This is a genomic window from Streptomyces sp. AC512_CC834, assembly GCF_019049325.1.
Classification (GTDB): Bacteria; Actinomycetota; Actinomycetes; order Streptomycetales; family Streptomycetaceae; genus Streptomyces.
On the sequence record NZ_JAGMUO010000030.1, the window covers coordinates 57,672 to 161,148 of the forward strand.

88 protein-coding genes and 3 pseudogenes (1 of these 91 running past the window's edge) are annotated in these 103,477 nt (G+C 70.0%); 54 read left to right on the plus strand and 37 right to left on the minus strand.

What is annotated here, in order from left to right; translation table 11 throughout:
- The 10 genes from KUM40_RS12115 to KUM40_RS12160 form a co-directional block, all read left to right on the plus strand.
- On the plus strand, positions 1-18 hold the 3' portion of the coding sequence (locus KUM40_RS12115) for a bifunctional GNAT family N-acetyltransferase/acetate--CoA ligase family protein (protein WP_217165817.1). It extends 3,162 nt beyond the left edge of the window; the window shows 18 of its 3,180 coding nt (coding positions 3,163-3,180); its start codon lies off the left edge, out of view; it ends in the stop codon at positions 16-18.
- A gap of 84 nt (positions 19-102) precedes the next feature.
- On the plus strand, positions 103-699 hold the full coding sequence (locus tag KUM40_RS12120) for a DUF5998 family protein (protein ID WP_217165818.1): 597 nt from the start codon (positions 103-105) through the stop codon (positions 697-699).
- Positions 699-1,892 carry an alkaline phosphatase family protein gene (locus KUM40_RS12125; RefSeq protein ID WP_217165819.1) on the plus strand — a complete coding sequence of 398 codons (1,194 nt, stop codon included), beginning with the start codon at positions 699-701 and terminating at the stop codon, positions 1,890-1,892. Before KUM40_RS12120 ends, KUM40_RS12125 begins: the two co-directional genes overlap by 1 nt.
- Before the next feature lie 81 nt (positions 1,893-1,973).
- On the plus strand, positions 1,974-2,624 hold the full coding sequence (locus KUM40_RS12130; RefSeq protein ID WP_217165820.1) for a thymidine kinase: 651 nt from the start codon (positions 1,974-1,976) through the stop codon (positions 2,622-2,624).
- A 212-nt stretch (positions 2,625-2,836) separates the two neighbouring features.
- On the plus strand, positions 2,837-3,223 hold the full coding sequence (locus tag KUM40_RS12135; RefSeq protein WP_217165821.1) for a response regulator transcription factor: 387 nt from the start codon (positions 2,837-2,839) through the stop codon (positions 3,221-3,223).
- Positions 3,220-3,486 (plus strand): helix-turn-helix transcriptional regulator, encoded by a 267-nt coding sequence (locus KUM40_RS12140; RefSeq protein WP_308401123.1) that lies wholly within the window; start codon positions 3,220-3,222, stop codon positions 3,484-3,486. Before KUM40_RS12135 ends, KUM40_RS12140 begins: the two co-directional genes overlap by 4 nt.
- Complete coding sequence (locus KUM40_RS12145; RefSeq protein WP_217165822.1) at positions 3,471-5,777, plus strand: sensor histidine kinase; 2,307 nt, start codon at positions 3,471-3,473, stop codon at positions 5,775-5,777. The genes KUM40_RS12140 and KUM40_RS12145 overlap by 16 nt, the downstream gene beginning before the upstream one ends.
- A 134-nt stretch (positions 5,778-5,911) precedes the next feature.
- A complete protein-coding gene (locus tag KUM40_RS12150) occupies positions 5,912-6,916 on the plus strand; it encodes a GTPase family protein (protein ID WP_217165823.1) in 1,005 nt (334 codons plus the stop codon).
- Positions 6,913-7,206, plus strand: coding sequence for a hypothetical protein (locus KUM40_RS12155; RefSeq protein ID WP_217165824.1), 294 nt, complete (start codon positions 6,913-6,915; stop codon positions 7,204-7,206). Before KUM40_RS12150 ends, KUM40_RS12155 begins: the two co-directional genes overlap by 4 nt.
- A gap of 126 nt (positions 7,207-7,332) precedes the next feature.
- Entirely contained in the window at positions 7,333-7,674 is a 342-nt protein-coding gene (locus KUM40_RS12160) for a hypothetical protein (protein WP_217165825.1), read from the plus strand.
- A 369-nt stretch (positions 7,675-8,043) separates the two neighbouring features.
- Here the strand turns inward: KUM40_RS12160 and KUM40_RS12165 are convergent, their stop codons facing one another.
- Entirely contained in the window at positions 8,044-8,664 is a 621-nt protein-coding gene (locus KUM40_RS12165; protein ID WP_254394985.1) for a hypothetical protein, read from the minus strand.
- Between the two features lie 223 nt (positions 8,665-8,887).
- Here KUM40_RS12165 and KUM40_RS12170 point away from each other — a divergent pair, with 223 nt between their 5' ends.
- The 5 genes from KUM40_RS12170 to KUM40_RS12190 all read left to right on the plus strand — a co-directional run bounded on the left by KUM40_RS12170 (position 8,888) and on the right by KUM40_RS12190 (position 18,132).
- Positions 8,888-11,029, plus strand: coding sequence for a hypothetical protein (locus KUM40_RS12170; protein ID WP_217165826.1), 2,142 nt, complete (start codon positions 8,888-8,890; stop codon positions 11,027-11,029).
- A gap of 17 nt (positions 11,030-11,046) precedes the next feature.
- Positions 11,047-12,669, plus strand: a complete 1,623-nt coding sequence (locus KUM40_RS12175; protein ID WP_217165827.1) for a class I SAM-dependent DNA methyltransferase — start codon at positions 11,047-11,049, stop codon at positions 12,667-12,669.
- The gene (locus tag KUM40_RS41225; RefSeq protein ID WP_254394986.1) at positions 12,662-13,873 is read left to right on the plus strand and encodes a hypothetical protein; all 1,212 of its coding nucleotides are present in this window, start codon (positions 12,662-12,664) and stop codon (positions 13,871-13,873) included. Before KUM40_RS12175 ends, KUM40_RS41225 begins: the two co-directional genes overlap by 8 nt.
- Positions 13,870-17,148 (plus strand): type I restriction endonuclease subunit R, encoded by a 3,279-nt coding sequence (locus KUM40_RS12185; RefSeq protein WP_217165828.1) that lies wholly within the window; start codon positions 13,870-13,872, stop codon positions 17,146-17,148. Before KUM40_RS41225 ends, KUM40_RS12185 begins: the two co-directional genes overlap by 4 nt.
- 132 nt (positions 17,149-17,280) lie before the next feature.
- On the plus strand, positions 17,281-18,132 hold the full coding sequence (locus KUM40_RS12190) for a hypothetical protein (RefSeq protein WP_217165829.1): 852 nt from the start codon (positions 17,281-17,283) through the stop codon (positions 18,130-18,132).
- Positions 18,133-18,258: 126 nt separating this feature from the next.
- On the opposite strand, the gene KUM40_RS12195 is transcribed toward KUM40_RS12190, so the two are convergent.
- Together KUM40_RS12195 and KUM40_RS12200 are read right to left on the minus strand one after the other, a co-directional pair.
- On the minus strand, positions 18,259-18,474 hold the full coding sequence (locus KUM40_RS12195; protein WP_217165830.1) for a DUF397 domain-containing protein: 216 nt from the start codon (positions 18,472-18,474) through the stop codon (positions 18,259-18,261).
- Complete coding sequence (locus tag KUM40_RS12200) at positions 18,471-19,415, minus strand: helix-turn-helix transcriptional regulator (RefSeq protein ID WP_217165831.1); 945 nt, start codon at positions 19,413-19,415, stop codon at positions 18,471-18,473. Before KUM40_RS12200 ends, KUM40_RS12195 begins: the two co-directional genes overlap by 4 nt.
- Before the next feature lie 149 nt (positions 19,416-19,564).
- Here KUM40_RS12200 and KUM40_RS12205 point away from each other — a divergent pair, with 149 nt between their 5' ends.
- From KUM40_RS12205 to KUM40_RS12225, 5 genes are all read left to right on the plus strand, one after another.
- Positions 19,565-20,104: an ATP-binding protein gene (locus tag KUM40_RS12205; protein ID WP_374227370.1), complete on the plus strand. Its 540-nt coding sequence runs from the start codon at positions 19,565-19,567 to the stop codon at positions 20,102-20,104.
- A gap of 68 nt (positions 20,105-20,172) precedes the next feature.
- A complete protein-coding gene (locus KUM40_RS12210) occupies positions 20,173-22,623 on the plus strand; it encodes an AAA family ATPase (RefSeq protein ID WP_217165832.1) in 2,451 nt (816 codons plus the stop codon).
- Complete coding sequence (locus KUM40_RS12215; RefSeq protein WP_217165833.1) at positions 22,623-23,075, plus strand: hypothetical protein; 453 nt, start codon at positions 22,623-22,625, stop codon at positions 23,073-23,075. Before KUM40_RS12210 ends, KUM40_RS12215 begins: the two co-directional genes overlap by 1 nt.
- An 11-nt stretch (positions 23,076-23,086) precedes the next feature.
- Entirely contained in the window at positions 23,087-25,240 is a 2,154-nt protein-coding gene (locus tag KUM40_RS12220) for a hypothetical protein (protein WP_217165834.1), read from the plus strand.
- Between the two features lie 63 nt (positions 25,241-25,303).
- Positions 25,304-26,977, plus strand: coding sequence for an Hsp70 family protein (locus tag KUM40_RS12225; protein ID WP_217165835.1), 1,674 nt, complete (start codon positions 25,304-25,306; stop codon positions 26,975-26,977).
- Between the two features lie 80 nt (positions 26,978-27,057).
- Here the strand turns inward: KUM40_RS12225 and KUM40_RS12230 are convergent, their stop codons facing one another.
- The 3 genes from KUM40_RS12230 to KUM40_RS12240 form a co-directional block, all read right to left on the minus strand.
- Positions 27,058-30,060, minus strand: a complete 3,003-nt coding sequence (locus KUM40_RS12230; protein ID WP_217165836.1) for a DEAD/DEAH box helicase — start codon at positions 30,058-30,060, stop codon at positions 27,058-27,060.
- A 953-nt stretch (positions 30,061-31,013) separates the two neighbouring features.
- Complete coding sequence (locus KUM40_RS12235; RefSeq protein WP_217165837.1) at positions 31,014-31,625, minus strand: DUF6879 family protein; 612 nt, start codon at positions 31,623-31,625, stop codon at positions 31,014-31,016.
- Complete coding sequence (locus KUM40_RS12240) at positions 31,618-31,887, minus strand: hypothetical protein (RefSeq protein WP_217165897.1); 270 nt, start codon at positions 31,885-31,887, stop codon at positions 31,618-31,620. The genes KUM40_RS12235 and KUM40_RS12240 overlap by 8 nt, the downstream gene beginning before the upstream one ends.
- 230 nt (positions 31,888-32,117) lie before the next feature.
- Here KUM40_RS12240 and KUM40_RS12245 point away from each other — a divergent pair, with 230 nt between their 5' ends.
- The gene (locus KUM40_RS12245; RefSeq protein ID WP_217165898.1) at positions 32,118-32,528 is read left to right on the plus strand and encodes a hypothetical protein; all 411 of its coding nucleotides are present in this window, start codon (positions 32,118-32,120) and stop codon (positions 32,526-32,528) included.
- Entirely contained in the window at positions 32,525-34,687 is a 2,163-nt protein-coding gene (locus tag KUM40_RS12250) for a tetratricopeptide repeat protein (protein WP_217165838.1), read from the plus strand. The genes KUM40_RS12245 and KUM40_RS12250 overlap by 4 nt, the downstream gene beginning before the upstream one ends.
- A 175-nt stretch (positions 34,688-34,862) precedes the next feature.
- On the opposite strand, the gene KUM40_RS12255 is transcribed toward KUM40_RS12250, so the two are convergent.
- Positions 34,863-35,666, minus strand: a complete 804-nt coding sequence (locus tag KUM40_RS12255) for a VOC family protein (protein ID WP_217165839.1) — start codon at positions 35,664-35,666, stop codon at positions 34,863-34,865.
- A 299-nt stretch (positions 35,667-35,965) separates the two neighbouring features.
- On the opposite strand from KUM40_RS12255, the gene KUM40_RS12260 reads away from it, so the two are divergent.
- Positions 35,966-36,817: a sulfurtransferase gene (locus KUM40_RS12260; RefSeq protein ID WP_217165840.1), complete on the plus strand. Its 852-nt coding sequence runs from the start codon at positions 35,966-35,968 to the stop codon at positions 36,815-36,817.
- A gap of 330 nt (positions 36,818-37,147) precedes the next feature.
- Here KUM40_RS12260 and sepH read toward each other — a convergent pair whose 3' ends face one another.
- Entirely contained in the window at positions 37,148-38,212 is a 1,065-nt protein-coding gene (gene sepH / locus KUM40_RS12265) for a septation protein SepH (protein WP_217165841.1), read from the minus strand.
- A 471-nt stretch (positions 38,213-38,683) separates the two neighbouring features.
- Between sepH and KUM40_RS12270 the strand changes: the two genes are divergently transcribed.
- The gene (locus KUM40_RS12270; RefSeq protein WP_217165842.1) at positions 38,684-39,583 is read left to right on the plus strand and encodes a hypothetical protein; all 900 of its coding nucleotides are present in this window, start codon (positions 38,684-38,686) and stop codon (positions 39,581-39,583) included.
- Here the strand turns inward: KUM40_RS12270 and KUM40_RS12275 are convergent.
- Positions 39,507-40,844, minus strand: coding sequence for a D-arabinono-1,4-lactone oxidase (locus KUM40_RS12275; RefSeq protein ID WP_217165843.1), 1,338 nt, complete (start codon positions 40,842-40,844; stop codon positions 39,507-39,509). The two genes, KUM40_RS12270 and KUM40_RS12275, sit on opposite strands and share 77 nt — an antisense overlap.
- Positions 40,786-42,042: an MFS transporter gene (locus tag KUM40_RS12280; protein WP_217165844.1), complete on the minus strand. Its 1,257-nt coding sequence runs from the start codon at positions 42,040-42,042 to the stop codon at positions 40,786-40,788. The genes KUM40_RS12275 and KUM40_RS12280 overlap by 59 nt, the downstream gene beginning before the upstream one ends.
- A 200-nt stretch (positions 42,043-42,242) precedes the next feature.
- On the opposite strand from KUM40_RS12280, the gene KUM40_RS12285 reads away from it, so the two are divergent.
- Positions 42,243-43,370, plus strand: a complete 1,128-nt coding sequence (locus tag KUM40_RS12285) for a ferrochelatase (RefSeq protein WP_217165845.1) — start codon at positions 42,243-42,245, stop codon at positions 43,368-43,370.
- 8 nt (positions 43,371-43,378) lie between these two features.
- Entirely contained in the window at positions 43,379-44,197 is an 819-nt protein-coding gene (locus KUM40_RS12290; protein WP_217165846.1) for an inositol monophosphatase family protein, read from the plus strand.
- Between the two features lie 615 nt (positions 44,198-44,812).
- Here KUM40_RS12290 and KUM40_RS12295 read toward each other — a convergent pair.
- Entirely contained in the window at positions 44,813-44,986 is a 174-nt protein-coding gene (locus tag KUM40_RS12295) for a hypothetical protein (RefSeq protein WP_217165847.1), read from the minus strand.
- Positions 44,987-45,412: 426 nt separating this feature from the next.
- On the opposite strand from KUM40_RS12295, the gene KUM40_RS12300 reads away from it, so the two are divergent.
- The 4 genes from KUM40_RS12300 (at position 45,413) to KUM40_RS12315 (ending at position 49,010) form a co-directional block, all read left to right on the plus strand.
- Positions 45,413-46,066: a response regulator transcription factor gene (locus KUM40_RS12300; protein WP_003993508.1), complete on the plus strand. Its 654-nt coding sequence runs from the start codon at positions 45,413-45,415 to the stop codon at positions 46,064-46,066.
- A 6-nt stretch (positions 46,067-46,072) separates the two neighbouring features.
- The gene (locus tag KUM40_RS12305) at positions 46,073-47,317 is read left to right on the plus strand and encodes a HAMP domain-containing sensor histidine kinase (RefSeq protein ID WP_217165848.1); all 1,245 of its coding nucleotides are present in this window, start codon (positions 46,073-46,075) and stop codon (positions 47,315-47,317) included.
- A 405-nt stretch (positions 47,318-47,722) separates the two neighbouring features.
- Positions 47,723-48,019 carry a DUF4193 domain-containing protein gene (locus KUM40_RS12310; protein WP_217165849.1) on the plus strand — a complete coding sequence of 99 codons (297 nt, stop codon included), beginning with the start codon at positions 47,723-47,725 and terminating at the stop codon, positions 48,017-48,019.
- 13 nt (positions 48,020-48,032) lie between these two features.
- Positions 48,033-49,010 (plus strand): hypothetical protein, encoded by a 978-nt coding sequence (locus KUM40_RS12315; RefSeq protein ID WP_217165850.1) that lies wholly within the window; start codon positions 48,033-48,035, stop codon positions 49,008-49,010.
- A 72-nt stretch (positions 49,011-49,082) separates the two neighbouring features.
- On the opposite strand, the gene KUM40_RS12320 is transcribed toward KUM40_RS12315, so the two are convergent.
- Positions 49,083-49,544 (minus strand): DUF3093 domain-containing protein, encoded by a 462-nt coding sequence (locus KUM40_RS12320; RefSeq protein ID WP_217165851.1) that lies wholly within the window; start codon positions 49,542-49,544, stop codon positions 49,083-49,085.
- 57 nt (positions 49,545-49,601) lie between these two features.
- Here KUM40_RS12320 and KUM40_RS12325 point away from each other — a divergent pair, with 57 nt between their 5' ends.
- From KUM40_RS12325 to KUM40_RS12360, 8 genes are all read left to right on the plus strand, one after another.
- A complete protein-coding gene (locus tag KUM40_RS12325; RefSeq protein WP_217165852.1) occupies positions 49,602-50,186 on the plus strand; it encodes a PaaI family thioesterase in 585 nt (194 codons plus the stop codon).
- Entirely contained in the window at positions 50,183-50,770 is a 588-nt protein-coding gene (dut, locus tag KUM40_RS12330) for a dUTP diphosphatase (RefSeq protein WP_217165853.1), read from the plus strand. Before KUM40_RS12325 ends, dut begins: the two co-directional genes overlap by 4 nt.
- A gap of 1 nt (position 50,771) precedes the next feature.
- On the plus strand, positions 50,772-51,530 hold the full coding sequence (locus KUM40_RS12335) for a DUF3710 domain-containing protein (RefSeq protein WP_217165854.1): 759 nt from the start codon (positions 50,772-50,774) through the stop codon (positions 51,528-51,530).
- Positions 51,531-51,755: 225 nt separating this feature from the next.
- A complete protein-coding gene (locus tag KUM40_RS12340; protein ID WP_217165855.1) occupies positions 51,756-52,448 on the plus strand; it encodes an ABC transporter ATP-binding protein in 693 nt (230 codons plus the stop codon).
- 122 nt (positions 52,449-52,570) lie between these two features.
- Positions 52,571-55,162: a sensor histidine kinase KdpD gene (locus KUM40_RS12345; protein WP_217165856.1), complete on the plus strand. Its 2,592-nt coding sequence runs from the start codon at positions 52,571-52,573 to the stop codon at positions 55,160-55,162.
- The gene (locus tag KUM40_RS12350) at positions 55,159-55,842 is read left to right on the plus strand and encodes a response regulator (RefSeq protein WP_217165857.1); all 684 of its coding nucleotides are present in this window, start codon (positions 55,159-55,161) and stop codon (positions 55,840-55,842) included. Before KUM40_RS12345 ends, KUM40_RS12350 begins: the two co-directional genes overlap by 4 nt.
- 93 nt (positions 55,843-55,935) lie before the next feature.
- Positions 55,936-56,334, plus strand: coding sequence for an OB-fold nucleic acid binding domain-containing protein (locus KUM40_RS12355; protein WP_217165858.1), 399 nt, complete (start codon positions 55,936-55,938; stop codon positions 56,332-56,334).
- Positions 56,335-56,337: 3 nt separating this feature from the next.
- Positions 56,338-57,144: a DUF3159 domain-containing protein gene (locus KUM40_RS12360; RefSeq protein ID WP_217165859.1), complete on the plus strand. Its 807-nt coding sequence runs from the start codon at positions 56,338-56,340 to the stop codon at positions 57,142-57,144.
- 113 nt (positions 57,145-57,257) lie between these two features.
- On the opposite strand, the gene KUM40_RS12365 is transcribed toward KUM40_RS12360, so the two are convergent.
- Together KUM40_RS12365 and KUM40_RS12370 are read right to left on the minus strand one after the other, a co-directional pair.
- Positions 57,258-57,935 (minus strand): TrkA family potassium uptake protein, encoded by a 678-nt coding sequence (locus KUM40_RS12365; RefSeq protein WP_217165860.1) that lies wholly within the window; start codon positions 57,933-57,935, stop codon positions 57,258-57,260.
- Entirely contained in the window at positions 57,935-58,606 is a 672-nt protein-coding gene (locus KUM40_RS12370; protein WP_217165861.1) for a TrkA family potassium uptake protein, read from the minus strand. Before KUM40_RS12370 ends, KUM40_RS12365 begins: the two co-directional genes overlap by 1 nt.
- Positions 58,607-59,231: 625 nt before the next feature.
- Here KUM40_RS12370 and KUM40_RS12375 point away from each other — a divergent pair.
- Both KUM40_RS12375 and KUM40_RS12380 read left to right on the plus strand, forming a co-directional pair.
- The gene (locus tag KUM40_RS12375) at positions 59,232-61,295 is read left to right on the plus strand and encodes an APC family permease (RefSeq protein WP_217165862.1); all 2,064 of its coding nucleotides are present in this window, start codon (positions 59,232-59,234) and stop codon (positions 61,293-61,295) included.
- 64 nt (positions 61,296-61,359) lie between these two features.
- Positions 61,360-62,760: a class I SAM-dependent RNA methyltransferase gene (locus KUM40_RS12380; protein ID WP_254394988.1), complete on the plus strand. Its 1,401-nt coding sequence runs from the start codon at positions 61,360-61,362 to the stop codon at positions 62,758-62,760.
- Between the two features lie 452 nt (positions 62,761-63,212).
- Here the strand turns inward: KUM40_RS12380 and KUM40_RS42650 are convergent, their stop codons facing one another.
- From KUM40_RS42650 to KUM40_RS12400, 5 genes and pseudogenes are all read right to left on the minus strand, one after another.
- A complete protein-coding gene (locus KUM40_RS42650; protein WP_374227374.1) occupies positions 63,213-63,347 on the minus strand; it encodes a hypothetical protein in 135 nt (44 codons plus the stop codon).
- Positions 63,290-63,625 (minus strand): annotated as a pseudogene (locus tag KUM40_RS41230) (DDE-type integrase/transposase/recombinase); the annotation flags it as partial. The gene KUM40_RS42650 and the pseudogene KUM40_RS41230, both read right to left, overlap by 58 nt.
- Before the next feature lie 115 nt (positions 63,626-63,740).
- A pseudogene (locus KUM40_RS42655) lies at positions 63,741-63,800 on the minus strand (hypothetical protein); the annotation flags it as partial.
- Positions 63,801-63,982: 182 nt separating this feature from the next.
- Positions 63,983-64,381 (minus strand): PIN domain-containing protein, encoded by a 399-nt coding sequence (locus tag KUM40_RS12395; RefSeq protein WP_217165864.1) that lies wholly within the window; start codon positions 64,379-64,381, stop codon positions 63,983-63,985.
- The gene (locus KUM40_RS12400; protein ID WP_217165865.1) at positions 64,378-64,662 is read right to left on the minus strand and encodes a hypothetical protein; all 285 of its coding nucleotides are present in this window, start codon (positions 64,660-64,662) and stop codon (positions 64,378-64,380) included. Before KUM40_RS12400 ends, KUM40_RS12395 begins: the two co-directional genes overlap by 4 nt.
- Before the next feature lie 712 nt (positions 64,663-65,374).
- On the opposite strand from KUM40_RS12400, the gene KUM40_RS12405 reads away from it, so the two are divergent.
- Positions 65,375-65,569 carry a ribbon-helix-helix protein, CopG family gene (locus KUM40_RS12405; protein ID WP_217165866.1) on the plus strand — a complete coding sequence of 65 codons (195 nt, stop codon included), beginning with the start codon at positions 65,375-65,377 and terminating at the stop codon, positions 65,567-65,569.
- Positions 65,566-65,958: a type II toxin-antitoxin system death-on-curing family toxin gene (locus KUM40_RS12410; RefSeq protein ID WP_217165867.1), complete on the plus strand. Its 393-nt coding sequence runs from the start codon at positions 65,566-65,568 to the stop codon at positions 65,956-65,958. Before KUM40_RS12405 ends, KUM40_RS12410 begins: the two co-directional genes overlap by 4 nt.
- A gap of 31 nt (positions 65,959-65,989) precedes the next feature.
- Here the strand turns inward: KUM40_RS12410 and KUM40_RS41235 are convergent.
- The 3 genes and pseudogenes from KUM40_RS41235 to KUM40_RS12420 form a co-directional block, all read right to left on the minus strand.
- Positions 65,990-66,580, minus strand: a pseudogene (locus tag KUM40_RS41235) (nucleotidyl transferase AbiEii/AbiGii toxin family protein).
- 5 nt (positions 66,581-66,585) lie between these two features.
- Complete coding sequence (locus tag KUM40_RS12415) at positions 66,586-67,032, minus strand: hypothetical protein (RefSeq protein ID WP_374227371.1); 447 nt, start codon at positions 67,030-67,032, stop codon at positions 66,586-66,588.
- A gap of 237 nt (positions 67,033-67,269) precedes the next feature.
- The gene (locus KUM40_RS12420) at positions 67,270-69,282 is read right to left on the minus strand and encodes a GxGYxYP domain-containing protein (protein WP_217165868.1); all 2,013 of its coding nucleotides are present in this window, start codon (positions 69,280-69,282) and stop codon (positions 67,270-67,272) included.
- Between the two features lie 370 nt (positions 69,283-69,652).
- On the opposite strand from KUM40_RS12420, the gene KUM40_RS12425 reads away from it, so the two are divergent.
- Positions 69,653-70,027, plus strand: a complete 375-nt coding sequence (locus KUM40_RS12425) for a type II toxin-antitoxin system death-on-curing family toxin (RefSeq protein WP_217165902.1) — start codon at positions 69,653-69,655, stop codon at positions 70,025-70,027.
- 98 nt (positions 70,028-70,125) lie between these two features.
- On the opposite strand, the gene KUM40_RS12430 is transcribed toward KUM40_RS12425, so the two are convergent.
- Entirely contained in the window at positions 70,126-70,521 is a 396-nt protein-coding gene (locus KUM40_RS12430) for a RidA family protein (RefSeq protein ID WP_217165869.1), read from the minus strand.
- A 137-nt stretch (positions 70,522-70,658) separates the two neighbouring features.
- On the opposite strand from KUM40_RS12430, the gene KUM40_RS12435 reads away from it, so the two are divergent.
- A complete protein-coding gene (locus tag KUM40_RS12435) occupies positions 70,659-71,633 on the plus strand; it encodes a YafY family protein (RefSeq protein WP_217165870.1) in 975 nt (324 codons plus the stop codon).
- Entirely contained in the window at positions 71,617-71,808 is a 192-nt protein-coding gene (locus KUM40_RS12440) for a hypothetical protein (RefSeq protein ID WP_374227372.1), read from the plus strand. The genes KUM40_RS12435 and KUM40_RS12440 overlap by 17 nt, the downstream gene beginning before the upstream one ends.
- A gap of 162 nt (positions 71,809-71,970) precedes the next feature.
- On the opposite strand, the gene KUM40_RS12445 is transcribed toward KUM40_RS12440, so the two are convergent.
- The 9 genes from KUM40_RS12445 to KUM40_RS12485 form a co-directional block, all read right to left on the minus strand.
- On the minus strand, positions 71,971-73,251 hold the full coding sequence (locus tag KUM40_RS12445) for a cytochrome P450 (protein WP_217165871.1): 1,281 nt from the start codon (positions 73,249-73,251) through the stop codon (positions 71,971-71,973).
- Complete coding sequence (locus tag KUM40_RS12450) at positions 73,248-74,078, minus strand: ATP-binding protein (RefSeq protein ID WP_374227373.1); 831 nt, start codon at positions 74,076-74,078, stop codon at positions 73,248-73,250. Before KUM40_RS12450 ends, KUM40_RS12445 begins: the two co-directional genes overlap by 4 nt.
- A 298-nt stretch (positions 74,079-74,376) precedes the next feature.
- Positions 74,377-75,561, minus strand: a complete 1,185-nt coding sequence (locus KUM40_RS12455; RefSeq protein ID WP_217165872.1) for a PP2C family serine/threonine-protein phosphatase — start codon at positions 75,559-75,561, stop codon at positions 74,377-74,379.
- Positions 75,562-75,827: 266 nt separating this feature from the next.
- Entirely contained in the window at positions 75,828-79,217 is a 3,390-nt protein-coding gene (locus KUM40_RS12460; protein ID WP_217165873.1) for a S8 family serine peptidase, read from the minus strand.
- Between the two features lie 183 nt (positions 79,218-79,400).
- Positions 79,401-80,441 (minus strand): helix-turn-helix domain-containing protein, encoded by a 1,041-nt coding sequence (locus KUM40_RS12465; protein WP_217165874.1) that lies wholly within the window; start codon positions 80,439-80,441, stop codon positions 79,401-79,403.
- A gap of 230 nt (positions 80,442-80,671) precedes the next feature.
- Positions 80,672-83,275, minus strand: a complete 2,604-nt coding sequence (locus KUM40_RS12470; protein WP_217165875.1) for a collagenase — start codon at positions 83,273-83,275, stop codon at positions 80,672-80,674.
- A 258-nt stretch (positions 83,276-83,533) separates the two neighbouring features.
- Positions 83,534-84,208 (minus strand): GntR family transcriptional regulator, encoded by a 675-nt coding sequence (locus KUM40_RS12475; RefSeq protein WP_217165876.1) that lies wholly within the window; start codon positions 84,206-84,208, stop codon positions 83,534-83,536.
- 81 nt (positions 84,209-84,289) lie between these two features.
- Positions 84,290-85,735, minus strand: coding sequence for an aminopeptidase P family protein (locus tag KUM40_RS12480; RefSeq protein ID WP_217165877.1), 1,446 nt, complete (start codon positions 85,733-85,735; stop codon positions 84,290-84,292).
- Positions 85,736-85,802: 67 nt separating this feature from the next.
- Positions 85,803-87,269, minus strand: coding sequence for an aminopeptidase P family protein (locus KUM40_RS12485; RefSeq protein ID WP_254394990.1), 1,467 nt, complete (start codon positions 87,267-87,269; stop codon positions 85,803-85,805).
- A 295-nt stretch (positions 87,270-87,564) separates the two neighbouring features.
- Here KUM40_RS12485 and KUM40_RS12490 point away from each other — a divergent pair, with 295 nt between their 5' ends.
- Positions 87,565-88,557: a LysR family transcriptional regulator gene (locus tag KUM40_RS12490; protein ID WP_217165878.1), complete on the plus strand. Its 993-nt coding sequence runs from the start codon at positions 87,565-87,567 to the stop codon at positions 88,555-88,557.
- Positions 88,558-88,565: 8 nt separating this feature from the next.
- Here KUM40_RS12490 and KUM40_RS12495 read toward each other — a convergent pair whose 3' ends face one another.
- Complete coding sequence (locus tag KUM40_RS12495; RefSeq protein ID WP_308401124.1) at positions 88,566-89,609, minus strand: MBL fold metallo-hydrolase; 1,044 nt, start codon at positions 89,607-89,609, stop codon at positions 88,566-88,568.
- Positions 89,610-89,783: 174 nt separating this feature from the next.
- Between KUM40_RS12495 and KUM40_RS12500 the strand changes: the two genes are divergently transcribed.
- From KUM40_RS12500 to KUM40_RS12515, 4 genes are all read left to right on the plus strand, one after another.
- Positions 89,784-89,990 carry a hypothetical protein gene (locus KUM40_RS12500; protein ID WP_217165879.1) on the plus strand — a complete coding sequence of 69 codons (207 nt, stop codon included), beginning with the start codon at positions 89,784-89,786 and terminating at the stop codon, positions 89,988-89,990.
- Positions 89,977-91,374: an amidase gene (locus KUM40_RS12505; RefSeq protein WP_217165880.1), complete on the plus strand. Its 1,398-nt coding sequence runs from the start codon at positions 89,977-89,979 to the stop codon at positions 91,372-91,374. The genes KUM40_RS12500 and KUM40_RS12505 overlap by 14 nt, the downstream gene beginning before the upstream one ends.
- A 90-nt stretch (positions 91,375-91,464) precedes the next feature.
- Positions 91,465-92,028 (plus strand): TetR/AcrR family transcriptional regulator, encoded by a 564-nt coding sequence (locus KUM40_RS12510; RefSeq protein ID WP_217165881.1) that lies wholly within the window; start codon positions 91,465-91,467, stop codon positions 92,026-92,028.
- Between the two features lie 149 nt (positions 92,029-92,177).
- Positions 92,178-93,668, plus strand: a complete 1,491-nt coding sequence (locus KUM40_RS12515) for an ATP-binding protein (protein WP_254395013.1) — start codon at positions 92,178-92,180, stop codon at positions 93,666-93,668.
- 273 nt (positions 93,669-93,941) lie between these two features.
- On the opposite strand, the gene KUM40_RS42390 is transcribed toward KUM40_RS12515, so the two are convergent.
- The 3 genes from KUM40_RS42390 to KUM40_RS12525 form a co-directional block, all read right to left on the minus strand.
- Positions 93,942-95,537 (minus strand): helix-turn-helix transcriptional regulator, encoded by a 1,596-nt coding sequence (locus KUM40_RS42390; RefSeq protein ID WP_308401125.1) that lies wholly within the window; start codon positions 95,535-95,537, stop codon positions 93,942-93,944.
- Positions 95,498-96,682 carry an ATP-binding protein gene (locus tag KUM40_RS42395; protein WP_308401126.1) on the minus strand — a complete coding sequence of 395 codons (1,185 nt, stop codon included), beginning with the start codon at positions 96,680-96,682 and terminating at the stop codon, positions 95,498-95,500. The genes KUM40_RS42390 and KUM40_RS42395 overlap by 40 nt, the downstream gene beginning before the upstream one ends.
- A 91-nt stretch (positions 96,683-96,773) precedes the next feature.
- Positions 96,774-98,276, minus strand: coding sequence for a multicopper oxidase family protein (locus KUM40_RS12525; RefSeq protein ID WP_217165883.1), 1,503 nt, complete (start codon positions 98,274-98,276; stop codon positions 96,774-96,776).
- 259 nt (positions 98,277-98,535) lie between these two features.
- On the opposite strand from KUM40_RS12525, the gene KUM40_RS12530 reads away from it, so the two are divergent.
- The 4 genes from KUM40_RS12530 (at position 98,536) to KUM40_RS12545 (ending at position 103,078) form a co-directional block, all read left to right on the plus strand.
- Positions 98,536-99,714 carry a cytochrome P450 gene (locus tag KUM40_RS12530; RefSeq protein ID WP_217165884.1) on the plus strand — a complete coding sequence of 393 codons (1,179 nt, stop codon included), beginning with the start codon at positions 98,536-98,538 and terminating at the stop codon, positions 99,712-99,714.
- Between the two features lie 150 nt (positions 99,715-99,864).
- Entirely contained in the window at positions 99,865-100,770 is a 906-nt protein-coding gene (locus tag KUM40_RS12535) for a polyphosphate polymerase domain-containing protein (RefSeq protein WP_217165885.1), read from the plus strand.
- Positions 100,767-101,444, plus strand: coding sequence for a DUF4956 domain-containing protein (locus tag KUM40_RS12540; RefSeq protein WP_217165886.1), 678 nt, complete (start codon positions 100,767-100,769; stop codon positions 101,442-101,444). Before KUM40_RS12535 ends, KUM40_RS12540 begins: the two co-directional genes overlap by 4 nt.
- On the plus strand, positions 101,444-103,078 hold the full coding sequence (locus KUM40_RS12545) for a CotH kinase family protein (RefSeq protein ID WP_217165887.1): 1,635 nt from the start codon (positions 101,444-101,446) through the stop codon (positions 103,076-103,078). Before KUM40_RS12540 ends, KUM40_RS12545 begins: the two co-directional genes overlap by 1 nt.
- 58 nt (positions 103,079-103,136) lie before the next feature.
- Here KUM40_RS12545 and KUM40_RS12550 read toward each other — a convergent pair whose 3' ends face one another.
- Complete coding sequence (locus KUM40_RS12550; protein ID WP_217165888.1) at positions 103,137-103,328, minus strand: DUF397 domain-containing protein; 192 nt, start codon at positions 103,326-103,328, stop codon at positions 103,137-103,139.
- Between the last annotated feature and the right edge of the window lie 149 nt (positions 103,329-103,477).

Below are 103,477 nucleotides of genomic sequence, written 5' to 3' on the forward strand. Positions count from 1 at the left end.
ACCCTGCCGGCCTACTGACCCGCCAAGCGCCGGGCACGGCCCGCCCACGGCCCGGGACGGGTACCGCGGGAGCGTGCCTCGCAGTCAGTGGGTCCCCGTAGGATGGACGGCATGGCCAAGACCAGTACGACGACCCAGGGGCTGCGATCGGCGATCGAGCGCAGCGGCTACTACCCGGCCCTCGTGGCCGAGGCGGTGGAGGCCGCCGTGGGCGGCGAGCCCATGCGGTCGTACCTGGTCCATCAGGAGACGACGTTCGACCAGAACGAGGTGCGTCGGCACGTGACCGTGCTGGTGCTGACCGGCAACCGCTTCATCGTCAGCCACACCGACGAGCAGGCCGCCGACGACACCTCCCCGACGCCGTACGCCACGACGTCCACGGAGTCCGTCAAGCTCGGCCGGATCTCGTCCATCGTCGTCAGCCGTGTGGTCGCCAACCCGGAGCAGTACAAGCCGGGCACGCTGCCCCGCGAGATCGTGCTGACCATCGGCTGGGGCGCCGTCTCCCGCCTCGACCTCGAGCCGGCCGCCTGCGGCGACCCCAACTGCGAGGCCGACCACGGCTACACGGGCAGTTCGACCGCCGACGACCTCAGCCTGCGCGTCAGCGAGGCCGGGGACGGACCCGAGACGGTGCGCCAGGCGCTGAGCTTCGCGCAGGCCCTCTCCGAGGCGACCGCGGACTCCGCCCGCTGATGGTGCAGCACACCGCCTGGGACACCCACCCGGAACCGCTCCCCGTCGACTCCGCCCCCGTACCCGAGTACGGCACGGGCTCGCTCGCCGACCTGCTGCCCACCCTGGCCGCCGGCCTCGGCGTCCCCGGGATGACCGCGGGGATCACCGAACTGACCCCCGCCGACCGGAACTGCGTGTTCCTGATCGACGGTCTCGGCTGGGAGCAACTGCGCGCCCACCCGGACGACGCCCCCTTCCTCACCTCCCTCCTGGACACCTCGCGCGGCGGCACCGGACGCCCGATCACCGCCGGCTACCCGGCGACCACGGCGACCTCCCTCGCCTCCGTCGGCACCGGTCTGCCGCCGGGCGCCCACGGCCTGCCCGGCTACACCGTGCGCAATCCGGACACCGGCGCGCTGATGAACCAGCTTCGCTGGCAGCCGTGGACCGCGCCCGGACCCTGGCAGCCGTACCCCACCGTCTTCCAGCTCGCCCACGAGGCGGGTGTGCACGCCGCCCAGGTCTCCTCCCCGACCTTCGCGAACACCCCGCTGACCAAGGTCGCGCTGAGCGGCGGCGTGTTCCACGGCCGGCTGTCCGGCGAGGACCGGATGGACTGCGCCGCCGAGGAGCTGGCCGGCGCCGACCGCGCGCTCGTCTACACGTACTACGCCGAGGTCGACGGCGCCGGCCACCGCTTCGGCGTCGACTCCGACACCTGGCGCGGACAGCTCGGGCACGTCGACCGGCTCGTCCAGCGCCTCGCCGAGCGGCTGCCGCCGCGCAGCGCCCTGTACGTCACCGCCGACCACGGCATGGTCGACGTGCCGTTCGACGATGACCACCGCCTCGACTTCGACGAGGACTGGGAGCTGAAGGCGGGTGTCGCCCTCCTCGGCGGCGAGGGCCGCGCCCGGCACGTCTACTCCGTCCCCGGCGCGCACAACGACGTGCTGTACTGCTGGCGCGAGGTGCTCGGCGAGCAGTTCTGGGTGGCGTCCCGGGACGAGGCGATCGCGGCGGGGTGGTTCGGGCCCCGCATCGACGACCGGGTGTACGGCCGCATCGGCGACGTGGTCGCCGCCGCGCGCGACGACGTCCTGCTCATCGCCTCCGAGCGCGAGCCGAAGGAGTCGGCGATGGTCGGCAACCACGGTTCGATGACCCCTGCCGAGCAGCTCGTCCCCCTGCTCGAAGTACGCTCCTGACGCCCTGCCGCCGCCCTGCCTCCGCTCTGCCGTCGCCCTGCCGCACACCCCGACCCGTTGCCGAAAGGTGCCTCACCCCTCATGCCCGAGCTGGTGTTCTTCTCCGGAACGATGGACTGCGGGAAGTCGACACTGGCTCTCCAGATCGAGCACAACCGCTCGGCGCGCGGACTCGTCGGCATGATCTTCACCCGCGACGACCGCGCCGGCGAGGGCAAGCTCTCCTCGCGCCTCGGGCTGGTCACCGACGCGGTGGAGGTCGGGGACGGCCAGGACCTGTACGCCCACGTCGTCGACCACCTCTCGCAGGGCGGGCGCGTGGACTACGTGATCGCGGACGAGGCGCAGTTCCTGGCGCCGGACCAGATCGACCAGCTCGCGCGCGTGGTCGACGACCTCGACGTCGACGTGTACGCCTTCGGCATCACCACCGACTTCCGCTCCAAGCTCTTCCCCGGCTCCCAGCGCCTGGTCGAACTCGCCGACCGCGTCGAGGTGCTCCAGGTCGAGGCCCTGTGCTGGTGCGGCGCCCGCGCCACGCACAACGCTCGCACCGTCGGCGGCGTCATGGTCGTCGAGGGCGCCCAGGTGGTCGTCGGCGACGTCGCACAGTCTCCCGACGAGATCGGCTACGAAGTGCTGTGCCGACGGCACCACCGCCGCCGTACGACCGCCGCGACGGCCCGCGCGGCGGCGCTGTCGCCGGACGTGCTGCCGGTCCGGTCGAGCTGAGACCTTCCTGAGACCGCCCGGCCGAGCGGACGTCACTCTCGGGCTTCTTCGCGAACGCGCGGCGGCGGCCCGTGGCAGCGTCTACCATGCACGCACCGGGGGGAAGCGACACCAACACAGAGGTCCCGGGGCGCGTGGTGTCGCAGGGCGGGGGCGGTGGCATGGGACCGGGCGCAAGAACCGGGGACAGTCCGGAGATCAGAGTTGCCGCCGTGGACGACCACCCCATCCTCCTCGACGGCATCGCGGCTCACTTCGCCCGCCACGCGTCCGGCATCCGGCTGGTGGCGACAGCCGAGAACGTCGGAGCCCTGTTCGACGAGCTTACGGGCGAGAACACGGTATCCGTCGTGCTGCTCGACCTCCGGCTGCGTGACGGCAGTGACGTCGCTTCGAACGTCCGCCGGTTGCTGGCCGCCGGGGCGCGGGTGCTGGTCTTCACCGGCGAGCAGCGTCCCGCCCTGGTGCGCCGGGCCCTTGACGAAGGGGCCCTCGGCCTGGTGCTGAAAGAGGATCCGCAGGACCGGCTCGTCGAGGCGATCCGTACGCGGACACCGGCGAGGTCTACGTCTCCAGCCGCCTGGCCCATTCAATCGTGACCGATCCACGAGGCAATGTCCGTCTGCCCGCCAGGCAGTTGCAGGTGCTGGAGCTCATAGCCAGGGGCCTGCCGTACGCGGATATCGCGCGCCTGCTGCACATCACCGAGGACACCTTGCACACCCACCGCAAGCGGGCGGTCGAGGCCTATGCGAAGGCGGCCGACGAACGGGTGGAAGGCACCGGAGAGCTCGTGTACCGAGTCGTGGCAGACGGACACATCGACATCGGCCCGGACCTGCCGGAATGGACCGGGTCCTGACGCCGGGGTCCTACCGGCACGGGGTGGAGAGCGGGCTGTCCCGCGCGGCGGCGGCCCTGTCGGCCCTGTTCGCTCTGAGCTGGTCGGGGTTCCTGCTCTCAGGAGGCGTGGAGCCGGCGCCGGACGTCCGCGCGGTGGCGGTGGTGTTCCTGGCCCAGGCCGTGGTGACGGGTGTTCGCGGGGCGCGTCTGACTCTTTCGCGGGTGGACTCCGGCGTGGCCGTCGGTCTGGCGGTGCTCGGACAAGTGGTGCTCGCCGCGGGCGGCGCCTCCCGCGTCGTGGTGGGGCAGCGCTGTCTGCTGACCGTCCCGGCCGTGCTCCTCGCTGCCGCGCTGCTGCCGCGCCGCGCCCGCCGGTGGAGTTGCGTGGTGGCGATGGGGGCCCAGATCACCACATCCTGGCCCGCGGACGGCCCGGCAGGGGCAGTGGAGGGTGTCTGGCCGGTGGTGGCGACGGCCGTGGCCGGTGATGTGCTCGCCCCTTTGATGCGCACCGCGGGCGACCGGGCCGACCGGGCGCAGCGGCGGGTACGGGCGGTGCGTGCGGCGGCGGGGCGCGAGGAGGGCCGGCGCGAGGCCCACCGGAACTTCCAAGGCACGTTGCACGACGAAGTCAGTACCGCACTGCAGGCCATCAGCCTTCCCGGCATCCCGGTATCCCGGCTTCGGGAAGCGGCCTCGGGGGCCGTGGCCGCGCTCGACGCAGCCCCGGCCGGACCCGGACGCGAGGGCCGGGCGGACCTGTCGACCGTGGTGCGCGCGCTCCGGCCGCCCTCGGGGACGGCGCTGACAGTCGAGGCCGCCGGTGCGCTCCACGTTCCGTCGCGGGTGGCCGACGCGGTGGCAGGCGCCGCCCGCGAGGCGCTCCGGAACGTTGAGGAGCACGCCGCGGCCCGGACCGTTCACGTACGGCTCCAGGGTGACGGTTCCGGCCGTCCCGGCGCGAAGCGGGACGAGGGCTTCCATCTGAGCGTCACGGACGACGGGGCCGGCTTCGCCGCCGGAGAACTCGCCCCGTCCTCGGTGGGGTTGCGACGCTCGGTGATCCGGCGGATGGAAGAGGTCGGAGGACGTGCGGAGGTTCGCAGCGCCCCTGGACGCGGTACCACGGTACGACTGGAGTGGCACCCTCCGGTCGTACGGCCGGAGGGTGCCACGGAAGGAGCCGGCCTCCGGGACGGAGGCTCCGAGGGGACGATCGGTCGGATGCGGGCCGCCGTGGGGGATGTGCGGCGCCCTCTGGCCGCCGTGTGCCTGCCCTTTCTCGTCACCATGGGTGTCGTGGCGGTCGTCCACACCTCTCGCGGCCCGGACACGGGCCCTCTACTGGTCTGGTACGGGCTGCTCGCGGCCCTCACCGTGGCCCTGCTCCTGCGGGCCAACACGCGGATCCCGGGTCCTGTGGCCGGCGCCGCCTGCGTGTTCGCAGTCGCTGGGGCGCTCGGCAGCTTTTTTGTCCTGCCCCTGTCCGCCATCAAGGACTTCGAGTCGTGGCCGATCGGCGCGGTGACACCGCTACTGACCTTGCTGGTGATCGTCCGCCCGGCCTGGGAGGCGTTGACGGCGCTGGCGCTGGAGCAGGTGGGCATCGTCGTACTCGTCATGACCGGTCCGCCGATCGCGCCCTCGCCCGGCGCGACTGTCGCCGTGGTGCTGCCCGCCCTTTTCGCGCCCGCCCTCGGCGTCCTCGCGGGCCTTGCCATCGGACGTACCGTCGCCCGCCTCGGCGGGGTGACGGCGCGCGCCGAGGCCGCCCGGTCGGCCACGCTCGCCACCGAGGCGGCCCGGCGGGCCCGGGAAGAGCTGCACCGGGAACGGCTGAACCACCTCGGCGAGGAGATCCTGCCGTTCCTCGCCGAGGTGGGGTCGGGGCGGTACGGGCCCGACGACCCCGGGGTCAGGGACCGCGCCCGTCTGCTGGCCGGCGCGGTCCGTGACGAGATCCAGTTGCCCGGAGTCCTCGATCGCACCGTGCGCGGGCTACTGGCCGCTGCCCGCGGGGCGGAATGTGCCGTCGTCATCCAGTCGGACTCCGACGAACCGCACCCGCCGTCCTTTCTACGCCTCTTGCTCACCACCGCGCTGACCTCCGGTCCCACCCCGCGCGAGGTCTTCCTCACCGTGAACGCGGCGACGGGCACCGTACGCGCCTCCCTGGTGATACTTCCGGGGGACGAACAGCGGGCCCGGGCACTGAGCGACGCCGTCTCGGTCGCCGGTGCCGGAGCACAGGCCGAGGTGGCGAACTCCGACACCTCCACGTGGGTGGAAGCGGCCGTCCGCGCACCCTGACGCCGCCCCCGCCCCCGCCCCCGCCCCCGGCCGCCGGGCATGTCCCCACTGGCGGGGACAGCCGGAACGCGTCCCGGCCGGGAGGATCGGGGGAGCCGGGGCGCGGGGCCCCGGTGATCCAGAGGGAGACGGTCATGTCCGGATCCATCCGCGACCGCATACGGCGGTTCACCACCTCGGTCGAGCAGTCCGAGGAGCTTTCACCCGCCCAGAAGAGGGCGGTCCTCGAGGGATACGAGGAGGCGCTCGGCACGGAGGGGCCGCCCCGGCTGGTCCTCATCGGCGAAGCCGGAGTCGGTAAGTCCACGACGGTCAACGCACTGTTCAACGCGGGCCAGGAGGTCGGGCACAGCAAAGCGACCACCGATCGTGCCTGGACCATCCCAGTACAGGAGGTCAGCGGTAGCAACGGCACCCTTGAGGTGGTCGACATGCCGGGCCTCGGCGACGACATCGCCAACTACGACCGCTACCTGGACCTCTACCGGCAGGTTCTGCCGACCGCGGACACCATCGTATGGATCCATCCGGCCAAGGACCGGATGGTTCACCTCGTCCAGCAGGCGCTGGTGGACATCTTCGGCCGCAACCCGGAGCTGGTCGGCCGGCTGGTGTTCGGCCTCAACAAGGCGGACGAGATGGGTCCGCACGACTGGAACACGCACGCGAACCTCCCGTCCGAACCGCAGCGTGCCGCGCTGCGGGAGCGGGAGGAGGTATTCACCCGCAGCATCGCCCGGGTGCTGCCGGCCTGGCGGGGCCGGGCGGTGTCCTACGCGGCGCTTCGCTACTACAACCTGACCGCCCTGTTCAAGGAGATGATGTACGCGGTGCCCGAGCAGCGCCGGTGGGTTCTCGAACAGCGAATGGCTCTGGCGGATTTCACCGCCTTGGTGGATCGCAAGTTGTTGCAGGCCGCCACGGCGACGACTCTGGCCGAGATCCCTGCGAACAATCCGGCGCCGCCGGCCCGGCCCGAGCCGCCGCAGGACCTGCCGCGGCAGCCGGACGCGCACCCGCCCAGGTCCGTCGCCGACGCGCTGACCGCCCTCTCGGACGCTCAGTGGCGGGACCTGCACGCCGACCGGGCGCGGTTCGAGGAGTACGTGCGGCGTGTGGAGCGGGGGGACGCCCGATGAACGCCGAGCCCGGCGAGGTGGCGGAGTTCGACGCGGTGGTGGACGCCCTGCGCGCGGTCATCCGGGAGCAGCAGGAGAGTCTGCGGGAGATCGACCGGCTGTCGGAGGCGTCCTTCCGGCTCTGGCTCAACAGCGTGGCCGGCCGGATCGCCGCGGCGGCCGGCGTCTCCCTGGCTCGCATCAACGCCTTCATCGACGACCTTGCGTCGATCGCGGCCAACATGATCGAGACGGGGAAGCGCGCGTACCACGACGCGTACCGCGCGGCGCGTCATGTCCGGCGCACCTAGACCGGCCGGCACGGAGCGGAGGACATCATGACGTGGGTCGAGTTGGCTTTCCCGCAATGCCCGGCCTGCTCGCGCTCGTGGGCCGTGAGCCGCCACCGCGACTGCCCGGCGGGTGAGGAGCGTGGCGTGGGAGACGGCGGCGGCGGTCTGGAGGTGGACCCGGACCGGTCGCGGGTGCGCTGCACGGGTTGCCGGCGGACGTGGCGGGTGTGGGAGACGAGCTTCCACTGTTCCTGCGGACGCCGCTTCGAGGCGAAGGAGGTGGAAGAGGCCGTACGGGAGCTCATCCGGGTCGCCTCGTTGCTGGCGCGGGTACTGGCCCAGCAGGCTCAGGACCTGGCCGAGATCCGCCGCGCCGGTGAGGCGTCGTTCCGTGCATGGGCGGGCCGCCTTGCCGCCGCGGTGGCTGGCTCCCTCGGGGCGGTGGCGGGCCGCCTCGTTGGCAGCCTGCTGCGGGCGCTGGACTGAATCGCCCGCGAACTGGTCACCGAGGTCCGCCGCCAGCTGGAGACTTCCCCAACGAGTGGTCCGAGAAAGGGATTCCGGAGGAGTGAGTGTCAGAGCCCTGCCGACCGAGGCCGAGGCCGGCAGGGCTCTCGCGCCGGTACGGCACGCATGGCGGCACTGTCACCGGGTGTGCTGTCCATCTCCTCCGCCTGACCGGGTCAGCCGGAGAGATCGGTCCGGGCAAGCAACCCGACGGGCCCGCCGGCCGTCACGGTTACGAAGGTGCGAAGCCGGAGGGGAAGGGCGGGCGGTTCGGTCTCGGCAGGCCGGACCGCCCACCCCGCGTCCGTCGCGTCCCCCCACGAGCGCGACGGAGTATGCGGCGGCGGGTCAGCCGACCTTGGTCCACTCCTGGCAGCCGTTGCTCTGGAAGTACTCGCCCTTGTTGACCGTCACACGGCCCTGGCCCTGAAGGTTCTCGTTGGCGATGATCGCCCCGAACTCCCCGGAGGCGTCCTTCGTACGGGCCCAGTAGCAGTTGTCGATGATGCTGCCCTTCTCGGGCCCGGCGGTCTTGTACGTGCCGGCCTTCATGTTCTCGCCGACGAGGTACTGGCCGTCACCCTCGACCGTGGTGGCCGCTCCGGGCTTCTTGGCGGGCTTCGGGGCGACGGTGACCTTCTCGGTGACCGTGGCGGCCGGCTCCGGTTCGCCGGCCTCGGCCGCCGCGGTCTCCGTGACGGTGACGGCCGGGCCGGGAGCGGCGGAGCCGTCCTTGCTGCCGGACTCCCCGTCCCCGCCGATGCCGACACCGACCAGGAGTGCGACGAAAGCGGTCGCGCCGTGAGTGAGCCATGCCTTGCGGCGCGAGGGCTTCGGCCCCGGCTGTCCCGCCGGAGGCTGCCAGCCAACGGACGGCGGGGCCGGCAGCGGAGGTACACCCCAGCTCGGTGTGTTCCCTGGACCGGAGGGCTGAGGGGTGCTGGGCGGTATCGAGGGCGGGTGGCTCATCGCGGTGGTCCTCCGGTCGGCGTTGTGGCGCTTGGTCGTCACAAGGTGCCCGTTGTTCCGAGAAGACTGTGAGGCGAACGCTGATAACCCCTATTATCAAGCAGGTTTACCTCTTGCTTGTGGCCGCGCTGTAGATTGCTGACGCCTGCCCGATCAAAGAGGGGTGGGCCGAAAGGCGAGGGAGCCGTCCTCGGCGATCCAGGGGAGAGGGGGGACACGTTCGATGACGACGCACACGGCCGCCAAAACGCCCTCCGTCATTCTGCCCGAAACCTCGGCATGGCGGATCACATACGCCGAGATCGCCGCCCTCGCGCAGGTCAAGCGTCCCGTCCCCACCACCTGGGCCCGCCGCCACTCCGACTTCCCGGCTCCCGTCGCCCACGAGGACGGACGTCCCCTGTTCGATGCCCGCGTGGTCGTCGACTGGCTCGTCTCCACCGGCCGCGGCAACAGCGAGCCCCGTCGGCTCCGTGCAGAGCTCGCCCTGCACACCCTGGCCGCCTGGCGCACCCCGACCCTGTCGGCCTCCGTCCTGCTCGGCGTGCTGACCTCCCTGGTCTGCCTGCACCAGCAGCTCGACGCCCCCGTCGCCGACGGCCGACCCTGGCACACCCTCCTGGAGCGGGCCGCCGACCTCGACCCCGACGACCGCTTCCTCCTCTCCGAGCTACGGTCCCTGCCCGACCCGGACCGCACCGGCCCGGCCCTCGCGCACCTCGCCGACGAACTGATCGACGCCGCCTACAACCCCGCCGAGGCCCTCGACTGGGTTCTCCAGGCACGCCCCCGCCTCGGTTCGCGTGAGCTGTCCGCCGACGAGCCCGTCCCGGCCGTGGTCCGGGCCCTCGCCGCCCTCTCCGGTGTCGACAGCCTCGGCGAGGGGGCAGTGATCGCAGTCCCGCACGCCCGCGCCGGCGACCTCCCGGCCGCCCTCCACGACCACGCCGCCGAGGACTCCGGCCATGTCCACCTCGCCACCGACCCCGACCCGGCCCGCGTGCGCATGATCCGCCGCCGGATGCTGGTCCGTGGCGTGTACGAGTTCCGGCTCGACGTCGTCGAGGGCGAGGAACTGACCGTCGACGAATGGGGCTACCCGAACCTGCTCGTCTGCGCGCTGCCCTACGAGGCCGCCGAGACCCGAGACGCGAAGGCTGTTCTGGACCGGATCGCCGCCCTCACCGACTACCTCGGCACCGGCGCCACCGCCGTCGTCCTCGGCCCGGCCGACGTCCTCACCGGCCCCCTCGCCCAGCACGGCGACGCCGACCGCCTGCGCCGCTCCTTCCTGAAGCCCGGGTTGCTCAAGGCGGCGATCAGCCTGCCCGACGGCGCCTACGCCTACCGCCCCGGTTACCGCACGGCGGTCTGGCTCCTCGCCCGCGTCCCGGAGGATGAGCGCACGGGCCTCGTCCTCCTCGCCGACTACTCCGCCCGCCCGCTCACCGAGCCCGTCCTCGACACACTCGCCGAGGACATCGCCATCTGGCGCGCATCGGGGTGGACCCCCGACCCGCGTCACGAACCCCGCCATGCGGCCATCGTCCGGAGTACCGACCTCGACGACCGTCCTGGTGCGCCCTTCACCCCGCAGCACCGCACGCTCGCGTCCCGGCACACACGGACGGTGGTGGAACGCCCTGCGGCCATCGCGGACCTGGAACGCCGGCTGGTCGAGCTGCAGGAGCGATCCCTGGAGGGCGGGCTCCGGCTGCGTGCCCAGGCGGAGCTGCGCCCCGAGGAACGACCGGTACGCCGTACGTCCGTCGGCCGCCTCCTGCGCACCCGCCGTCTGCGCCGCCGCCCCGGTCACCGATTCGCGTCCGAACACCTGACTCCGGAAGGCCACTACCCGGTCCTCGCCCCTGAGGAGATTCTCGGCGCCGCCCGCATCGGTGCCCGCCGCATCGACCGTGGCATCCTCCTCACGGCCTACGATCACGCCCAGTTCACCGAACCCGGGGACCTTGTCGTCACCGTTCACCCCCGCTTCGGCGTGTACATCGACACGGAGGGCCTCTCCCTGGTCGCGGCCCCGGCCCGCATCCTGCGGGTGCGTCCCGACGCGGATCCGCCGGTACGACCCCGGGTGCTGGCCGCGCTGCTACGCGCGGCGGCGGGAGAACACGCCCGCACGAGCGGTGCGGTGCGCGCGTCCCGCCGTATCGAGGACCTGGTCGTCCCCGACCTGAGCAGCGCGGAGGCCGACCTGTACGAGGCCGTCCTCGCCGAGATCGAGGGCCGGGCGGCGCTGCTGCGCGAGCAGACGGCCGCGCTCGACGACCTGACCCGAGTGATGGCGGCCGGTATGACCGACGGCACTCTCACCATCCAGCACCTTCCGCACACCGACGTCCACTGAAGGAGAGGGTCCACCCGATGCCCCCACGTCAGAAGAAGCCCGCTGACCAGGAGGAACTGTTCAGCGCCTCCACCGCCAAGGAGATCCAGGACATCCTCTGGAAGGCGGCGGACAAGCTGCGCGGCTCAATCGACGCCGCCCAGTACAAGGAGTTCGTCCTCGGCCTGATCTTCCTGAAGTACGTCTCGGACGCCTTCGAGGAGCGTCGTACAGAGCTCGCCAAGGAGCTCACGGACGAGGGCATCGCCGAGGACCGCCTCGACGACTTCCTGGAGGACCGGGACGAGTACACCGGCGCGCACGTCTTCTGGGTTCCGGAGACCGCCCGCTGGTCCTGGATCGCGGCCAACGCCAAGGCGCAGGGTGTCGGCAAGCTCCTGGACGAGGCGATGGACGCGATCATGCGGGAGAACGAGTCCCTGAAGGGTGTTCTCCCCAAGATCTTCAACCAGGACCGCATCGACCAGAAGCGCCTCGGTGAACTCGTCGACCTCATCAGCGATGCCCGCTTCGGCGGCAACGGCGACAGGCCGGCGCAGGATCTGCTGGGTGAGGTGTACGAGTACTTCCTCGGCAACTTCGCGCGGGCGGAGGGCAAGCGGGGCGGCGAGTTCTACACGCCGAGCTCCGTCGTCCGGCTGATCGTGGAGATCCTGGAGCCGTACGAGGGGCGGGTCTACGACCCCGCGTGCGGGTCGGGTGGCATGTTCGTGCAGGCGGCGAAGTTCATCGAGGCGCACCGTGGGCGCGGCCACAAGTCCGACCTCTCGGTCTACGGCCAGGAGTTGAACGAACGCACCTGGCGCCTGGCCAAGATGAACCTCGCCATCCACGGCATCGACGGCAACCTCGCCGCCCGCTGGGGCGACACCTTCGCCGACGACAAGCACGCGGACCTCAAGGCCGACTTCGTGATGGCCAACCCGCCCTTCAACATCAAGGACTGGGCGCGGGACGAGACCGACCCGAGGTGGAAGTACGGGGTCCCGCCGAAGAACAACGCCAACTATGCGTGGCTCCAGCACATGATCTCGAAGCTGGGGGAGAGGGGCACGGCCGGCATCGTGTTGGCCAACGGGTCGATGAGTTCCCAGTCGAGTGGGGAGGGGGAAATCAGGCAGGCACTGGTGGAAGCGGGCCAGGTGGCGTGCATGGTTGCCCTGCCAGCGCAGTTGTTCCGCACGACGGGTATCCCGGCGTGCTTGTGGTTCCTGTCGAAGGACAAGTCCCCGCAGGGCGCACGGCGGTTGGACGACCGGCGCGGCGAGCTCCTGTTCATCGACGCCCGGGGGATGGGCGAGATGGTGGATCGGACGGAGCGTGTCTTCACGGAGGCTGATCTAAGGAGGATCGCCGACACGTACCACGCGTGGCGCGGTAGTGGGTCGGCGCGAGCGGCGGAGATTAAGTACGCGGATGTTCCGGGCTTCTGCTATTCGGCGGACATGGAGAAGGTTCGCGAGCACGGTTATGTGCTGACGCCGGGGCGATATGTGGGGTCCGTCGATGCGGACGATGTCGACACCGAGCCTATCGCTGAAAAGATTGATCGACTTTCAAAGGAACTCTTCGCGCACTTCGAAGAGTCGTCACGTCTCGAACAGGTAATCCGCGCACAGATGGAGCGAATCGATGCCTGATCACACCGTGTCATTTTCGGAGTTGGTAGCTGACGGTCAGCTCGAGATCGGTGCTGGGCGTCCGCGTTCCGTTGATTTGGATGGCTTCGGGCTCCCTATTTTGAGAGTCGCAGACGTACTGGATGGAAAGATCGATTCTTCATTTCCGGATGCGCCGCGCGTTTACCGAGAGGAGATGGGGCCGAAGGTATCGAAACCCGGTGACATCGTCCTGACTGCTAAGGGGACGGTGGGGCGAGTTGCTATGGTGCGCCCCGATGGGCCGCTCTTTGCGTACAGTCCTCAACTGTGCTACTTCAGGCCGAGCGTCGATGGCCCACTCGAACCGCGCTTCTTGTACTACTGGTTCAAGAGTGCTGCATTTTGGAATCAGGCCGACGCCCTCAAGGGGCAGACCGACATGGCGGATTTCCTGAGTTTGGGTGATGTTTTCTCGCTCAAGGTAAGAATGCCTAACCAGACTCGGCAGGTGGGCGTTGCGGAGGTCCTCGGGGCGCTGGATGACAAGATCACCGTCAATGAGCGCATCGCGGCCACATACGAACAATTGCTTCAGTGCCGTTACACGGAGCTCGGTCTGGCTGAAGAACCGAACCTCGAGACAGCTGTGGCGATCACCGATCTCGTCGCCTTCAACCCGAAGCTTGCGAAGCCTGCCGTAGACGAGCCGGTCTACGTGGACATGGCGGCGTTGCAGACCCACCTAGCCAGTATTCCCACGTGGACCCGCAGGGCACCGAAATCCGGTCCGAGATTCATGAATGGTGACACTCTCCTTGCCCGCATCACGCCGTGCCTGGAGAACGGCAAGACAGGATACGTCGACTTCATGATGGACGGCGAGATCGGTCTTGGTTCCACCGAGTTCATCGTGATGCGCTCGGTCGCCGGTGTGCCCAGCGAAATCAGCTACTTCTTGGCGCGGGACAACAGGTTCCGTGCGCACGCCATTCGTAACATGGTCGGTACGTCCGGCCGGCAGCGGGTCAGCGCGGCGGATGCTGCCAATTACCAAGTGAACCGTCCTGACACGGATGCGCTGGCTTCTTTCGGTGAGGAAGCCTCGGCGGTGTTCGCCCATATGAAGTCGGTGCAGGCCGAGAACCGCACCCTCGCCGCCCTCCGCGACACCCTCCTTCCTCAACTCATGTCCGGCCGCCTCCGCGTCAAGGACGCCGAGAAGATTGTCGAGGACGCCACATGACGACACCCCACGACAGGAAGGCGCACGACGACGCCAGAACCCACCGCCGCCCCACTGAAGCCGACTGGGAGATCCTCGCCCTCGACGAGTTGGCCGAGTTGGCCTGGCTTCCGGCCTCAGGCCGTACCTTCGCACCTGGTTCCGACCACCGGAAGTCCTGGGACGACCTCATCCTCTATCCGGACCTCCAGGAGGCCATCCAGCGTCTCAACCCCGACCTGCCCCCGGACGCCGTCCGCGAAGCCATGGCGACCGCGGCCACTCCCGGTTCCCAGGACACCTACGAGGAGAACCGGGCCGCACACCGCCACCTCACCACCGGCATACGGTCGGTCACCTACACCGACTCCCACGGCGCCGAGCACAACCCCACCATCCGCCTCCTCGACCTGGCCGACCCGGACGCGAACACTTACCGCGTCCTCAACCAGGTCACGGTGATCGACGGCGACAGGAACCGCCGCTTCGACGTCATCCTGTACGTCAACGGCCTCCCCCTCGCCGTCATCGAACTCAAGCGCGCCGGCGACGAGGACGCGACGCTCCAGACCGCGCACGCTCAAGTGGCTAGGTACGTTGAGGAGTTCCCAACGGCCTTCCGTTACAACACGGTCGTTCTGCTCTCCGACGGCATCACCGCGAAGTACGGCACGCCCTTCACCCCGTACGAGCACTTCGCCCCCTGGAACACCGACGAGTTCGGCGCCCGTGTCGACCCACTGACCGCCGACGGCTACTCGGAGTCGGGGCAGAACCTGGCCCTGCACGGCCTGTTCACCCAGTCCCGTTTCCTCGAACTGGTCCACTCCTTCATCAACTTCGTCCCGTCCAAGCGGATGAAGCGGATCGCGAAGCCGCACCAGTACCACGCGGTCATCCGCGCCGCCGAAGCCGTCCGTACGGCCTCGGCCAGCGACGGCAAGGCCGGCGTCGTCTGGCACACCCAGGGATCAGGTAAGTCGGAGGAGATGGTCCTCACCACCACCATGGTGATGCGGGACCCGGCCCTGCTGAACCCCACCGTCGTGGTCGTCACCGACCGTACGGACCTCGACGACCAGCTCTACTCGACGTTCCAGGAGAGCGAGATCCTCCCGGGGTCACCGAAGCAGATCGTCACCCGCGCTGAGCTCCGAGAGGAGCTCGCGGCGAAGAGGACGGGAGGGATCCTCTTCACCACGCTCCAGAAGTTCGGCAAGACCAAGGAGGAGCGGGAGTCGGGCACCGACCACCCGATGCTTTCCGACCGCCGGAACATCGTCGTGATCGTCGACGAGGCACACCGCAGCCACTACGACGACCTCAACGGCCTCGCCCGCCACCTGCGCGACGCGCTCCCGCACGCCACACTGCTCGCCTTCACCGGCACCCCGATCTCCGAGGCCGACCGCAACACCCGCGAGGTGTTCGGCGACTACATCGACGTCTACGACCTCAAGCGGGCCGCCGACGACGGCGCGACCGTGAAGGTCTACCACGAGAGCCGCGTGATCCAGCTCGTCCTGGACCGCGACATCGACCCGACCACCATCGACGAAGAGGCCGACCGCATCACCGACGGCCTCGACGACACCGAGCGCCGTCGCATTGAGCAGGCCGTGGCGACGATGAACGCCATGTACGGCGCACCGGCCCGGATACGCGATCTCGCGACCGACCTAGTGGACCACTGGGAGGCCCGCAGGGAGCGGATGAAGCCGTTCGTCGGCGTCTCCGAGGCGGGCGGCGCGCCCGGCAAGGCGATGGTGGTTTGCGCGACCCGCGAGATCTGCGTACGCGTCTACGACGCACTGCGTGAGCTGCGCCCCGAGTGGCACAGCGACGAGTTCGAGAAAGGCGCGATGAAGATTGTCTTCTCCTCGAACTCCCGTAAGGACGCGAAAGCCCTTCTCGACCACGCCTTGACCGACAGCCGCCGCAAGACGGTCATCAACCGGGCCAAGGACCCCGACGACGAGCTGGAACTGCTCATCGTCAACAACATGCTGCTGACCGGCTTCGACGCCCCGCCGATCCACACCATGTACCTGGACCGGCCGCTCAAGGGCGCCAACCTGATGCAGGCCCTGGCCCGCGTCAACCGCCGTTTCCGCGGCAAGGAGGACGGTCTCCTCGTCGGCTACGCGCCGCTCACGGAGAACCTCCAGAAGGCCATCGCCGAGTACACCGAGGCCGACCAGCGCGACCGCACCCTCGGTCAGGACGTCGAGCGTGCGCTGGACGAGCTGCGCAACGAGTACGACGTCCTCGCCGGCATCCTGCGCGGCTTCGCCTGGGAGCCGTTGCTCGACCGGCCCGGCCCCAAGGCCTTCGTCGACGCGGCCCTGCGGAGCGCCGAGTACCTGCTCGATCCCCGCACGCCCGGCAACAACCCCGACCAGCTCGACGACCCTCGCCAGACGCTGGGCCGCCGTTTCCGTGAGCATGCCTATCGACTTGAGCGCTTCTGGGCGCTGGCGGGCAGCTCGAAGGATGTGGGCAACCGGTTCGCCGACCAGCCGGCCTGGAAGCGGCACATCCAGTTCTTCGTCGAGGTCCGCGCCTACGTGGCGAAGCTGGACGCCATGAACCGTGAGGCGCGCGGGCTCCCAGTCGCCCGCGACATTGAGCTGTACCTCTCCCAGCTCACGTCGTCCGTGGTCGAAACCGGCGGAGTCACGGACCTGTTCGCCGAGGCCGGGCTGGAGACCGCCGACCTCACCCACCTCACCGACGCGCTCGTCGCCCAGCTCCAGAACAGCGACACCCCGCACCTGGCGGCCGAGGCGCTGCGTCGGCTGGTCGAGCGAAAAATGCGTGAGGTCACCCAGCACAACATCGTCCGGCAGACCACGTTCTCCGAGCGCCTCCAGGACCTGATGGTGCGCTATATGCGCCAGCAGTACACCAGCGCCGAACTCATCGCCAAGCTGGTCGAGATGGCCAAAGACGTCATGGCCGACGCCAACCGAGGCGAAGAGTTCGACCCGCCCTTGAACTGGCGCGAACTCGCCTTCTACGACGCCGTCGCCGACCACGGGACCGCCCGCTCCCTCATGGGCGACGAGGTCCTGGCAGGCATCGCCCGCGAACTGGTCACCGAGGTCCGCCGCCAGCTCAAGCCCGACTGGATCGCACGTCCGTCCGTCCGCGCCCGCCTCCGCAGCACCATCAAGCGCCTTCTGGCCCGCAACAAGTACCCGCCGGACCAGCAGAAGGAGGCCATCGACCTGGTCCTCCGCCAGATGGAGCACTTCGCCAACGAGTGGTCCATCAACGGAGAGACAGCCGACTGAGCCCTCCGTACCCCTTCCGCGTGGTCATGGGCTGTTCACCGACGCGTCAGATGCTGGAGTGAACGGCCCCGCCAAGCGGCCCAAAAAACTGATACGGGGAGGTCGTTCCTCCCAGACAGGTAGGTCCTTGCCATGGCCGCAAGTAAAGAGATCGAGGACCCGGAGTCGCGCTTCTCCGCCGTACTGGTGGGCGCAGCGAAGCTTCCGGGCGTGCGTATCAACAGGGACGCATATCTACGAAAGGCGCTATCCCGCTATTGCTCAGACGATGAAATTCGAAGAGCGATCGAGGAAACCCCGGCGGCGGCGGGTATCTCCCTCGATATTTTGGACAAGGCCGCCAACGACTCCATCAACTACGAAGCCGCCAAGGTCAGTGCTCTTTCCGCGGCAGCAGGACTGCCCGGCCTGATCTTCCTTCCCGCCACCGTGCCCACCGACTTGGCCCAGTATTTCGGCCACATGCTGCGCATCGCCCAGAAGCTCGCCTACCTCTACAGTTGGCCCGATCTGTTCTCCGGTGACAGCGATGACATCGACGACGCGACCAAGGGAGTGCTCACGCTCTTCTTCGGCGTGATGTTCGGCACCCAATCGGCGAACGCCGCCGTCGGGAAGGTCGCGGAGGCGATGTCGAAGCAGGTCGCCAAAAAGCTTCCCCAGAAGGCGCTCACCCAGGGCGTTGTCTACCCAATGGTGAAGAAGGTCGCGAAACAGCTCGGCATCGAGATGACGAAGAAGACCTTCGCGAGAGCCGTATCAAAGGCTATCCCTGTCGTCGGCGCCGTAATTTCCGGCGGGCTTACTCTCGCGACCTTCCTTCCTACGGCGAAGAGGCTGAAGAAGCACCTCGCCAGCTTGGAAATGACGAAGCCGAAGCTCCGGGCCCCGGATGTCGAAGTCGTAGAAGTCGTGGAAGTCCATGAGCCCGTCGCCACGGACTACGTCGAACAGTCCGACGAGGACGGCTCTGCCTCCAGGTAGAGGATCCGCCGCTGAACCATGGCCGCCGGACGGCTGCGGCTCGCCGATGCATCCGGGCCCTGGTGAGCCCGGATGCGTCAGCGGCGCCCCAGACGCACCGGCAGGGCGCTCACGACCGTACGAGCGTCAGATACGGTCCTCCGACGAAGCCAGCCCGACGAACCCCGCCCAGGTCTCGTGGGAGACGGTGAGTATGGGGCCGGCGTCAACCTTCGAGTCCCGGACGTGCACAACTGCCGTAGCAGGCGCGACCTCTACGCAATCACCGCCCTCGGTCCCGCTGTAGCTGCTCTTGAACCAGGCGAGGCCCGAGGCGACGGTCGAGGACTCAGTGTTGTTCATAGTGATCCCAGCACCCCTTCGATGAGCTCCAGCGACTCTCGCGGACTGAGAGCCTGAGATCGGATAATCCCATAGCGAGCGGCGGCCAGAACCCCTTGCTCAGGGTCGGTCTGCAGAGAACCGACCCCTTGTGCCTCGGCGTAGACGAACTTCTTGCCGTCCTTGCGCGTAACGACGGTGAATGGCCCGTTCACACCGGCATTGTCCTCGCGATCGACTGGCATGACCTGGACTTCGACGTTGCGTTTCTGACCGATCAGCAGCAGGTGCTCCAACTGCCCACGCAGCACGGACTCGCCTCCGTAGGGGCGCCGCAGGATCGCCTCGTCGAGGACGAAGCTCAGTAGCGGCGCGGGGCGACGATCAAAGACGTCCCGCCGGGCCAGCCGTGCCGTCACTCGCTGCTCGGTGGTCTCCTCGTCCAGGGGAGGACGCCTCATGGCGAGTAGCGCCCTCATGTACTCCTCTGTCTGAAGCAGCCCCTTGACCACCAACGTGTCGTAGGCGACCAGCTCGACGGCCTCCTTCTCCAACCCCGCCATCCCCTGAAAGAACACCGGATACTGCGCCCGCTCCACCTGCTCCTTCCACAGGCACAGCAGCCCCCCGGCCCCCAGCACCTCATCCGCCCGTTCGATCGCCCCGGGCGACGGAATCCGCCGCCCCTGCTCGAACGACGCGACCGTGGACGCCGAATACCCGATCCGCCGCCCGAACTCCTCGCGCTCCAGGCCCTCCCGCACGCGCAGCGTCTTCATGGTCTGCCCGAACGCGACCACGACGCCCCGACCCGCGTCGTCACCCGGCCGCCGCCCAGCCCCGTCGTCGTTCTCCCACCCGTCCCCGAGACTCACGACCCCGGTTCCCGTGCCGGCGCTGTCGTTCTCGTGCTCCCCGGGAATCGCCTCGGCCCCGGCCTCCGCACCCTTGTGCTCCGTCATGTCCACCACCGCCTCTTTCGCTCAACGCCCCCGCCGGGGACGCCGTCACGGCGCGCAGCTCCTACCCGTGGCGACAGCGCGCGTACATCCGCCCTCTGTCGCTGCGTCACCAATGGTCACGCTACGCGACCGAGGGCACGGTGAGAGGCGTGACGACGAAACCCATCAATCCCACCGACACCACCGAAACCGACCAACCCACCACCCCCTGCGGCCCCTTGAAGAAGACCCCGCCACCGACCCACGCCTTCGAGATGCGCTTCACCTCCACACCCCGCGGAGCCCGACTCGCCCGCCGTCTCGCAGCCGTCCGCCTGGACGAGTGGGGCATCCCGTACGGCACCGACCCGCACGACGCGATCGTGCTGATCGTCGCGGAACTCGCCGTGAACGCCGTGCAGCACGGCCACGTCCCCGGCCGGGACTTCCACCTCGGCCTCAACGCGACCCCCGACGGCCGCACCGTACGCGTGGAAGTCACCGACACCCGTACCGAAAGCCACCCCCGCCGCCCCACCGCCCCGGAGGAGACCGACGGCACCGGCGAGACCGGCCGCGGCCTGCTCCTCGTATCGCGACTCGCGACCCGCTGGGACTGGCACCCGCGCTCGGACGGCCCGGGCAAGACCGTTTGGGCGGAGTACATGCTCCGGTCTCCATATCCTCTGGTAACCCGGGTTATCGAGTAGAAGACACTGCAACAAGGCGTTCCGCTCCTACGGTCCTCACATCAGTACGGGAACCACGGGAGGCACACATGGACGACGCGACGGACCGGACCCCCGACAACGCACTGCCGTTGCCGGAACTGGTGGAGGCCCGGCTGGCCGGTGACCGCAAGCTCACCGTTTCGGTGAAGACCCTCATCCGCGAGGCGCTCGGCGGCTCCGGCAACGCCGAAGACGGCGTACGCGCCTCCTCCCCGGGCCCTCTCTACCTGAGCAAGGTCACCGTCACCGGCTTCCGCGGTGTCGGCTCCCAGACGCTGCTGAAGCTGAAGCCCAAGCCGGGAGTCACCCTCGTCGTCGGGCGCAACGGCTCCGGCAAGTCGAGCATCGCCGAGGCCGTCGAGACCCTGTTCACCGGTACCAACGCGCACTGCTCGGCGCAGCACCCGAGCCACGCCGTCCGCTGGCGCAACCTGCACCACGGCGAACAGACCGCCGTCGAGGCCAAGCTGACCGTCGAGGGCGACCCGTCGCCGAGCACCCTGACCCGCACCTGGACCGGCCACGCCTTCACCGACTCGGAGGCCGTGCTCAGGCGGCCGGGACACGGCACCGTGCCGCTGGAGCAGGCCGGCTGGGAGCGGGCGACCCGCGCCCACCGCCCCTTCCTGTCGTACGCCGACCTGGACAACCTGATCAACGGCAAGCCGTCCGAGATGTACGACAACATCGCCGCGATCCTCGGCCTCGACCACCTCAACGCCGCCGCGCGACGGCTGACGGCCGCGAAGAAGGAACTCGACGCCGTCGTGAACGCCGAGAAGGAAAAGAAGCCGCTTCTGCACGCGGCCCTGGAGGAGGCCGGGCACGACGACCGGGCGCTCAAGGCTCTCCTCGCGATGGAGGAGAAGGGAGACGGACCGGACCACGCCGTACTCGACGCACTGGTCGTCGGCGCGTCCACGGCCGACGAGGGACGGCTGCGGGAGGCACGGCTGGAGGCCGCCGCCGAGACCGAGGCACCCGACCTCGACCGGGTCGGTGACTCCGTCGACGCACTGCGAAGTGCCGCCGCCGACGTCGACGACCTGAAGGGTACCGCGGCCGCCGACGCCCACAGCAGGGCCGAACTGCTCCAGGCGGCCCTCAGCCACAGCGACCGTCACGCCGACGACACGGCCTGCCCGGTCTGCGGTACGGAAGAGGCCCTGGACCGGGAGTGGGCCACGCGAGCCGAGGCACAGATCGCCGCCCTCCTGTGCGAGGCCGAAGCCGTACGCGAGACCGAGGCCGCTCTGCGCACCGCGACGCGCGCCCTGCACGACCTGATCCTCCCGCCGCGGGACATTCCGGCCGCGCTCGCCGAACCGTGGGAGGAATGGGGCGACTGCCGGCGGATCACCGATCCCGCCGAACTCGCCGACCACGCGCTGAAGGCGGCGGTGACACTGACGGACGCGTGCGCGATCGTGGCGGGGTCGGCGCGCCGGGAACTGGCGGCCAAGGACGAACGCTGGCACGCGGTCGTCGGCCCGCTCGCCGAGTGGACGAGGCTCTCCCGGGAGGCCGCGGCCGCCAAGCCCCGCAGGACGGAGGTCAGCGCGGCCCTCAACTGGATCAAGAAGCTCACGACCGAGATCCGCGACCTGCGCGTCGACGCCTTCGCCGGCCACACGCAGCGGATCTGGGAGAAGCTGCGTCAGCAGAGCAGCGTCGACCTGACCCACGTCGGCCTGCACGGCAGCGAGAGGGCCAACGTCCGCAAACTGGTCATGGACGTCACCGTCGACGACACCGAGTCGGCCTCCGCCCTGAGTGTCATGAGCCAGGGCGAACTGCACTCGCTCGCCCTCTCCCTCTTCCTGCCCCGCACCGCCACCGCCGACAGCCCTTTCGGCTTCGTCGTCATCGACGACCCGGTGCAGTCCATGGACCCGGCGAAGGTCGACGGCCTGGCCCAGGTGCTCGACGAACTCGGCCGCGACCGGCAGGTCGTCGTCTTCACCCACGACACGCGGCTCCCGCACGCCTTTCGCAGTCAGAACCTGCCGGTGACCGTGCTCAAGGTAGAGCGCGGCGAAAAGTCCAAGGTCCACGTCACCGCCGGCATCGACCCGGTCAAGGAGGCCATCGGCAACGCCATGGCCCTCGCCAGGACGGAGAACTGCTCCGACGCGGCCCTGCGCCATGTCCTGCCGTCCCTGTGTCGGGAGGCCCTGGCCACCGCGATCGTCGAGGCGGCCTGGCTCCGCCGCAACCGCACCGGGCAGCCCGCGGACCGCCTGCAGGCAGCCCTCGACGAGACGGAACGGCTCCTTCCGCTCGCGTCGTTCTCCCTCTTCGACGACGGGTCCGTCCACACCGACGAGGACGTCAAGGACAGCCTCCGCTCTTTGTACGGCCGTGAGAGCACGGTTCTGATCCACCAGTGCCAGCAGGGTGCCCACCCCGGCGGATTCCTTCCGCACGACCCGGTGGCCTTCGTCCGGAAGGTCGAGAACCTCGCCAACGAGATCCGCAAGCCGGGGGCGAACGCCTGATGTCCCTCACCCCTACCGCCGCCCTCCTCGCGACCGCCACCACCCTCCTCGCCGACGGGGCGGACGCAGACGGTCCGCTGACCCCGGCAGGCCGCGACCGCGGCGCAACCTATGCCCTACGGATCGCCCTGGAATCATCCGTCGACGCGGCCCTCGCGGCCGAGGAAGCCGGACTCGGCGAACTCCGCAGCATGCGTGCGAAGCTGCTCTGCCTGCACCACTACGCCGGCCCCGCCCGGGCTCGTCGGGTCAGCGCTCTCTGGAATCGTCTCAGCGCGGGCTGCAAGTACCACCACGACGAACTCGGCCCGAGCCACGCCCAGGTACGCGCCTGGCGAGCAGCCGTTGAATGCCTTGCAACGGAGCTCGCCGCGCCGGTCGCGTCTCGGCGCCCACCTCAACGGGCCGGTGGCGAGGCGCTGGCGGGGGAAGACCGCCCCGGTGGCCGATAGGGTTTCGCGCTGTGGAAATCGGATCTCTGGTTGAACAATACGACGGTGGTTCAGTACGCCGAGTTGGTACGGTTCGTGCCCTGAACGAGACGGAAGTCGCCGTTCAGTGGGAGGGCGGTGAGCGCGAGCATGTTCCGGTGCCCGTGCCGGATTCAGTGAGGAGTCTCGTCCCGGGGACGATCGGGTACAGGGCCGCCACCGACCTTGTCGCTCTCCAGGCCGACTTCGAAAGCGATCCCGTCGGGGTGCTGGTCGAACTGCTCCGCGACGTGGGTGAGACGATCAGCGTCGCCGCGCTCAAGAGGCGTGTGACGAGCCTGGGGATCGGCGTGGGAACGCAACTCGGCGAGTGGAACGAGGTGCGCGAGTCGCTCCGCACCCATCCTGCGATCCGGGCAGAGGGCAAGCTCTGTGTGCGATGGGCCGGGCAGGAGGGAGCGAACCCCAAGCGTCGTCGGCGACGGTCGGGGCCGGAGGCGCTGCGAGAGTTGGCGGAGAAGCCCAAGAAACGGGCGTCCACCAAGCAGTCATTGTCCGCGGTTGTCTCCGCCCGGCTCGATGAGTTGACGTCGCCGTACGAATGGCTCGCCGCGCATGCGCTTGACGTACCCGTGACCGACTGGCCGCAGCGCTGGGCGGAGCCGCGTCCGACGAGTGTGCCGGAAGACATCCGCCTGGTAGCCGTTCAGCACATCACTGCCATGTCGCGCGCCAGGAACCGTGTCGTTCTTCCCGGTGCCGAACCCGACCCGGACGCTGTGAAGTCCGCGGAGATTCCGTCACGTCTCGGGCTCCTTCCGTTGCTCGTTCCGCTCGTGGTGATGCCCACCGCGAGTCTCGCGGCGGACAAGGCGGCCAAGGCAGTCAAGGGCGAGCACGCCTGGGACGCCTTGCGTGCCGGGATGGAGTGCTTCGAATTCTCCCTGTCCGTGGGCTCGGAGCGTGAGGCCGGACCGGGCCGGGACGAACTGTTGGCACCTCTGGCCACCAGAACCAGGGAGCTCCTGAAGACGGTATTGATGAAGCGCCCCAAGAACGACGACCTGGCCCTGGCGTGGCTCGACTTCGTGGAGGACATGTCGTCCCGGGCCTGCGCGTTGTTGGCGGATCCTCGGATCGGGGATCGGCGGAATGGGCTCGTTCGGGAGTGGGCTACGCACGTGGCAGCGCATCCGGCTATTCCCGCGCAGATCAGAGAGGCGGCCAGAGCAGCCCACACCACCGTTGAGGTTGATGCGGATGGCATGGGTGACGGCGAGGGCAGCGCGAAGCGTCAGAGCACCGACGCAGAGCCCGACACGCCGACGCCGCTTGCGGAAGACACGGAGTCCACGGGCATCGTGGACGCAGCCGACGCAGCCGACGCAGCCGACGCAGCCGACGCAGCCGACGCAGCCTCGCCCACAGACACCGTGATCGTGGCAGACGACCTTCCCCGAGCCGACGCGGAGGACGTCGCCTCGGCCGAGGCACCCGAGCCGCCGCAGGAATCCGAGCAGAACCGACGAACCGAACTCGTGGCACTCACCCGCCGGCTGGCGGAGGAGCGGAGTGCAGCCGACGCGGCCCGGGCCGAGTACGAGCGGGAGCGCCGGGCCGCGTCGGACGCGCTGGCCGAGGCGGAAGCGACGGTGAAACGGCTGCGGCTTCGCATCGCGGACGAGGAGAAGCTCCGTGCCGAGTCCGAGGCACGTGCCCGCGCCGCCGAGTCCAAGTGGGAGTCGGCCCAGCAGGACCTGGAAGAGGCGGCTCAGCGCGCCGAGGCGATGACGCGTCAGCTTCGGCGGCGGGACGACGAACTGCGGCAGTCCCGGCAGACCGCGCGCGGGGCGTCACAAGCGCAGTTGCGTCAGGCCAGGATCGACACGCTGCGCCTGCTTGCGACTGTACTCACGGAAGTCGCGGACCAGGCGATCCACGAGGCCGAGGAGGCAGGGCCGGCGAACGCTCTCTACCGGAGGGCCCTGGCGCGAGCGGCGGCGGCCGACGTGCTGGACTTCGGCGCGCTCGGCGAGGAGACGGACTACGACCCGGAGAGTCACCGGGCCCCGGGCGGACCGGCGCCGCGCGTGGTCGTGGAACGGCCGGGCTTCGAATGGCGGGGCCCTCTCGAAACCGGACCCATCGTGCTGGAACCGGCCGTCGTCCGAAGGGCCGAGCAGTAGGCAGGACAGTTCATTCACACTGCCGGGACCGATGCCCGGCGCCAGTGCCCATGGAGGACATCGGTGCAGCACGACAAGCCCTTGATCGGTATCGACTTCGGTACCGCGACCACACTGGTGAGTCAGCGACTTCCCGGTGGTGCGCCGGAGAACGTGCCGATCGGACGCCGTACGGCCTGGATGCCGAGCGTGATAGCTGTTTCCCCCTCCAACGAGCTGTTGTTCGGCGAAGGTGCGGAGGCCGCGGCCGGGGCAGCGGCGCTGCGGTCGGTGAAGCAGTGCATCACCCTCGGTCTGACGCCCGACGCGCTTCCGGGCCAGAAACGGGCCGCCGGCACCGTCCGCCACTCGGCGGATACGCTGATCAAGCGGTTGCTGGAGCACGTACTGCTGCGAGCCAGGGCCGCCGGAGCGGACACCGAGGACGCCCACTTCCGTCTTGCCTGCCCCGCCATCTGGGACGGACCGCAGCGCAGGCGGCTCGCCACTGTGGCCAGGGCCGCGGGCATACCGGTGGCCGTCGGGGACATCGTGGACGAGCCCGTGGCCGCCGGACTCGCCTGGTCGGAAGGGCTCTACTGGGAACTCGGCGAGGAGCGGCCCGACGGAACCACGCTGGTCTTCGACTTCGGCGGGGGGACCCTCGACATCGCCGTGGTGGAGGTCGCCGAATCGCTCCAGGACGGCAACCCCGAGCTCACCGTCCTCTCGGCACGGGGCGTGGCCGGGGCGGGTGACTCGCTGGACGAGCGCATCGCCCAGGACCTGGAACGGGACCTGGAGGCCGAGGGCCTGGCGGTGGACCGGATGCCGGATCCCCCCGCCCTCCGGGCGTTGCTCCTGGCGGCGGCCCGACGCCTCAAGGTGCTGCTCTCCGACACGCGGTACGACGAGCAGTCGGTTCCGGTCGGCGGCGGATACACGGAGCTGCCACTGCTCACCTACACGCGTCGGCGGTTGGAGCGGGCGTTCCGGCCTCAGATGGAGCAAGCGCTGGAGCACGTCAGGGCCGCCCTGTGCGAGGCGCGGCTGCGCAGGCGTACCACGCCCGACCTCGCGCGACTGGTCCGTACGCCGTTGTCGGAACTGGCAACGGATGTGCAGCACGTACTGCTCGCCGGCGGAATGTCCCAGGTGCCCCTGGTGCGCCAACTCTTCGAGGAGGCGTTCCCTCATGCCGAGGTGGCGTACGACAAAGCGCTGGAATCACCGGAGCAGTCGGTCGTGACCGGCCTGGTGGTGCACGACTACCACCGGCTCAATCTTCCCCGGCCCGGCTTCGACCTGGTGCTGGAGTGGGACGACATGGACGGAGGCCGACGGAGTGAACTGCTCTATCCCGCCTTCGAGCCCCTCTACACGCCGGACCAGGTGCTGCGCCGCGAAGAGCTGGCCCGCCACTGGAGGGGCACACCGGACGTTCACAGGGTCACCCATGCGCGGATCCGGGCATTGGCTGTCGACGGGGAACCAATGGACTTCTCGGTGGAAGGCAGTGCTCTGCCGTATCTGCCCGTCGTACTCCATCCGAGGACCGCGTTCTCACTGGCGCTGCGGCTCAACGGCGAGATGGTCGTTCACGACTCCACCGCCCGGCCCATGACGTTCAGGGTGGAGAGGTGGCCCGTGCTCCGGGCGGGAGAGAAGAGCGCCATCCCTCTGACGCGTGTGCGAAGGGAGGGCCAGGGCTACCAGCCCCATTCCTTCACCGACGAGTACTCCCATCCGTGGCAGTGAGACATCCGTGGCAGTGAGGCGACGGCAGGTGGCCCGGGTCAGGTCATGACCTTGGCCACCGACCGGTGGGCAAGGGCCGGTCAGGCTCCTTCGACCAGCACGAGAGCGACCGTCTCCGTGGACAGACTGAAGCGGGAGTCCCGCTCCATCTGAGCCACCAGGGCATCCCGCCGGGTCTCCAGGTGCGTCACCCGGCTCTCGTGGAGGCGACGGATCGAGGGATGGGCCACCTCGTGGGCGAGACGGCGGGCCCGCGTGATCTTCAACTGGAAGGTGTCCCTCACCGTCGCGCGCCTGCCTTCGGTGAGCCGGGTGTTCTCGGCCTCGTAGAGTCGCTTGGTCGTGCGCTCCTGCACGGCCGCGAGGGCCTGTACCTCGTCCAGCGTCTCGGCGATCAACGCGTCGACGTCGTCCGGCAGCCGCCCCTCCGTGCCGGTGAGTTCACCGCGGGCCAGCGAGGTCAGCAGCGCGGTGCCGATCTCGGGCACCTCCCGCATCGCCAGGGTGTCGACCGCGGTGGTCCACAGCTCGCGGCGCGAACGAGTGCCATCCGTACGCGCCAGCCGAACCTCCACCAGATAGCGGGAGCCGGGTGGCAGGCCGGGCAGCCGTGCCCTTCCGTAGCGAAGGAGGAGGTCGGGGTGCTGCTCGTACCACCACTGGGCAGTGCGCACCAGCGGATGGCGCACACTGAGCAACGGGGCCCCACTCGCGGACGAGGCGCTCGCGGTCAGACAGAAGCGTGTCGGTGAGCCGCTTTTGAGTCTGGCCAGCAGATCGCCGCGAGGGTGGGGGAAGGCGCCCGTGTCCATCGTTTCGTACATCGCCTTGAGCAGGTCGCCGCTGCCCGCGACGTCCACCAGGTCGTCCTCGTGGGGGACGTCACGGAGCAGCCCGTATCCGCTGTCGTCGAGGAAGCACTCGACGAGTCCGCGGATCTCCCGGGCGCCCAGGTAGCGCCCTCTGCCCGGGCTGGTGTCGTCGAAGCCCTCGATGAGCAGGCCGTCCAGGCCGGTGAGCAGGGCCTGGGCGTCGTTCAGGCTCTCCAGGTCCTTGTTCCGGTCCACCCGCGCGACCGCGATCCGGTCGACCTGGCGGTGCCGTTGCTCGCGGGTGAGGTGAGGGTCCAGGACGATGCGGTGCAACTCCTTGAGGCGCCCGCGCAGGATCGGTTCGAGTTCTCCGATGGAGTCCTGGAAGACCCCGATGCGTGCGTAGAGGCGCTGGAAGATGTCGGTCTCGATCGTGCCGGGGACCTGCATGTTGAAGATGAAGATCTTCTCGTGCCGCTGCCCGAACCGGTCGAGCCGTCCGATACGCTGCTCGACCCGCATGGGGTTCCAGGGCAAGTCATAGTTGACCAGGACGTTGCAGAACTCGAAGTCCAGGCCCTCGCTGCCCACCTCGCTCACCAGGAGCAGGTCGAACGCGCCGGCACGGAAGTCCTTCATGACGCGTTCCCGCTCGGGCGGCGGGATTTTCCCGTGCATGACCCGGACCTTGAACTCCGGTGTCAGCCTCTCCTCCAGGTACTCCAGGGTGCGAGTGAAGAAGGAGAAGACCATCGCCTGCCGCATCCCCTTGGCGCGAGCACCGCGCAGCATGTCGGCGAACCGCTCGAACTTGGTGTCCACGGGGAGTTCCCGCAGCAGGGAGCGCAACGTCGAGAGATCGTCGGCCTGTTCCGCCAGTTCACGGGCGAGGCTCTCGGGCGAGGCGGCGGTTCCAGTACGGTTGTCGGGCGAAACGTCCTCGGAGTCGTCGACGACTCCCGACTCGTAGAGGAGTTCCTCGGCGGCTTCCTCCTCGGCCAGCCGAGGAGAGAACCGCTCCCGCAGCCGCTGCTGCATGGCAGGGATGCAGCTGGCCGCCTGCCGGAGCCACATCTGCGCGGCGAAGCCGGCGGCCATGCCGCTGCGGGCGGCACGTTCAAGACACCACGCGTGCAGGTCGTCGTAGAAGGCACGCTCCTGTGGGGCCCAGTGGACTGCGACGTCCTCGGCCTCACGCAGGGCCTTGCGGTCGGGGGTGTCGGCCTTGCGCGTCCGGTTGACGACACTGGCGAGGGCGTTGAGTTCGGCGATGCACCGCCGCGCCTCGGCGCGCTGCTGTGGGGACAGGGGCATGTCGGTACGCAAAAGCTCCTGGAGGCGCCGGAACTCGGGTCGTTGAGCGGTGATCCTTCCGTACGTGGAGGTCTGCATCCGCGTGAGCCGGGAGCGCAGGGCCTGAGCGCCACTCGCGGTGTCCGCGCCGCCCTCGGCGAGACCGATGGCCACCGAGTTCAAGTGGCGGTTGGGCTCAAGCTGGTTCTCGAAGACCTTGAGTTCCGGGAAGGAAGCCTCGTCGAGAAGGTGAACAAGGTTGTAGAGGTCCTGGTTGCCGAGGTTGAGGGGAGTGGCGGAAAGGAAGATCAGGGCGTCGGCCCAGTCGGCGAGCAGGGCTGCCGCGGCGTGACTCCGGCTGCTCGCGTTGCGCAGGTAGTGGGCCTCGTCCACGATCACCAGGTCGAACCGTGGCTGAAGGGCGACGAGTTCATCGAGCTGTCCGGCCCGCCGGAGTCGTTCCAAAGACACCACTCCGGCGAACGGTTTACTGGTGTCCCCACTGCGAAAGAGCTCCACCAACTCTGCCATGCCCTCTTTGTCGAGGACGCGCAGGTGCCGGTCGAAACGGTCGCGCATCTCGTTCTGCCACTTGGTGACGAGCGCGGCGGGACATACGACGAGCCCCCGGAAGTGCGTACCACCGCGCCGCTCCGAGGTCCGCCGCAGGTGGGTGCGCTGCTCCAGTTCATTCCAGATCAAGCCGGCTTCGATGGTCTTTCCGAGGCCGACCTCGTCCGCGATCAGCAGCCGTTGGCGGTCCGAATTCATCAGCTTGAGCACCGGCCGGAACTGGTAGGGCCGGAACACCGTACGGCTCGACTGGTACGAGTACACGACATCCGTGAGCGGCGTGCTCAGTTTGGCGAGAGTGAGGGCGAGGGCGGTGCGGTCGGCGGGAGCGGGTGACCGGAGAATCCAGTCTTCAGGGTCGTCCGTGCGGGGCGGAAGCGGCTCGAGATCCTCCTCGAAGGCCATACGGGAGCGCCTGTCGGCCGGGCCCTGCAATCTGTACTGGACGCCTCCGTCCCGCGTCGGTGTCGCTTTGATCACGGTGAAGGTCTCCCGTCCGCCCGCAAGACGGACGAGGTCGCCGGGAGCGAACGCGGGTGCGACCTTTTCGGGGACAGCGGCGCACCACTCCTGGTACTGAAGGAGGGCCTGGTGAAGCAGATGACCGTCGTCAATGTCGCGGAGGCGCTTTCGCTGCGGAGCAACGGCGGCTCCACCGTTGCTCAACGCGAACCCCACGAGAATCCCGCCGGCTCGCGATTCGAAGAGGTAGATGCCACCGGGCAGCTTGCTTCTGGCGGCGCCGCCACGTGCTTGCGGCACGGGGCACTGTCGTGCCGCGGGCACAGGGACCCGTTCCGAGCATGCCGGACTGTCGTAGAAGAAGTGTTGCGCTTCCCCCAGCGCCTCCGAAGCCGTGACTTCGGCTGAATCCCCCCAAGGGATGTACTGAAGTCGGAGCCGGTCGTCGTCGAGTGGCACGCCTGTCGCCGCTGGACGGGCTCCCCCCGTTGCCGCTGCTCGTTCCATCACCCTGTCCCCTGCCCGATTGAAACCGTGCCCCGGAACTCGAGCTGATCACCGCCCGCGCTCCGGGGAGACCGGTGTGGCCGGGGTTGCCGAGCTGGCCAACGAGGGAGGGGAATGGCGCTGCCGGGATGCCGCGTGGTGCCAGAACCGTCTCGTGGAACCAGGTTCGGCCCGAGCAAGACTACTTGGTGACAGTTGGTGGCCGCATGTCTTCTCCGTGCATGCCGGCGTCACTTGTGGTTCTCCACCGAGACCACTCGGAGCCGTCGGGAACATTCGCATTGGCCCGAAGGGGATCCGCCCCGCTCGTTACGTGTTCAGCCCGTGCCACGGCTCTGCTCCCGAAGTGCTCCGGGCCGGGGCCTGTGTCCACAGGGCGGCGCCCCGCCTCACCTGGCGACTGCGGGCGGGGCGAGAGGAGCGATCTCCCTGTCGAAGAAGTCGTGGAAGTCGTCGCCCCGCTCGTACAACGTGTCGAAGTCGGCCGAGGTCTCCAGGATCAGTGCTCGATCGGTGGAGCGATTGGCTCCTGCCGCGTTCCCGTCGTCGTCGTACTGCACCTCGTACATGGCGACGTCTCCGAGGATCACCACCTCGGGAACAGGGCGGTCCTTCTCGATGCCCGAGATCTCGCGGGCATCGAGCACCCTGATGTTGTCGCCCAGCTCCACGCGCAGACGCAGGACGAAGAGTTCCCATTGCACGTACGGGGTCACCGGGAAGTCGACCACGCGAAGGCGACGCTCCAGGATGCCCAGCCGTGCGGCGTTGCGGAACTGCCGTGCATAGACGTCGCGCTTCTCCTGGATGAGGGAAAGGGCGCGGTCCCATTCCCCAGTGGTGAAGGCTTCCCAACTGGCAAACCCGCGTTCTTTGAAATTCTGCCCTCGTTCCAGCTTGTTCAGGTAGCGAATTCCACTTTCGTAGACGCGGCGGAAGTCCGCGTGATATGTGGGGCGGTTCATGCGTTCTAGAGTCCCGCGCGGGAAGGAGTCAAACATTCGGGATATCCGGTTTCGCCGCGATCAGCATGTTCCTCGGGATGACCACGATCCGTTCATCCGCTCCGACGGAGACTCCGGCGGGCAGCTTTGCGCCCAGGGGTTCCGTGAGGTCACGGCCGATGACGGCGATGTCCCCGTTCTCGAGTTCCCAGATGTCGGGGCAGTCCGGGTTGTCGGTCGTGTTCCCCAACTCTTGTGGTGATTTCCCCAGACGTTGCTTGAATGTCGTGGCCGGGTCAGCTTCCCATGGCCTACTCATGGCCATCGCCCCCTTGGAGTCGGAGTCTCAATTACTTTAACGGTGAATGTGTCGGCTTGGCCATGCGAAAAATGGACACACTGAAGATGCCGTGACTTTCCCCTTGTTGTCCCATCCGGCGCATGAATGCAACGATGGGTAGTCGCGAAACGGTACTGTATCAAAATGCGGCAGATGTGAGCTATTTGGCATACAATCCGAAAATTTTAGTATTTTGGACAGGGGGAACTGTGGACCCGGAAACAGCATTACTCGCGCAGAGCGCGGGAGTCACATTGGTCACCTTGATGACAACCGACGCCTGGAATCGCACCCGAGAGGGCGTCACGCGGCTGTGGCGCCGAGCGCAGCCGGACCGGGCCGAGACCGTCGTCGCCGAACTGGCGGCCACCCGCGAAGACGCCCTGGCGGCGGGGGCCGCGGACGACCGGGAGACACTGGCCGAACTGCACGCGGAGTGGCAGGGGCGGCTGAGGCGGCTGCTCGCCGCCCGACCCGACATCGCGGCGGAGCTGCGCGAACTCCTCGAAGAACTGGACCCGGGCGGTCCGACAGGACCCGCGATCTCGCAACACGCCAGTGCGTCTGGCCACGCCCGCGTGTATCAGGCCGGACGAGACCAGCACAACGCGCAGCGATGACAGGCGCGATGGACGGCCACGCCGAGGACCGCGGCCGTGTCTACCAGGCGGCGGGCGACCAGCACATCAGCGAGCACCACCACCACGGCGACCACGGTGAGGAGGTGGCCGCGGCGCAGGGCCCCGACTCGGTTCGCCGTCCGGCGGTCGGCCGGCCCCCGGTCGTGCTGCGCGATCGCGCCGAGGTGCTGGAACGACTGCGAGCCAGTGTGCGGACAGAGCAGGGCGGTGAGGCCTACGTGCTGTACGGCATGGGCGGCTGCGGCAAGACCGCGGTCGCCTATACCTTCTTCCAGCTGGCCACCCGCGAGTGCGGCCGGGCGGGACTCTGGGTCAACGCCTCCGACCGTGCGAGCCTGCGTGCGGGCATGCTCGCTGTAGCGGCCGACCGGGGTGCCGGTGACGGCGAGTTGCTGGCCGCCCGCAACGGGCTCCGCCCCGCCGCCGATCTGGTCTGGCAGCATCTCGACCGATCCGCCGAGTCCTGGCTGCTCGTACTCGACAACGCCGATCACCCCGAGATCCTCCGGGACGGCAGTTGGCTGCGCACCAGTCCGCGGGGCACGGTCGTGGTGACCACGCGCCGTCCGGCCGCCCGCTGGTGGCCGGGGGCGGAGTTGCAGCACATCGGCGTACTGCCGCGTGAGGACGCCGCACGGGTGCTGCGGGACCTCGCCCCGCACAGTGGTACACAGCGGGAGGCGGCTCGGATCGCGGACCGGCTCGGCCGATTGCCGCTCGCCCTCACGCTGGCGGGCGGCTTCCTCTCCCAGCAAGTGCTCGATCCCTGGACGATGGAGACCTACGGGCGCCGTCTGGAGGAAGGAGCAGGGGTCGAGCTCATCGACCAGGGGGCCGATGACTTGTCGGAGGAAGACCCTCGGCACCTGGTGGGCCTGACGTGGCAACTGACACTTGACGCGTTCGAGGCCCGCGGCCTGCCCGAAGCGACCGCGCTGTTGAGGCTCCTGTCGCGGTTCGCCCCCGAACCGCTGCCGCTGTCCCTGCTCAACAGTCCCGAGATTCGCGGTGCTCTTCCGCGCGCCCGTTGCGAAACGGCTCTGAGGGCGTTGCTCGACCAGTCCCTGACCGAACTGGTCGACGTCGGCGAGCGGTGCGTACAGAGTCACGCGGTGCTGCTCGACAGCGTGGTCGCGGCGACCCCGGCGGACCTGGGGACGGTTCTCCACGCCACAGCGGTCCGACTGCTCGACGCGGCCGTGCCCGGGGTACCCGACGCCGGTCCGTACGATCCGTCGCTTCGGCTCCTGGTGCCGCACGCGCTCGCCCTGCTGCTGCGCGGCGGTGACCCGTCGGCATCGGCCGACGCACTGGCCGTGGCGACCAGGCTGTCCGCAGCCCTGTACCGCACAGGGGACTACGTGTCCGCCTGGGAGACCGCCCGCGCCGCCGGGCGCCTCGGCGTACGGCGGCTCGGCGCAGAGCACCGTCTTGTCCTGGCCGCCGACTCCAGGGCGGGACGGGCGCGTTTCCGGCTGGGCGAATACATCGAGGCCGAGCTGCGACTCAAACGCGTTCATGCGGCTCAGGAGCGACTGTTCGGGGCGGACGACCCCGACACCTTGGACAGCCGCCACGGCCTTCAGCTCGTACTCGGAAACCTCGGAAAGCGCGACGAGGCCGTATCGCTCCTTCGCTCCACGGTCGCCGGCAGGCGAAGGGCACTGGGGTCTGCCCACCCGCTGACCTTGCGCTCCCGATCCAGTCTGTTGGTCCTGCTGTCCGCGTCCGAGATCGTCGCCGACGAAGACGGCGCGCTGCTCTCCCTGCCCGCGGAATGCGTACGACTCCTCGGTCCCGACCACACGGTGACCTTGGGCGCCCGCCACAACCACGCCTGGGCGCTGTATCTACTGGGCCACTTCGACGAAGCCGACGAGGAGATCCGGCTTGTCACCGAGGTATACCGACGGCGCTTCGGCCCCGACCACCCGATCGCGCTCTCGGCGCAGCAGCTCCTGTCCCGAACCCTGGCCGCGCGGGGGCTCTTGGAGGCGGCCGTCGAGATCATGTCGGATGTGGTAGCCAGGAGGGAACGCGGCCTGGGAACCGACCATCCGTTCACCGTCGCCGGCCGGCGGCTTCTCGGCGAATTCACATCGGCGCAGTGGCACCCGCCTGGAGGAGCGCGCGGGTGAACGTCCCAGAGGCCCAGGGACGCTCAGACGCAGCGAGCGCAGCGAGAATGGTGTGCGGGGCTCGGCCCCGTCCACGACGCGGCGGTGGTGGCGGGCCGGTTCCTTCAAGCGCCCGCATGTGTGCCGGTGGAGGCCGACAACCCGCGGCCGTCGGGCGTGAGGACCGCGGACGACGTCACCGCGCACTGTGCAGCAGCGCGAACCGCGCCCCCTCCGGATCCGCCACCGTCGCGACCCGGCCGTACGGCATGTCCTGGGCGGGCCCCAGGGCATGCCCGCCCAGCTCGACGAGACGCTCCAGGGAGTCCTCCGCGTCGGCCACCTCGAAGTACGTCACCCAGTGCGGCCCCCGGTCGCGGGGCAGGGTGCCGCCGACGCCGTGGATGCCGGCGACGGGGCGGCCGTCGAGGCGCAGGGTCACGTAGTCGACGTCGGCGGAGACGTCCGGTTCCAGTTCGAAGCCGAACACCGTCTCGTAGAACTTGGCGACGCCGGCCGTCTCGTAGGTCATCAGCTCGTTCCACGCCGGTGTGCCGGGTACGCCCGTGACGGCGGTGCCGAGGTGTGCGGCGGCCTGCCAGACGCCGAAGACGGCGCCCGACGGGTCGGAGCCGATGGCCAGGCGGCCGGCCTCGCCGGCGTCCAGCGGGCCCACGCCGATCGTGCCGCCGCACAGACGTACCGTTTCGGCCGTCCGGTTCACGTCGTCGGAGGCGAAGTAGGGCGTCCAGGCGATGGGGAGCTGCCGGTCCGGGGGCAGTTGGCCGATTCCCGCCACCTCACGCCCGTCGAGCAGGGCCCGCGCGTAGGAGCCCAGTTGCTGCGGACCGGGCCGGAACTCCCAGCCGAACAGGGCTCCGTAGAAGTCGTGGGTCGCGGCCGGCCCGTGCACCATCAGGCTTACCCAGCAGGGTGTGCCGGGCGTGCGCCGGGCGTTCGTCTCGCCGTTTTGGCCGGCCGACCCCCGTGCATCCGTCATCGTCACTCTCTTCTCGGCCCTGCGCGGGCCGTGCGTCCGCTTCCGCTCTGACGGGATCCGCTCCGACAGGTCCGTTCTGACGGGTTCCGCCCCACCCCCACGGGTTCCGCTCCGACGGATCTCCGCGCCGATGCCGGCACCGGACCTGGGCCCGCGCTTCGGGCGGCCCCGTGGGGCAGTCCGGCTGCCCGTCCGGTACAGCATGTGCCCGAACCCGTACGCCTCGTGATCGGTACTGTCCGGCGGGCAGAGTAGCCCGACATCGGCGTCGCGGCCACTCGGTACGCCAGGATGGGGCCATGAACGCCATCATCTCCGCATCCGGACTCGCGAACGAACTCACGGGTGCCAACCCTCCCGTCCTGCTCGACGTCCGCTGGCAACTGAGCACGGCGAAGGCGGCCGGCGCTCCGCCCTTCGACGGCCGGGCCGAGTACGCGGCCGGACATCTTCCCGGTGCCGTCTACGTCGACCTGGACCGGGAGCTGGCCTCCGCGCCCGGCGCGGGGGGCCGGCATCCGTTGCCCGACGTGGCCGGGTTCGGCGCGGCGATGCGCCGGGCAGGCGTGTCGTCCGGCCGTCCGGTCGTCGCCTACGACGGCGGACAGGGGTGGGCGGCGGCCCGTGCGTGGTGGCTGCTGCGCTGGACGGGTCACCCGAACGTGCGGGTCCTCGACGGCGGGTTGCCGGCCTGGGAGGCGCCACTGTCGACGGACGTCCCGACGCCCGCGGAGGGCGACTTCGTACCGGTGCCGGGTGCGGCGGGGCTGCTGGACGCGGACGGCGCCGCCGCGCTGGCCCGGTCCGGGGTGCTGTTCGACGCCCGTGCGGGGGAGCGCTACCGGGGCGAGGTCGAGCCGATCGATCCGGTCGGCGGCCACATTCCCGGTGCCGTGTCCGCGCCCACGACCGAAAACGTGGCGTCGGACGGCCGCTTCCTGCCCGCCGACGAGCTCCGGGCGCGCTTCAAGACCCTGGGCGCCACGGAGGACGGCGAGGTCGGCGTGTACTGCGGCTCGGGCGTGTCGGGCGCCCACGAGGTGCTCGCGCTGGCGGTGGCGGGCATGCCGGCGGCGCTGTACGCGGGCTCGTGGTCGCAATGGTCGTCGGACCCGGCCCGACCGGTCGCGGTGGGGCCGGACCCCCAGTAGACCGGACTCGGGGTGGGCCGGACTCGCGGTAGATCGGATCCCGGTGGGCCGGACTCGGGGTAGGCCGGACCCTCAGCGGGCCGGAAGCCCGGTAGGACGGACTCGCGTTAGATCGGACCTCGGTAGGCCGGCCCCCCCCCGGCAGGCCTGTCCCCCGGTAGGCCGGACCCCTGGTAGGCCGGACCCCTGGTAGGCCGGACCCCTGGTAGGTCGAACCCCAGTGGGCCGGACTCGCAGTAGGGCCGCGCCCGGGGTGGGGCCGAGGAAGGAGGCCGGGGCCGGACCCACGTGGGTGTGGCCCCGGCCCCGGCCTCCTTCGTCGAAGACCCTCTACTCCTGCTTCTTCCGCCGTGTGCCGAACACGATCTCGTCCCAGCTCGGCACCGCCGCTCGGCGGCCCGGCCGGACCCCGTCGGCCTCGGCCTGGCGGTCGGTGGAGCCGGTGAGGCGGTCGCGGTGGCTGGCCACCGAGCGCGGCATGAGCACGTCGGCGTAGGCGGAACCGGCCGACGCCGCGGGGGCGGGGGGCTCCTCCACCTCGGGTTCCTCGGTGGGCTCCTCCACCGGTTCAGGAGCGCGCTCGGGCACCACCAGGTCGCCGCGGAAGCTCGGTACGGCCTCCAGCAGGCTGGTGAGCGAGTCGCGTTCGCGCTCGGCCGAGGCGGTGGCCGCGGTGTCGTCGGCAGGCTCGGTCGGCGGCGGCGGGGGCAGGCTCGGCCGCTCCCGCTGCTCCCGGTCGAGGGTGCGGTCCAGCGGCCGGTCGCGCGGCAGCCGTGCGATGCGGGGAACGAACGGGAAGCTGGGCTCGGGCGCCGCGGCGAGGTCGTCGGACTCGCCGATCAGCGCGCGTGCCTCCGCGTCGACGGCCTGGACGAGCCGCCGGGGCGGGTCGTACGTCCAGCTCGCCGAGTGCGGTTCGCCCGCGACCAGGTAGACCAGCAGGACTTCCCAGGTGCCGTCGTCGCGGCGCCAGGAGTCCCACTGGACGGTGTCCTTGTCGGCGCCGCGCAGCAGCAGTCGCTCCTGTACGGCCTCGCCGAGGGGCGGCCCGGAGTTCTCGCCGGGACGGCGGACGGGGGTCTTGCGGGCCCGCTCCGCCATGAAGGCGCGCTCGGCCAGCACGGGGCCCTCGAAGCGCCGTACGCGATCGACGGGGATGCCGGCCATCTGGGCGACCTCTTCCGCGGTCGCGCCGGCCCGTATACGTGCCTGAATGTCGCGGGGGCGGAGATGGCTCTCCACCTCGATCTCGATCTGGCCGAGGCGGGGACGGTCGCCGCGCACGGCGGCCCGGAGCCGCTCGTCGATCGGAAGCGTGTACTCCGTGCTGTCCGCAGCCTTCAGCACCAGCCGTGTGCCGTCATTCGAGACGGCCACGACACGCAGTTCGGGCATGGGGACCTCCCGGGTGGTGCCTGCCGACGTCACGTGCGTCGCTGCTTCCGCTCTGTCGAGTGTGACCTGCCCGGGTGCAGCCTGCCACAACCTTGCCGAGTTGCCCGGCGTGTCGGGCGCGGGCCCTGGATCGCCGTTATGGCACGGTTACCTATTCGCAACGCTGAGTGACCAACTGCCTCACCCTGTGCAACTAGCCCCCTCCCGGCGGTCCTTCAAGGTCCGGCCCCCTTGTCGGGAGACCGGCCCCAGGGCTCGCAACAGTACTCCATTCGGGCCACGTGCGTGGATTGGCGCGCCGCCCAACTTCTGGCAAGAGGTGACGCTTGGCCGTCCCTGGCGCGATTTCCGCGATCTTGGGCGTGGCGTACTTCACGCAATCACCAGAAACGGAACTAATGGTTTCGCCCGCACGTCCCTTTCTCGTGCAGTTGATCGACCCCGTGCGGGAAAGGCAGGCAAGGTCCGAGGATGCGTGAAAAGTCCGATGACGCAGGTGAGGCGGACGTGCGTACGAAGGGGGAGTCCAGGCGAATCGACCTGAGCGTGCCCCAGGTCGCGGGCAGCGCCCTGGCGGCGGTGGTCGCCGCCAAACTCGCCTCCTCCTTCGGCGTGTACGGCACGATCGTCGGTGCCGGTGTGATCAGTGTCGTCGCCACCTGCGGGGGCTCGGTCTTCCAGCACTTCTTCAAGCGCACCGGCGACCAGCTCCGGGTGAAGCGCACCGTCGGCGCCGTGCGGACCGGCGGGGGAACGGAGCCGGTCCCGGCTCCGGTACGGGGTTCGGCTGCGGGCGGGTTCACCGAGGGCACCGTCTACCGCGCGCGGACCACGGGCTGGCGGCGCCCGGTGGTCGCGGCGGCCCTCGTCTTCGGCGTCACCATGGCCGGGATCACCGCGTACGAGGTCGCCTCAGGCCAGAACCTGAGCGGCGGCCACAGCACCACCGTCGGCAGCGCCTTCACCGGTCACGGCAAGTCCGCCGCGGATTCGGGGGAGTCGGGCGACTCCGACGGCTCGGGAGACTCCGGCGGCTCTGGCGGTTCCGGCGGCTCCGAGGACTCGCGGGACGGCCAGGATTCGGGTGGTTCCGGTGACGCGGGGGACTCCGGCTCCGGTGACGACGCCCCGGCCTCCACCCCGTCCCAGACCCCGGACGGAACCGGCGACGGCACGTCGTCCGACGGTGGTTCCGCGGAAGACGGCGGTACGGCGTCCAGCCCGGCGCCCACCCCGGACGCCACCGGTGACGAGGGCTCGGGCGACGACGGGACCCCCGACCCGGACGCCTCGGCTACGGTCCCAGAACCCGGCGCAAGTAGTCGTTCTGGAACAGACGATCCGGGTCGAGACGGTCCCGCAGCGCCGTGAACTCGCCGAAGCGCGGATACACCCGGGAGAAGTACTCGGCGTCCCGGGTGTGGATCTTGCCCCAGTGCGGCCGGCCCTCGTGCGCCGTGAATACGCGCTCGGCGGCGGTGAAGTACGCCTGGTAGGGCGTGCCCCGGAACATGTGCACGGCGATGTACGCGCTGTCGCGCCCCGAGGCGGTGGACAGCGTGATGTCGTCGGCCGGGGCCGTGCGCACCTCGACCGGGAAGCTGATCCGCAGCCGTGACCGTTCGACCATCGCCCGCAGTTCGCGCAGCGTCTCGACGACGGCCTCGCGCGGAACGGCGTACTCCATCTCCACGAACCGCACCCGGCGCGGAGAGGTGAAGACCTTGTAGGGGGTGTCCGTGTACGTACGCGCGGAGAGCGCCTTGCTGGAGATCCGCGCGATCGCGGGGACGGCGGCCGGCGCCGCGCGGCCGACCCAGTTGGCCGCCTGGAAGACGCCGTTGGACAGGAACTCGTCCTCGAACCAGCCCTGGAGCCTTCCCACCGGCTGCTCGGGGCCGGCGCTGCGGTTGTTGCGCTTGGTGTTGGTGCTGCCGGTGTGCGGGAACCAGTAGAACTCGAAGTGCTCGTTCTCGGACCACAGCTCGTCGAACTCGGCGAGGACGCGCTCGAACGGCATCGGCTCCTCGCGGGCCGTCAGCAGGAAGACCGGCTCCACGGCGAAGGTGATCGCGGTGACGACGCCCAGGGCGCCCAGGCCGATCCGGGCGGCGGCGAAGACTTCGGGGTTCTCCTGCTCGGAGCAGGTCAGCACCGCTCCGTCCGCCGTGACCAGTTCCAGGCCCCGGATCTGGGCGGCGATCGAGGCCGAGTCGCGGCCCGTGCCGTGGGTGCCGGTACTGGTGGCCCCGGAGACGGTCTGCTCCATGATGTCGCCCATGTTCGTCAGCGACAGACCCTCCCGCGCGAGGGCCATGTTGAGCCTCTTGAGCGGGGTGCCGGCCTCGACCGTGACCGTCATGGCGGCGCGATCAATGCCGCGGATGCCCGTCAACAGTTGAGGGCGGATCAACACACCGTTCGTCGCGGCTATGGACGTGAAGGAGTGCCCGGTGCCGACCGCCTTGACCCGCAGCCCGTCCTCGGCCGCCTTGCGTACGGCGCCGGCCAGTTCGTCGACGGAGGCGGGAGCGACCTCCCGCGCGGGGCGCGCGGAGACGTTGCCGCCCCAGTTACGCCATGTGCTGTTCCGGCCGTTCGTCCTGCCGCTCGCCGTGCGTGTGCTGCTCAACGGTCCCTCCCCGACGCGGATCCGGCCGCTTGAGCCGGCGGTACCCGAGGAAACCGACCGCGACCGCGACGGCCCCGGCCACCGCCGGAACCCCGTACCCCGCGCGCGCTCCGGAGGCGTCGATCACCCAGCCGCCCGCGGAGGAGCCGAGCGCGACCCCGACCGCGAGTCCGGTACTCACCCAGGTCATGCCCTCGGTGAGCTGCGTGCGTGGTACGTGCTCTTCGATGAGGGACATCGTCGTGATCATCGTGGGAGCGATGGACAGACCCGCAACGAACAGCGCCGCGGCCAGAAACAGCAGGTTTCCGACCAGTAGGAGTGGGATCATACTCACGGCCATCGTGCAGACCCCCAGCAGCCAGCGGCGCTCGGGCGGTCCGGTGAAGCGCAGCAGCCCGAAAATCATGGCCGCCGTGCACGATCCCGCCGCGTACAGGGCGAGTACGAGGCTGGCGGCGGCCTTGTGCCCCTCCTCCTCGGCGAACGCCACGGTGACGACGTCGATGGCCCCGAAGATCGCTCCCGTGGCGGCGAACGTGCCGACCAGGACCCGAAGCCCCCGGGAGCGCAGCGCGGTGCCGCCGCCCTTGTGCTCGCGCGGGTGCGGTTCAGGTTCGGTGGCACGCTGCGAGGTCAGCCAGAAGACGCCCGTGGCCAGGAAGCAGGCGGCGAGCAGCGGCCCGGCCTCCGGGAACCAGGCCGTGGACAGGCCGATGGAGATGATCGGCCCGAAGATGAAACAGACCTCGTCCACCACGGACTCGAAGGAGTACGCGGTGTGCAGTCGCGGCGTCCCCCGGTACAGGGCCGCCCAGCGGGACCGGACCATCGCGCCGAGGCTCGGCACGCAGCCGATGCCGACGCAGGCCACGAACAGCACCCAGTCCGGCCACCCGTGGTGCGCCGCGGGCAGCAGCACCGCGGCCGCGGTGAGCGACACCAGGGTCGCCGGGCGCAGCACCCGCCGCTGCCCGTACCGGTCCACCAGGCGGGAGACCTGCGGTCCGGCCACGGCGGCGGCGAGCGCGATGGTGGCCGACAGCGCCCCGGCCAGCCCGTACCGCCCGGTGAGCTGCGAGATCATCGTCACCACGCCGATGCCCATCATCGACAGCGGCATCCGGCCGAGGAAGCCCGCGGTGGAGAAGGCCCTGGTGCCGGGGGAGGCGAACAGCGCGCGGTAGGGGCTGGGCAACGAGGTCTCCGGAAACGACTCGGTGGCGCTCAGTGACGGCTCAGTGACGGCTCGGTTCTGTGACGGCGCAGTAAGGTGCGAATGCCGCCGATACAGCTTACTCGGCGGCAGGCCCGGGAACACCCCCGCGGACCTGCTGAAACGCACGGTCGGTACCCCACCGTTTCCGCGCTGTCAGTGCCGGGTGGCAGGATCGAGACATGCCAGACGTGCTCGATGCCAGCCCCTACGACGCCCTGCTCCTGCTCTCGTTCGGCGGCCCGGAGGGCCCGGACGACGTCGTCCCGTTCCTGGAGAACGTGACCCGCGGGCGAGGCATCCCCAAGGAACGCCTCAAGGAAGTCGGACAGCACTACTTCCTCTTCGGCGGAATCAGCCCCATCAACGACCAGAACCGCGCCCTGCTGGGCGCCCTCCGCAAGGACTTCGCCGAGCACGGCCTGGACCTGCCGGTCTACTGGGGCAACCGCAACTGGGCGCCGTACCTGACGGACACCCTGCGTGAGATGGTCCGCGACGGCCGCCGCCGCATCCTGGTCCTGGCCACCAGCGCCTACGCCTCGTACTCGGGCTGCCGCCAGTACCGCGAGAACCTCGCGGAGGCGCTCGCCGCCCTGGAGGCCGAGGGACTGGAGCTGCCGAAGACCGACAAGCTCCGGCACTACTTCAACCACCCCGGCTTCGTCGAGCCCATGGTCGACGGGCTCGTCGAGTCCCTCGCCGGGCTGCCCGAGGAGGTCCGGGACGGCGCGCACATCGCGTTCTCGACCCACTCGATCCCCACCGCCGCCGCGGACACCTCCGGTCCGGTCGACGCGCACGGCGACGGCGGGGCGTACGTGCGCCAGCACCTGGACGTGGCGCGGGTGATCGCCGACGCCGTCCGCGAGCGCACCGGTGTCGACCACCCCTGGCAGCTCGTCTACCAGTCACGCTCGGGCGCCCCGCACATCCCGTGGCTGGAGCCCGACATCTGCGACCACCTGGAGGAGCGTCACGCGGCCGGCGTCCCCGCCGTCGTGATGGCCCCCATCGGATTCGTCTCCGACCACATGGAGGTCCTGTACGACCTCGACACGGAGGCCACCGCCAAGGCCGGGGAGCTGGGGCTGCCGGTGCGCCGCTCGGCCACGGTGGGCGCCGACCCGCGGTTCGCCGCGGCCGTCCGCGACCTCGTCCTGGAGCGGGCCGCCGACGAACGCGGGCAGGAGGTCACCCCTTGTGCCCTCGGCGCCCTGGGTGCGAGCCACAACCTGTGCCCGGTCGGCTGCTGCCCCGCCCGTGCCGCACGTCCCGCCGCCGCGGGCGCCGACAGTCCCTACGCGTGAAGGGCCCCGTGACCGACGTGACGACCGATCCGCTCCACGCCGACCTGCTGAAGATCGCCCAGGAGGCGGCCCACCGCGCCGGCGAGCTGCTGCGGGACGGCCGCCCGGCCGACCTCGCGGTCGCCGCCACCAAGTCCAGCCCGATCGACGTGGTCACCGAGATGGACATCGCGGCGGAGAAACTGATCACCGGGCTGATCGCCGACCGCCGCCCCGACGACGGCTTCCTCGGCGAGGAGGGCTCCGCCGTGGAGGGCACGAGCGGTGTCCGCTGGGTCATCGACCCGCTCGACGGCACGGTCAACTACCTCTACGGACTGCCCACCTGGGCGGTCTCCATCGCCGCCGAGCAGGACGGCGAGCGGGTGGCCGGAGCCGTCGTGGCCCCGATGCGGGGCGAGTCCTACCACGCGCTGCTCGGCGGCGGCGCCTGGGCGACGGGAGCCTGGGAGGGCGAACGCAGGCTGTCCTGCCGGTCCGCCGCGCCGCTGGACCAGGCGCTGGTCTCCACCGGGTTCAACTACGTCGCCGACGTCCGCGCGGAGCAGGCCGAGATCGCGCGACGGCTCATTCCGCTGGTGCGGGACATCCGGCGCGGCGGCTCGGCCGCCATCGACCTGTGCGACGTGGCCGCGGGACGCCTCGACGGCTACTACGAGCGAGGCCTGCACCCCTGGGACCTCGCGGCAGGCGACCTGATCGCCCGGGAGGCGGGCGCGGTGACCGGCGGACGCCCCGGTGAGCGCCCCACCGGCGCCCTGACGATCGCCGCCACCCCGGCCGTCTTCGAGCCCCTCCAGCGGCTCCTGACGGACTTCGGCGCGTAGGCCTGCGGCGGTATGACGGACGGCGGAAGGCGGAAGGCGGAAGGCGGGAACCGGTCGGGCGCGCGGGAGCGCCGTCGGCGCCTTGCCCCAGCGGCCTCGCCCGCGCCGTGGGTCGCCCGAGCCCGGCACGCGGCGCCCGTGCGGGGCGCGGGACCCGTGCGGGCGCGTCCCGTGCGGGCGCGTCCCGTGTGTCCGCCGGCCACTGCTCCTCGCGTCCTCGCGCGTGTCCCAGCGCGCGTCCGGACCTCCGCGGCACTCTCGGCCAGATCGACGGACAGCCGTGTCTCCTCGCGCGCGTCCGGACCGCTCCTCCGCCCGACCGCCCGACCGAGCCGGGACGCTTGGCCGCCTCCTCCCGGAGACCGCTCCGCTCCGGCTCGACCCGCCACCGGCCCGGCGCGGGCACGCCCGTGCCCCAGCCGCCCACCCGCGCTGAGCGTCAGCTCCGCCCGAGCCGCCACCACCCTCCGCGACAGCTCAGTGATCGCTCAGTGACCGCTCGATACGCACCGCGCCCGTGTCGCCGACGGGCCACGCCGCGCACCGCCGGGCGTCCACCCGCACGACGGGGCCCCGGCGCTGGATCTCGCCGGGGCCCCGTCGTTCACGGGCCGATCAGGCGTTGGTCGCGCTGACCTCCACACCGTGCTCGGCAGCGAGACGGCGCAGATCGTCGAGCTCGCCCAACTCCACCTCGACAAGGAACTCGTCGCCCTCGTCGCGGGCCCGGGACAGGTCGGTCTCGGTCGTCTTTATGCGCTGCAGAAGTCCTGCGGTGAAAGCGTCCATGCTGCGCCCCCTCGTCCTGGGTCGTGGGTCGTTGGCACGGGGGTGTGCCGTTCGGAAGGGGCGATCACGTCTCCGGTGGAGTGCCCAGCGCTGCCCGGCCGGGCGGCGACGGTGCCGGACACCCACGCCCGCTCTGCGGAAGCGGACCGCGGCGTACCGCGCGGTGACGCGGTACAGGCAGAGCGTGATCGCGGGGTGTAAAGCCGTCCTCCCCCAGCTCCTCTTCGCGGAAACCTCAACCACGAGAGAAAATCTCGCATTCCCGCTCCGGCGCCCTTCTTCGGCACCCGGCTCCTCACCCCTCCTCACCCGTCTTACAGCCGACTTATGGCCGAAAAGGGCAGGATGGAGGCAACACACCCACCAGGCCCTGCCCTCGTGCGCCCGAGAAGCGCTACGCGGGTGGACACAGGAAGGACAAGCGACGTGCGCGTACTCGTCGTCGAGGACGAGCAACTGCTCGCCGATGCGGTGGCCACCGGACTGCGCCGGGAGGCCATGGCCGTCGACGTCGTGTACGACGGTGCGGCCGCCCTGGAGCGCATCGGCGTCAACGACTACGACGTGGTCGTCCTGGACCGCGACCTCCCCCTCGTGCACGGCGACGACGTGTGCCGCAAGATCGTCGAGCTGGGCATGCCCACGCGTGTGCTCATGCTCACGGCGTCCGGCGACGTCAGCGACCGCGTCGAGGGCCTGGAGATCGGCGCCGACGACTACCTGCCCAAGCCCTTCGCGTTCAGCGAGCTGATCGCCCGGGTGCGTGCCCTGGGCCGGCGTACCAGCGTGCCCCTGCCGCCCGTCCTGGAGCGCGCCGGGATCAAGCTCGACCCGAACCGCCGCGAGGTCTTCCGCGACGGCAAGGAGGTGCAGCTCGCCCCCAAGGAGTTCGCCGTCCTCGAGGTCCTGATGCGCAGCGAGGGCGCCGTGGTCTCCGCGGAGCAGTTGCTGGAGAAGGCCTGGGACGAGAACACCGACCCGTTCACCAACGTCGTGCGCGTGACCGTCATGACCCTGCGCCGCAAGCTGGGCGAGCCGCCCGTCATCGTCACCGTCCCCGGCTCCGGCTACCGGATCTGACCGGCCGTGGCGACGACACCCGCGCCCCCCGGGGCGCCTCCGAAGCCCACCTGGGACCCCCGGTCGGTCACCCCCCTGCCGTGGCTGCGTCCCACCATCCGGATACGGCTCACGCTGCTGTACGGCGGCATGTTCCTGATCGCCGGCATCCTGCTGCTGTCGATCATCTACCTGCTCGCCGCCCAGGCGGTGCGCACCGGCAACGAACCGCTGTACAAGATCGTCGACTTCGCCGACCTCAAGGTCTCCAGCAGCACCTGTCCCGTGGTCGACAACGGCAACCTGTCGCTGTCCGACTTCAACGCCGCGATCAGCGACTGCATGGACCACCAGCGCAAGGTCGCCCTGGACAACCTGCTCAGCCGCTCGCTGCTGGCGCTGCTCGGCCTCGCCGTGATCGCCTTCGCCTTCGGCTACGCCATGGCCGGCCGCGTCCTGTCGCCGCTGGGCCGGATCACCCGCACCGCGCGCGCGGTGGCGGGCTCCGACCTCTCCCGCCGGATCGAGCTGGACGGCCCGGACGACGAGCTGAAGGAGCTGGCGGACACCTTCGACGACATGCTGGAGCGGCTGCAGCGCGCCTTCACCGCCCAGCAGCGTTTCGTCGGCAACGCCTCCCACGAGCTGCGCACCCCGCTGGCGATCAACCGCACCCTGCTGGAAGTGCACCTGTCCGATCCGAACGCCCCCGTGGAGCTCCAGCAGCTCGGCAAGACGCTGCTGGCCACCAACGAACGCAGTGAGCAGCTCGTCGAGGGCCTGCTGCTGCTCGCCCGCAGCGACAACCAGATCGTCGAGCGCAAACCGGTGGACCTCGCCGAGGTGGCCGGCCAGGCCATCGACCAGGCGCACGGCGAGGCGGACGGCAAGGGCGTGGAGATCCGCGGCACACGCGAGGCAGCGGTCGTCCAGGGCAACGGCGTCCTGCTGGAGCGCATCGCCCTGAACCTCGTCCAGAACGCCGTGCGCTACAACGTGGCCGAACAGGGCTGGGTGGAGGTCACCACGGCGCTGGAGAGCGGCCAGGCGGTCCTGGTGGTCACCAACACCGGCCCGGTCGTGCCGGCGTACGAGGTCGACAACCTCTTCGAGCCGTTCCGGCGGCTGCGCACCGAGCGGACGGGCAGCGACAAGGGCGTGGGGCTCGGTCTGTCCATCGCGCGGTCCGTGGCCCGGGCGCACGGCGGGCACATCTACGCGTCGCCGCGCGAGGGCGGAGGGCTCGTGATGCGGGTGACGCTGCCCGTCTGAGATCATGACCCCGACATCTCACCGAGACCCGAGGATGTTCGCTTTGAGCGGAATTTCCAGGCCACCGGCCGGGGAGTCGCGTGTGTGATCGATCACAGCGACGGCTTTCCCGTCCTCTACTCTCCGTGATCATGCACCCTGTCGGAAAGCCGGGAAAATCCCGGTTTTCAGGGGCCCTGATCACGGGAAGTACACGGTGAGACGCCTTTGAAGTGCGGCATTCGGACCGTGTACGGTCCCCATCGCCATCCAAGCCGATCACTCATGAGGGGTCCGGTTGGGTGTCGATTGAGTAACAGACCTTGATGTGAGGCAAAATCTCCGCCTCAGGTCGGGCACAAGTCCGGCCTCTCACGCGTTACGTGCGCTGAAGACACCGCAGACACCCAGAGGGGGAGAGCGACCATGGCAACCGATTACGACACTCCACGCAAGACCGACGACGACGTCGACTCGGACAGTCTCGAAGAGCTGAAGGCCAGGCGGAACGACAAGTCCGCCGCGGCCGTCGACGTCGACGAGTTCGAGGCCGCGGAAGGACTCGAGCTTCCCGGCGCCGACCTCTCGAACGAGGAACTGGCCGTCCGTGTACTGCCGAAGCAGCAGGACGAGTTCACCTGCATGAGCTGCTTCCTGGTGCACCACCGCAGCCAACTGGCCCGGGAGAAGAACGGCCAGCCGATCTGCCGCGACTGCGACTGAGGCGGGGTCGGCCGTGACTGGCTCGACCCCTCCCTGGAAGCGCCGTTTCTCCCGACGAGGAGCGGACCAAGGGCCGTCCGGCGGTCCGTACAGCGCGCGTGACGACGAGCGGGGCCCGACCGATACGGAGAGGGCCCCGCTCGAACCAGTGGTCGACCGGAGTGACCTCCCGGCGACCGTGCGGACGCCGGCACCCGCTGCCCGGCGCAGGGCAGCGGCGTTCCGGGAGAAGGCCGGACAGGGGGTCCGCAACGGCGGCGCCCGCGCCAGGGCGGCCCTGGCGTACCTCGCCGACCGCATCATCGACTTGGCCCCGCGCGTGCCCGTACGGGACCTGGCGACGCTGCGCAGACAGTTCCCCGGCCTGGGCCCGGAGGAGCTGGCCGACCGGCTCGTGGCCGGTGCGGCCAAGGGCACGGCGACCGTGGGAGCGGGTGTCGGAGCGGCGGCGATGCTGCCCGTACCGCCCGCGATGCCGACGGAGCTGGCCGCCGAGATCACCGGCGTCGCGGCGATCGAGCTCAAGATGATCGCCGAACTCCACGAGGTCTACGGCGTACGTCCGCCCGGCAGTCTCGCCCAGCGCAGCACCGCGTACCTGAACTCCTGGTCCGACGAACGCGGCGTCGACGTGTCCAAGCCGTCGACCCTCGGCTCGGCGATGAACAGCCACATGAAGCGCCAGCTCCGCCAGCAGATCATGAAGCGGATGGTGCGTGACCTGCCGAACCTGATGCCGTTCATGGTGGGCGCGGCCGTCGGCGCCGTCATGAACCGCCGCGACACCCGGAAGCTGGCCGCCAGAATCCGTGCGGACCTGCGCGGGAGCCAGGTCGCGTGGGGCGCCCTCGACGCCCTTCCGGCCCTGGAACAGCCGCAGAACGCGCTGGACATGGGCGACCTCGCCAAGGGCCTTGAGCAGGGACTTGGACAGGGCCTTGGACCCGGCCACGCGGGCCGTGACGAAGAGCCCGGCAAGGGCGGTCACTAACCCCGCGCCCTCGCGCCCCCACGCTCCGCGCCCCCGCGCTCGTGATCAGTACGGCTACGGCTACGGCTATGACTACGCCGCGGCCTTCGCCGCCGTAAGGGCCTCGATCAGCCGCTCCGGCTCGCGCGTCGACAGATACAGATACGGAGTCGGGTCCTCCGGATCCGTGACCATCACCCGCACCGCCCTCGGGATGTAGGCGCGCAGCAGCAGGAACGCCCGGGTGTCGGCCTTGTACGTGCGCCAGGCACGGGCCTCCTCCGGGTCGAGGATCTCCGCCTCGCCCAACGCCGAGACCGGCACCCTCGCCTCGCCCGCGATCAGCGCGTCGCCCACGACACGGATGCGGACCGCGCCGTACGAACTGGCCGCCACCGCCGCCACCGCCGTCCCGCCCGCCAGGCCGCCCAGCATCGGCAGCGTGCCGAGGGGCAGCAGGATCAGCGCGAACGCGACCCCCACCAGGAAGGAGACCAGCCACCAGGAGCGGGGCGCGGTGAGGCGTTCTTCGTACGGGGTGGTGGAGAGCTGCATGAACCAAGCTTGGCACGGTAGCGGTGTTCGGCCGACGCGCGGGTAAGGTCTGCGCCTGTGAGTGGTACTTCCCCAGGTCTTCAGCCTCCCGCCGACGCCGTGAAACCCGTACGGCACCCCGACGCACCCGCCCCCGGCGAGCTGCTCGGCGCCCACTACGGCCAGTGCTTCGGCTGCGGCGGCGACCAGCCCCACGGACTGCACCTCCAGGCGCGGGCGGGTGACGGCGTGTCGATCACCGCCGAGTTCACCGTACGGTCCGCCCACCAGGGCGCCCCCGGCCTGGCGCACGGCGGCGTGCTGGCCACCGCCCTGGACGAGACGCTGGGCTCGCTGAACTGGCTGCTGCGCACGATCGCGGTGACCGGACGGCTCGAGACCGACTTCCGGCGGCCGGTGCCCGTCGACACGACGCTGTACCTGGAGGCCCAGGTGACCGCGGTGGCCGGCCGGAAGATCTACTCCACCGCCACCGGCCGGATCGGTGGGCCCGACGGTCCCGTGGCCGTTCGCGCGGACGCCCTCTTCATCGAGGTCAAGGTCGAGCACTTCGTCCACCACGGCCGTGAGGAAGAGATCCGCGCCGCCATGGACGACCCCGACCAGGTCCGCCGTGCCCGCGCCTTCGAGGTGAACCCGTGAGCCGTGCCGACCATGCCGACCATGCCGACCATGCCGATCGTGCCGACCTCGAGGTGCTGATCCGCCGCGTCGACCCCGACGTACCGCTTCCGGCGTACGCCCGGCCCGGCGACGCGGGGGCCGATCTGCGCACCACCGTCGACTGCGAGCTGGCGCCCGGTGAACGTGCCGTACTGCCCACGGGCGTGTCTGTGGCGCTCCCGGACGGGTACGCGGGGTTCGTGCACCCACGTTCCGGACTGGCCGCCCGCTGCGGCGTCGCCCTGGTGAATGCCCCAGGGACGATTGATGCCGGGTACCGTGGGGAGATCAAGGTGATCGTGGTGAATCTCGACCCGCGCGAGACCGTGCGGTTCGAGCGCTTCGACCGGATTGCCCAACTGGTCGTCCAGCAGGTCGAGAGGGTCCGCTTCCGTCAGGTCGCGGAGCTTCCCGACTCGGCGCGGGCCGAGGGGGGCTTCGGGTCCACCGGCGGCCACGCCGGGTTGGACCGTGGAAGCGGCACAAGCGGTCAGGTCGCCGAGGGCGGCCCGACGGGTGGGAATCGATACGCTTCGGTCGTATCCGACCGGGAAGGACAGTGACGTGTTCGGACGTCGCAAGAAGAAGGATGCCGCCGAGGACGCGGCCGGCGAGACCGAGCAGGTCGTCGACAGCGTCGACACCGAGGAGGAGGCGGGCGAAGAGCGCGAACGGGTGCGGCTCGAGCCCGAACCGCGGCCCGACGGACCCTGGGACAACACCGAGGTCCGCGACCCGGCCGAGGGCCGGGTGGACCTCGGAGGCATGTTCATCCCCGGGGTCGACGGCATGGAACTGCGGGTGGAGGTCGCGGGCGACGCGATCGTCGCCGCGACCGTCGTGCTGCGCGACAGCGCCATCCAGCTCCAGGGCTTCGCCGCGCCCAAGCGCGAGGGCATCTGGGGCGAGGTGCGCGAGGAGATCGCCTCCGGCATCACCCAGCAGGGCGGCATCATCGACGAGGTCGAGGGTCCGCTGGGCTGGGAGCTGCGGGCCCAGGTCCCGGTGCAGCTACCGGACGGCAAGAGCGGCTTCCAGGTCGTGCGGTTCGTCGGAGTGGACGGACCCCGCTGGTTCCTGCGCGGCGTGATCTCGGGCCAGGGCGCGGTGCAGCCGCAGGCCGCCGGTCTGCTGGAGCAGATCTTCCGGGACACGGTCGTGGTCCGCGGCGAGGGTCCGATGGCCCCGCGGGACCCGCTCGTCCTGAAGCTGCCGAACGACGCGCAGATGGTGCCCGAAGGCGTCCAGCAGGAGGAGGGCTCCCGCTTCGCCGGCGGCATGGGCCAGCTCCAGCGCGGACCGGAGATCACCGAGGTTCGCTAGGTACCGAGGTTTGCCAGGTGCCCAGGTGCCCAGGTGCCCAGCGACCCAGGTACCCAGGTCCGTCAGGTAAAGACTCTGTACGGTTTTTCGCCGTACGCGCGCCATGAGGGCCGCGTCCCCAGGGGGACGCGGCCCTTTGCCGGTCACCGGTGATCCGGCCCCGGCCGTTGAATGTGTCCCCCTTCGCTGGTGATACTGGCGCCCGGTTTACGCGGGGGAGGACACATGAGCCAGGTGGTCACCGAGACCATGGTGCGCGTCGAGGACGTGCGGAAGTCGTACGGCCGGGACACGGCCGCCGTACACGCGCTGCGGGGCGTCTCCCTCGAGGTGCCGCGCGGTGAGCTGGTCGCCCTCAAGGGGCGGTCAGGATCGGGGAAGACCACGCTGCTCAACATCGTCGGCGGTCTCGACGTACCCGATGCCGGACGGGTCGAGGTCGACGGCCGGAATCTGGCGGAACTGGACGAGGACGGGCTGCTCGCGCTGCGCCGGGACCGGGTCGGCTTCGTCTTCCAGTCCTTCGGGCTCATCCCGATCCTCACCGCCGCCGAGAACGTGGGCGTGCCGATGCGCCTGCGCCGGGCCGCCCCGCGCGAACGCGAGGAGCGTGTCGAGCTGCTGCTCTCCCTCGTCGGCCTCGCCGACCACGCCGCCCAGCGTCCCGGTGAGCTGTCCGGCGGGCAGCAGCAGCGGGTCGCCATCGCCCGCGCCCTCGCCAACGACCCCGCACTGCTGATCGCCGACGAGCCCACCGGCCAGCTTGACGCGGAGACCGGCCACGCCGTGATGGAGCTGCTGCGGGCCGTCGTACGCAGCGAACAGGTCACCGCGCTGGTCGCCACCCACGACGCCACGCTGCTCGACCTCGCCGACCGGGTGCTGGAGCTGCGGGACGGCGAGATCGTCGAGCAGTGACGCCGCGGGCGTCAGAGTTCCGTCAAAGACGACCGGCACCGCGCCCCCGCCCCCTTTTGTCGCGATTGTGGGCCGTAGGGTCGACGCTGCGCAATCAGCGGTGACCGGAAGACAATGAGGCCATGGGACGCGGCAAGCTTCGGATCTACCTCGGTGCGGCACCGGGCGTCGGCAAGACGTACGCGATGCTGTCCGAGGCGCACCGGCGCGTCGAACGGGGCACCGACTGCGTGGTGGCCTTCGTCGAGCACCACGGCCGAGCGCGCACCGAGGTGATGCTGCGCGGCCTGGAGCAGGTGCCGCGCCGGGAGTCGGCGTACCGCGGCACGGTGTTCACGGAGCTGGACCTGGACGCGGTGCTTGCCCGGAGGCCACGGGTCGCGCTGGTGGACGAGCTGGCCCACACCAACGTCCCCGGCGTCCGCAACGCCAAGCGGTGGCAGGACGTCGAGGAACTGCTGGCCGCCGGGATCGACGTCGTCTCGACCGTCAACATCCAGCACCTGGAGTCGCTCGGCGACGTCGTGGAGTCGATCACCGGCGTACGCCAGCGGGAGACCGTGCCGGACGAGGTGGTGCGCCGCGCCGACCAGATCGAACTGGTCGACATGTCGCCGCAGGCGCTGCGCCGGCGCATGGCCCACGGCAACATCTACCAGCCGGACAGGGTCGACGCGGCCCTGTCCAACTACTTCCGCCCCGGCAACCTCACCGCCCTGCGGGAACTGGCGCTGCTGTGGGTGGCGGACCGGGCCGACGAGTACCTCCAGCAGTACCGCAGCGAGCACCGCGTCTCGAAGATCTGGGGCTCGCGCGAACGCATCGTGGTCGGCCTGACCGGCGGCCCCGAGGGCCGGACGCTGATACGGCGGGCTGCGCGCCTCGCCGAGAAGGGCGCCGGCGGCGAGGTGCTGGCCGTGTACATAGCCCGCAGTGACGGGCTGACCTCGGCCTCCCCGAAGGAGCTGGCCGTGCAGCGCACCCTCGTGGAGGACCTCGGCGGCACCTTCCACCACGTGCTCGGCGAGGACATACCGGCCGCGCTGCTCGACTTCGCGCGCGGCGTCAACGCCACCCAGATCGTCCTCGGCTCCTCACGCCGCAAGGCCTGGCAGTACGTCTTCGGCCCCGGCGTCGGTGCCACCGTCGCCCGGGAGTCCGGCTCCGACCTGGACGTCCACATCGTGACCCACGAGGAGGTTGCCAAGGGGCGCGGACTGCCGGTGGCCAGGGGAGCGCGGCTGGGCCGTTCCCGGATCGTCTGGGGCTGGTTCGCGGGCCTGGGCGGGCCCGTACTGCTGACGCTGCTGCTCAGCACCGTCCACCTCGGGCTCGCCAACGACGTGCTGCTCTACCTGGCGCTGACCGTGGCCGCCGCCCTGCTCGGCGGGCTGTACCCGGCGCTCGCCTCGGCCGCGGTCGGGTCGCTGCTGCTGAACTGGTTCTTCACGCCGCCCGTCAACCGGATCACCATCGCCGACCCCAGGAACATGCTTGCGCTCGCCATATTCGTGGGCGTCGCGCTCTCCGTCGCCTCGGTCGTGGACGTGGCGGCCCGCCGCACCCACCAGGCCGCCCGGCTGCGCGCCGAGTCGGAGATCCTCTCCTTCCTGGCCGGCGACGTCCTGCGCGGCGAGACCAGCCTGGAGACGCTCCTCGAACGGGTGCGCGAGACCTTCGGCATGGAATCGGCCGCCCTGCTGGAGCGGGAGGGCGACGTGGCGCCCTGGACCTGCGCCGGCCGGGCCGGGTCGGGTCCGCCGGTGGGACGCCCGGAGGACGCGGACGTGGACATACCGGTCGGCGACCACCTGGCCCTCGCGCTCACCGGCCGGGTGCTGCCCGCCGAGGACCGCCGGGTACTGGCCGCCTTCGCCGCCCAGGCCGCCGTCGTCCTGGACCGGCGCCGGCTGCGCGAGGAGGCCGACCGGGCCCACGCGCTGGCCGAGGGCAACCGCATCCGCACCGCTCTGCTGGCCGCCGTAAGCCATGACCTGCGTACTCCGCTGGCCGGGATCAAGGCCGCGGTGACGAGCCTCAGGTCCGACGACGTGGCCTGGTCCGAGGAGGACCGGGCGGAACTGCTCGAGGGCATCGAGGCGGGCGCCGACCGCCTCGACCACCTCGTGGGCAACCTGCTCGACATGTCCCGCCTCCAGACCGGCACGGTCACCCCGCTGATCCGCGAGATCGACGTCGACGAGGTGGCGCCGATGGCGCTCGGCGGGGTGCCCGAGGGGAGCGCGGAACTGGACATCCCCGAGACGCTGCCCATGGTCGCCGTCGACGCCGGGCTCCTGGAGCGGGCGATGGCCAACCTGGTGGAGAACGCCGTCAAGTACAGCCCCGACGGCCGAACCGTCCTGGTGGCCGCCAGCGCCCTCGCGGACCGCGTGGAGGTACGGGTCGTCGACCGGGGGCCCGGAGTGCCGGACGAGGCCAAGGACCGCATCTTCGAGCCCTTCCAGCGGTACGGCGACGCCCCGCGCGGGGCCGGTGTGGGCCTCGGCCTGGCCGTGGCCCGGGGCTTCGCCGAGGCGATGGGCGGCACCCTGAACGCGGAGGACACCCCCGGCGGCGGCCTCACCATGGTCCTCACCCTCCGCGCGGCGGGATCACCCGCGGCGCCACTTCGTCTCGCGACAGCGCAAGGCGCGACAGAGCAAAGTGCGACAGCGCAAGGCGCGACAGCGGAAAGGCAGGCCGCCCGATGACCCGGGTCCTCGTGATCGACGACGAACCGCAGATCGTGCGGGCCCTCGTGATCAACCTCAAGGCGCGGCACTACGAGGTCGACGCGGCCCACGACGGCGCCACCGCCCTCCAGCTCGCCGCCGCCCGCCACCCCGACGTGGTGGTGCTGGACCTGGGCCTGCCCGACATGGACGGCGTCGAGGTGATCCGCGGCCTGCGCGGCTGGACCCGGGTGCCGATCCTGGTGCTGTCCGCCCGGCACTCCTCCGACGAGAAGGTCGAGGCACTGGACGCGGGCGCCGACGACTACGTCACCAAGCCCTTCGGCATGGACGAGCTGCTGGCCCGGCTGCGAGCCGCGGTCCGCCGGTCCGAGCCCGTCCCGGGCGACGAGGACGAGGTGGTCGTGGACACCGCCGGGTTCACCGTCGACCTGGCCGCGAAGAAGGTCAACCGGGCCGGGAAGGACGTACGCCTGACGCCCACCGAGTGGCATCTGCTGGAGGTGCTGGTGCGCAACACCGGACGCCTGGTCAGCCAGCGGCAGCTACTCCAGGAGGTGTGGGGGCCGTCCTACGGGACGGAGACGAACTACCTGCGGGTCTACATGGCCCAGCTTCGCCGCAAGCTCGAGGCGGACCCCGCGCACCCGCGGCACTTCATCACCGAGCCGGGCATGGGGTACCGCTTCGAGAAGTAGCGGTACGCGGGCACACGGTGAGCGGGACGTGAGCCTCGCTATACCGCCCGGAGAGGATGCATGGCTGTCGGCGTGCCCCGGTACGCTTCAGATATGAGTGCTGCTCCGCGTTCCGACAAGCCGGTGGGCCGGTTCCGGCGCATGTTCGACCGGCTCTCCTCGTCACAGGAGGACCTGGAGTCGGAGGAACTGCGCGAGGACGCCGACACTGTCGGCTGCACCCGTATCGGAGACTGCCAGGACCGGCAGGTCGTGTCGGTTACTGGTACCTTGCGCACGGTCACCCTGCGACCGCGTGCGGGCGTTCCGGCCCTGGAGGCCGAACTGTTCGACGGTTCCGCCGCCTTGGACGTGGTGTGGCTGGGCAGACGCTCCATCGTGGGCATAGAGCCGGGGCGCAAGCTCATCGCATCGGGCCGGATCTCGATGAGCCACGGCCGCCGGGTGCTCTTCAACCCGAAATACGAACTGAGACCCCTCGGACGGGAGTAGCCGGTGACGTCGCTCGACAAGCCGACCGAAGACACCACAGAAGCCGACGACGCCCGGGCGGTGACGGAGGCCGCGCTGTTCGAGGCGTTCGGCGGCGTGCGGGGCATGATCGAGACGGTGCTTCCGGGCCTGCTCTTCGTCACCATTTTCACGCTCAACAACGACCTGCACATGTCGGCGATCGCGGCACTGGCCGTGTCGGTGGTGCTGGTCGTCGTCCGGCTCGTGATGAAGGACACCGTCAAGCACGCCTTCAGCGGGGTCTTCGGCGTCGCCTTCGGCGTGGTCTTCGCGATGATGACCGACAACGCCAAGAACTTCTATCTGCCGGGCATGCTCTACACCCTCGGCCTGGCAATGGCGTACATCGTGACCTCGCTGGCCGGGGTGCCGCTGATCGGCCTGATCCTCGGCCCGGTCTTCAAGGAGAACCTCTCCTGGCGCACCCGCAACCCGGGCCGCAAGAAGGCGTACACGAAGGCCAGCTACGCCTGGGGCCTGATCCTGCTCGCCAAGTCCGCGATCCTCTTCCCGCTGTACTGGTGGGCGGACACCGAGCAGCTCGGCTGGGTCCTGGTCACCCTGAAGATCCCGCCCTTCCTGCTCGCCGTCTGGCTGACCTGGGTCTTCCTCGCCAAGGCACCGGCCCCCATCGACGTGTTCGCGGAGATGGAGGCGGCAGAGGAGGCCGAGAAGGCCGAGAAGGAACGGGCGGAGCGCGAGAAGGCCGAGCGCGAGGGGATGGCGGACGAGGTGACGGCGGGCGACGCCACGGACTCCGCCCGGAGCGGCAGACACCGCAGGGACTGAGGGATTGAGAGCGTCAGGGACGGCCTGACGGCCTGAGGGCATACGGCGGTGGGGGCGTCCGGAGATCTCCGGGCGCCCCCACCGCCGTACCGATCGACCGGCTGGCCTACGCGTCAGCGCGCCGTGTCGCTCCGCCGCGCCGACAGCAGGTCCTCCAACTGCTCCTCGCGGGCCTGCGCGGCGACGAACAGCAGCTCGTCGCCGGCCTCCAGGGAGTCCTCCCGGGACGGCGTCAGCACCCGGGTACCGCGGATGATCGTCACCAGCGAGGTGTCCTCCGGCCACTGGACGTCGCCGACCTGGGTACCGGCCAGGGCCGACTCCTCGGGCAGCGTCAGCTCGACGAGGTTGGCGTCGCCGTGGCTGAAGCGCAGCAGCCGGACCAGGTCGCCGACGCTCACCGCCTCCTCGACCAGGGCCGACATCAGCCGCGGGGTGGAGACGGCGACGTCCACGCCCCAGGACTCGTTGAAGAGCCACTCGTTCTTCGGGTTGTTCACCCGGGCGACGACGCGCGGAACGCCGTACTCCGTCTTGGCCAGCAGGGACACGACGAGGTTGACCTTGTCGTCGCCCGTCGCGGCGATGACGACGTTGCAGCGCTGGAGCGCCGCCTCGTCCAGGGACGTGATCTCGCACGCGTCGGCGAGCAGCCACTCCGCCATCGGCACCCGCTCGACCGAGATCGCGGTCGGCGCCTTGTCGATGAGCAGGACCTCGTGGCCGTTCTCCAGCAGCTCGCCCGCGATCGAACGGCCGACCGCGCCGGCTCCGGCAATGGCGACCCTCATCAGTGACCGCCCTCTTCTTCGGGACCCTTGGCGAACGCCGCCTCGACCTTGTGGACCTCGTCGGTGCGCATCATCACGTGCACTAGGTCACCCTCCTGCAGGACGGTCTGCGACGAGGGCAGGATCGCCTCCCCGAGCCGGGTGAGGAAGGCCACCCGTACTCCCGTCTCCTCCTGGAGCCGGCTGATCTTGTGACCGACCCAGGACGCGGACGTGTGCACCTCGGCGAGCTGGACACCCCCGGTGGGGTCGCGCCACAGCGGCTCGGCGCCCGAGGGGAGCAGCCGGCGCAGCATCTGGTCGGCCGTCCAGCGGACGGTGGCCACGGTGGGGATGCCCAGGCGCTGGTAGACCTCGGCGCGGCGGGGGTCGTAGATGCGGGCGGCGACGTTGTCCACGCCGAACATCTCGCGCGCCACGCGGGCGGCGATGATGTTCGAGTTGTCGCCGCTGGAGACGGCGGCGAAGGCGCCGGCCTCCTCGACGCCCGCCTCGCGCAGGGTGTCCTGGTCGAAGCCGATGCCGGTGACGCGGCGACCGCCGAACGAGGCACCGAGGCGCCGGAAGGCGGTCGGGTCGCGGTCGATCACCGCGACCGTGTGCCCCTGCTGTTCCAGGGTGTGGGCGAGCGCGGAGCCCACGCGCCCGCAGCCCATGATGACAATATGCATCGCCTCACACCGCGCTTTCTGCGGGCCCGCCGGCCTTGGTGAATGTCGTGCTCATGTCTCTCTTTCGGCTCGCCTGGCGACACGTCGCGGCCGGAGTGCGGGCCGCAGGGGAACATCATGCCGGTGCGTACCGGCACTGACGCCGCTAGGGGCCCGGGAACCGGGATTCCCTGCCCGGGAAGCGCCGGGATTCCCTGCCCGGGAAGCCGGGTCCCCCGTCCGGGCCGCGCCCAACGTATCGGCAAGCCTCCAGGGCCCGCACGAGCCGTCTCACCCGCCGGCCGACGACCCCCGGCGGCAGATGCTGCGGATGCTGGCGAGCGTCAGGATTCCGAGGCCGACGAGCGTGGCGGCGCCGCCGATCAGTTCTGCGCTCAGGTGCATGGGACCTCCAGGGGCGACAGCGCCGGGAATGGGGCGGTGCCTGTCAGGTAGGCAGTCATCAGACATGTGGCAGGTAAGCAGTCATGTGGTGGCAGGTAGGCAGTCATATAGACACGCGAATCCCGTCACCTGCGGAATCCGCAGCCGCGGCGCCCCTCGAATTCACCCGTAGGGCAGACTGCGGGCGGATCGGGGGTGGCGGTGGGGCGGGCGCTCGTTCGAACGCATACGATCCTCTGTTGTGTCCAAACTGACCGACGTGCCCAAGCGGATCCTGATCGGGCGCGCACTGCGCAGCGACCGGCTGGGTGAAACGCTCCTGCCGAAGCGGATCGCCCTCCCCGTCTTCGCGTCCGACCCGCTGTCCTCCGTGGCGTACGCGCCCGGCGAGGTGCTGCTCGTCCTGTCCATCGCGGGCGTGTCGGCCTACCACTTCAGTCCCTGGATCGCGGTCGCGGTCGTCGTTCTGATGTTCACCGTGGTCGCCTCCTACCGGCAGAACGTGCACGCCTACCCGAGCGGCGGCGGCGACTACGAGGTGGCGAACACCAACCTCGGTCCCAAGGCCGGCCTGACCGTCGCCAGCGCGCTCCTGGTCGACTACGTCCTGACCGTCGCCGTCTCCATCTCCTCCGGCATCGAGAACCTCGGCTCCGCGATCCCCTTCGTCGTCGAGCACAAGGTCCTCTGCGCGGTCGCCGTGATCCTGCTGCTCACCCTGATGAACCTGCGCGGGGTCAGGGAGTCGGGCACCCTGTTCGCGATTCCGACGTACGTCTTCGTCACGGGCGTCTTCATCATGATCGTGTGGGGCGCGTTCCGCGGCCTGGTCCTGGACGACACCATGCGCGCCCCGACGGCGGACTACGAGATCAAGCCGGAACACGGCGGCCTGGCCGGCTTCGCCCTGATCTTTCTCCTCCTGCGGGCCTTCTCCTCCGGCTGCGCCGCGCTCACCGGCGTCGAGGCGATCTCCAACGGCGTCCCGGCCTTCCGCAAGCCCAAGTCGAAGAACGCGGGAAACACCCTCGCGTTGATGGGCCTGCTCGCCGTCACCATGTTCTGCGGCATCATCGCGCTCGCGTCCGCGACGGACGTCCGCATGTCGGAGAACCCGGCGACCGACCTCTTCCACAACGGCGTCGCGGTCGGCGCGGACTACGTCCAGCACCCGGTGATCTCGCAGGTCGCGGAGGCCGTCTTCGGCGAGGGCAGCTTCCTGTTCATCGTGCTGGCGGCGGCCACCGCGCTGGTCCTCTTCCTGGCCGCCAACACCGCCTACAACGGCTTCCCGCTGCTCGGCTCGATCCTCGCCCAGGACCGCTACCTGCCGCGCCAGCTCCACACCCGCGGCGACCGCCTCGCGTTCTCCAACGGCATCGTGCTCCTGGCCGGCGCCGCCATACTCCTGGTCTTCGTCTACGGCGCCGACTCGACGCGGCTGATCCAGCTCTACATCGTCGGCGTCTTCGTCTCCTTCACGCTCAGCCAGATCGGCATGGTCCGCCACTGGAACCGCCACCTGGCCACCGAGCGGGACCGGGCCGCGCGCCGCCGGATGATCCGCTCCCGCGCGATCAACGCCTTCGGCGCCTTCTTCACCGGACTCGTCCTGATCGTCGTACTGGCCACGAAGTTCACGCACGGCGCCTGGGTCGCCCTGCTCGGCATGTGCATCTTCTTCGCGACGATGACGGCGATCCGCAAGCACTACGACCGCGTCGCCGAGGAGATCGCGGCCCCCGAGGACCCGGAGGAGGCGCAGACCGACGACATGGTGCGCCCGTCCCGAGTCCACTCGGTGGTCCTCATCTCCAAGATCCACCGCCCCACCCTGCGGGCGTTGGCCTACGCCAAGCTGATGCGCTCCGACTCCCTGGAGGCGCTCAGCGTCAACGTCGACCCGGCCGAGACCAAGGCCCTGCGCGAGGAGTGGGAGCGGCGCGGCATCGCCGTACCCCTGAAGGTCCTGGACTCGCCGTACCGCGAGATCACACGGCCGGTCATCGAGTACGTCAAGAGCCTGCGCAAGGAGTCCCCGCGCGACGCGGTCTCGGTCATCATCCCCGAGTACGTGGTCGGCCACTGGTACGAGCAACTCCTGCACAACCAGAGCGCGCTGCGCCTCAAGGGCCGCCTGCTGTTCACCCCCGGCGTCATGGTCACGTCCGTCCCCTACCAGTTGGAGTCCTCCGAGGCCGCGAGGCGGCGGGCCCGCAAGCGGCAGGACTGGAGCGCGCCCGGCGCGGTCCGGCGCGGCCCGGCCCAGCAGGACCGGACGAAGGACTCCTCTTCGTCGACGTAGACTGGACGGCTGTTGTCCTTGGTCGTCGGTCTCCCGCCGTCCCGTTCTCTGGAGTCACCCCGCCATGCAGGCAGAACCGAAGAATTCGCAGGCGGAGTCGCAAGAGGCCGCACAGCCGGTGTCAGAGCCGGCCCCAAAGCCGGTCTCGCAGCCGGTCTCGCTGGTCGGCGAGGAGTACGAGGTCGAGATCGGCCCCGTCGCCCACGGCGGCCACTGCATCGCTCGCACGTCCGAGGGACAGGTGCTGTTCGTCCGGCACGCGCTGCCCGGCGAGCGGGTCGTTGCCCGGGTGACGGAGGGCGAGGAGGGGGCCCGCTTCCTGCGCGCGGACGCGGTCGAGATCCTGGACGCCTCCAAGGACCGCATCGAGGCCCCCTGCCCCTTCGCGGGCCCCGGCCGCTGCGGCGGCTGCGACTGGCAGCACGCCAAGCCGGGCGCACAGCGCCGCCTGAAGGGCGAGGTCGTCACCGAGCAGCTCGAGCGCCTTGCGGGCCTCACTCCGGAGGAGGCCGGCTGGGACGGCACGGTGATGCCGGCCGAGGGCGACAAGGTGCCCGCCGGTCAGGTCCCGTCGTGGCGCACGCGCGTGCAGTACGCCGTGGACGCCGAGGGCCGTGCCGGCCTGCGCAAGCACCGCTCGCACGAGGTCCAGCCGATCGACCACTGCATGATCGCCGCCGAGGGCGTCAGCGAGCTGGGCATCGAGCAGCGGGACTGGACGGGCATGGAGTCGGTCGAGGCGATCGCGGCGACCGGCTCGCAGGACCGCCAGGTCATCCTGACTCCCCGGCCGGGCGCGAGGCTCCCCCTCGTCGAACTGGACCGCCCGGTGTCGGTCATGCGCGTCGGCGAGAAGGACGGCGGCGTCCACCGCGTCCACGGCCGCCCCTTCGTCCGCGAGCGCGCCGACGACCGCACGTACCGGGTCGGCTCCGGCGGCTTCTGGCAGGTCCACCCCAAGGCGGCCGACACCCTGGTCACGGCGGTCATGCAGGGCCTGCTCCCGCGCAAGGGCGACATGGCCCTCGACCTGTACTGCGGCGTGGGCCTGTTCGCCGGCGCGCTCGCCGACCGCGTCGGCGACCAGGGCGCGGTCCTCGGCATCGAGTCCGGCAAACGCGCCGTCGAGGACGCCCGCCACAACCTCGCCGCCTTCGACCGCGTCCGCATCGAGCAGGGCAAGGTCGAGTCGGTCCTGCCGCGCACGGGGATCTCCGAGGTCGACCTCATCGTCCTGGACCCGCCGCGCGCGGGGGCGGGACGCAAGACGGTCGAGCACCTGTCGTCGCTGGGCGCGCGGAGGATCGCGTACGTCGCGTGCGACCCGGCCGCTCTGGCGCGGGACCTGGGGTACTTCCGCGACGGGGGGTACCGGGTGCGGATGCTGCGGGTGTTCGATCTGTTTCCTATGACCCACCATGTCGAGTGCGTCGCGATCCTTGAGCCTGCCGCAAAGGGCGCCTGACCTGTTGTTTCGCCGAGTGTGCATTATGTGCGCTGTGGGCGTTACGGGCGATATCTTGACGCATATTCGACGCACGTTGGGCCCTTCTGACGCACGTTTGACGCACGTTCTGATGGGGTGTCAGGCGTTCGTTTCCGCAGGTGACGGTGTGTCGAGTACGGCTTGAGGCGGCCCCGTCTTTACCGTCCATTGGTGAAACTGTGCTCGATATGACCCGATTTGAGGCTCAGTAGGAACGGGGTCCGTAAGGGCTCCAGTGGCCGAGGAAGGGCTTGAGGTCGTCGCCGCTGGGCTTCGGTGGGGAGGGCAGCTTCGGCGCTGCGGCGGACTCGGTGAGCTGCTGGAGCCGGGCGTCCGCGAAGGCGAGCCACGCCTCGGTCTCCGTCCTTTCCTGCCCCGGTAGCAGCGCTGCGGCGTAATCGCGTTGAATCGCCCCGGGTTCGGTAGAGACCTCAGATTGCGGTTGTGACCTGGGGTTTTGTGAGTTCCGTGTAGTAGTTGGTCTCGTACTCGACGGGTGGGACGTGGCCTATCTCACCGTGGAGTCGGCGGTGGCAGTACCAGTCGACCCACTCTGCGGTGGCCAGCTCGACCTGGGAGAGGGTCTTCCAGGGCCGTGCGGCTTGATCAATTCGGTTTTGAACAGGCCGATCGTGCTCTCCATGAGGGCGTTGCTGTGATGTATCAACTCACCGCGAACGTGGGGGTGTTCATCGCGGTCGCGCTGCCACAGTGCCATCTCCAGAGCGTCCAGGACGAGCCGGGTCTCCTTCGACGTCGCGGCGGACCAGCCGACGATGCGGCGGGCGAAGGTGTCCACGACGAAGGCGACGTAGACCACCCCGGCCCAGGTCGCCACATGCGCGAAATCCGCCGACCCAGCAGCGGTTCGGTGCGGTGGCGACGAAGTTGCGGTCCACCCGGTCCGGTGCCCGCTCGGCCTGCTGGTCCGGGATCGTGGTGATGGCCTTCTTGCCGCGGACGGCGCCGGCGATGCCCAACTCGCGCATCAGCCGTTCGACGGTGCAGCGGGCCACCGTGTGACCCTGCCGCTCGTGATGGGGAGCCGCGCAGCAAGGGGGATGGTTCTACGCGGAGGCTCCAGGGGCGATGCTCCACAGGTGAGTGCTCTGCGTCAGGGTTCGGCCGCGCGGACGGGTGATCTTGACCCGTCACCCGACCCTGCAGCAGACCCTAGGGGTTGGCGCCGGCTTTGACTGCGTCAGACCTTCTCGGCCAAGACTCGGGTGTGGTCCGCGGTGAGCATGGAGATGTCTTCGACATCGGATGTCAGGATCGTGACGCGGCCCGGATGGGCGAGCGCGGTGGCGCAGAGCATGGCGTCGATGGCGTACTTGTGGCCGTGCAGTCCGGCTGTGCGCAGCAGGGTCGCCGCCGTCTGGGCGGTGGCCTGAGTGACGGGCTCGACCCGCAGTCGGGACAGCGTCCATTTCAGCGCCGCGTCATTGATCCTGGGGTGGATCACCTCGACCAGCACTGCAGCCGAGGTGACGATGGGCCAGTCGGCATCGCGGGCGGCGGTGAGCCACTCCTGGACTTCGCGGTCGCGCTGGACGGCCTTGGCCAGGCCCTCACTGTCCAGGATCAGCGCGCCGCTCACGCGGCCGCACCGGCTCCGGCAGAGGGGGTGCCGGTGAGCCTGGCTCGCTTGGCGGCCACTGCCTCCGGATCGGCAGGGCCGTTGACGCGCTCGAAGTCGGCGATCAGTTCGTCCAGGCTGTCGCGCTCGATCTGCCGCTGCGCAGCCTTCTCCAGGTAGGCAGATACGCCCCGCTTGCCGACCCGTTCCCGGATCGCCTGCAGGGTGCCAGCGGCGAGGGAGACGGAGATTCCGCTGGTGGGCCCGTCGCCGGGGAGGAAGTCGGTGTCGTCGTCAGCCATAACGCGAGTATGGCATTTTAAATGCCATAAGGCGATATCCTGGCTGATTCTCTGCTCGCGCCTTGGCCTCCGCAGCCACGAGCTGGAGAGAGCGTCCGTGCCAGGTGGGTCGTGCGTCAAGAGATCGCACGTAGTGCCCGTAACGCACATCGAACCCGGTCCGAACTGCCCTCGGTGTGGCGCTGACCTGCGACTTTCTTTCACAAATTTTTGATTCACATGTTTCCGATGACGTCGCACGTGGGGTGCGTCGCCATTTTGGAGCCCGCGGCAAAGGGTGTCTGACCTGCGACTTCGCGGTCCGGGTGGGGTGCTTGACCTGTTTCCCTCCGTGTTGCGGGTCGAGCTGACGGATCGACCCTTGTAGGCCAGCCTGACCTGCGTGTTCATGAGGGAGGCGCTTGCACCGGCGACGCCTTCAGGGTTTCGTTCGGAAATTCTTGACGCTCAGATGACGCTCGAAACGGAAGCCCCAACTTCACGCTCCCCGGCTGGGGGTTGTGCGGACTGGACCACCGGCATGGGCAAGGACTCCGCTACGGGCGCCCTCGCTGTACCGTCCCAGCGGCGGCGCGAGATTCCGTCGGGCTCGCCCCTCCTTGGAGCCGAGAGCGTGGCCCGTCAGGGCCACAGAGACGCTGTGGTCCGAGGTCTCGTCCCGAGTGGCTGGTATCACCTCGCCACCTAGATACCAGTCCGGTATCATGGCTGTATGGCGATGACACTCCGACTCCCCGACGACCTTGACGCGAAGCTCACCGAGCGTGCCAGTCGTGAGCGCCGCAGCAAGCAGGAACTCGCCATCGAAGCCATCCGCGAGGCCCAGAATCGGGCCGAGCTGAGGGTCGATGACGTCCTGGCCGAGCTGATGGACAGCGATGCGGAGATCCTGGACTACCTGAAGTGACCGAGGTGCGTTACATCCAGATCGACGAGATCCTGGCCATTGCTCGCAAGGTCAACGGCACGGAGCACAGCGTGCGTGACATGGGGCTTCTGGTATCAGCGATCGAACGGCCCCGGACCAATGTGTTCGGGGCCGAGCTCTATTCCACGCTGCACGAGAAGGGCGCGGCACTGCTGCACTCCGTTGCCCGCAATCATGCGCTGATCGACGGCAACAAGCGCACCGCCTGGCTCGCCATGCGTGTCTTCCTGCGGCTCAACGGCGTCAGCGCGAGTACCGTCCCACCGCCCGTCTCCGTGGCTGGCCCGTTCGTTGAGGACGTCGCGCAGGACAACGTCGATGTACCGGCCATCGCCAAGCGCCTCTCGACCTGGTTCCCCGTTTCCTGACGTCGACGGGGTCTGTACGGTACGGACGTGATCAGTCGATGTGCGGATCATCGGACTCTTCGAGGAGGCGAGCGGCGAGGTCGTCGGCCCACCCCACAGCCCAAGTGCGAAGCGCGGTGATGGTGGCGTCATCGAGCCCGTAGGCGAGGAAGGCTTCGTCGTCGGTCCATTCGGTGCCCGTGAGGTTCGACTGCAGGTCTTCACGCTCGAAGCGGCCGCGGGCGTGTCGGCGGCCGAACTCTTCGAGCTCGGTGTTGGTCCACCGCCGGGAGCTGCGAACACGTCGATCAGGTCGCGGGGCGCTCCGTGGTCGGCCAGGGCGCGGACCTTGGTCCCGATCACGTCCTCCTCCGCGAGGACGGGCCCGTACGGGCCCTGGCCGACCGGCCGCCAGAAGATCTCCTTGAGGATGTCGACCTCGCACTCCTGCCCGGTGGCCGGGTCGGACACGGTGAAGCGGGCGGACAGCGGGGCAGTCTCCAGCGCCTGCACCTCCCAGCGGGCTTCCAGGCCGGCGCGGAGCGTGGCGGCGATGTCGGCCATGGGCGCCGGGTTCTCGGTGGCGACATCGAGATCCGAGCGCGATCACATCCGCCAGGAGCCGCGTGTGCAGCTCCGGCATGTCCGTCACGCGGCTGCCCGGGTGCGGGAGGCGAGCTGAGGGAAGGCGTCTTCCCATACGGCGCGTACGGTGCGGCCGACGAGAGTGCGCAGCACCGGCCACAGATGGAGGAGCAGGTCCTGGTTGAGGTGGCGGGGCAGGTCGTCGCGCAGGCCCTCGTGCAGGACGGTCCGGTAGAGGCCCATACGCTGACGCGGTTTGCCCAGGTCGTACGAGGTCATCCCGGACCAGGCCATGTGCAGCGGCAGATCCACGACACCGTGGGTCGGCCCGTGCAACTCGTCCAGCGACTGCGGCAGACGCCGCCGGAACTTCTCCCGGTACAGCGCGAGGTCCTCGGCGACCGCGCCCGAGGGGGCGCTCGGCAGGGGTGCGGCGTGCTGTGAGCTGGAGGGAAGAGGAGGAATGGACTGTGGATCATGACGCTCGTTTGACGCTCTGGGCGCCCGCACGCGGGACGGTGAGCCGTTTAACAGGCTCTGACCTGGGAGTTTCCGAGATTCGGTCAGGGCGACACCTTTCAGAGCCTGCCGAAAGGCGCGCTGACCTGCAACTTTATCGCATGTGTGCTATGTGCGTCACGGGCGATTTCTTCTCTGAGCAGTCGTCCCGGTATTGCTCGCGCTGTTCCCGATGATGTCGTTGACTGCCCTGGCAGCCACCCCGCTGGCGGCTGCCAGGGCACACGGTCACCCGTGGGTCCTGTCCAGCAACTCGAAGAACACGTCACCGCGCACCACCTCGAACGGGTCGTCCAGGAGTGCCGCGACGGCTGCGATGTCGTTCGGTGTCCAGGTCCACGCGTTGATGGCCGCGGCGATGAACAGGGGCCGGGACGGGTCCCGGTCCTCGATGTGCTTCAGCAGCGCGTCCCGGAACTCCGGGCCCTTGCCCTGCGGATAGAAGTTGCCGATCACCGGGATTCCGCCGGCGCGGGGCTGGAGATCGCCGGTCTCCCAGGACTGGATGATGCCGCGCAGGGGCGTGTCGCGGGCGTACGAGGTGACGACGCGTTCGTCGAAGGGGATCCAGCCGTCGCCCGCCGCGTTGCGCGGGTTGTAGGCATACACGAGATCCATGCCAGTGCGGCGCAGGTAGCGGCCGGTCAGTTCGGTGTAGGCGGCCAGGTGCTCCTCGGGCCAGGAGGCGGGATACGTGTAACCGGCGCCGGACGGGCCGCAGATGAGGAGGTCGTTGTCGGTGGCGGTGCGCTGGTAGTGGGCGAGCAGCGAGGGGCCGAGGTCGGCGAGCAGGGGGCTGATGGTCCAGTTGACGGGGACGGTGCCGCGCGCCGGGTCGTCCCAGATGTCCCGCATGCGACGCTGGCAGTACTGCACGTTGTCGCCCTCGCCGACGGTGAAAGTGACGTAGACGCGGTTGCGGAGCCTCGCCCTCGGCCGCGTGCGGACACGGCTGGAGACGCGTGCGGGCACGCCCGCGTGGACCGTGGCGTTCATGTAGAAATCCGTGGCGATGACCTCGATACCGTGCCGCGAGGCGCGGTCGACGCCGCCCCATTCACCGGCCACGTCGTTGGGGAACCAGCCGGTGTAGGGCGTGGTCGGCGCGAGTCGGCTCAGCGCGTCGTCGAGCAGGTCACCGGTCTCGCCCGCAGGCGGCAGCCACAGGACCATGGCCCTGCTCGCGACCGCGTAGTCACGGAAGTTGGGGAACGGTTCGACGCGGGTCGGGGCCGTGGTGGTGGCGGTGACGAGGAACTGGTTCCACAGGTCGACCTCGGCGAACAGTCGCTTCGCACCGGCGGGGACGATGAAGCGGTAGACGAAGTAGCCTTCGCCGCCGTCGCTGAACCGGTTGGCGTCGCCTCCGATGGAGGAGTTGAGGCCGTCGAAGAGGTAAAGCTCCTCGGTTTCGGTGCCCGGGGTGAAATGGGCGATCTGCACTCCGTCGGCGTGCAGGGCGACGGAGCCCACGGACGCCCCCCAACCGTCGTCGCCGAAGGAATCCTGGAACCGTAGATACACGGCGTCGCCGTTGCCGCCGTCGCTCAGCTCCGGGCTCAGGTCCAGAGTGCGTGTACGGCGGTTGGAGCTGTCGCGTACACGCTCCGTCTCCCTCGCGATCTCCCGCCACTCCACCCCCGCGGCGGGCACGGTGCGGGTCGGCGGCAGCCCAGCCACCAGGGTGTGGGCGCAGCGTGGGAAGAGGTGGCGGAGCTGCCAGCGGTAGGTGGCGGGCACGTCGTCGGGGTCGAACCGGCCGCGCAGGTCGGTGACCGTCCTGAGGCCGTGACGCTCGGCCTGCTCCGCGGTGGCCGCTACCGCGCCGGTCAGGCCGGTCAGGGTGGTGGCGACATTGACCGAGTCGGGCACGTCCGGGTCGATCAGCACGGCGCCGCGTACCTCGCGGTGATACCGGGTTACCAGGTCCAGGGCGTGGTCGTGAGTGGTGACGCTCGCGCCGGTGCCGGCCAGCCAGCGCAGGTCGGTGTCCCCGGTGTCGTAACTGAAGTAGAGGCGCGGTTCACGGCGGTTGACGACGCCCTGGAGGGTCGTGAGGAGCAGTTGGTCGTAGCCGTCGAGGGCGCTGACGTCGGCCACGTCGAGTCGGGTGGGGCGGCCGAAGGACGTAAGGAGGCGGGGCGCCGGGGCGGCCTCGGCCTGTGGTGGCCGTACAAGTCCCAGCCCGCCCGCCGCGACCACCGCGCTGCCCGTCCGTAGCAGATCTCTCCGTGTGACCATCGATGCTCTCCGCTTCCCGTAGCCGCCACGCCCGGATTCCGACATCGTTGTCAATCGCCGGTGAGCGTAGCGAGGGGATGAACTGGTTGTCCATGGTGCGTACGGGATGCGACTGGTTTCCGTCGGTTGGACGGTGTTCAGTCCTGTTCCTCGCCGCCTGCTGGCACTCGACGCTTGCCATGAACCGGACCGTGTCCCCGGTGCGCACGATCAGGTTCGTGGTCTTGCCGACGAGAGTGACGACCCGGTGGAGATGGGGGAGAGCCGTGGCACGCAGTCGTGACGCGAGGGACTGGGAATGCGCGGCCAGTTCCAGCAACTGCGTTCGGACTCGGCTCGACGGTCCCTTGGCCGACGACCTTGACGCTGCATCCAGATCGACGAGATCCTGGCCATCGCCCGCGCGGTCAACGGTACCGAGCACAGCGTGCGTGACATGGGGCTTCTGGTGTCGGCGATCGAGCGGCCCCGGACGAACGTGTTCGGAGCCGAGCTGTATCCCACGTCGTACGAGAAGGCGGCGGTACTGCTGCACTCTGTCGCCCGTAATCGCGCGCTGATAGACGGCAACAAGCGCACCGCTTGGCTCGCCATGCGCGTCTTCCTGCGCCTCAACGGCGTCAAAGCCGGGATCGTTCCGCCGCCCGTCTCCGTGGCCGGCCCGTTCGTCGAGGAAGTCGCGCAGGACAACATTGACGTACCGGTCATCGCCAAGCGCTTGTCGACCTGGTTCCTCGTCTCCTGACGTTCGACGTCGTGAGTCCGGTCCCATCGGCAACGGCGGGGTCTTCCTCGCCAGTTCGTCTCCCCATCCCCCACCGGACTCACGCGCCCGGCCGTGAGTCAGGCTACGGCGGTGCCCTCGAGCTCGATCATCTGACCGGTAATCGCCAGCCGCGTCACACCGAGCATGGTGGTGGTCGGCGCGACGCGGGCGGCGCCCAGGCGGCCCGCCAGTACGCCGTAGTGCTGGAAGAGCAGGTCGACGTCGGTCGTGTAGACGTTCAGCCGGACGAGGTTCGAGAGGGTCATACCCGCCTCGGAGAGCACCGCCTCAATGTTGTCGACGGCCAGCGCCATCTGCGCCGCCATGTCACCGTCGTGCTCGGGCTTGCCTTCCTTGCTCATCGCCGTCTGGCCCGAGATGTACAGGGTGCGCGAGTGTCCGGAGACGACCTCGCCCTGGTTGAATCCCATCTCGACCGACCACGACACCGGGTTGACCGCGTTACGTTCCATTGCCGCACCTGCTCCATTCGGTCCATGACACTGCGCACGCCCATCGCTTCGGCAACCGCCGCGCTCTGACGTCGTGCGATGAACCCTGCCTGGAAATACGTGACACCCTTGGTCATGTATTTCGCTAGGGTTTTCCCATGCGCGCCGACCGGTTGGTTTCCCTGGTCCTGTTGCTGCGTCAGCGAGGCCGGATGACCGCGGAGACACTCGCCCGTGAGCTGGAGGTGTCGACGCGGACGGTGCTGCGCGACATGGAGGCACTCTCCGCGGCGGGGGTCCCGGTCTACGCGGAGCGCGGGCGGCACGGCGGGTTCGCGCTCCTACCGGATTTCCAGACGGCGCTCACCGGCCTGAACCACGACGAGGCGCTCGCCCTCGTGGTCGCCGGATCACGGCGCGGCGCGCAACTGTTCGGTCTGGGATCGGCGCTCGCCTCAGCCGTGCTGAAAGTGGTCGACGCGCTGCCGGAGGGGCTGCGGGACACCGCCGCCGGAGCGGCCCAGCGGTTGCTCATCGACCCGGAGACCGATCTCCTCTCGCGTCGCGTGGCCCCCGAGGAGGTCTCGGACTCCATCACCGCCGAGGTCCGGCGCGCGGTGTTCGCCGGGCACAAACTGCGCATCTACTACGAGGCCGTGGGCCAGCCCCCGAAGTGGCGCACGGTCGACCCGATCGGTCTGGTCACCGTCAGGGATCAGGGCTACCTGCTGGCCAAGCGGGGCACCGAGGACCGCACTTACCGGTTGAGCCGGGTCCTGGCAGCCGAGGAGCTCGACGAACCCGCGCAGCGTTCGGACACGGTCGACCTGGACCGGGCCTGGCGCGAACGCAACGTGCGGTTCCGGACCGGCGGCGACAACACCGCCGTGGTGGTCCGCGTGGCCCCCGCGCGCCGGGAGCACCTGGTCGCCACCGCCCTGGCGGTCCGCTCCGAGGAGACCGACGGGGACGGCAGGCTCCGGCTGCACGTCGTCTTTCAGGACGCACGGCATGCGGAATGGGCGCTGTGGCAGCACGCCATGTACACGGAGGTGGAGGCCCCGCAGTGGCTGCGCACCTCCCTGCACCACCGCGCGACGGTGATCGCGTCCCGCTATGGGCCACCGACCTGAAAGTTCCGTCCACCCCTGCGAGGCCGAACTGAAGTTCCTGCTCGGCGGCGTGCCGCTCTTCGTCAGCGCATCGGCGGGTGCCACGTTCGCCACCAACCCGGAGCTCCTCATCGCCTGCCGGGCGCTCAGGGCGTGGCCGGTGCGACCCTTCTGCCCTCGGCGCTGGCCGTACTGAGCGAGCTGTGCCGCAGACCGCTCAGCCCTGCGCGGGACAGACTCTCGGCCTTGACGTTCGTTTGACGCTCTGGGCGCCCGACGAAGGACGATGAACCGAGAAACGGGCTCTGACCCGAGGTTTTCCTAGGCTGCCCAGGTGTGTCCGGGTGCGCTTGACTCGTCACCCGCGGTGGGTTCCCGGATGTGGTGCGCGTCCCGCCTTCAGCCGTACCGGCAACTTCTGCACGCTGTTCCCCACGAACGAGGCGTGGCGCGGCAGTTCCGGCTCCGGGACCGCGAGGTCCAGGGACGGGAAGCGGGTGAAGAGCAGTTCCAGGGCCGTGGCGCCCTCCAGACGGGCCAGGGGCGCGCCCATGCAGTAGTGCGCGCCGTGTCCCAGGGAGAGATGGCGGGACTCTCCGGTGCGGGTGATGTCGAAGCGTGCCGCGTCCGGGCCGTGGGCGCGCGTGTCGCGGCCGGCCGCCGAGTACCCGGCGAGGACCGGGGTGCCTTGGGGGATCACGGTGCCGTCCAGGGTCAGATCCCGGGTCGGGTAGCGGAACGGGAAGTAGCTGACCGGGCTGTCCCAGCGCAGCGTCTCCTCCACCACGTCCGCCCAGCTCGCCCCGCCGGAGCGGACCAGGTCGAGCTGGTCCCGATGGGCGCACAGGGCGCGTACGGCGTTCGTGATCAGATTCAGCGTCGTCTCGTGCCCGGCGATGATGGTCAGCATCAGCGTGCCGATCAGCTCGTGCGGGCTGAACCGGTCGCCGCTCTCCTCACGGGCCGCGATCATCGCGCTGGTGAGGTCGTCGCCCGGATCGGCGGTCCGGGCGGCAGCGACCGCGCTCAGCACCTCCACCATCTCGCGGTTCGCCGCCATCGCCTCGGCCGGACCGATGTCCGTGGCCACGATCTGGTTGGAGAGGTCGTGCAGCCGGTCGTGGTGGGCCTCGTCCACGCCCAGCAGTTCGCAGATGACGCCCATTGGCAGCGGCAGTGCGAAGTGGGTGCGCAGATCGACGACGCCGTCCTCGGTGGCGGCCGCCTCCAGGCCGCTCAGCAGGCGGGATGTCAGCTCCACTACGTAGGGGCGGAGTTCCTCGACCCGGCGGGCCGTGAACGCCTTGCTCATCAGCGACCGCAGCCGCCGGTGGTCGGCGCCGTCCGCGGTCGTCATCCCCTGCACCGTGGCGAACGTCTTCAGCGGCCAGCCGTCGGTGATCTCCCCGGCCTGGAGCGCTGTGAAGTGCCGTGCGTTCTTGGCGACGTCGGGGTGCGCGAGGAACTCCTTCAGCGCGTCGTGGCCCAGCACTGCCATCCCCTGCACCTCGCCGGGGAGGACCACCGGGGTGACCGCTCCCCGGGCCAGCAGTCTGGCGTTGGCCGCGTGCGGGCAGCCGCCCGCCGGGTCCAGGCGGTGCGGACGGTCGGCCTCGGGGTTCACCGGTGACGTGTTCAACAGGGCTCCAGGTCTTCGCAGGGGAGGGACAGGCCGCGGAGGACGGACAGTCGTCGCGCCCGCCTGCCACGGGCCCGACGTGCGCGGCCGGTTCTGCCGGTTCCGCCGTACGCCGATGACCCGCTCAGCTCCACATTGAAGCCCAACTCCCGGTTCCAGCGCCCGACACAGGCCAGGCCAAGCCGGGGCACCGCACCCAGGCGGGTCAGGTCCGGGTCGTCGCGCGGCCGGCCGAGGGCCTGGTGCAGGACGTCCGGCGGCATCCCGGGCCCGGCGTCGTCGATCTCGACGACCGCGCCGGCGCCCACCTCCCGCTCGCTGACGACGACGAGGGCACTGGAGGGGGAGAACACCGTGGCGTTCTTGAGGAGTTCGGCGACGGAGTGCGTCAGCTCCTCCACCGCCGGGGCCACCGCGTACGGGGTCTGTCCGCCGGGCACCTCGATCCGCCCGAACTCCACGGTCCGGGACTGGGCGCCCCGTACGCAGTCGTAGAGCGAGACTGGTTGGGTTTCCCGGCGGGCGGGCCGGATTCCGCACATCACCAGACGAGTCTGCGCCTTGCGGGTCATCTGCGAGGCCGCCTGGTCGTCCTTCATCACGTCCGCCTTCGGACGAGGATCTTCGATGGAGCGCTCGACCTCGTCCAGGACCTGCTGCTGCACGGTCGCCATCACGCGCATGGTGCGCGCCACGGATTCGAAGGCGGTCTGCACCGAATCGCGCAGGGTGCGTTCGCGGTTCACGGCCGCGTCCGAGCCGAGCGCGACCACGACCGAGTCCAGGGCCCGGGCGAACTCCTCGCCGGTCTCCTCCGACGACGTCACCGGCTCCCACGAGGGCCCGGTGCGGCTCAGCGTCCGCTGTGACGCCGGCCCACCCCGCCCCGGCGGCGGCCGGCAGGGCGACGGCGCATCCGGCGACGGCGGCGCTCGCACCCGCGGTCGAGTCCTGGCCACCTTGACTCCCGTAACGGTCGGCTCACCACAGCGGTCCCGAAGCGACGACCCTGCAGACACCGGTGCCGGCCACGAGAAGCGAAACCTTTCACGACACGCTTCAGCCACACCGGGCGGCTGGGAATGGCGCGTTGACGCCCCTCGGCGACCGTGTCGCCGGGACGGCTCACACCACCGGTGCCGTTCCGAGCGGCGCCGACGCCGATGTACTGCCGATCCGGTGCGGTGAACGGCGTACGGCGAGTACCGCCAGGTCGTCCTGCTGGGCGCCCTCGGTGAACGCGTGGACGTCGTCGACGAGTGCGTGGGTGAGCCTGCCCGCGGTGATGTCGACGTGGCCGGCGAGGCGTGCCTCGAGCGGATAGAAGGTGCCCGCGGGGGAGCGGGCCTCGGTGAGGCCGTCGGTGCACAGCAGCAGCGTCGCCCCGGCGGGAAACGGGAACCAGGACACCGTGCGCGGCTCGTCGACGAGGTCTGCCAGGCCGAGCGGCGCGTGCTCCGTCCCGGCGCCCACGGCGGTCACTGCCCCGTCGTGCAGCAGGTAGGGCGGGATGTGGCCGCACGTGACGAGCTGGGTCTCGGTGCCGGGGTCCATCCCCAGGACGACGGCGGTGACGAACCGCTCCGGCTCGCCGCGTTGTTCCGCGTACCCGTTGTGACGGACCACCGCCGCCTCGAGCGAGTCCACGAGCGCGGTCACCGTCGGTTCGCGGTGGGCGGCCTCACGGAAGGCGCCGACCACGTCGATGGCCATGCCGATGGCGGGGAGTCCCTTGCCCTGGACGTCGCCGATCAGTACCCGGGTGCCCCAGGGGGTGGCCGCGACGTCGTAGATGTCGCCGCCGACGAGTTTGTCCTGCTGCACCGGCTCGTACACGCCGTCCACGAGTACGTCGTCGGTGAGCAGTGGCAGCGGACGCAGGATCTGCCGCTGCATCGCGGCGGCGGTCGACCGCAGACGTACCAGCGCACCCTCGCGCGTGATGCGCAGCGAGGATCCGTAGACGGCCAGCGCGCCGAAGCCGAGGGCGAACAGGGCCAGAGTCACCCGGTCGGCGAGCTGCTCCGTGGACAGGGCCACGGGCACGATGACGACGACGCTCACCCAGGCGGAGACGAGCGCCGTCTGGCGTGGGGTGCACAGCGCGGAGGCGAACGCGGGGAGAAACACCAGCAGCCCGATCAGCAGCACGGCGGTCTCGGCCACCGTGCCGAGGACGACCGTCACCACCGTCACCGCGACCGTCACCAGTGCGACGGCGCGCGTGGGGGGCGTACGGATCGAGGTGCTGTCGTCCCGGTCCGCACGGCTCCTCACAGGGACCGGCGCCGCACGCAACGAGCGGAACATGCGGGCATCCTCCAGTGGCGGTGTGATCGGACGGGCGAATGCCGCTTTGTCGCGACAGACGGGCGGTCTCGATCATCCAATCTGCTGGACATGCCGGAGGGAGGCTGGCCGTACCGCGCCGAAGTGCGTCCAGTCGGGTGATTCAGGGGGCTGCCGCCGCCCCGAGACCGTTCGCGTGCCACTCCGGCGCAGCCGAGGACATGAGGCCGGCCGGGCGGTGACCCCTTGCGGGAGACCGTCCGGCCGGACCGTGCGGGTGAGTGTGGTTACCGGACGTCGTAGGCGCGGGTGATGGTCTGGGTGACCGCGTTGCCGTTGGCGTCGGTGAAGGTGGCCTTGGTCATGACCTGCTTGCCGGCGGCGCCGGTGTGGTCGAGGACGGCCGTCCACTTGCCGTTTTGCTGCTCGGTCGGCGCCTGGGTCCAGGTGTCGCCGTCGTCGTAGGAGTAGGACAGCGAGGCGTCCGTGATCGCGCCCGGGGTGTATCCGGCGTGGCCCTCGACCGACAGGCCGACCTCGATGCCGCTCTTGGCCGGCAGGGTGTTCATGGCGTCCACCGGCACGTCGTACCTGGGGAAGAGGATCGGCAGCCCGCGCGAGTAGACGTCGGGCTCCCGGTGGGAGCGGAAGCTCCATGTGGTGGCGACGGCCGTGGAGCGCAGCCAGTTCTTGTCCGAGGACGCGATCTTCTGCAGGCGCTGCGTGAGTTCGTACGCGGAGTCCTCGTCCGGCACCTTGAACGCGTCGTAGGGCCAGGCGCTGGTGGCGATCTGCTCGCCGTTGCGCTTCAGAGTCAGGTTGCCGAGGTCGCCGAACGATCCGCCGAAGGACCAGTGTGCGTCGGATCCGTCGGCCCAGAGCGCCGTCTGGATGCCGATCATGTCGCCCTGCCGTTCGGCGGCCAGCACCGGCTTGCCCTCGTCGTCCCGGGGGGCGACCGGGCTCATCGGGCCGCCGTACCACTCCTCGCTGCTCCGCTGCCCGGCCCGGTAGGTGCGCGGCTGGTCACTCATGAACGCGGCGAACGGGAAGCTGGTCATCGCGCCGTGGAGCCAGGCGTCCTCGCCGGTGGTGTAGTAGGCGGTCCGGGTGGTGGGCACACGGACCTCGCCGTACGGGCTGACGGGGATGTGGGAGTCGAGGCTCCCCTTGGGCCGCAGGAACATGGCGTCGATGTAGTCGCCTTCCTTGCCCATGGCCTTCCACGTCTCGCGGACCTGGGCCAGCCGGGAGTCCTTCGGCCGGTAGACCCGGTCGGAGTTGAGCGGGCCCGGGGTCGGGAACGACAGGTTGTAGACGTACGGCGAGCCGTCCTCGGAGCCGGCCGCACGCCAGGTGGGCCGGAACTCGAAGGTGCCGTCCTTCGCGCGTCCGTCGACGTCCGCGTAGAACTTGCGGACGGACTCGTCGGCCGTGACCGATCCGGACAGTTGCCAGGTGTCGTCCCACGTGCGGGCGTAGCTGAACGTGGTGTTGTCCACCGTCGAGGGACGGTCGGTGCGCAGGCTCAGCCGGTGGGCCTTGCGGGCGTCGAGGACGACGGTGGTGTCATCGGTGATCCGCAACTGCGGCTTGGCCAGGTAGCTGACCGATTCGGCTGCGTGGTCCGCGTCGTACGACGCCACGAAGCTGCTGAGGCTGTAGTCGCCCGGGCGGACGCGGTACGTCTGGTCGGCGGCCCCCGAGTTGCTGCGGCGCTCGCCCGTGTCGGCGTCGAGGCTGACCAGGTCCACGGAGGAGGGGCCCGCCGCGGGTTTGCCGTCGCGGTCGACGACCTTGACCCGGAGCGTGACCGTCTCCGGCTGGACGTAGAGCGTGACGGGCACGGAGACGTGTATTCCGCGGCCGGTGGCCATGATCCGGCCGGTGACCGCACCGTACTGGGCGTCCTTGAGGCGGGCGGTGGGGTCGATCCGGAGCGGCACCTGGACGGTGGTCCCGGCGGGGACTCTCACCTTGCGGTTCTCCAGCTTGATCACACCGGAGTGGACATCGCTGCCGTCGTTGCCGTGCACCCCGCTGACCTTCAGGTTCAGGGTGACGTCACGGTCGCCGGTGTTGGTGAAGGGCACCTTCACGGTGGTGCGGTCCGAGGTGTCCTGCGGCCAGTTGTAGCTGCCGGCCTGGACGGCGGGTGCGGAGAGCACCTCCTGGTTCACCGCGCCGAACACGTCGAGGACTCCGCCGCCGGTCTCGTCGGCTCCGGCGACTTTGCCGCCGGTGCGGGCGGACGAGACCAGGGCGGCCTTGATCTGCTGCGCGGTCCAGTCCGGGTGGGCCTGGCGGACGACGGCGGCGGCGCCCGCGACGTGCGGGGTGGCCATGGAGGTGCCGGACATCGTCCGGTAGGCGTAGACGCCGCGACCGCCCGCGCTGGCCGCCGAGATGTCGACGCCGGGGGCGGCGAGCTCGGGCTTGAGGGTGTGGGTGACGGCCACGGGACCGCGGCTGGAGAAGGACGCGGTGGTGTCGTCGCGGTCGACGGCGCCGACCGTCAGTACGCTCGGCACGCAGCCGGGGGAAGAGACGGTCTCACTCTTGGGCCCCGTGTTGCCGGCGGCGACGACGAACAGCGTGTGCTTGTTCTGCGAGAGCTGCGCCGTGGCCTGGGCCACCGGGTCGGTGCAGTCGCCCACCGCGGGGTTGCCCAGGCTCATGGAGACGACGTCGGCCTTCTGGTCCACGGCCCACTGCATACCCGCGATGATCCAGGAGTCCAGGCCGTAGCCGTCGTCATTGAGGACTTTGCCGACGAGCAGGGAAGTCCCGGGTGCGACGCCCTTCTTGAGGCCGTCGCTGGCCGCTCCGGTACCGCCGACCGTGGAGGCGGTGTGGGTGCCGTGGCCGACCAGGTCGTTCGTGTTCGTGGCGTCCGTGAAGTTCTTGGTCGCGGCGACCTGCTTCACCAGGTCCGGGTGCTCGGCGTCGACGCCCGTGTCCAGCACGGCGACCTTGGTGCCCTCGCCGTCGTAGCCGGCCGCCCACGCCTCCGGCGCGTGCACCTGGGCGGTGGACCGGTCCAGCGTGGCCTCGACCTTGCCGTCCAGCCACAGCTTCTTGAGCGCGGACGCGGAGCGGGAGCGGGGGTTGCTGACGTCCTGCCAGAAGTCGGCCGCCGTGTCCTTGTCCGCCTTCAGCGCGACGCCGTCCACCGCGGGAAGGCTCAGGCCCCGCTCGGAACCGCGAGGCGCCGCCGGCGCGGCGTCGGCGACGTTCACACGCTCGTCGTAGGTGGCGATGAGTGGCAGCGAGTCGGTGTGCGCGTCGTCGTAGCCCTGGCGGATGAGGCCCGTGACGTTGAAAAGCTGCTCGTCGACCTTGCCCTCGGCGATCGCCCCGGAGGCGGACTCGGGGTAGACGTAGAGGTCCTTGCCCATCTGCCGGGTCTGGAACATCGGTTGTGTGCCGTCCTCGCGGGGCAGCACGGCCGCCGAGCTGCGGCCCGAGGCGTCCGTGACCACCATCACCTTGTCACCGGTGACGAGCGTGACGGTGGCCCGCTTGCCGCCCTTCGCCGCGGCCTCACTGCCGACGAGCGGGCGTTTCTCCGAGCTGCCGTCAGGCGGCGTATCGGCTGCCCCGGAAGGTGTCACCGCGGTGACAGCCAGGGCGGCGACGCTCGCCGCTCCCAAGGCCATACGCGTTATGGAACGCATGAATCTCCCCATCTGATCCCGTGAACAGGCTGTGCTGACGCCGCAGCCTGGCAGACACGCGGATGTCACAGGGGCGCCACGCGTGGCGGGTTTGCCGCATGGCGGACACCCGTCACGCGGTCACACACGGAGGCTCGTCGGCCTCACGGAGGGCGAAGCCGGGGCATGTCCCGCAGAGGGGAATCAGAGCCAGCCCGCGCGTGCCGCGTGCCATCCGAGTTGGAGGCGCGAGTCCGCTCGGGCGAGGTCCATCAGACGGCGGGTCCGCCGCTCCACGGTGCGTATGGAGAGGCCGAGTTGAGAGGCGGCCCGGCGATCGGAGATCCCGGCCAGGAGCAGGGAGAGGACCTCCAGTTCACCCTCCGTCGGCTGCGGATCGGCATCAGCCTCGACGCGCACACCCGTGGCCGTCGCGTACAGCGGCCGGGCGTGCACCCATTCCCTCTCGAAGAGATGGACCAGGGCCGTCAGCAACCCGCTGCGGTGCACCACGATGGCGCTCGGCTCGCCGTCGGAGTCCGCCACGTCCAGTGGCACCATGGCACGATCCCGGTCCGACACGACCATCTTCAGCGGCAACGAGTCGACCACGCGGAGCTGGAGGCCCGCCGAGATGGCCGACCGCAAATCCCGTGCCACATCGAGGTCGTCCAGGTAGTCCTTGGCAGCCACGACGCGGAAGTCGACACCGCGGTCCAGTGCGGAACTCTCCGACAGGTCGGCGTCCTCGCGGGGTACCGCGATGGGCGCGCCCTTGAGGAAGACGAGCAACTCCTGCTGGGCACCGCGCTGCAGTTGGTGGAACCGGTGCGCGACCTGCTCCACGCCGACGACCACCTCCACGACGCTGCCCGCGGCGTGTGCCGCCGTACTGCGGTACTGCTCCGTCAGCATCGAATACGCGGCCTCGGCCCGGTGCAGCGCGTTGCGTTGCTCGACGAGGAGCGGGGCCAGGGCCACCGAGGGAGGCGTGAGCCGGTAGCGGTGGGGCCCGCGGCCTGCCTTCCGGCCGGTCGGGTCGGGCGCCCCGCTCTCGGTCTCGCTCTCGGTCTCGGTGGCGAGCGCGACCAGGCCGCGTGCCGCCAGGTCGAGCAGGATGCGGGTGCTCTCGGCCTGCTCAAGTCCGGTCTGCCGCGCGATTTCCTGCGCAGAGGCTGTGGGGCGGGCCAGAAGCGCACTGTAGACGGCCTCTTCGGCCGACCCCAGTCCGAGCACCTCCAGCATTCGGTCCCGTTTCCCCTCGAGCGACCCCGTGTCCGGCCGTTGACGCGGCTCGGGCGGACCGAGCGGCTGCATCCGAACGGTATCCCACGGTCAGGTTCCAGGGCTGCGGCGCAGCAGGAGCAGGAGCAGGAGCAGGAGCAAGGGCCGGAGCAAAGAGCCGGAGCAAGAGCCGGAGCCCGGGGCGGGTGAGCCGCCCCGGGCCGTGGCCGCGTTCCGGGGGTGTGCGCCGATCAGTAGCTGGTGCTGACGGTGACTGCGTCGAAGCCGCTCACGGCGTACAGGCTGATGTAGTTGGCACCGGCCGGCGGGTTGTCGACGGTCAGCGTGTGGCCGTTGCCGGCGCCCGTGGCACGTTGCGTGTAGCCGCCGGTGCCGGGCCAGCCGTCGGAGCCGTAGTACAGGTCGGCGTCACCGGTGCCGCCGGACGTGGTGATCTCCAGCCGGGTGGTGCCGGACGGGACGTAGAGGTAGAGGTAGGCGTAGTTCCCGGTGGTGGCGGACTGGTTGCTCCGCCGGCAGTTCTGGCCCAGCTCCCTGGGGTCGGTGCCGGTGCATTCGGCACCGGTGCCGCCGCTGCCGACGGTGACCGACCTCGTGGCGGTGGCGGTGGCGCCCTTGTCGTCCGTGACAGTGAGCTTCACGGCGTAGGTGCCGGCGGCGCCGTACGTCTTGCCGGGGTTGGTGGCGGTCGAGGTGGTGCCGTCACCGAAGTCCCAGGACCTGGAGGCGATGGTGCCGTCGGAGTCCGCGGACTGGTCGGTGAAGCTAACCTTCAGGTCCTGTACGGCGGTGGTGAACGCGGCGGTGGGAGCCTGGTTGCCGGGCGGGTTGGTGCCCCCGCCGCAGTCACCGGCCGCACAGCCCGCCAGCCAGGAGTACCAGTCGTTGTCGTAGCGGGTGCCGATGGTACTTGTCAGGTAGGTGCGGGCGGCGTTCCAGTCGCCCGCGCGGTAGTGGCCGAGCACCTTGTCCATGTCGGCCCGGTGCTTGACGAGCATGTACCGCGTGGCGAGGTAGCCCCAGCGGTATATGCGGGTGGTGTCATGGCTGTAAGTGGTGTCGAAGAGGGTGCTCAGGGCGTAGGTACGGCGGCCGGCTTCGGTCATCGCCTCCGTGTAGGGCACGCCGCGGTAGGAGTAGGAGACGTACTCGGCGAAACCTTCGACCCACCAGATGGTCGGGGTGCTGATGTTGGCGTTGAAGTCGCCGTACATGTCGAAGCGGCCGTCGAGGTAGTGGGTGTACTCGTGGTTGAGGTTCCAGATCTGGAAGTCCGGGCGCAGCCACTCGGCCTCGTAGGCGATGAAGCGCGGCTGGTTGCCGGCCGCGGACGGGTCGCCCTCGAGGTACATGCCGCCGTTGTTGGTGTCGATCCCGAAGATGGCACCGGCGTAGGTCTGGTAGTCGGTGCTGGAGTCGAAGACCACGACCTCGATCGTGGAGTTGTTGTCACCCGGGACGGGACCGCTGTCCCGGACGATGCCGTGGAAGTAGGCGTCCTGGCTGCGCAGGCTGTCGCAACTGGAGGACAGCTCGCCCGACGTCATCTGCTGCGCCCTGATGGTGATGCTGGAGCTGCAGGTGTAGGTCACCGGCAGCACCGAGTCCGCCAACTGCGTCTGCAGGTCGCAGGTGCCGTAGTAGGAGCAGTTGGCCTTGTCGTAGTAGTCCGTCATCTCGGCCACGCCGACCCAGAGCGGAGCGGTGGTGCCCTTGATGGAGCTGGAGTTGAGCAGGCCGGCGGCGAGCGGGCGGACCTTGCTCCGCAGGGCGGAGTGCTGCAGGAACCTGCCGAGTTCACGTCCGGCGTTCGACGTGAGGTAGGACTGGTCCGTTCCCAGGAGCGAGAGGTGACCGGCCGCGAAGTTGTACAGCGAGTCGATCAGAGTGGGATCGGACTGGACGGCCGTCACGAAGGCGGGCACCTGGTGACCCCGGAAGGTCACGGTGTAGACGTTGTTGACCGCGTTGAGCATCCACCAGGAGGAGTTCCAGGTGGAGTCGTAGTCCGCCAGCAGCCGCTTGAGTACGGGGATGTAGCGGGCGTTCTCCTCGGCGCTGTCGATGAGGGTGACGGCCTCGGCGAGGGTCTCACCGTTGGCGTCGGTGACATCGCGGGAGTGCGGGGCGGCGAAGAAGGCGTCGAGTCCCGCGCGGATGGCCGTCCGCAGGCCGCTGCCGTAGTCGCCGACCGTGCCGGCGTTGTAGTAGTGGACGTAGTAGCCGGCGCGCAGGTAGAGCACGAGCTGCGGCATGCCGGTGCTGGAGTTGCCGGGGTAGGACGCCGAGCCGTCGCGCAGGGCGTAGGCGACAGTGGTCATCTGCGCTTCGCGGAAGGCCTGGTGGGCGTCGCCGCCGGTCAGGTTGAACAGGGTGTTGACGCAGTCGGTCGTGGACGCCTTGATCTGCTGCACCAGCGCGCTGCCGGTGCGGGAAGTGAAGTCGGCGACGTCGCACGCGGCGGCTGAGGCGGCCGCGGGGGTCTTCCTTCCGGCCGTGGCATCTGCCGCCGTGCTCATCGACTCGGAGGGCCGGACCGGCAGTTCGTCGTGCCGCCCGTAGGACTCCTTGAGCGCTTCCTTGCTCGCCGCCAGCGGCGGGAGCGCGGACGCCTTCAGGCGTTCCTTGCCGACGTGCGCGGTCTCGGCGGTGGCGGTCTGGGCCACCGGCGGGGGACCGGTGTGCTTTCCGCCTCCGGCCGCGCCCTGCGCGACGGACACCGGGGACCCGGGTTGGGCGCCGGCCGGCTGCGTCAGCAGACCGACGCCCATGGCGACGGTCAGGGCCAGCGGCAACGCCGCGCCCAGACCTCGCCGGACAGATGACTTTCTCACTGTGCCTCCCACGAGAGTGAGGACCACGCGGTGCGTGACCCATGGGGGATGAGGAGGCCGTGGCTTTGGGGAGGGTCTTGCCGTTCACTCGACGGGTGTACGGCGACCGATGCCGCGATTGGCATGACCACGACCTGTGCTATGTACCATTGCACACGTGACATGTTCCAGAGAAGCCGTCTGACGGAATACAAGGTGGGCAATTGGTCTACGGATGCCGGGACTTGGGCGCGCGAGGGGAAGGCGTGAGGAGCGGCGCTACCGGCCGTCCGCCTGGCTGCCCGCCCACAGGGTGCGGACGTGCGCGAGGTGGCGGCGCATGCACTCCTCCGCCTCCTGGATCCGGCCGTTGACCATCAGATCCAGCAGTTCGACGTGCTCCTGGGCGGAAGCGACCAGCCGCCCGGTCCCGTTCAGGCTGCCCAGTCCGAACAGGCGTGAACGCTTGCGGAGGTCGGCGACCACCTCCACGAGATGGTGGTTGCCGGCCAGGGCCAGCAGCTCGAGGTGGAACCTGTGATCCGCTTCGAGGTACTTGAGGATGTCATGTTCCTGGGCCGCGGTGACGATCTGGTGGGCCAGCGGACGCAGGGCTTCCAGTTGCTCGACGGCCGTCGTCGCGGCGACGCGTCCCACGGTGGGGACCTCGATGAGGGTTCGGATCTCGGTGAACTCGTCGAGGTCCTGCTCGGTCATCTCAGTGACCCGGAACCCCTTGTTGCGTACCGCTTCGACCAGGCCCTCCCTGGCCAGGTCCAGCATGGCCTCGCGCACCGGGGTGGCGGACACGCCGAGTTCCGCCGCCAGGGCGGGGGCGGAGTAGATGACACCCGGACGGAGGTCGCCGGCTATGAGGGCGGCCCGGAGCGCGTTCGCGACCTGATCGCGCAGATGGCTCTGGACGGAGAGCGGCTGGGTTTTGAGATGAGGCATCTCTGCTCCTCCGTCCGACCAGCCAACGACCTCCCACCATACAATGTCACGTTGCCTTGACAGTCCGACGGTTGCGCCCGGTCAGCGCAGAGACGCCATCCAGGCCTCCACCTCTTCGGCGCCGCGGGGCAGTTCCGACGACAGACACAGGGGCCCGTCGGCCGTGATGACGAAGTCGTCCTCGATCCGTACGCCGATGCCGCGCAGTTCCTCGGGCACCGTCAGATCGTCGGGCCGGAAGTACAGCCCGGGCTCGACGGTCAGGACGTGACCGGGCGCGAGCACACCGTCCAGGTAGGTCTCCCTGCGGGCACCGGCACAGTCGTGACAGTCCAGGCCCAGCATGTGGCCCGAGCCGCAGACGGTGTACCGGCGGTACAGGTCGGACTCGGGTGTCGAAGCCGTCCTGCCGTACGGCCGAAGACCCCACGCGTCGAGTCCCTCGGCGATGACCCGCATCGCGGCGTCGTGGAAGTCCCCGTACCGCGCGCCGGGCCGCAGGGCGGCGATCCCGGCCGACTGCGCGGCCGACACCAGGTCGTAGACGCGCCGTTGGACGTCGGTGAAGCGACCGCTGACCGGCAGTGTTCGCGTGACGTCCCCGGTGTAGAAGGAGTCGGCCTCGACACCCGCGTCCAGCAGGAGCAGCTCCCCGTCCCGCACCGGACCGTCGTTGCGCGTCCAGTGCAGGACGCAGGCGTGCGACCCGGCTGCCGCGATGGTCTCGAAGCCCAGCCCGTGACCCCCGAGCCGGGCACGCCGGTTGAAGGTGCCCTCGATCCAGCGTTCTCCACGCGCGAGGCGCGTGGCGTCGCGCAGTTCGCCGACGACATCGTGGAAGCCGGCGACCGTCCAGTCCACGGCCGAACGCAGCTCCTCGACCTCCCACTCGTCCTTGACCAGCCTCAACTCCGACAAAAAAGCGTCCAGTTCGGCGTCGGCTCGCGGGACCGGCGCCACCATCGAGTCGACGTGCGCGTCCACACCGCGCAGTATCCGGGTCGGTACGTTCCCGCGAAGGGCCCGTTCCAGGTCGTCGCGTGCCGCGGCCTCGATGCCGAGCGCGGCCGAGGTCTCCGGGAGCGTCCGGCGCCGACCGGTCCAGAACTCGCCGTGCCGCCGGTCGCTGTGGAGTTCCGCGCCGTTCGGCCCACCGTCACGCGGAGACCGGGGCCGGGTGAACAGAGTCGTCGTGTGCCCGGTCCCGGTGGGTTCAAGGACCAGGACGCTGTCGGGTACCGCCTGCGTCCCGAGTTCCGCGGTGAGATGGACGAAGGCGGAGTGCGGCCGGAACGTGTAGTCGAAGTCGTTGCTCCTGACCTTCAGCCCGCCCGACGGGACGACGACGCGTTCACCGGGAAAACGCTCGGACACCGTCGAGCGCCGCTTGGACGCGTAGGCCGCTCCCGTCAGGAGCGGCAGCCTGCGGCTCGTATCCGCCCACCCTCCTTGAAAGGGACCGCTCTGCGCGGCCGGTGGTTCGTGATCGCCGTTGCTGATGTCAAGCAAGCCGTCCTGCTCCTTCATCCGGGAATCCCCCTGTCGTGTGTCGTGGCTCACTGCGTGGTGACCGGCCGGTCCGGGGCAGAGGGCGTCAGCGGCGCAGCCGGGCCATCCAGGCTTCCACCTCGTCCGCCTCCCGGGGCAGGCCGGCCGAGAGGTTCTCGTTGCCTTCCTCGGTCACCAGGATGTCGTCCTCGATCCGCACACCGATGCCGCGGTACTCCTCCGGAACGGTCAGGTCGTCGCACTGGAAGTACAGGCCCGGCTCGACGGTGAGCACCATGCCCGGTTCCAGCGTGCCGTCCACGTACATCCCGGTCCTGGCCCTGGCGCAGTCGTGGACGTCCAGGCCGAGCATGTGACCGGTGCCGGCCAGGGTCCAGCGGCGCTGCAGCCCGAGTCCGTGGGCCTCGTCCGGCGAGCGCCCCTCGAACAGCCCCCAGGCGGCCAGGTGCTCGGCCAGTACCCGTTGCGCGGCGTCATGGAAGTCCCGGTACGCGGCGCCCGGCTTGACCACGGCGATGCCGGCCTCCTGCGCCGCGTACACCGCTTCGTAGATCTTGCGCTGGACCGGGGTGAAGCGACCGTCGACGGGCAGGGTGCGGGTGACGTCGGCGGTGTAGAGGTCACGGGTCTCCACCCCGGCGTCCAGCAGCAGGAGATCACCGGGGCGGGCCTCGCCGTCGTTGCGGACCCAGTGCAGCGTCGTGGCGTGCGACCCTGCCGCGCAGATGGACGCGTAGCCGACGTCATTGCCCTCGATCCGTGCGCGCGTGTGGAACGCGCCTTCGACGACGCGCTCGGACGTCGGTGCGGCGGTCCCGAGGACGCGGACGACGTCCTCGAAGCCGCGGGCGGTGGCTTCGCAGGCGAAACGGAGGTCGGCGATCTCGAACTCGTCCTTCACCAGGCGCATTTCGGAAAGCGTCACCCGGAACTCGTCGTCGCGCTCGGCTGTCGTCCGACGGGCGAGGGCGGCGTCGATGTCCGCGTCGTGGCCCCGCAGCAGGCGCACCGGGCCGGTGGCCGCGGCGAGCCGCTCGGTGAGCGTGCGGACGTCGCCGCACGGCAGACCGAGCAACTGCTCGTTCTCGGCAAGGCTGTTGCGGCGCCCGTCCCACAGCTCGCCATGGTGGTCGAGCCAGAACTCGCCGTCCTCGCGGCCGGAACGCGGGAGCAGGTGGGCGACGGCCCGGTGTCCGCCGTACCGTCCGGGTTCCAGGACCAGTACGGCGTCCGGGGACTGGTCGCCGGTCAGGTAGACGTAGTCCGAGGAGGGCCGGAAGGGATACGCCGTGTCGTTGGCGCGGACCTTCGGGTTGCCGGCCGGGACGACCAGCAGCTCGCCGGGGAACCGGGCGGACAGTTCCGCCCTGCGACGCGCGGTGTACGCCGCCGACGCGACCGGTTCGAGACCGTGCCGCTCGGTGTCGGCCCAGCCCCGCCTCATGTTCTCCGCGAGTTCGGTGCTCACCTGCCGGTACAGGCCGTTCTTCCGCTGCCTGCCCTCGTCGTCTGTCTCCGCGGACATCGCCGTCTCCTGGATCGGATGGGTCATGGACACACACCTCCTCGCGCATCGCCGGTGCCGGTGCGCGGTTCCGAGACGCGGGGTCGAGATTTCCACGAGCGATTCCGCCGGGACAACGGGCTGGGGCATAGGAGAACGTGCGGACGATGCATAACGCCGGAGGGCCGGCCCAGGACCCGGTCCCGGTCCCGGACCCGGCCGTCCGAGGCTCCGGTCCCGGTCCCGGACGAGCGACAGCACGGGACGGCACCGTGCACACGGCGCCCACGCGCATACTGGACCCCGATTCCACGAGGATTCCACGAGACAGCGAGGTGTACAGATGGAACTGGAGCTGCGCCATCTGCGTGTGCTGTGCGCGATCGCGGATTCCGGGAGCGTCGGCCGGGCGGCGGCCGCGCTCGGATTCACCCAGCCCGCGCTGAGTACACAGCTTCGTCGCATCGAGCGGCTTCTCGGCGAGGGACTGTTCGTGCGCAGCAGTACGGGCGTGGAGCTGACCGGCTACGGCGCGGAGGTCGTGAGCCAGGCCCGCGACATCCTGGTCCGCGCGGATGCCCTGGGACGACGGCACCCGGGCTGCCCGCCCGCGGCGGCCGGCACACTCCGGCTCGGCGTCACCAACACACCGGTGGTGCCGATGCTGCTGGACGCCCTCCGCGATGCCTGCCCGGACCTCACGGTCTCCGTCAGCAGTGTGTACGCCACCGGTGAACTCCTCGGGCTCCTGGAAGCCGGCGAACTCGACGCGGCGCTGGGTGTCGACTACCCGGGGCTGCCGGTGCGGCACTCCTCCGCTCTGGCACACCGCGCCATCAACACCGTCCCGATCTTCGTGGCCATCCACGCCGGCCACCCCCTGGCCCACCGCATCGAGGTTCCGCTGGAAGAACTGGCGGACGACACCTGGTTCGTCGCCTCCGACGACGGGGTGGGATGGCCCGGCGCCTTCTACGACGCCTGCCGGGCCGCGGGGTTCAAGCCCGCGGGGACACATGAGTTCCACGTCCTCGACCAGTTGCAGTCGATGATCGCCAAAGGGCTCGGGGTGACCACGGTCCAGCCCACCGTGTGTCCCGTCGACGGGGTACTGGTCAAGCCGCTGGCGGGAGACCCCCTGTGGCAGCGGCACCTGCTCGTCTGGCGCCGTGGAATGGTCGAAGCGGCCGTGGTCGAGGCACTTCACCACCACGCCGTCCGCACCTACCGCAACCTGTTGGCCCAGGCCCCGCACCTGCAGAAGTGGGTGACTCGCGCCTACACACCCACCCGCCTGCCGGACGGGCCCAGAACCGCCCTCGCGGGCCCGGACTGACGAAAGCGTCACCGCCCCCGCCCTCGCCCCCGCCCTCGCCCCCGCTCTGCGCTGCCCTGCCCTGTCCCGGTGTCTGGACGGCTGCCGGGGCCGAGCGCAGAGGTATGGGGAAGCCACCGGGCGTCGATGGGTGAGACCCCGGAGGGAGCCGGGACCAGCCGGTACTCGCCGTCCGCGCGGCGCACGTGTCCTGCGGTCGGCGCTGGGAAGTGGCTTCCAAGCAGGAGAGTTGACGTACCGGCCAGCGAGGCGAGCACCTGGTTCCGGGTCCTGGTCGCGAGTCCGGGATCGATGTCCACAGAGCTGCAGAGCTCCGGATGGGCCATCTGGACCGGGTGGTGGATGCTGTCGCCGGTGACCAGTGCGGTCTCGCCACGGCTGCTCAGTTCCACCGCCACCTGCCCTGGCGTGTGGCCGGGGGTGGGCAGCAGACGGATGCCGGGCGCGACGTCCGTGCCCTCGCTCGTGACATCGACGAGGTCGAACAGACCCGCCTCCTGGACGGGGCGGACCGAGTCCCGGAACATCTGCCGACGAGCCTCCTCCATGTCGACACCCGCCCAGTAGTCCCACTCGGTGCGAGAGGTGAGATAGCGCGCGTTCGGGAAGGTGGGCACCCAGGTGTCGCCCTCGGCACGCGTGTTCCACCCCACGTGGTCGGCGTGGAGGTGGGTCAGCACCACGAGGTCGACGCTCTCCGGCGGGAAGCCCGCCGTCCGTAGCCGGGCCTCGTAGTCGCTGTCCAGGTTGTGCCAGGCAGGGTTGGAGCGCCGCTTCCCGTTTCCGATGCCGGTGTCCACGAGCACTCGCATGCCGTCGACCTCGACGGCGAAGCTGTGACTGGCCAGGCGCAGGACGTGTTGTTCGTCGGCGAATTCGGGGCTCAGCCAGCGGGTCCGGCTCACGAGGTCGGTGGTCGCCCCGGGCAGCAGCCACGGACCGGTCCGGGCGGGCAGGGCCACTTCGTCGATGCGTCGCACGGTGTGGTCGCCCACCGTCCACGAAGGGGCGGCGGGACTGGTGGACCTGGTCGTCTGCGATGAGGTGAACACGGCGACTTTCCTTCTAAAAGCGATTGGTTTGCGTTAAGTCACCGTAGGTCCTACGATCAACTAAAGCAAATGATTCGCGTTTACGGTGAGCCCGGGCTCCGGGCTCCGGGCTCCGGGCCCCGGGGCCCGAAACGGTCCCGGCCCGTCGCGCCGCACAGATCCGGAAAGGACGTCATGACCAGCGAACTCACCCCCCAAGAGGCAGCCCGAGGGGCGTTGCGGGCGGGGCTCCCCCTCATGGACGGCCGACACGAAGAAGTGGCCATGACGGCCAACTACATCCACTCCGTGATCAGCACGTTGCGCGAGCTCGATTTCGGCGACACCCCTCCCGCGTCCTCCTACCGAGCCGGACAGGGGAACGCCGATGCAACCGTTTGAGCTTTCGCTGACCGAGGCCTCCCGTGCGGTGCGCGCACGGGAGCTGTCCCCCGTCGAACTCACCGAGTCCGTGCTCGCCCGTATTGCCGCCGTCGAAGGACGGCTGGGCGCCTATGTCACCGTCGCCGCCGACGCGGCCCTGGCCGCAGCGGTCCGCGCCGAACGGGAGATCTCCGGAAGCGGACCGCGCGGGTCACTGCACGGAATCCCCATGGCGCTCAAGGATCTGATCGACGCCGAGGGGTTGCCGACGACCGCGAGCTCGCACGTACGGGCAGGGCACGTGGCGGAACGCGACAGCCGGGTGGCCGAACGGCTGGGCGCCGCCGGGGCCGTCCTCCTGGGCAAGACGCACACGCACGAGTTCGCCTACGGCCTGACCACTCCGCAGACGAACAATGCCTGGGACCACAGCCGGGTCGCGGGCGGGTCGAGCGGCGGCTCGGCGGTAGCTGTCGCCGGCGGCGGGGCGACGTTCGCCATGGGCACGGACACGGGCGGTTCGATCCGGGTCCCCGCGGCCCTGAACGGAGTGGTGGGCCTCAAGCCGACCTACGGCCTGGTCCCACGCACAGGAGTGACCTCGCTGTCCTGGTCCCTGGATCATGTGGGCCCTCTCACTCGCACCGTCCAGGACGCCGTGCTGGTGCTGTCGGCGACCGCCGGCCACGACGCGCGCGACCCGGCGAGCGTGTCCGGCCCCGTGCCGGACCGTTTCCCGTTCCAGGGAGGCGACCTGCGAGGACTGAAGGTCGGCGTACCGCGCAACCACTACTTCGACCGGGTCACGCCCGAGGTCGAGGAGTCCGTGCGCCGCGCGATCGAGCGGCTGGCGGAGCTGGGGGCGGAGCTCGTCGACGTCGAGATCCCGATGGCGCGTTACATCCAGGCCGTCCAGTGGGGGCTGATGGTTCCCGAGGCCACCGCCTACCACGAGCGCTCGCTGCGGGCCACCCCCGGCCTGTACGCGGCGGACGTTCGCATCCTGCTGGAGGCGGGCGAACTCACCTCTGCGGGCGATTACCTCCGCGCCCAGCGGGCCCGCACCATGATGCGGGACGCCTGGGCTCGCATGTTCGACGGAATCGACGTCCTCGCCGCGCCGACGGTGCCGATGACCGCCGCCGAGGCCGGGCAGGGTGCCGTCGAGTGGGCCGATGGCACGACCGAGGCCGTGTCGGACAGCTACGTCCGCCTCTGCGCCCCCGCCAACATCACCGGCGTCCCGGCCCTCACCCTGCCGGTCGGTCACGACCGCGCCGGACTGCCGATCGGTATGCAGCTCATGGCGCGCCCCTTCCACGACGCGACGGTGCTCCGTGTCGGCCGGGCCTACGAGGAGTCGGCGGCCGGAGCGGGGCGGCTCGCTCCCGTCGCTGCCTGAGGGAACGCGGACGTTCGGACGTTCCGGTCGACGTGCGGGCGCGTGGCCGGCCACCTCCTAGAAGCAACGGATTCGCATTAAGGTGATCGCATGAGTCCCAAGCCCATGGCCCGCCCCGGTGGGCGCAGCGCACGCGTACAGGAGTCCGTCCATGCGGCGGTACGTGAACTCGTGGAGGAGAAGGGCCGCGACGCGCTCACGGTCCCGATGGTGGCGACCCGGGCAGGCGTGACCCCCTCCACGGTCTACCGTCGCTGGGGCGACCTGCAAGAACTCCTGTCCGACGTCGCCGTCGAGCGACTGCGCCCGGAAACGGATCCGGCGGATCTCGGAGGTCTGCGGGCCGATCTCGACGCGTGGGCGGAACAGTTCCTCGACGAGATGGCCTCGCCGCCCGGGCGTGCCTACATCCGGGACGCCCTGCTCGGCGACCCCGACGGCACCAATGCCGGTCAGTGTTCGGCGTACGCCGCCGAGCAGATCGACGCCGTGCTGGCCCGTGCGGTGCGGCGGGGGGAGCCGGTGCCCGAGACGGAACTGCTGATCGACCGTGTCGTGGCGCCGATCATGTACCGCATCCTCTTCCGTCCCGGCCGGCTGGACGCCGCATACGCGCGCGAGCTCGTGACGAACGCCCTCCACCGACAGGTCTGACGGACGCCTCGGAACGCGTGGACCGACACCTACATACGGCAGTTCGAGCCTGAGGACTCGTAGAAGCCCAGCTAAACGAATTCTGTCCAAGTAGACTTAGACACGTCGTGGTCGATCGAGGCTGGTGGAGAGTTCCGGTGCACGAGAGCATGCTTGCCAAGCCCGAGGATGTGGTCGACCGCGATCGTGAGTGGGACCTGCTCACCGAGTTCGTCACGGATCCGGATCCGGCGATGCGTCTGGGGATCGTGTCGGGGCGCAGGCGGTACGGGAAGTCGTATCTTCTGCAGGCACTGTCGGAGCGGGTCGGGGGTTTGTACGTCACCGCGGTGCGGGAGGAGGGGCGGCTGCCGGCGATCCAGCGGTTCAGCGATGCCATCGCGACCCACGCGGGTCTGCGGCCCGGCACGCTGCGGTTGGCCGACTGGCGTGAGGTTCTGTCCAACGCCCTTGACGTCACGGCGCGTTCGCGGACTCCGTTGCTGGTGATCGACGAGTTGCCGTATCTTCTCCAGCACTCTCCCGAGATCCCGGGCCTGCTTCAGCAGCTCTACGACGAGCGCCAGCGGGGCACCGGGGCCGGCCCCGGAGCGAGGGTGATCCTTTGCGGGTCGGCGATGAGCGTCATGCACGAACTGCTGTCGGGAACGAAGCCGTTGCGCGGCCGTGCGGTGATCGATCTGAGGCTGGGGGCCTTCGACTACCGGGCCAGCCGTGCGTTCTGGCAGGTCGACGACCCGTTGACCGCTCTGCAGGTGCATGCCGTCCTCGGTGGTGCTCCCGGTTACCGGCCGGTGGCGGCCCGCCCGCACCCGAACGACGGCTTCGCTTCCTGGCTCACGCGGACGCTCCTGGACCCGGGGCGGGCGGTGTACTCGCGCACGGAGACGGAGTACCTGCTGCGAGAGGACCCGCGCATCACCCAGCACACCCTCTACTACGACATCCTCACGGCTATTGCCCGGGGCGCCACCACCCCCACCAGGATCGGCGCAGCCCTGGAACGACAGCGCAACGCGGTCACCCACCCGCTCGACGTCCTGGAGTCCACCGGCTACATCCAGCGCGAGCAGGACATCCTGCGCCCTCGCCATCCCGTCATCACCCTGGCCGACCCCGTCATCCGCTTCAATCAGCTGATCACCCTGCCGCAGGCGGCCACCGTCGAACAGGGCTTCGCCGAAGAGGCGTGGAAGGCCGCCGCCCCGACCTTCAACTCCAAGATCCTCGGCCCTCACTTCGAGGACCTCGCCCGCACCTTCACCCGCCGCTACGCCCACACCCTGCTTACCGGCGGCCTGCCCGGCCCGGTCGGTACCACCGAAGTGGCGGACCCCGCGGCCCGCACCAAGCACGAGGTCGACGTCATCGCCCTGGCCCTGGGCGAGCGCCCGCAGGCCCCCCGCGCCCGGATCGCCCTCCTCGGCGAGGCCAAGGCCACCGCCGCCCGCCGCGGCACCGGCGACCTGCAACGCCTGGAGCACATCCGTACCCTGCTCGCCGACCAGGGCTACGACACCACGAACACCACCCTGGCCCTGTTCTCCCTGCACGGGTTCTACCCGGACCTGATCGAGTCCGCGGCCGGCCGCGAAGATCTGCTCCTGGTTGATCTGGCGACTCTCTACGGGGTCGGGTAGCCAGCTCCTGTTGTGGCACCTGGGAGGATCCTCGCCGCTGTCCTGGCGGCGGCCGACGTCGATGACGACATCGGCTGGACCGTATGGGTGGACTGCACTGCCTGCCGAGCCCGCCGGCATGCCGCTGGAGCCAGGAGGGCGGTGTCGAAGCGCAAGCCTGCCCGGGAGGCCAGGGGGCTGGTGAGAACCCGTAGCCGCACATCGGTGGGCTGCAGCGGATCGTTCGTCGGGGAAGCACCAGTGTTCAAGAGCAGCCTTGAGCTGCCCGACCCGTCAAACCGCTTGCCCGCTCACCGACCCCGGTGGACCTTCCCGGTCACAGCACTGGTCCGCAGGCCGCAGGTCGAGCCGGTCTCTGAGCTGCCTGCGGGAGTTGATGCCCAGCTTGCGGTAGACGTTGCGCAGGTGGGCGTCGACGGTGCGTGGGCTGAGGAACAGTCGGGCGGCCACCTCCTTCGAGGTGGCGCCGGTGGCGACCAGCCGCGCTATGTGCAGCTCCTGCATGGTGAGCTGGTCGCGGGCGTGATCGGTGCGGCTGCGCGCCGTCTCGCCCGTGGCGCGCAGCTCGTCGGCCGCGCGCCGGCCGAACGCCTCGATCCCGGCCCCGGAGAAGAGCTCGTGCGCGGTGCGCAGGTGCGGCCGGCAGTCCTGCCTGCGGCCCTGCCGCCGCAGCCATTCCCCGTACAGGAGGTGGGCCCTGGCCCGGTACGGGAGCATCGGGCTGTCGGTGAGGTGGGCGACCGCTGCCCGGTAGTCGTGCTCCGCTCCCGTCACCAGCGCTCGCGCGTAGGCGGCGATCCCCAGGCCCGAGGGGGTCCCACAGGCCTCGGTGCGTTCGGTCAGCGACTCCAGCGCGGCGACGGCGGCGGCGTGCTCGCCGCACCGTACGGCGGCCTCCACCAGCTCCGGCAAGGTGAACCCCGCGGTGAAGAGTTCGCCGTCGGCGGTGGCACGTCGTGCGGCGGCCAGTGCCTCCCCGTAGTTGGCCAAGCCGTTGTTGAGCACGGCGTTCGCCCAGTGGACGTTGGAGATCACCTGCCCCGTGGCGGTGGCCGTCGTCATGACGGCTTCGAACAGCGCGGACGCCTCCTCGCGGCGTCCGCGCATCGCGGCCAACTGCAGCCGGTGGTAGATGACCGGCGGCGTACCCGTCGCGTCGGCGATCGCCTGCTCCTCGGCGATCGCGGCCATCGCCTCGTCGAGGTCGCCGGTCAGCGCGGCGGCGGTCGCGGCCTGCGCGAGACCGAGCCGCAGGACGAGCGGTGACCCCGACTCACGGCCGGACTTCAGCAGCCACTCGGTGATCCGCTCATGGGTGTCCGGGTCCCACAGCTCGGCCGTGAGGATGATCGCGAGCGCGGGGTGCCGGGTCCACAGGGGGCCCTCCGCCCCGTCGAGGGCCTCCCTGATCAGGGGTACGGCCGCCCGGTGCCCGTTCGCGGTCAGGATGTCCAGCGCGTCCAGGATGTCCGGCGGGTGGTGCGGCGGCGCGGACTTCGCCTCGGCGAGGACCACGTCCATCACCCCGTTCGCGCGTCCGACGAGCAGGCTCGTTTCGAGTGCCTCCAGGTAGCTCTCCCGGGAGCGTTCGGGGTCCAGTCTCGCGAGCCGCCGTGCGGCGCGCAGCATCCACGCCAGCCCCTCACTGTCGTCGATCCGGACCAGGGCGATCCGGCCCCGCAGCAGGTCGGTCTCCGCCTGCTGGAACTCGTCAGGACCCGAGTTCTCGGCCGTACTGAGCAGGGTGGCCGCCCTGCTGGTGGCGCCCGCGTCGAGGTGGGCGCGCGTGGCCGCGAGGGTCCGTTCGATCCGCTGTGCGGCGTCGAGGGTCAGCTCCGCCGCGCGTTCGAGGAAGGCGGCCGTGGCCACCGCACCACCACGCGCCCGGGCCCTGGACGCCGAGCGCTCCAGCTCGGCGGCGACGCCTCGTCGGGGACGGCGGCGGCCTGGGCGCGATGCCACGCGCGCCGGTCGGGGTCGGCGACCGGGTCGGTGACTTCGGCGAGCACGCGATGGGCCAGCCGCCGCTCGTCCGGCGCGGCGGCGTCGTATGCCGCGGCCCGCGCCAGGGGGTGGTAGAAGCGCACGCGGGTGCCGAACTCGACCAGTCCGGTCGCGGTGGCGGCAGCGCCGGCGGTCGCCAGGTCGATGCCCAGGCCACGCGCGGCGGGCCAGAGCAGCCCGGGGTCGCCGGTCGGGTCGGCGCCGGCGATCGTGAGCAGGAGTCGCGCCTGCGCGGGCAGGCCGCAGAGCGTGGCCCGGAATTCGTGTCCGACCCGGGTCGGCACCGAGGCGGGTCGCGGCGGGGCGAATCCACCGGCTCTGGGCAGGGCGAGCAGCGCCAGCGGGTTGCCCCGCGCCTCGGCCACGAGCCGGTCACGCACCTGTTCGTCGAGCGTCTCGTGGCTCTGCGCGCCGAGCAGCGCCCGTGCGTCGGTGTCGCTCAGACCGTCGACGCCCAGGCTCGGCAGGACGTCCAGTTCGCCCGCCTCGCGCGGCGGCCGGACGGCGAGCACCATGGCGACCGGCTCGACGGAGACCCGACGGGCGAGGAACGCCAGCGCCTTCGACGAGGCCGCGTCGAGCCAGTGCGCGTCGTCGACCACGCAGAGCACCGGGCGCTCCTGGCCCGCCGCCGTCAGCAGCCCCAGGGTCGCCAGACCGACCCGGAACACGTCCGGTGTCCCGGACGACAGGTCGAAGGCGATCCGGAGCGCCCGGCGGTGTTCGGCGGGCAGCTCGGCCAGGTGCCCCAGCACCGGAAGGCAGAGCTGGTGCAGTGCGGCGAACGGCAGCTCCGCCTCCAGCTCGGACCCACCCGCGCGCAGTACCCGGAATCCGGACGCCTCCGCCTCCGCGAGCCCCAGCAGCGTGCTCTTGCCGATCCCCGCCTCACCGCGCAGGACCAGTGCGCCGCCCCGGCCTGTCCGGGCCGCGCCGATCAGCTCGCGAAGGCGCTGCGTCTCGTACTGCCTGCCGAGCAGCGGACGGTGAGGAGGAGCCGACGTCTGCACAGCGCGTACGTTACAGCGCGCATGTCATCGAGCCGGTCCGGGCGGCGTCGAGCCGGTCGGGCGGCGTCGGCTCCGGCGTGTGGTGGCGGTTTCAGACGTGGTGGTGTGACTGCGGCACGACGCCGACCTTCTCGCCTTCGCCCAGGACCACGAACTGGCCCATCATTCCGTCGTCTTCGTGCCGCAACAGGTGACAGTGGTACATGTACGGCGTGTTCGGGTCGGTGTGGCCGCGAAAGCGCATCGCCAGCCGGTAGTGCTTTCCCTGTGCCAGCAGGACGGTGTCCTTCCAGCCGCGCAGGTGTGGTTCCGGCTTCCCGTCGTCGACCGTCAGCACCTGGAACTGCACGTCGTGGACGTGGAAGTTGTGAATGAAGCCGTTGTCGTTGACCACGTCCCACACCTCGACGGTGCCCTCGCGGACACCGAAGTCGATGCGGTCCATCGCCATCGACCGACCGTTGATCTGGTCCGAGGCGAGCACGAAGGAGCGTTCCCGCGCGACCTTTTCGCCGGCGAGGTCCGGTGCGACGCCGAGCACGGCGGGGATCTCGGCGCCGTCGGAGAGGGTGGCCGCGGCCCGGAACTGGCAGATGTCGAGACGGTCGTCGAAGCCGTTGATCCGTCCCAGGGTGCCGCCGTACTCGGAGGGGTAGGAGCGCAGTTCGACCTGCTCTCCCGGCTTGAAGGCGACCACGATCTCGGCGCGTTCCCCCGGTGAGAGGTACAGGCGCTCGGTGTTCCACGGTCTGGCGAGCAGGCCGCCGTCGGTGGCGACGAGCGAGAACGTCCGGTCGTCGGAGAAACCGAAGTTGTACAGGCGGGCGTTGGAGCCGTTGAGCAGGCGCAGCCGCACGAGCCCGGTCGTGACGTCGACGTACGGGCCGATCGTGCCGTTGACGAGCACCTCGTCACCTATGATGCCCAGCGAGCCGCCCAGCGGCACCCGTTTCTCGAACTGGTTGTCCCCGTCGAACGCACGGTCCTGAACGATCATCGGGATGTCGTCGACGCCGTACTCGGACGGCAGCTTCGACGCCTCGCTGTCCTCGTCGTCGACGATGAACAGCCCGCCCAGGCCCCGGTACATGTGGTCGGCGGTCGAGCCGTGCACGTGCGGGTGGTACCAGAGCGTCGCGGCGGGCTGGTCGATCGTCCACCCCGGTCGCCAGGTCTCGTTGGCCGGGACGACCTGGTGCGGTCCGCCGTCCATGGCCGCGGGCAGGTGCATCCCGTGCCAGTGGAGCGAGGTGTCCTGATCCAGGCCGTTGCGCACGGCGAACTCGACCCGCTCGCCGCGCCGGGCGCGGATCGTCGGACCGAGGTACGTACCGTTCACACCCCAGGTGCGGGTGGCCGAACCGGCCTTGAACCGTGTCTCGCCCGACTGGATGCCGAGCGTGAAGACCCGGGCACCCGAGGTGTTGGTCTCCGACTCCGCCTGCGGCGGGATCGACAGGGCCTTGTCGAAGGAGACCTTGCCGACCGTGTCCAGCTTCGCGGCGTAGTAGTAGACACCGAAACCACCGCCGGCGAGGACCACCGAGCCCCCGATGCCGAATCCGAGGGCCTTCAGCGCTGTGCGTCGTTTCATGGGGACACCGTCCCGAACCGGAGGGCCCCTTCGCGTCGGCACAAATTGCGTAGGCCGGACCTCGCACGCACGCAGAGACGCCCGCAGACGCCCGCAGACGTCCGCGACGCCCGCAGGCGTACGCAGACGTACGCAGACATACGTAGTTCCTACCGACGCGAAGTACCCCCCGTCGTGGGAGGATCTTCCCCCTGGTCCCGCCACGGGGTGACCAAGGCCGGGCACGTCTTGTTCACTCCACCCGTCTTCTGGAGGCCCGTTGTCCCCCATACCCACCAGTGACGTCGACCTCTACACCGAGTCCGCGCGCATCGACCCGTACGGCATCTATGCCGAACTGCGGGCTCTCGGGCCGGTGGTGTACCTGTCCCGCCACGATCTCTACGCGTTGCCCCGCTACGACGAGGTGCGCGCCGCCCTGATGGACTGGCAGACGTTTTCCTCGGCGCGGGGCGTGTTCGTGGATCCGGACGTGAACGCCCAACTGGAGGGGATCACGCTGTGCAGTGATCCGCCCGAGCACACGGCGATGCGCTCCGTGCTGGGGCGGCCACTGCGGCCGGACCGGATGCGCGAGGTGACTCCGCGGATCGAGGCCGAGGCCGACCGGGTGGTCGAGCGGCTGGTCGGCCGGGGCCGGTTCGAGGTCGTCACCGAACTGGCGGAGTACCTGCCCATGACCGTCGTGTCGGACCTGGTCGGGCTCCCCGATCACGGGCGGGAAAAGATGCTGGAGTGGGCCGCGGCCATCTGGAACACCCAGGGGCCCGCCGACGACCGGGCGGCCGCGGCGGGGCCCGCCGTCGAGGAGTTCATGGCCTTCGCCTTCGAGGACGCCGTGCCGGGGAAGATCGACCCCGACGGCTGGGCGGCACACCTCTACGAGGCCGCCGACCGTGGCGAGATCCCGCACGACAAGTGCCCGGTCATGATGCTCGACTACGTCACCCCCAGCCTGGACACGACCATCCTCGCGATCACCAGCGCGGTCGCGTTGTTCGCCCAGAACCCGGACCAGTGGGAACTGCTCCGCGCGGACCGCTCGTTGATCCCGCACGCGATCAACGAGTCGCTGCGGCTGGAAACCCCGGCGCCCCAGTTCAGCCGGGTGCTCACCGAAGACCACGAGATCGGCGGATTTCCGCTGGCCGCGGGCTCACGGGTCGCGCTGCTCTACGCCTCCGCCAATCGCGACGAGCGTCACTACCCGGACCCCGAGCGCTTCGACATCACCCGGCGCCCTTCGGACCACCTCGCCTTCGGGCGGGGAGAGCACGTGTGCGTCGGGATGCACCTCGCCAGGCTGGAAATGAGCGCGCTGCTGGAACGGCTCGCCGACCGGGTCGCCGGCTTCGACATACTCGAACACCGCCCGATGATCAACAACGGGTTGCGCGGCCTCGACCACCTGGAAGTGGCGATCGAACCCGCGACCTGACACCTGACATCTGGCACCGCATGCACCCCGTTCATCTCCCGTATGCCTGAAATTCACTGGGAATTGACGCCTGATTCTCAGGTGGCTCCCAGGTAGCGCCTGTTCCGTGTCCCGTGCCGGTCGACGAGGCCGCAGGGACAAAGGAGGCGCATGGTGGCATTGCCGGAAGAGGGTGGCGGCGAGGGCGACGGCGACGGCGACGGCGAGGAACCGTTGCACGTCGCCAGCAGGCTGCACGCGTTCAACCGGTTCGAGCTGAAGTACCTCGTGCCGGTCGAACAGGCCGGCGAGATCCGGGACGAGCTGGCTGAGCGCATGGACCGGGACCTGAACGGCCCGGTCGGCGGCTACGGAGTGTGGAGCCTCTACTACGACACTCCCCAACTGCGCTTCTACTGGGAGAAGATCGACGGGCTGAAGTTCCGCCGCAAGCTGCGCATCCGGCACTACGGGAACCTGGACGAGGTGACCGACGAGTCCCCCGTGTACGTGGAGATCAAGCAGCGGATCAACCGGGTCACACAGAAGCGCCGGATCACCCTCCCGTACGAGGTCGCCCGGCAGTTGTGCGACGGGCGGCAGACGATCGACCACTCGGCGGGGGAGAGCGCCTTCGTCCAGGAGGTCCTCGAACTCGTCGTACGGCTGAACCTGCGACCCACCGTCATCACCGGCTACCAGCGTGAAGCCCTGGTCGGCCGGGCCGCGGACACCGGTCTGCGGGTGACGTTCGACCGGCGCGTCCGCGGCCGGGACCGCGACTTCCACTTCGGCACGCCGAACGCGGAGAACCGGTTCACCATCCCGCCGCACATGTCGGTGATGGAGGTCAAGGTCAACGAGCGCACCCCGCACTGGATCACCGACCTGGCCGCCCGCCGCAACCTCAGCCTCGTCCGGGTCTCCAAGTACGTGCAGTCCGTGGAGGCGTTCGGCCGGGCGCCCCGGTCCCTCTTCCACATCAACGAGGCGGACTGTCCGCCTCCCACCCCCACCACGCCGCTGTCCGAGCAGCGGTCGGCGCACGACGCGCCCGTGAAAGCAGGAGCAGAGTGAACTTCGACCTCCAGGAACTCAGCGGCACGTTCAGCGTCGCCGACGTCGTCGTCGCCATGGCGCTGTCGTTCGTCCTGAGTACGCTGATCGGCTACGTCTACCGGTACACGCACCGGAACGTCTCCTACAGCCAGTCCTACGTCCAGACCCTGGTGATCGTGGGCATGATCGTCGCCCTGATCATGCTGGTCGTCGGGTCCAACCTGGCCCGCGCGTTCTCGCTCGTCGGCGCGTTGTCCGTGGTCCGCTTCCGCAACGCCGTGAAGGAGACCCGCGACGTCGGCTTCATCTTCCTCGCCATGGCGATCGGCATGGCCTGCGGCGCCCGCTTCTACACGCTGGCCGCGGTCGGCGCCGTCGTCATCTGCGCCATCGTCGTCATCATGTTCAAGTTCAACTGGTTCGCCCTGAACGTCCAGCGCCAGGTGGTCAAGGTGCAGGTGCCCGCCGGTGAGAACTACGGTCCGGCGATCAGCGACGTGCTCATCAAGTACACCAGCGAGTACGAGCTGGTGAGCACGGAGACGATCCGGGGCGGCGCCCTCAACGAGGTCTTCTACACGGTGCGGATGAAGAAGGGCACCGAGCCCGGCGATCTGGTGAGCGCGCTCCAGGAGCGCACCTCCGGACAGCGGGTGACGGTGCTGACCGGTTACGACACGACCGACCTGTGATGCCGGGCAACGGCACGCCGGTGCGCGCGCGACGGCGGCTGAAGGACCGGGTGCCGGTACGGCTGCGGCACCACTGGAAGCCGGTCGGCGCGCTGTGCGCGGGGCTCGCCGTCATGGTCTACGCCTTCGGCGACGCCCGCGTCTCGCCGTACGTCACCTCCTCCTCCCGCGTGGAGGCCGACGTCATCACGGACGACGTCCGGGGGACGGTCGACGTTTACGACACGTCCGTCGCGCACTCCATCCAACTGGAGTACGACCAGACCGAGTTCGACAAGATGATGAAGGAGTTCCAGGAGGACGGGAACAAGGAGTACATCAAGGCGGACCTCACCGTCGACGGGGTCTACCTCCAAGACGTCGGACTCCGCCTGAAGGGCAACTCCACACTGATGTCCCTGCGCGGCAACGGCCAGGGCGGACCCGGTGGCGGCCGGAACACGCCCGGTGGTGCCGGTGGCGGGCAGGGAGCCCCGGCCCCGCAGCAGCAGCAAGGCGGCGGGGCCGGGGGACAGGGCGGTCAGCGGCAGGGCGCCGCAGCCGGCGGCGCGGGCGGCGGCGGCATGGGTGGCGGCGGCATGACGCAGTACAACCTGTCCGAGGACAAGCCCGAGGAACTGCCCTGGCTGATCAAGGTCGACGAGTTCGTCGAGGGCCGCGCCTACCAGGGCGAGCGCGAGATCTCCCTGCGCCCCGGCAGTAACCAACAGGTGCCGGTGAACGAGGCACTGACGCTGAACCTGATGGACACCAGCGGCCTGAAGAACGAGCGGTACGCCTTCACCTCGGTCCAGGTCAACGACGGGCCCGAAGTCACCCGGCTGATGGTCGAGAACCCCGACACCGAGTACGCCGACTCCGTCGGTGACGGCAACGGGGTGATGTACAAGGCGCGGGCCGGCAGCAGCTTCTCGTACGTCGGGGACGACCCCACGGACTACGAGGAGTCCTTCAAGCAGCTCAACAAGGTCGGCAGCCAGGACCTCGAACCGGTCATGAAGCTCATCCGGTGGGTCGACCAGGCCTCGGACGGCGAGTTCGAGAAGAACCTCGACCAGTACGTCGACGTGGAGTCCCTCGCCACGTACGTCGCGGCACAGAACCTCCTCCTGAACTCCGACGACATGGCGGGCCCGGGCCAGAACTACCTCCTCTGGTACGACCTGGACACCAAGAAGTTCACCGTCCTGGGCTGGGACTACAACCTCACGCTCTCCGGCAACGCGACCACGGGCCCGGACGACGAGACCGGCATGGGCGGCGGCACGGACGGGGACACCGCGATGCCGGAAGGCGCGCCTGAAGGCATGCCCGAGGGCATGCCCGGCGGTGGCGCGGATCAGGGCCAGAACGGCGAAAGCCGCATGGGCAACGGCGGCATGGGCGGCCACGTGCTCAAGGAGCGCTTCCTCGCCTCCGACACCCTCGACGGCGTCTACAAGAAGGCGTACCGGGAGCTGTACGAGAAGTTCTACAGCTCGGGCACCGCGCTGAAGGCCCTCGACAGCGTCGCCGACCAGGCGGGCACGGCCGGCGCGGACGGCGACGAACTGGACTCCGCCGTCGAGAACCTGCGCAAGACGGTCCAAGAGCGCACCGCGGCGCTGGCGAAGGACGAGGAGGTCACGGGCTGATCCCCCGGTGTCCGGCCGGACTCCCACCCGGGAGCCCGGCCGGACACCGGGTCTAAGTTCAGCCGCGTGAGTCGGTCGCCAGCGTCGTGAACGCCGACCAGGCATTGCGGGAGACAGTCAGGGCATGCCGCTGGGTGTCCTTCGAGTCCCGGACAAGAACGACGCTGGGGCGCAGTGCCACCTCGATACAGTTGTCACCGCCACCGCCGCTGTAGCTGCTCTTGAACCAGGCCAGCTCGCTTGTGTTCATAGCGCTCCTCGCATCTGCTCCAGCAGGCTCACCGTGGTTTGGTGACTCAGAGGTCGGGTAGCCGGACCACGTTGCCGTGATCCGGCCCCCTCAGAACCGGACGTGCGCCTTTCAACGCATCCGGCTCAAGCAAGCCGCGAGGGCTTCGC

Excerpts from the sequence above, each read along its gene's own strand:
- KUM40_RS12155 (WP_217165824.1), top strand. The coding sequence starts at position 6,913 with ATGAACGCCGAGCCCGGCGAGGTGGCGGAGTTCGACGCGGTGGTGGAC.
- KUM40_RS12430 (WP_217165869.1), bottom strand. The coding sequence starts at position 70,521 with ATGGAACGTAACGCGGTCAACCCGGTGTCGTGGTCGGTCGAGATGGGA.
- KUM40_RS12500 (WP_217165879.1), top strand. The coding sequence starts at position 89,784 with ATGACCAGCGAACTCACCCCCCAAGAGGCAGCCCGAGGGGCGTTGCGG.
- KUM40_RS12195 (WP_217165830.1), bottom strand. The coding sequence starts at position 18,474 with ATGAACAACACTGAGTCCTCGACCGTCGCCTCGGGCCTCGCCTGGTTC.
- KUM40_RS12340 (WP_217165855.1), top strand. The coding sequence starts at position 51,756 with ATGAGCCAGGTGGTCACCGAGACCATGGTGCGCGTCGAGGACGTGCGG.
- KUM40_RS12365 (WP_217165860.1), bottom strand. The coding sequence starts at position 57,935 with ATGAGGGTCGCCATTGCCGGAGCCGGCGCGGTCGGCCGTTCGATCGCG.
- KUM40_RS12255 (WP_217165839.1), bottom strand. The coding sequence starts at position 35,666 with ATGACGGATGCACGGGGGTCGGCCGGCCAAAACGGCGAGACGAACGCC.
- KUM40_RS12210 (WP_217165832.1), top strand. The coding sequence starts at position 20,173 with ATGGACGACGCGACGGACCGGACCCCCGACAACGCACTGCCGTTGCCG.
- KUM40_RS12185 (WP_217165828.1), top strand. The coding sequence starts at position 13,870 with ATGACGACACCCCACGACAGGAAGGCGCACGACGACGCCAGAACCCAC.
- KUM40_RS12240 (WP_217165897.1), bottom strand. The coding sequence starts at position 31,887 with ATGAGTAGGCCATGGGAAGCTGACCCGGCCACGACATTCAAGCAACGT.
- KUM40_RS12310 (WP_217165849.1), top strand. The coding sequence starts at position 47,723 with ATGGCAACCGATTACGACACTCCACGCAAGACCGACGACGACGTCGAC.
- KUM40_RS12150 (WP_217165823.1), top strand. The coding sequence starts at position 5,912 with ATGTCCGGATCCATCCGCGACCGCATACGGCGGTTCACCACCTCGGTC.
- KUM40_RS12175 (WP_217165827.1), top strand. The coding sequence starts at position 11,047 with ATGCCCCCACGTCAGAAGAAGCCCGCTGACCAGGAGGAACTGTTCAGC.
- KUM40_RS12510 (WP_217165881.1), top strand. The coding sequence starts at position 91,465 with ATGAGTCCCAAGCCCATGGCCCGCCCCGGTGGGCGCAGCGCACGCGTA.
- KUM40_RS41225 (WP_254394986.1), top strand. The coding sequence starts at position 12,662 with ATGCCTGATCACACCGTGTCATTTTCGGAGTTGGTAGCTGACGGTCAG.
- KUM40_RS12345 (WP_217165856.1), top strand. The coding sequence starts at position 52,571 with ATGGGACGCGGCAAGCTTCGGATCTACCTCGGTGCGGCACCGGGCGTC.
- KUM40_RS12490 (WP_217165878.1), top strand. The coding sequence starts at position 87,565 with ATGGAACTGGAGCTGCGCCATCTGCGTGTGCTGTGCGCGATCGCGGAT.
- KUM40_RS12370 (WP_217165861.1), bottom strand. The coding sequence starts at position 58,606 with ATGCATATTGTCATCATGGGCTGCGGGCGCGTGGGCTCCGCGCTCGCC.
- KUM40_RS12515 (WP_254395013.1), top strand. The coding sequence starts at position 92,178 with ATGCTTGCCAAGCCCGAGGATGTGGTCGACCGCGATCGTGAGTGGGAC.
- KUM40_RS12380 (WP_254394988.1), top strand. The coding sequence starts at position 61,360 with ATGCAGGCAGAACCGAAGAATTCGCAGGCGGAGTCGCAAGAGGCCGCA.
- KUM40_RS12550 (WP_217165888.1), bottom strand. The coding sequence starts at position 103,328 with ATGAACACAAGCGAGCTGGCCTGGTTCAAGAGCAGCTACAGCGGCGGT.
- sepH (WP_217165841.1), bottom strand. The coding sequence starts at position 38,212 with ATGCCCGAACTGCGTGTCGTGGCCGTCTCGAATGACGGCACACGGCTG.
- KUM40_RS12320 (WP_217165851.1), bottom strand. The coding sequence starts at position 49,544 with ATGCAGCTCTCCACCACCCCGTACGAAGAACGCCTCACCGCGCCCCGC.
- KUM40_RS12260 (WP_217165840.1), top strand. The coding sequence starts at position 35,966 with ATGAACGCCATCATCTCCGCATCCGGACTCGCGAACGAACTCACGGGT.
- KUM40_RS12250 (WP_217165838.1), top strand. The coding sequence starts at position 32,525 with ATGACAGGCGCGATGGACGGCCACGCCGAGGACCGCGGCCGTGTCTAC.
- KUM40_RS12350 (WP_217165857.1), top strand. The coding sequence starts at position 55,159 with ATGACCCGGGTCCTCGTGATCGACGACGAACCGCAGATCGTGCGGGCC.
- KUM40_RS12475 (WP_217165876.1), bottom strand. The coding sequence starts at position 84,208 with ATGCCTCATCTCAAAACCCAGCCGCTCTCCGTCCAGAGCCATCTGCGC.
- KUM40_RS12525 (WP_217165883.1), bottom strand. The coding sequence starts at position 98,276 with ATGAAACGACGCACAGCGCTGAAGGCCCTCGGATTCGGCATCGGGGGC.
- KUM40_RS12190 (WP_217165829.1), top strand. The coding sequence starts at position 17,281 with ATGGCCGCAAGTAAAGAGATCGAGGACCCGGAGTCGCGCTTCTCCGCC.
- KUM40_RS12120 (WP_217165818.1), top strand. The coding sequence starts at position 103 with ATGGACGGCATGGCCAAGACCAGTACGACGACCCAGGGGCTGCGATCG.
- KUM40_RS12435 (WP_217165870.1), top strand. The coding sequence starts at position 70,659 with ATGCGCGCCGACCGGTTGGTTTCCCTGGTCCTGTTGCTGCGTCAGCGA.
- KUM40_RS12125 (WP_217165819.1), top strand. The coding sequence starts at position 699 with ATGGTGCAGCACACCGCCTGGGACACCCACCCGGAACCGCTCCCCGTC.
- KUM40_RS12230 (WP_217165836.1), bottom strand. The coding sequence starts at position 30,060 with ATGGCCTTCGAGGAGGATCTCGAGCCGCTTCCGCCCCGCACGGACGAC.
- KUM40_RS12535 (WP_217165885.1), top strand. The coding sequence starts at position 99,865 with ATGGTGGCATTGCCGGAAGAGGGTGGCGGCGAGGGCGACGGCGACGGC.
- KUM40_RS12465 (WP_217165874.1), bottom strand. The coding sequence starts at position 80,441 with ATGCTGGAGGTGCTCGGACTGGGGTCGGCCGAAGAGGCCGTCTACAGT.
- KUM40_RS12460 (WP_217165873.1), bottom strand. The coding sequence starts at position 79,217 with ATGCGTTCCATAACGCGTATGGCCTTGGGAGCGGCGAGCGTCGCCGCC.
- KUM40_RS12485 (WP_254394990.1), bottom strand. The coding sequence starts at position 87,269 with ATGACCCATCCGATCCAGGAGACGGCGATGTCCGCGGAGACAGACGAC.
- KUM40_RS12505 (WP_217165880.1), top strand. The coding sequence starts at position 89,977 with ATGCAACCGTTTGAGCTTTCGCTGACCGAGGCCTCCCGTGCGGTGCGC.
- KUM40_RS12270 (WP_217165842.1), top strand. The coding sequence starts at position 38,684 with ATGCGTGAAAAGTCCGATGACGCAGGTGAGGCGGACGTGCGTACGAAG.
- KUM40_RS12285 (WP_217165845.1), top strand. The coding sequence starts at position 42,243 with ATGCCAGACGTGCTCGATGCCAGCCCCTACGACGCCCTGCTCCTGCTC.
- KUM40_RS12145 (WP_217165822.1), top strand. The coding sequence starts at position 3,471 with ATGGACCGGGTCCTGACGCCGGGGTCCTACCGGCACGGGGTGGAGAGC.
- KUM40_RS12355 (WP_217165858.1), top strand. The coding sequence starts at position 55,936 with ATGAGTGCTGCTCCGCGTTCCGACAAGCCGGTGGGCCGGTTCCGGCGC.
- KUM40_RS12130 (WP_217165820.1), top strand. The coding sequence starts at position 1,974 with ATGCCCGAGCTGGTGTTCTTCTCCGGAACGATGGACTGCGGGAAGTCG.
- KUM40_RS12440 (WP_374227372.1), top strand. The coding sequence starts at position 71,617 with ATGGGCCACCGACCTGAAAGTTCCGTCCACCCCTGCGAGGCCGAACTG.
- KUM40_RS12215 (WP_217165833.1), top strand. The coding sequence starts at position 22,623 with ATGTCCCTCACCCCTACCGCCGCCCTCCTCGCGACCGCCACCACCCTC.
- KUM40_RS12170 (WP_217165826.1), top strand. The coding sequence starts at position 8,888 with ATGACGACGCACACGGCCGCCAAAACGCCCTCCGTCATTCTGCCCGAA.
- KUM40_RS12405 (WP_217165866.1), top strand. The coding sequence starts at position 65,375 with ATGGCGATGACACTCCGACTCCCCGACGACCTTGACGCGAAGCTCACC.
- KUM40_RS12400 (WP_217165865.1), bottom strand. The coding sequence starts at position 64,662 with ATGGCTGACGACGACACCGACTTCCTCCCCGGCGACGGGCCCACCAGC.
- KUM40_RS12200 (WP_217165831.1), bottom strand. The coding sequence starts at position 19,415 with ATGACGGAGCACAAGGGTGCGGAGGCCGGGGCCGAGGCGATTCCCGGG.
- KUM40_RS12480 (WP_217165877.1), bottom strand. The coding sequence starts at position 85,735 with ATGAAGGAGCAGGACGGCTTGCTTGACATCAGCAACGGCGATCACGAA.
- KUM40_RS12165 (WP_254394985.1), bottom strand. The coding sequence starts at position 8,664 with ATGAGCCACCCGCCCTCGATACCGCCCAGCACCCCTCAGCCCTCCGGT.
- KUM40_RS12420 (WP_217165868.1), bottom strand. The coding sequence starts at position 69,282 with ATGGTCACACGGAGAGATCTGCTACGGACGGGCAGCGCGGTGGTCGCG.
- KUM40_RS12545 (WP_217165887.1), top strand. The coding sequence starts at position 101,444 with ATGCCGGGCAACGGCACGCCGGTGCGCGCGCGACGGCGGCTGAAGGAC.
- KUM40_RS12455 (WP_217165872.1), bottom strand. The coding sequence starts at position 75,561 with ATGTTCCGCTCGTTGCGTGCGGCGCCGGTCCCTGTGAGGAGCCGTGCG.
- KUM40_RS12235 (WP_217165837.1), bottom strand. The coding sequence starts at position 31,625 with ATGTTTGACTCCTTCCCGCGCGGGACTCTAGAACGCATGAACCGCCCC.
- KUM40_RS12295 (WP_217165847.1), bottom strand. The coding sequence starts at position 44,986 with ATGGACGCTTTCACCGCAGGACTTCTGCAGCGCATAAAGACGACCGAG.